Source organism: Antarctobacter sediminis (assembly GCF_019218285.1).
GTDB lineage: Bacteria > Pseudomonadota > Alphaproteobacteria > Rhodobacterales > Rhodobacteraceae > Antarctobacter > Antarctobacter sediminis.
On sequence record NZ_JAHUZG010000003.1, the window covers coordinates 565,164 to 676,173 of the forward strand.

General features: G+C 63.4%; 111 protein-coding genes and 1 tRNA gene (2 of these 112 only partly in view). 68 read left to right on the forward strand and 44 right to left on the reverse strand.

Annotation, left to right across the window (positions count from 1 at the left end; all coding sequences use genetic code 11):
• Nucleotides 1–606, reverse strand: partial view of a hypothetical protein gene (locus tag KJP30_RS17730; RefSeq protein ID WP_218450663.1) — the 5' portion only. It extends 69 nt beyond the left edge of the window; 606 of the gene's 675 nt are visible here — the first part of the coding sequence; its start codon is at nt 604–606; its stop codon lies off the left edge, out of view.
• Nucleotides 607–757: 151 nt separating this feature from the next.
• Here KJP30_RS17730 and parA point away from each other — a divergent pair, with 151 nt between their 5' ends.
• Together parA and KJP30_RS17740 are read left to right on the forward strand one after the other, a co-directional pair.
• Entirely contained in the window at nt 758–1,399 is a 642-nt protein-coding gene (parA, locus tag KJP30_RS17735; protein WP_218450664.1) for a ParA family partition ATPase, read from the forward strand.
• Nucleotides 1,400–1,421: 22 nt separating this feature from the next.
• Nucleotides 1,422–2,264, forward strand: coding sequence for a DUF6206 family protein (locus tag KJP30_RS17740; protein ID WP_218450665.1), 843 nt, complete (start codon nt 1,422–1,424; stop codon nt 2,262–2,264).
• A gap of 172 nt (nt 2,265–2,436) precedes the next feature.
• Here KJP30_RS17740 and fsa read toward each other — a convergent pair whose 3' ends face one another.
• Entirely contained in the window at nt 2,437–3,090 is a 654-nt protein-coding gene (fsa, locus tag KJP30_RS17745) for a fructose-6-phosphate aldolase (RefSeq protein WP_218450666.1), read from the reverse strand.
• Nucleotides 3,091–3,146: 56 nt separating this feature from the next.
• On the opposite strand from fsa, the gene KJP30_RS17750 reads away from it, so the two are divergent.
• From KJP30_RS17750 to uvrC, 6 genes are all read left to right on the forward strand, one after another.
• The gene (locus KJP30_RS17750; RefSeq protein ID WP_218450667.1) at nt 3,147–5,348 is read left to right on the forward strand and encodes a primosomal protein N'; all 2,202 of its coding nucleotides are present in this window, start codon (nt 3,147–3,149) and stop codon (nt 5,346–5,348) included.
• Between the two features lie 120 nt (nt 5,349–5,468).
• Complete coding sequence (locus tag KJP30_RS17755) at nt 5,469–6,266, forward strand: S49 family peptidase (protein ID WP_218450668.1); 798 nt, start codon at nt 5,469–5,471, stop codon at nt 6,264–6,266.
• Nucleotides 6,263–6,457 carry a hypothetical protein gene (locus KJP30_RS17760; RefSeq protein WP_218450669.1) on the forward strand — a complete coding sequence of 65 codons (195 nt, stop codon included), beginning with the start codon at nt 6,263–6,265 and terminating at the stop codon, nt 6,455–6,457. The genes KJP30_RS17755 and KJP30_RS17760 overlap by 4 nt, the downstream gene beginning before the upstream one ends.
• A 1-nt stretch (nt 6,458) precedes the next feature.
• Nucleotides 6,459–7,406 carry a calcium/sodium antiporter gene (locus KJP30_RS17765; RefSeq protein WP_218450670.1) on the forward strand — a complete coding sequence of 316 codons (948 nt, stop codon included), beginning with the start codon at nt 6,459–6,461 and terminating at the stop codon, nt 7,404–7,406.
• Between the two features lie 11 nt (nt 7,407–7,417).
• The gene (locus tag KJP30_RS17770) at nt 7,418–8,209 is read left to right on the forward strand and encodes an SDR family oxidoreductase (RefSeq protein WP_218450671.1); all 792 of its coding nucleotides are present in this window, start codon (nt 7,418–7,420) and stop codon (nt 8,207–8,209) included.
• 307 nt (nt 8,210–8,516) lie between these two features.
• Complete coding sequence (gene uvrC / locus KJP30_RS17775; RefSeq protein ID WP_218450672.1) at nt 8,517–10,388, forward strand: excinuclease ABC subunit UvrC; 1,872 nt, start codon at nt 8,517–8,519, stop codon at nt 10,386–10,388.
• Nucleotides 10,389–10,511: 123 nt separating this feature from the next.
• Here the strand turns inward: uvrC and KJP30_RS17780 are convergent, their stop codons facing one another.
• The 13 genes from KJP30_RS17780 to KJP30_RS17840 form a co-directional block, all read right to left on the reverse strand.
• Complete coding sequence (locus KJP30_RS17780) at nt 10,512–10,943, reverse strand: acyl-CoA thioesterase (RefSeq protein ID WP_218450673.1); 432 nt, start codon at nt 10,941–10,943, stop codon at nt 10,512–10,514.
• Nucleotides 10,940–11,695 carry a TIGR02186 family protein gene (locus tag KJP30_RS17785; RefSeq protein ID WP_218450674.1) on the reverse strand — a complete coding sequence of 252 codons (756 nt, stop codon included), beginning with the start codon at nt 11,693–11,695 and terminating at the stop codon, nt 10,940–10,942. Before KJP30_RS17785 ends, KJP30_RS17780 begins: the two co-directional genes overlap by 4 nt.
• A 2-nt stretch (nt 11,696–11,697) precedes the next feature.
• Nucleotides 11,698–12,612, reverse strand: a complete 915-nt coding sequence (locus tag KJP30_RS17790) for a sulfite exporter TauE/SafE family protein (RefSeq protein WP_218450675.1) — start codon at nt 12,610–12,612, stop codon at nt 11,698–11,700.
• 114 nt (nt 12,613–12,726) lie between these two features.
• Complete coding sequence (locus tag KJP30_RS17795) at nt 12,727–13,770, reverse strand: ABC transporter permease (protein ID WP_218450676.1); 1,044 nt, start codon at nt 13,768–13,770, stop codon at nt 12,727–12,729.
• The gene (locus KJP30_RS17800) at nt 13,770–14,864 is read right to left on the reverse strand and encodes an ABC transporter permease (protein ID WP_218450677.1); all 1,095 of its coding nucleotides are present in this window, start codon (nt 14,862–14,864) and stop codon (nt 13,770–13,772) included. The genes KJP30_RS17795 and KJP30_RS17800 overlap by 1 nt, the downstream gene beginning before the upstream one ends.
• An 80-nt stretch (nt 14,865–14,944) precedes the next feature.
• Complete coding sequence (locus KJP30_RS17805; RefSeq protein WP_218450678.1) at nt 14,945–16,561, reverse strand: ABC transporter ATP-binding protein; 1,617 nt, start codon at nt 16,559–16,561, stop codon at nt 14,945–14,947.
• A gap of 78 nt (nt 16,562–16,639) precedes the next feature.
• On the reverse strand, nt 16,640–17,644 hold the full coding sequence (locus KJP30_RS17810) for a BMP family lipoprotein (protein ID WP_218450679.1): 1,005 nt from the start codon (nt 17,642–17,644) through the stop codon (nt 16,640–16,642).
• Between the two features lie 114 nt (nt 17,645–17,758).
• On the reverse strand, nt 17,759–18,172 hold the full coding sequence (rimI, locus tag KJP30_RS17815) for a ribosomal protein S18-alanine N-acetyltransferase (RefSeq protein ID WP_218450680.1): 414 nt from the start codon (nt 18,170–18,172) through the stop codon (nt 17,759–17,761).
• Nucleotides 18,169–18,753 (reverse strand): tRNA (adenosine(37)-N6)-threonylcarbamoyltransferase complex dimerization subunit type 1 TsaB, encoded by a 585-nt coding sequence (gene tsaB, locus KJP30_RS17820; RefSeq protein ID WP_218450681.1) that lies wholly within the window; start codon nt 18,751–18,753, stop codon nt 18,169–18,171. Before tsaB ends, rimI begins: the two co-directional genes overlap by 4 nt.
• Nucleotides 18,754–18,870: 117 nt before the next feature.
• Complete coding sequence (locus tag KJP30_RS17825; protein WP_218450682.1) at nt 18,871–19,434, reverse strand: NifU family protein; 564 nt, start codon at nt 19,432–19,434, stop codon at nt 18,871–18,873.
• A 91-nt stretch (nt 19,435–19,525) separates the two neighbouring features.
• Entirely contained in the window at nt 19,526–19,981 is a 456-nt protein-coding gene (locus KJP30_RS17830) for a universal stress protein (RefSeq protein WP_218450683.1), read from the reverse strand.
• A 97-nt stretch (nt 19,982–20,078) separates the two neighbouring features.
• Nucleotides 20,079–20,723: a hypothetical protein gene (locus KJP30_RS17835; RefSeq protein WP_218450684.1), complete on the reverse strand. Its 645-nt coding sequence runs from the start codon at nt 20,721–20,723 to the stop codon at nt 20,079–20,081.
• A gap of 13 nt (nt 20,724–20,736) precedes the next feature.
• Nucleotides 20,737–21,597, reverse strand: a complete 861-nt coding sequence (locus tag KJP30_RS17840; RefSeq protein ID WP_218450685.1) for a branched-chain amino acid aminotransferase — start codon at nt 21,595–21,597, stop codon at nt 20,737–20,739.
• Here KJP30_RS17840 and KJP30_RS17845 point away from each other — a divergent pair.
• The 5 genes from KJP30_RS17845 (at nt 21,596) to KJP30_RS17865 (ending at nt 25,104) form a co-directional block, all read left to right on the forward strand.
• Nucleotides 21,596–21,790, forward strand: coding sequence for a hypothetical protein (locus KJP30_RS17845; protein WP_218450686.1), 195 nt, complete (start codon nt 21,596–21,598; stop codon nt 21,788–21,790). The genes KJP30_RS17840 and KJP30_RS17845 overlap by 2 nt on opposite strands.
• Nucleotides 21,791–21,828: 38 nt before the next feature.
• Nucleotides 21,829–22,470: a hypothetical protein gene (locus KJP30_RS17850; RefSeq protein ID WP_218450687.1), complete on the forward strand. Its 642-nt coding sequence runs from the start codon at nt 21,829–21,831 to the stop codon at nt 22,468–22,470.
• Nucleotides 22,467–23,666 (forward strand): Zn-dependent hydrolase, encoded by a 1,200-nt coding sequence (locus KJP30_RS17855; protein WP_218450688.1) that lies wholly within the window; start codon nt 22,467–22,469, stop codon nt 23,664–23,666. Before KJP30_RS17850 ends, KJP30_RS17855 begins: the two co-directional genes overlap by 4 nt.
• Before the next feature lie 76 nt (nt 23,667–23,742).
• The gene (locus tag KJP30_RS17860; RefSeq protein WP_218450689.1) at nt 23,743–23,931 is read left to right on the forward strand and encodes a hypothetical protein; all 189 of its coding nucleotides are present in this window, start codon (nt 23,743–23,745) and stop codon (nt 23,929–23,931) included.
• Between the two features lie 36 nt (nt 23,932–23,967).
• Nucleotides 23,968–25,104 carry a hypothetical protein gene (locus KJP30_RS17865; protein WP_218450690.1) on the forward strand — a complete coding sequence of 379 codons (1,137 nt, stop codon included), beginning with the start codon at nt 23,968–23,970 and terminating at the stop codon, nt 25,102–25,104.
• A 25-nt stretch (nt 25,105–25,129) separates the two neighbouring features.
• Here the strand turns inward: KJP30_RS17865 and KJP30_RS17870 are convergent, their stop codons facing one another.
• Genes KJP30_RS17870 through KJP30_RS17880 form a run of 3 tightly spaced genes read right to left on the reverse strand, consistent with a single transcriptional unit; the run spans nt 25,130 to nt 28,225 of the window.
• Nucleotides 25,130–25,825 (reverse strand): response regulator transcription factor, encoded by a 696-nt coding sequence (locus KJP30_RS17870; RefSeq protein WP_218450691.1) that lies wholly within the window; start codon nt 25,823–25,825, stop codon nt 25,130–25,132.
• A gap of 10 nt (nt 25,826–25,835) precedes the next feature.
• Nucleotides 25,836–27,746: a hybrid sensor histidine kinase/response regulator gene (locus KJP30_RS17875; protein ID WP_218450692.1), complete on the reverse strand. Its 1,911-nt coding sequence runs from the start codon at nt 27,744–27,746 to the stop codon at nt 25,836–25,838.
• Entirely contained in the window at nt 27,743–28,225 is a 483-nt protein-coding gene (locus KJP30_RS17880) for a hypothetical protein (protein WP_218450693.1), read from the reverse strand. Before KJP30_RS17880 ends, KJP30_RS17875 begins: the two co-directional genes overlap by 4 nt.
• Nucleotides 28,226–28,490: 265 nt before the next feature.
• Here KJP30_RS17880 and KJP30_RS17885 point away from each other — a divergent pair, with 265 nt between their 5' ends.
• From KJP30_RS17885 to KJP30_RS17925, 9 genes are all read left to right on the forward strand, one after another.
• A complete protein-coding gene (locus KJP30_RS17885) occupies nt 28,491–30,455 on the forward strand; it encodes an AMP-binding protein (RefSeq protein WP_218450694.1) in 1,965 nt (654 codons plus the stop codon).
• Nucleotides 30,456–30,627: 172 nt separating this feature from the next.
• Nucleotides 30,628–31,383: an ABC transporter ATP-binding protein gene (locus tag KJP30_RS17890; protein WP_224874580.1), complete on the forward strand. Its 756-nt coding sequence runs from the start codon at nt 30,628–30,630 to the stop codon at nt 31,381–31,383.
• A gap of 88 nt (nt 31,384–31,471) precedes the next feature.
• Nucleotides 31,472–32,461: a branched-chain amino acid ABC transporter permease gene (locus tag KJP30_RS17895; RefSeq protein WP_218450696.1), complete on the forward strand. Its 990-nt coding sequence runs from the start codon at nt 31,472–31,474 to the stop codon at nt 32,459–32,461.
• A gap of 67 nt (nt 32,462–32,528) precedes the next feature.
• Nucleotides 32,529–32,777, forward strand: a complete 249-nt coding sequence (locus tag KJP30_RS17900; protein ID WP_218450697.1) for a hypothetical protein — start codon at nt 32,529–32,531, stop codon at nt 32,775–32,777.
• 1 nt (nt 32,778) lies between these two features.
• Nucleotides 32,779–33,063, forward strand: a complete 285-nt coding sequence (locus KJP30_RS17905) for a hypothetical protein (protein ID WP_218450698.1) — start codon at nt 32,779–32,781, stop codon at nt 33,061–33,063.
• A gap of 48 nt (nt 33,064–33,111) precedes the next feature.
• Nucleotides 33,112–34,188 carry a branched-chain amino acid ABC transporter permease gene (locus tag KJP30_RS17910; RefSeq protein WP_218450699.1) on the forward strand — a complete coding sequence of 359 codons (1,077 nt, stop codon included), beginning with the start codon at nt 33,112–33,114 and terminating at the stop codon, nt 34,186–34,188.
• A gap of 86 nt (nt 34,189–34,274) precedes the next feature.
• On the forward strand, nt 34,275–35,567 hold the full coding sequence (locus KJP30_RS17915) for an ABC transporter substrate-binding protein (protein WP_218450700.1): 1,293 nt from the start codon (nt 34,275–34,277) through the stop codon (nt 35,565–35,567).
• A 111-nt stretch (nt 35,568–35,678) separates the two neighbouring features.
• A complete protein-coding gene (locus KJP30_RS17920; RefSeq protein ID WP_218450701.1) occupies nt 35,679–36,503 on the forward strand; it encodes an ABC transporter ATP-binding protein in 825 nt (274 codons plus the stop codon).
• A gap of 62 nt (nt 36,504–36,565) precedes the next feature.
• Nucleotides 36,566–36,949, forward strand: coding sequence for a cupin domain-containing protein (locus KJP30_RS17925; protein WP_218450702.1), 384 nt, complete (start codon nt 36,566–36,568; stop codon nt 36,947–36,949).
• An 87-nt stretch (nt 36,950–37,036) separates the two neighbouring features.
• Here KJP30_RS17925 and KJP30_RS17930 read toward each other — a convergent pair whose 3' ends face one another.
• Nucleotides 37,037–37,894: a hypothetical protein gene (locus tag KJP30_RS17930; RefSeq protein ID WP_218450703.1), complete on the reverse strand. Its 858-nt coding sequence runs from the start codon at nt 37,892–37,894 to the stop codon at nt 37,037–37,039.
• 197 nt (nt 37,895–38,091) lie between these two features.
• Between KJP30_RS17930 and KJP30_RS17935 the strand changes: the two genes are divergently transcribed.
• Nucleotides 38,092–39,264, forward strand: coding sequence for a phenylacetate--CoA ligase family protein (locus KJP30_RS17935; protein WP_218450704.1), 1,173 nt, complete (start codon nt 38,092–38,094; stop codon nt 39,262–39,264).
• A 186-nt stretch (nt 39,265–39,450) separates the two neighbouring features.
• Nucleotides 39,451–41,136: a peptidoglycan-binding protein gene (locus tag KJP30_RS17940; protein WP_218450705.1), complete on the forward strand. Its 1,686-nt coding sequence runs from the start codon at nt 39,451–39,453 to the stop codon at nt 41,134–41,136.
• 200 nt (nt 41,137–41,336) lie between these two features.
• On the opposite strand, the gene ykgO is transcribed toward KJP30_RS17940, so the two are convergent.
• The gene (gene ykgO / locus KJP30_RS17945) at nt 41,337–41,462 is read right to left on the reverse strand and encodes a type B 50S ribosomal protein L36 (protein WP_043136100.1); all 126 of its coding nucleotides are present in this window, start codon (nt 41,460–41,462) and stop codon (nt 41,337–41,339) included.
• A gap of 98 nt (nt 41,463–41,560) precedes the next feature.
• Nucleotides 41,561–41,635 (reverse strand) — tRNA-Val (locus KJP30_RS17950).
• Between the two features lie 150 nt (nt 41,636–41,785).
• Between KJP30_RS17950 and KJP30_RS17955 the strand changes: the two genes are divergently transcribed.
• Nucleotides 41,786–42,649, forward strand: a complete 864-nt coding sequence (locus tag KJP30_RS17955; RefSeq protein ID WP_218450706.1) for an N-formylglutamate amidohydrolase — start codon at nt 41,786–41,788, stop codon at nt 42,647–42,649.
• An 8-nt stretch (nt 42,650–42,657) separates the two neighbouring features.
• Here KJP30_RS17955 and lpxK read toward each other — a convergent pair whose 3' ends face one another.
• Genes lpxK through KJP30_RS17970 form a run of 3 tightly spaced genes read right to left on the reverse strand, consistent with a single transcriptional unit; the run spans nt 42,658 to nt 45,108 of the window.
• Nucleotides 42,658–43,659, reverse strand: a complete 1,002-nt coding sequence (gene lpxK / locus KJP30_RS17960) for a tetraacyldisaccharide 4'-kinase (RefSeq protein ID WP_218450707.1) — start codon at nt 43,657–43,659, stop codon at nt 42,658–42,660.
• Complete coding sequence (locus tag KJP30_RS17965; RefSeq protein ID WP_218450708.1) at nt 43,659–44,864, reverse strand: 3-deoxy-D-manno-octulosonic acid transferase; 1,206 nt, start codon at nt 44,862–44,864, stop codon at nt 43,659–43,661. Before KJP30_RS17965 ends, lpxK begins: the two co-directional genes overlap by 1 nt.
• Before the next feature lie 4 nt (nt 44,865–44,868).
• On the reverse strand, nt 44,869–45,108 hold the full coding sequence (locus KJP30_RS17970) for a DUF4170 domain-containing protein (RefSeq protein WP_218450709.1): 240 nt from the start codon (nt 45,106–45,108) through the stop codon (nt 44,869–44,871).
• 211 nt (nt 45,109–45,319) lie between these two features.
• On the opposite strand from KJP30_RS17970, the gene KJP30_RS17975 reads away from it, so the two are divergent.
• The 7 genes from KJP30_RS17975 (at nt 45,320) to KJP30_RS18005 (ending at nt 53,084) form a co-directional block, all read left to right on the forward strand.
• Entirely contained in the window at nt 45,320–46,666 is a 1,347-nt protein-coding gene (locus tag KJP30_RS17975) for an ABC transporter substrate-binding protein (protein WP_218450710.1), read from the forward strand.
• A 65-nt stretch (nt 46,667–46,731) separates the two neighbouring features.
• Nucleotides 46,732–48,033, forward strand: coding sequence for a carbohydrate ABC transporter permease (locus KJP30_RS17980; RefSeq protein WP_218450711.1), 1,302 nt, complete (start codon nt 46,732–46,734; stop codon nt 48,031–48,033).
• A 4-nt stretch (nt 48,034–48,037) separates the two neighbouring features.
• Entirely contained in the window at nt 48,038–48,865 is an 828-nt protein-coding gene (locus tag KJP30_RS17985) for a carbohydrate ABC transporter permease (protein ID WP_218450712.1), read from the forward strand.
• Nucleotides 48,865–49,869 carry an ABC transporter ATP-binding protein gene (locus tag KJP30_RS17990; protein ID WP_218450713.1) on the forward strand — a complete coding sequence of 335 codons (1,005 nt, stop codon included), beginning with the start codon at nt 48,865–48,867 and terminating at the stop codon, nt 49,867–49,869. The genes KJP30_RS17985 and KJP30_RS17990 overlap by 1 nt, the downstream gene beginning before the upstream one ends.
• Entirely contained in the window at nt 49,866–51,296 is a 1,431-nt protein-coding gene (locus tag KJP30_RS25185; RefSeq protein WP_218450714.1) for a glycerophosphodiester phosphodiesterase, read from the forward strand. Before KJP30_RS17990 ends, KJP30_RS25185 begins: the two co-directional genes overlap by 4 nt.
• On the forward strand, nt 51,289–52,302 hold the full coding sequence (locus KJP30_RS18000; protein WP_218450715.1) for a LacI family DNA-binding transcriptional regulator: 1,014 nt from the start codon (nt 51,289–51,291) through the stop codon (nt 52,300–52,302). The genes KJP30_RS25185 and KJP30_RS18000 overlap by 8 nt, the downstream gene beginning before the upstream one ends.
• On the forward strand, nt 52,299–53,084 hold the full coding sequence (locus KJP30_RS18005; protein WP_218450716.1) for an inositol monophosphatase family protein: 786 nt from the start codon (nt 52,299–52,301) through the stop codon (nt 53,082–53,084). Before KJP30_RS18000 ends, KJP30_RS18005 begins: the two co-directional genes overlap by 4 nt.
• 3 nt (nt 53,085–53,087) lie before the next feature.
• Here KJP30_RS18005 and KJP30_RS18010 read toward each other — a convergent pair whose 3' ends face one another.
• From KJP30_RS18010 to rbfA, 4 genes are all read right to left on the reverse strand, one after another.
• A complete protein-coding gene (locus tag KJP30_RS18010) occupies nt 53,088–53,861 on the reverse strand; it encodes a 3'(2'),5'-bisphosphate nucleotidase CysQ (protein WP_218450717.1) in 774 nt (257 codons plus the stop codon).
• Entirely contained in the window at nt 53,848–55,191 is a 1,344-nt protein-coding gene (locus KJP30_RS18015; protein WP_218450718.1) for a TldD/PmbA family protein, read from the reverse strand. The genes KJP30_RS18010 and KJP30_RS18015 overlap by 14 nt, the downstream gene beginning before the upstream one ends.
• A gap of 79 nt (nt 55,192–55,270) precedes the next feature.
• Nucleotides 55,271–56,020, reverse strand: coding sequence for a phosphodiester glycosidase family protein (locus tag KJP30_RS18020; RefSeq protein WP_218450719.1), 750 nt, complete (start codon nt 56,018–56,020; stop codon nt 55,271–55,273).
• Between the two features lie 4 nt (nt 56,021–56,024).
• Nucleotides 56,025–56,420 (reverse strand): 30S ribosome-binding factor RbfA, encoded by a 396-nt coding sequence (gene rbfA, locus KJP30_RS18025; RefSeq protein WP_218450720.1) that lies wholly within the window; start codon nt 56,418–56,420, stop codon nt 56,025–56,027.
• A 92-nt stretch (nt 56,421–56,512) separates the two neighbouring features.
• Here rbfA and dapB point away from each other — a divergent pair, with 92 nt between their 5' ends.
• Complete coding sequence (gene dapB / locus KJP30_RS18030) at nt 56,513–57,343, forward strand: 4-hydroxy-tetrahydrodipicolinate reductase (protein WP_425515720.1); 831 nt, start codon at nt 56,513–56,515, stop codon at nt 57,341–57,343.
• A gap of 106 nt (nt 57,344–57,449) precedes the next feature.
• Here dapB and KJP30_RS18035 read toward each other — a convergent pair whose 3' ends face one another.
• Nucleotides 57,450–57,644, reverse strand: a complete 195-nt coding sequence (locus KJP30_RS18035; protein ID WP_218450721.1) for a DUF1674 domain-containing protein — start codon at nt 57,642–57,644, stop codon at nt 57,450–57,452.
• Nucleotides 57,645–57,731: 87 nt separating this feature from the next.
• Between KJP30_RS18035 and KJP30_RS18040 the strand changes: the two genes are divergently transcribed.
• From KJP30_RS18040 to KJP30_RS18070, 7 genes are all read left to right on the forward strand, one after another.
• Nucleotides 57,732–58,979 carry an RsmB/NOP family class I SAM-dependent RNA methyltransferase gene (locus tag KJP30_RS18040; RefSeq protein ID WP_218450722.1) on the forward strand — a complete coding sequence of 416 codons (1,248 nt, stop codon included), beginning with the start codon at nt 57,732–57,734 and terminating at the stop codon, nt 58,977–58,979.
• Between the two features lie 90 nt (nt 58,980–59,069).
• Entirely contained in the window at nt 59,070–60,818 is a 1,749-nt protein-coding gene (locus KJP30_RS18045) for a heparinase II/III family protein (protein WP_218450723.1), read from the forward strand.
• A gap of 42 nt (nt 60,819–60,860) precedes the next feature.
• Nucleotides 60,861–62,450 carry a bifunctional phosphoribosylaminoimidazolecarboxamide formyltransferase/IMP cyclohydrolase gene (purH, locus tag KJP30_RS18050; RefSeq protein ID WP_218450724.1) on the forward strand — a complete coding sequence of 530 codons (1,590 nt, stop codon included), beginning with the start codon at nt 60,861–60,863 and terminating at the stop codon, nt 62,448–62,450.
• Nucleotides 62,451–62,654: 204 nt separating this feature from the next.
• A complete protein-coding gene (gene lspA / locus KJP30_RS18055) occupies nt 62,655–63,125 on the forward strand; it encodes a signal peptidase II (protein WP_218450725.1) in 471 nt (156 codons plus the stop codon).
• A gap of 54 nt (nt 63,126–63,179) precedes the next feature.
• Nucleotides 63,180–63,704 (forward strand): DUF3035 domain-containing protein, encoded by a 525-nt coding sequence (locus KJP30_RS18060; protein WP_218450726.1) that lies wholly within the window; start codon nt 63,180–63,182, stop codon nt 63,702–63,704.
• A 98-nt stretch (nt 63,705–63,802) separates the two neighbouring features.
• Entirely contained in the window at nt 63,803–65,170 is a 1,368-nt protein-coding gene (locus KJP30_RS18065; protein ID WP_218450727.1) for a M16 family metallopeptidase, read from the forward strand.
• Entirely contained in the window at nt 65,167–66,486 is a 1,320-nt protein-coding gene (locus KJP30_RS18070) for a M16 family metallopeptidase (protein ID WP_218450728.1), read from the forward strand. Before KJP30_RS18065 ends, KJP30_RS18070 begins: the two co-directional genes overlap by 4 nt.
• A 109-nt stretch (nt 66,487–66,595) precedes the next feature.
• Here the strand turns inward: KJP30_RS18070 and dapA are convergent, their stop codons facing one another.
• On the reverse strand, nt 66,596–67,471 hold the full coding sequence (gene dapA / locus KJP30_RS18075; RefSeq protein ID WP_218450729.1) for a 4-hydroxy-tetrahydrodipicolinate synthase: 876 nt from the start codon (nt 67,469–67,471) through the stop codon (nt 66,596–66,598).
• A 145-nt stretch (nt 67,472–67,616) separates the two neighbouring features.
• Here dapA and KJP30_RS18080 point away from each other — a divergent pair, with 145 nt between their 5' ends.
• A complete protein-coding gene (locus tag KJP30_RS18080) occupies nt 67,617–69,569 on the forward strand; it encodes a lytic transglycosylase domain-containing protein (protein WP_218450730.1) in 1,953 nt (650 codons plus the stop codon).
• Between the two features lie 6 nt (nt 69,570–69,575).
• Here the strand turns inward: KJP30_RS18080 and KJP30_RS18085 are convergent, their stop codons facing one another.
• Nucleotides 69,576–70,445 (reverse strand): DMT family transporter, encoded by an 870-nt coding sequence (locus KJP30_RS18085; protein WP_218450731.1) that lies wholly within the window; start codon nt 70,443–70,445, stop codon nt 69,576–69,578.
• A gap of 49 nt (nt 70,446–70,494) precedes the next feature.
• A complete protein-coding gene (gene mnmC2 / locus KJP30_RS18090; RefSeq protein WP_218450732.1) occupies nt 70,495–71,169 on the reverse strand; it encodes a tRNA (5-methylaminomethyl-2-thiouridine)(34)-methyltransferase MnmC2 in 675 nt (224 codons plus the stop codon).
• 49 nt (nt 71,170–71,218) lie between these two features.
• Between mnmC2 and KJP30_RS18095 the strand changes: the two genes are divergently transcribed.
• Entirely contained in the window at nt 71,219–72,259 is a 1,041-nt protein-coding gene (locus KJP30_RS18095; protein WP_218450733.1) for an NAD(P)/FAD-dependent oxidoreductase, read from the forward strand.
• A gap of 86 nt (nt 72,260–72,345) precedes the next feature.
• Here the strand turns inward: KJP30_RS18095 and KJP30_RS18100 are convergent, their stop codons facing one another.
• From KJP30_RS18100 to ubiA, 5 genes are all read right to left on the reverse strand, one after another.
• On the reverse strand, nt 72,346–72,789 hold the full coding sequence (locus KJP30_RS18100; RefSeq protein WP_218450734.1) for a MaoC family dehydratase: 444 nt from the start codon (nt 72,787–72,789) through the stop codon (nt 72,346–72,348).
• Between the two features lie 104 nt (nt 72,790–72,893).
• On the reverse strand, nt 72,894–73,766 hold the full coding sequence (locus tag KJP30_RS18105) for a TIGR01459 family HAD-type hydrolase (RefSeq protein ID WP_218450735.1): 873 nt from the start codon (nt 73,764–73,766) through the stop codon (nt 72,894–72,896).
• An 85-nt stretch (nt 73,767–73,851) separates the two neighbouring features.
• Nucleotides 73,852–74,181 (reverse strand): hypothetical protein, encoded by a 330-nt coding sequence (locus KJP30_RS18110; RefSeq protein ID WP_218450736.1) that lies wholly within the window; start codon nt 74,179–74,181, stop codon nt 73,852–73,854.
• A complete protein-coding gene (locus tag KJP30_RS18115) occupies nt 74,174–76,144 on the reverse strand; it encodes an OmpA family protein (protein WP_218450737.1) in 1,971 nt (656 codons plus the stop codon). Before KJP30_RS18115 ends, KJP30_RS18110 begins: the two co-directional genes overlap by 8 nt.
• Before the next feature lie 60 nt (nt 76,145–76,204).
• Nucleotides 76,205–77,170, reverse strand: coding sequence for a 4-hydroxybenzoate octaprenyltransferase (gene ubiA / locus KJP30_RS18120; RefSeq protein WP_246594597.1), 966 nt, complete (start codon nt 77,168–77,170; stop codon nt 76,205–76,207).
• On the opposite strand from ubiA, the gene KJP30_RS18125 reads away from it, so the two are divergent.
• The 4 genes from KJP30_RS18125 to KJP30_RS18140 all read left to right on the forward strand — a co-directional run bounded on the left by KJP30_RS18125 (nt 77,156) and on the right by KJP30_RS18140 (nt 80,712).
• Nucleotides 77,156–77,908, forward strand: a complete 753-nt coding sequence (locus KJP30_RS18125; RefSeq protein ID WP_246594598.1) for a 16S rRNA (uracil(1498)-N(3))-methyltransferase — start codon at nt 77,156–77,158, stop codon at nt 77,906–77,908. The two genes, ubiA and KJP30_RS18125, sit on opposite strands and share 15 nt — an antisense overlap.
• A complete protein-coding gene (locus KJP30_RS18130; protein WP_218450740.1) occupies nt 77,905–78,756 on the forward strand; it encodes a GNAT family N-acetyltransferase in 852 nt (283 codons plus the stop codon). The genes KJP30_RS18125 and KJP30_RS18130 overlap by 4 nt, the downstream gene beginning before the upstream one ends.
• Entirely contained in the window at nt 78,753–79,277 is a 525-nt protein-coding gene (locus KJP30_RS18135; protein WP_218450741.1) for a hypothetical protein, read from the forward strand. The genes KJP30_RS18130 and KJP30_RS18135 overlap by 4 nt, the downstream gene beginning before the upstream one ends.
• A 64-nt stretch (nt 79,278–79,341) precedes the next feature.
• Entirely contained in the window at nt 79,342–80,712 is a 1,371-nt protein-coding gene (locus KJP30_RS18140) for a glutamate--cysteine ligase (RefSeq protein ID WP_218450742.1), read from the forward strand.
• A gap of 130 nt (nt 80,713–80,842) precedes the next feature.
• On the opposite strand, the gene KJP30_RS18145 is transcribed toward KJP30_RS18140, so the two are convergent.
• The 3 genes from KJP30_RS18145 to KJP30_RS18155 form a co-directional block, all read right to left on the reverse strand.
• Nucleotides 80,843–82,420, reverse strand: a complete 1,578-nt coding sequence (locus KJP30_RS18145; RefSeq protein WP_218450743.1) for a gamma-glutamyltransferase family protein — start codon at nt 82,418–82,420, stop codon at nt 80,843–80,845.
• A gap of 482 nt (nt 82,421–82,902) precedes the next feature.
• Nucleotides 82,903–83,352: an ATP-binding protein gene (locus KJP30_RS18150; protein WP_218450744.1), complete on the reverse strand. Its 450-nt coding sequence runs from the start codon at nt 83,350–83,352 to the stop codon at nt 82,903–82,905.
• Nucleotides 83,353–83,374: 22 nt separating this feature from the next.
• Nucleotides 83,375–83,704 carry an STAS domain-containing protein gene (locus tag KJP30_RS18155; RefSeq protein WP_218450745.1) on the reverse strand — a complete coding sequence of 110 codons (330 nt, stop codon included), beginning with the start codon at nt 83,702–83,704 and terminating at the stop codon, nt 83,375–83,377.
• 87 nt (nt 83,705–83,791) lie between these two features.
• On the opposite strand from KJP30_RS18155, the gene KJP30_RS18160 reads away from it, so the two are divergent.
• The 9 genes from KJP30_RS18160 (at nt 83,792) to KJP30_RS18200 (ending at nt 94,665) form a co-directional block, all read left to right on the forward strand.
• The gene (locus KJP30_RS18160; RefSeq protein ID WP_218450746.1) at nt 83,792–84,964 is read left to right on the forward strand and encodes an acetyl-CoA C-acyltransferase; all 1,173 of its coding nucleotides are present in this window, start codon (nt 83,792–83,794) and stop codon (nt 84,962–84,964) included.
• A gap of 82 nt (nt 84,965–85,046) precedes the next feature.
• Nucleotides 85,047–85,505, forward strand: coding sequence for a free L-methionine (R)-S-oxide reductase MsrC (locus tag KJP30_RS18165; protein WP_218450747.1), 459 nt, complete (start codon nt 85,047–85,049; stop codon nt 85,503–85,505).
• A gap of 101 nt (nt 85,506–85,606) precedes the next feature.
• Entirely contained in the window at nt 85,607–86,176 is a 570-nt protein-coding gene (locus KJP30_RS18170; protein WP_218450748.1) for a helix-turn-helix domain-containing protein, read from the forward strand.
• Nucleotides 86,177–86,187: 11 nt separating this feature from the next.
• Nucleotides 86,188–86,559, forward strand: a complete 372-nt coding sequence (locus KJP30_RS18175) for a GFA family protein (protein ID WP_218450749.1) — start codon at nt 86,188–86,190, stop codon at nt 86,557–86,559.
• A gap of 11 nt (nt 86,560–86,570) precedes the next feature.
• Entirely contained in the window at nt 86,571–89,033 is a 2,463-nt protein-coding gene (locus KJP30_RS18180; RefSeq protein WP_218450750.1) for a GcvT family protein, read from the forward strand.
• Nucleotides 89,030–89,911 carry a homocysteine S-methyltransferase family protein gene (locus KJP30_RS18185; RefSeq protein WP_218450751.1) on the forward strand — a complete coding sequence of 294 codons (882 nt, stop codon included), beginning with the start codon at nt 89,030–89,032 and terminating at the stop codon, nt 89,909–89,911. Before KJP30_RS18180 ends, KJP30_RS18185 begins: the two co-directional genes overlap by 4 nt.
• A 92-nt stretch (nt 89,912–90,003) precedes the next feature.
• Complete coding sequence (locus KJP30_RS18190; protein WP_218450752.1) at nt 90,004–92,448, forward strand: GcvT family protein; 2,445 nt, start codon at nt 90,004–90,006, stop codon at nt 92,446–92,448.
• Between the two features lie 96 nt (nt 92,449–92,544).
• On the forward strand, nt 92,545–93,192 hold the full coding sequence (locus KJP30_RS18195) for an RluA family pseudouridine synthase (protein WP_218450753.1): 648 nt from the start codon (nt 92,545–92,547) through the stop codon (nt 93,190–93,192).
• Nucleotides 93,193–93,573: 381 nt separating this feature from the next.
• The gene (locus KJP30_RS18200) at nt 93,574–94,665 is read left to right on the forward strand and encodes an RES family NAD+ phosphorylase (RefSeq protein WP_218450754.1); all 1,092 of its coding nucleotides are present in this window, start codon (nt 93,574–93,576) and stop codon (nt 94,663–94,665) included.
• A gap of 466 nt (nt 94,666–95,131) precedes the next feature.
• Here the strand turns inward: KJP30_RS18200 and KJP30_RS18205 are convergent, their stop codons facing one another.
• Nucleotides 95,132–96,571 (reverse strand): aldehyde dehydrogenase family protein, encoded by a 1,440-nt coding sequence (locus tag KJP30_RS18205; protein WP_218450755.1) that lies wholly within the window; start codon nt 96,569–96,571, stop codon nt 95,132–95,134.
• A gap of 190 nt (nt 96,572–96,761) precedes the next feature.
• Between KJP30_RS18205 and KJP30_RS18210 the strand changes: the two genes are divergently transcribed.
• The 6 genes from KJP30_RS18210 to KJP30_RS18235 all read left to right on the forward strand — a co-directional run bounded on the left by KJP30_RS18210 (nt 96,762) and on the right by KJP30_RS18235 (nt 101,344).
• A complete protein-coding gene (locus KJP30_RS18210) occupies nt 96,762–97,415 on the forward strand; it encodes a peroxiredoxin (RefSeq protein WP_218450756.1) in 654 nt (217 codons plus the stop codon).
• 118 nt (nt 97,416–97,533) lie between these two features.
• Nucleotides 97,534–98,571, forward strand: coding sequence for a succinylglutamate desuccinylase/aspartoacylase family protein (locus tag KJP30_RS18215; RefSeq protein ID WP_218450757.1), 1,038 nt, complete (start codon nt 97,534–97,536; stop codon nt 98,569–98,571).
• 103 nt (nt 98,572–98,674) lie between these two features.
• Complete coding sequence (locus KJP30_RS18220; protein ID WP_218450758.1) at nt 98,675–99,463, forward strand: exodeoxyribonuclease III; 789 nt, start codon at nt 98,675–98,677, stop codon at nt 99,461–99,463.
• A 127-nt stretch (nt 99,464–99,590) separates the two neighbouring features.
• Nucleotides 99,591–100,502: a thioredoxin gene (gene trxA, locus KJP30_RS18225; protein ID WP_218450759.1), complete on the forward strand. Its 912-nt coding sequence runs from the start codon at nt 99,591–99,593 to the stop codon at nt 100,500–100,502.
• Nucleotides 100,503–100,529: 27 nt separating this feature from the next.
• On the forward strand, nt 100,530–101,171 hold the full coding sequence (locus tag KJP30_RS18230) for an LON peptidase substrate-binding domain-containing protein (RefSeq protein WP_218450760.1): 642 nt from the start codon (nt 100,530–100,532) through the stop codon (nt 101,169–101,171).
• Nucleotides 101,168–101,344 (forward strand): Trm112 family protein, encoded by a 177-nt coding sequence (locus KJP30_RS18235; protein WP_218450761.1) that lies wholly within the window; start codon nt 101,168–101,170, stop codon nt 101,342–101,344. Before KJP30_RS18230 ends, KJP30_RS18235 begins: the two co-directional genes overlap by 4 nt.
• 8 nt (nt 101,345–101,352) lie before the next feature.
• Here the strand turns inward: KJP30_RS18235 and KJP30_RS18240 are convergent, their stop codons facing one another.
• Together KJP30_RS18240 and KJP30_RS18245 are read right to left on the reverse strand one after the other, a co-directional pair.
• Nucleotides 101,353–103,449, reverse strand: coding sequence for a bifunctional trypsin-like peptidase domain-containing/SEL1-like repeat protein (locus tag KJP30_RS18240; RefSeq protein WP_218450762.1), 2,097 nt, complete (start codon nt 103,447–103,449; stop codon nt 101,353–101,355).
• A gap of 85 nt (nt 103,450–103,534) precedes the next feature.
• Nucleotides 103,535–104,506: a threonine ammonia-lyase gene (locus tag KJP30_RS18245; protein WP_218450763.1), complete on the reverse strand. Its 972-nt coding sequence runs from the start codon at nt 104,504–104,506 to the stop codon at nt 103,535–103,537.
• Between the two features lie 94 nt (nt 104,507–104,600).
• On the opposite strand from KJP30_RS18245, the gene KJP30_RS18250 reads away from it, so the two are divergent.
• The 5 genes from KJP30_RS18250 to KJP30_RS18270 all read left to right on the forward strand — a co-directional run bounded on the left by KJP30_RS18250 (nt 104,601) and on the right by KJP30_RS18270 (nt 107,007).
• Nucleotides 104,601–105,119, forward strand: a complete 519-nt coding sequence (locus KJP30_RS18250) for a DUF1643 domain-containing protein (RefSeq protein WP_218450976.1) — start codon at nt 104,601–104,603, stop codon at nt 105,117–105,119.
• Entirely contained in the window at nt 105,109–105,432 is a 324-nt protein-coding gene (locus tag KJP30_RS18255) for a DUF5665 domain-containing protein (protein WP_218450764.1), read from the forward strand. The genes KJP30_RS18250 and KJP30_RS18255 overlap by 11 nt, the downstream gene beginning before the upstream one ends.
• 99 nt (nt 105,433–105,531) lie before the next feature.
• Nucleotides 105,532–106,137 carry a hypothetical protein gene (locus KJP30_RS18260; RefSeq protein ID WP_218450765.1) on the forward strand — a complete coding sequence of 202 codons (606 nt, stop codon included), beginning with the start codon at nt 105,532–105,534 and terminating at the stop codon, nt 106,135–106,137.
• A 132-nt stretch (nt 106,138–106,269) separates the two neighbouring features.
• Nucleotides 106,270–106,539, forward strand: a complete 270-nt coding sequence (gene rpsO, locus KJP30_RS18265) for a 30S ribosomal protein S15 (RefSeq protein ID WP_218450766.1) — start codon at nt 106,270–106,272, stop codon at nt 106,537–106,539.
• A gap of 228 nt (nt 106,540–106,767) precedes the next feature.
• Nucleotides 106,768–107,007, forward strand: coding sequence for a DUF6525 family protein (locus KJP30_RS18270; RefSeq protein WP_218450767.1), 240 nt, complete (start codon nt 106,768–106,770; stop codon nt 107,005–107,007).
• Between the two features lie 6 nt (nt 107,008–107,013).
• Here KJP30_RS18270 and KJP30_RS18275 read toward each other — a convergent pair whose 3' ends face one another.
• Entirely contained in the window at nt 107,014–108,279 is a 1,266-nt protein-coding gene (locus tag KJP30_RS18275) for a cation:proton antiporter (protein ID WP_218450768.1), read from the reverse strand.
• Nucleotides 108,280–108,576: 297 nt separating this feature from the next.
• Here KJP30_RS18275 and pnp point away from each other — a divergent pair, with 297 nt between their 5' ends.
• Both pnp and KJP30_RS18285 read left to right on the forward strand, forming a co-directional pair.
• On the forward strand, nt 108,577–110,715 hold the full coding sequence (gene pnp, locus KJP30_RS18280; protein WP_218450769.1) for a polyribonucleotide nucleotidyltransferase: 2,139 nt from the start codon (nt 108,577–108,579) through the stop codon (nt 110,713–110,715).
• A gap of 111 nt (nt 110,716–110,826) precedes the next feature.
• Nucleotides 110,827–111,010: the 5' portion of a YigZ family protein gene (locus KJP30_RS18285; RefSeq protein ID WP_218450770.1), read on the forward strand. It continues 170 nt past the right edge of the window; only the first 184 of its 354 coding nucleotides appear in the window; its start codon is at nt 110,827–110,829; the stop codon falls past the right edge of the window.

Genomic DNA, 111,010 nt, shown 5'->3' on the forward strand with positions numbered 1-111,010 from the left:
GGTCTCTACTTTCAGCGGGCCTTTGAGCGGCAGCACAAGCGAGGGGGCCAACCGCACGAAAGGATCACGTCCGTCCGGTTGACCGGTCTGTATCTGTAGGATCAGCTTGCGGTTCTTGGGCAGGCCTCGGCCCCACGTGAGATCGACTTTGTAGTCAACCTTGCCGCTGTCAACATAGGCTTCGGCCACGCTGTCGATGGACAGCCACCCTTTCTCCAGCCCCCAGCCGATGGAAATCCCGGGCCGCAGAACCTTTTCGCCCGAGATCACCCCGACCCCAAGTTGCACCGTGGCCTGCGCGCCGCTGTCCGCCGACCGGATTGGCCACTGAAAGAACATGACCGATTTTCCGCTGCCGCCGACGGAATGACCGATGTCCACCCCAAGGGTCAGACGGTCGGTCACGCCATATTCGAAGAACAGCGTCGAATAATCTTCGGTCGGATCCATCGAGGTCCATGTCTCGACATCCTGCGGCCACCCCAACCGGATCGACAGGCTGCCAAATCCCGTGCCTTGCTTACGCGGCCAAGCCCCCGCCAAAGCAGGCTGGGCGGCAAGGCAGGTGACCAGAACGGCCCCCAGGAAAGCGGCGGCAGGACGCATGGCAAGGCTCGTGGAAGCGGCAATCGGTTAAGCAGTCGTTTACGATCCTAGGGACAGGGTGGTTAACGGAAGGTGAAGCTTTTGCGGCGGGGGGCTGGATTCCACCTTGCCGCAGGTGCACAGTCCGTGACGAATTCTTTCGGGGGACATGATGACGGGACGAGTGATCACGGTGGCGCAGCAAAAGGGCGGCAGCGGCAAGACAACGCTGGCCGCGCATCTTGCGCTGGGCTTTCACGGGCAGGGCAAGCGGGTGGCCGTCGTCGATCTGGACCCGCAGGGCAGTCTTGGCCGATGGTTCATGACCCGGATGGACACCATGCCCGAGGCCTGCGAAGGGCTGGATTTCGCCACCTCTTCGGCCTGGGGGATTTCTTATGAGGTGCGCAAGCTCTCGGCCGCCAATGACATAGTCATCATCGATACGCCGCCCAAGGCCGACAGCGACCTGCGCCCGGCCCTGCGTGTTGCCGATCTGGTGGTGGTGCCGGTGGCGGTCAGCCACGTGGATCTCTGGGCGACCGAAGGGGTGCTGGATCTTGCCGCCAGGGAAAACTGCGCCACCTTGCTTGTTATGAACCGCACGCGCGCGGGAACGCGCCTGAACGCCGAAGTGGCCGAGGCCGCAACCCGGCTCGGTGCCGAAGTCGCCTCTGCCAGCCTTGGCAACCGGGTCGGCTATGCCGAGGCCCTTGGGCAAGGGCGCGGCGCCCATGAAGGCGCCAAGACCCCGGCCCGCGATGAGATCGCCGCCCTGCTGCAAGAGGTGGCGGAGCGGCTCGGGACCGGGTAAGGGGGCGCTCAGGAGGCCCTAGATGACCGATCTCGATGAACTTTCCCGCCTGATCCGCGCCGATGCCGAGGCACGTGGCCAGACGATCTCGCGCCTGGGCTATTTTTGCGCACCGTTCCGCCCCGACACCGGACCCTTCTCCGACAAGGTCATCAAGGTCTACCGGGGATTGCGCGATCAGACGGCGCTCGACCGCTTGCACCGCTGCCATGACGACTATGTGGCGGCCCTGCTTGCAGGTGGCGTGCCGATGCCCGAAACCGAGTTTCACCTGTTGAACCTCGACGGCGCGCGTGTGCCGGTGATCGTCCAGCAGGCGCTGCCGATCAACAGCCTGATGCGCCCGCGGATGCAGAAGGAAGACCTGGACTCCACGCTCAAGATGATGGAGGCCGCCGGTCAGGTGATTGCCCATTTCTGGCTCTGGGCGCGCGAGCAGGAAGGCCGGATCGGCTTTCATCCCTCGATCCGCAACTTCGCGGTGATCGACGATCAGGCCGTGTTCTTTGACACTTTTCCGCCGCTGATCGACTACACGCGCGACGAAATGGGCCGCATGCTGCTGACCTTCTCGGACAGCCGCCTGATGCGTATGGTCGGGCCGCTGATGCAGAAACGGGTGACAGGCATTCAGGACGAATGGTATTCGCCGCCGGAAACGCTGGTTGGTCTGGTCGGATCTGCCTGCCGCCTGCGGCCCGACGACGCCGGTGCCTATCTGGACTGGGGGCGGGAGTTCGTGGTGCGGGAAATGGCGCCTTGGGCCCAAGAGGCGCTGGCGGGCATGAAAGAACCGCCGAAACTCCCCGGCTACTGGACCGGGTTCCGCAAGCTTCTGGGCTTGCAGGGCGAACCGAACGTCTAGAACCCGGTAAGGCCGCGCCACACGACATAGGTCAGCCCCGTCCTGCCAAAGACCGCTTCGCGGGAGAGTATTTTCACCAAGAAGAAGTCTCAGGCGCTCGCGCCCTGTTTCTTCTTGGATCCAATACTCCGGGGGTGTGGGGGCAGAGCCCCCACTGCGTCCTCGCCGCGGATCAGACGATCTTGATGCCCGCGCTTTCCGCGTCTTTCAGGAACTGGGCAAGGCCCTTGTCCGTCAGAACGTGGTTCGCCATGGCCTTGATGACACCCGGAGGTGCGGTGGCCACGTCTGCGCCAATCTTGGCGCATTCTGACATGTGGTTGGCCGAACGGATCGAGGCGGCGAGGATCTGTGTTTCGAACCCGTAGTTGTCATAGATCTCACGGATATCGGCGATCAGTTCCAATCCATCGAGGTTCAGATCGTCCAGACGGCCAATGAAGGGCGAGATGAAGGTTGCGCCGGCCTTGGCGGCCAGCAGGGCCTGATTGGCCGAGAAGCAGAGCGTCACATTGACCATCTTGCCTTCGTCGGAAAGCACTTTGCAGGCCTTTAGCCCATCCCAGGTCAGCGGCACTTTCACGGCGATGTTTTCGGCGATCTCGGCCAGTTTGCGGCCTTCGGCGATCATGGCGTCGGCCTCTGTCGCGACAACCTCGGCGGACACAGGGCCGGAAACGAGGTCACAGATTTCCTTGGTTACTTCCAGGATGTCGCGACCGGATTTCATGATGAGCGAGGGGTTGGTGGTGACCCCGTCCACCATGCCAAGGTCATTGAGTTCGGCGATGGCGTCGATCTCGGCGGTATCTACGAAGAATTTCATCGGCAGCGGCTCCTTGATGGCTTGGCCTTTCCTGCTCCGCGATTTACCCCTTTTGCATGCCGATCACTACCCCGGAATTCTTTGATGCTGGCACGCTGGTGGGCGTGCTGACCACGCAGCCTCTGGACCGCGTGCTGGATTACCGCGCGCCAGAGGGCGGTTGCTGGCTTGGTGCCTTTGTCGAAGTGCCTCTTGGCCCGCGCAAGGTTTTGGGGGTCGTCTGGGGCGCGGGGCGCGGCGATTTTGATGCTTCGAAGATCCGCGCGGTGAACCGTGTATTGGACGTGGCACCCATGCGGACCGAATTGCGCAGCTTTATCGAGAAGGCCGCCGCCTATACGCTGACGCCCTTGCCGGCGATGCTGCGCCTTGCGACGCGGGCGCCCGGTTTGGGCGATCCACCGTCGATGCGCAAAGTTTATCGGCTGGGCGAGGGTGAGCCATCGCGCATGACAGAGGCCCGGACCCGGGTGATCGATGCCGCACGCGAGATGGGTGGATTGGCCCTGACGTTGAAGGAACTGGCTGAATCAGCGGGCGTGACGACATCTGTTGTAAAGGGGCTGGTCAAGAGCGGTGCGATCCTCGAAGAGGACACGCCGCGCGACACGGCCTTTCCGCGGCTGGATGCGGACTATGGCGGCAAGGAACTGACCGAGGATCAGGCGGCCGCCGCCGAAGTTCTGCGCGAAGGTCAGCGCAGGGGCGGCTATGAGACCGTTTTGCTGAAAGGCGTTACCGGCTCCGGCAAGACCGAGGTCTATCTTGAAGCTGTGGCCGAAGCCTTGCGGGCCGGGCGGCAGGCGCTGGTACTTTTGCCGGAAATCGCGCTTTCGGCGGAATTCCTGACGCGGGTCGAGGCGCGGTTCGGCGCGCGGCCCGCCGAATGGCATTCCGGCGTCACCATGACCGAACGCCGCCGCGTCTGGCGCATGGTGGGGGAAGGCAAGGCGCAAGTGGTTGTCGGGGCGCGTTCGGCCCTTTTCCTGCCATTCCAGAACCTTGGCCTGATTGTCGTCGATGAGGAACACGACACCTCTTACAAGCAGGAGGATGGTGTCCTGTACAACGCCCGGGACATGGCGGTCCTGCGGGCTTCGATCCTTGGGGCGCAGGTTGTGCTGGCTTCTGCCACGCCATCGCTTGAAAGCTGGGCCAATGCGGATGCGGGCAAATACAAGCGGATCGTCCTGACCTCGCGTTTTGGGCCCGCCGTGCTGCCCGAGATGCGGACCATTGACATGCGGGCCGAACAGTTACCGGCGACGCGTTGGATCTCGGGGACTTTGCAGCGGTCGGTGACAATGCGGATGGAACGGGGCGAACAGGCCTTGTTGTTCATCAACCGTCGCGGCTATGCCCCTGTGACGCTCTGCCGGGCCTGCGGGCAGCAGATTGGTTGTCCGCATTGTGACGCTCGCATGGTCGAACACAGGTTTCTCAAGCGGTTGGTTTGCCACCAGTGCGGGGAAAGCGCCCCGATCCCCGAAGCCTGCCCGTCCTGCGGTGTCGAGGGCAAGCTGGCTGCGGTCGGGCCGGGGGTGGAACGTCTGGCGGAAGAGGCGCAGGAGCTGTTCCCCGACGCGCGAATTGCGGTGCTGTCGTCTGACCTTTTCGGAACGGCGCGCGAGCTGAAGGCCCAGATCGAGGCTATCGCCCAAGGCGGTGCCGACATCATCATAGGCACGCAGTTGGTGGCAAAGGGGCATAACTTTCCCCTGCTGACGCTGGTGGGGGTGATCGACGCGGATCTTGGCTTGCAAGGGTCCGACCTGCGCGCGGCCGAACGCACGTTTCAGTTGATGCGCCAGGTGGCTGGGCGCGCCGGGCGGGCGGACAAGCCGGGGCAGGCCGTTTTGCAGACCTACCAGCCGGAACATCCGGTAATCCGGGCCATTCTGGCCGGCGATGAAGAGGCTTTTTGGGGGGCCGAGGCGGATGAACGGCGCGTGGCGGGGATGCCGCCCTTTGGGCGTTTGGCGGGTATCATCCTGTCAGGGGGCGATGTGGGCAAGGTGTTTGACCTTGGCAACCACCTTGCGCGCAACGATGCCGCGCTTCGGCGTATCGGGGCCGAGGTCTGGGGCCCCGCGCCTGCGCCCATCGCTCGTGTCCGGGGGCGACACAGGGTACGCTTGTTGGTCAAGGCCCCGAAGGGCGTTGCCCTGCAAGCGGCACTGGCGGAATGGGCCGGGCAGGTTCGGCTGACCGGGGACCTGCGCATGGCGATCGACATCGACCCGCAGAGCTTTTTCTGAATGCCTCGACCCGCTGGTTTGCCCGCGAAAGGCGCATCTCAAGCGGCAATTGCACCACAACGCCGCGACTTTTCCCGGGCTGCCTTGTTTGTCCGTGGGGTCGCCTCTACATGCCACGCCATGAGACGATGGCTTCCCTTCATGAAATCCGTGCCGCGGGTAGCGGTGGTGCGCCTTCAGGGCGCCATTGGCGTGCCCGGACGATCCAGCATTTCGGACCGATCCGTGGCACCGATGCTGGAAAAGGCCTTTAAGTCAAAGCCCGATGTCGTCGCGCTCGAGATCAACTCCCCGGGTGGATCGCCAGTACAAAGCTCGTTGATCGGTGCGCGGATCCGCCGGCTGGCCGAAGAACACGACGTGCCGGTGCTGGCCTTCGTCGAGGATGTGGCGGCTTCGGGCGGGTACTGGATCGCCAGTGCGGCAGATGAGATCCATGCCGACCCCAGTTCCATCCTCGGGTCGATTGGCGTGATCTCCGCCGGGTTCGGCCTGCCGGTTTTTCTGCAACGTCAGGGGATCGAACGGCGGGTCCACACCGCAGGGACATCCAAAAGCATGCTGGATCCGTTCCAGCCGGAAAAAGAAGAGGACGTCGCGCGGTTGAAACGGCTTTTGGCGCAACTGCACGACACGTTTATCGCGCAGGTGAAAGAGCGGCGCGCGGGCAAGTTGGCCGACAACCCCGACCTGTTCACCGGCGAAGTCTGGATCGGCCAGTCTGCGGTGGAACAAGGGCTGGCGGATGGAATCGGCCACCTTGTTCCGGTGATGAAGGCGCGGTTGGGCGACAAGACCCGTTTCAAACGCTACGAGGCACGCAAGCCGCTGATCCCGCGACTGGGCGCGCAGGCAGTGCAGGGTGCGCTGGGCGAGATCGAGGAACGCGCGGACTACGCGCGTTTTGGCCTGTCTTGATCGTCAAGATCGTCGCCCTCTTCCTTGCGTTCATTGCCGTGCTGGGCTTTTTCGGAAAGCTGCGGGTGCCCGGTGCGAAACAGATCGGTCAACTGCGTGATCGCGCGCGGCTGACGGCGAAGAAATGTCCGAACTGCGGACGCTACCGGATCGGCAAGGACCCTTGCGATTGCCGGAAGGGAAAGAACTAACATGGTATTCGTCTATGCGGTGCTTGGGCTTCTGATCCTGCTTCTGGCTGGGGATGCCTTGGTCAAAGGGGCGGTGAACCTCAGTTTGCGGGTGGGCATCCCGGCGCTGGTGGTCAGCCTGACCATCGTTGCCTTTGGCACCTCGGCACCGGAACTGCTGATCTCGATCAAGGCGGCGCTGGAAAACGCGCCGGGTATTGCGCTGGGCAACGTTGTGGGGTCGAACACCGCCAACGTGCTGCTGGTCTTGGGTATCCCCGCCCTGATCACCGTGATGCACACCAGTCAGTGCGATACGCGATCCAGCTATTTGCAGATGCTGGCGGGGACACTGGTGTTCATCGCGCTTGGGTTCCGCGGGGTCTTTGACTGGATCGCCGCTCTGATCCTGTTGGCCATGCTTCTGGTCATTCTGGGCAGCCAGTTGCGCGGGGCGCTGAAGCACCGGGCAGAGGGCAAGGCCGACGAGGAACTGGAAGAACCCGAAGGAGCGGATCCGGATATGCCGTGGTGGCGCATCGGGCTGTTTCTTGCGCTGGGCCTGATTGGCCTGCCGCTGGGCGCGGACCTGCTGGTAGACAGCGCCGAAGAGATCGCCCACATGTTCGGTGTTCCCGACGCGGTCATTGGCCTGACGCTGGTGGCGCTGGGCACGTCGCTGCCGGAGCTGGCAACCACTGTCATGGCGGCCATTCGCCGTCAGGCGGACGTGGCTATCGGCAACGTGATCGGGTCCAACCTGTTCAACCTGCTGGCCATCATCGGGGTTGCCTCGCTGATCGCGCCGATTGGTGTTGGTCCGGGCTTCTTGCAGTTCGATTTTTGGGTGATGCTGGGCGCGTCGCTGCTGTTGGTGCCTTTCGTCTTTTTTGGCCGTGATCTGGGGCGCGTCTGGGGCGTGGTCTTGTCGGCGCTGTATGTGGGCTATGTCACAATCGTACTGATTTGACGGAGGACCACATGGACGGACAGGCTGGGCGCGCGCTGGTAACCGGGGCGGGGCGGCGATTGGGTCGCGCTATGGCCGAGGCGCTGGCGGATCAAGGCTATGCCGTTGCGGTCCACTATGCCCGGTCAGAAGGCCCCGCTCATGAGGTTGTCGAAGGAATCCGGGGCAGGGGCGGTCAGGCTATCGCGCTGCAAGCTGACCTGTTGGACGAAACTGCGGCACAAGAGCTGATCCCGCGCGCGGCAGAGGCGCTGGGCGGACCGGTGACGGTTCTGGTGAACAATGCCTCGATCTTTGAGTACGACGACATCACCAGCGCGTCGCGCGAAAGCTGGGACCGGCATTTCGAAAGCAACCTGCGAGCGCCCTTTGTGTTGACACAGGCGCTGGCGGCGCAGATCCCTGAACCGGTCGCTGACGCGAGAGGCGAGCCCGTTGCGCAGGGGCTGGTGGTCAACATGATCGACCAACGGGTGCGCAAGCTGACGCCCGAGTTCATGACCTACACGCTGGCCAAATCGGCGTTGTGGACCCTGACGCGGACAGCGGCCCAGGCCTTGGCCCCGCGGGTGCGGGTCAATGGCATCGGACCGGGTCCAACCCTTCAAGGCGGAAGACAAGACGCCGAATCCTTTGCCCGCCAGCGCGCCGCCACCGTTCTGCAACGTGGAGTTGACCCTGACGATATCACCGGGGCATTGGTCTACCTTCTTGGGGCAAAAACGGTCACCGGGCAGTTGTTCTGCATAGACGGCGGGCAACATCTTGGTTGGGAAACACCGGACGTGACAGGCGTGGAATAAGCGCGCTGACGAAAGTTTTGCACGGGTCACAAACCCTTAACAAAAGCGTTACGAAAAGGTTAAGAGTCTCAATGGGTTGCAACGTGCCAATAAATTTTTCAAGTAAAATCAACCGCTTGAAAATATGCCCAAATTTTAGGCACGGCAGCGAAGTGGGCACGAAACAAAGAAAAATTCCGTCTCCCCAGATTTTGCCCGCAGACTTATCCACACAAACGGTGGATGCTTAACCTCTTGAACCGGCGCGCTGCGCATTGCAGCAACGGCAAGGAATCGCGCAAACCCGGCAGGGGCAGGAATACCGGCATTGAACGACAAACCCGACGATCAGCAACGCGTGCCGAAAGGGCATGAGGTCATCCATGGCTACCTCAAGACGCTAGACGCTTCGCCCGGCGTTTACAGGATGCTGGATGAGCAATCGCGCGTGCTTTACGTCGGCAAGGCGCGCAACCTGAAGGCGCGTGTGTCGAACTATGCGCGGCCCTCGGGACATTCGCGGCGGATCGCGCGGATGATCTCGGAAACTGCGTCGATGATGTTCCTGACCACGCGGACCGAAACCGAGGCGCTGCTGCTGGAGCAGAACCTCATCAAGCAGCTCAAGCCCAAGTTCAACGTTCTGTTGCGGGACGACAAGAGCTTTCCCAATATCCTTGTCACCGATCACGCCTTTCCGATGATCAAGAAGCACCGGGGCGCCAAGAAGGAGAAGGGGGCCTATTACGGCCCCTTTGCCAGCGCCGGCGCGGTGAACCGGGTGCTGAACCAGTTGCAAAAGGCCTTTTTGCTGCGCAACTGCTCGGACAGCATGTTCGAGACGCGCACACGCCCCTGCCTGCAATACCAGATCAAACGCTGCACCGCGCCCTGCGTTGGCAAGATCACCGAAGAGGACTATGCCCGTAGCGTGAAGGATGCGCAGCGCTACCTGTCCGGCAAATCCACCGAGGTGCAGGAACGGCTGAAGACGCAGATGGCCGAGGCCTCGGACGCGATGGAATTCGAACGCGCCGCCGCGCTGCGCGACCGGATCCGCGCCTTGACTCAGGTACAGACCGCGCAGGGGATCAACCCGCAGACCACGACCGACGCGGATGTCATCGCGCTCTATATGGAGAACGGGCAGGCCTGCGTGCAGGTGTTTTTCATCCGCGCCAACCAGAACTGGGGCAACAAGGATTTCTATCCGCGCGTGGGCGAAGGTGTGGATCCCGCCGAGGTCATGGAGGCCTTTCTGGGCCAGTTCTATGACCAGAAGGACCCGGCGCGCCTGTTGCTGCTGTCGCATGGCATCGAGGACGAGGACCTGATGTGTCAGGCGCTGTCCGAGAAGCTGGGACGCAAGGTCGAGATTTCGGTCCCGCAGCGCGGCGAGAAGGCGGAACTGGTGGATGGCGCGCTGCGCAACGCCAAGGAGAGCCTTGGACGCAAGATGTCGGAAACCGCGACGCAGGCGAAGCTGCTGCGCGGACTGGCCGAGGCCTTTGACCTGGATGGCCCGCCGCAGCGGGTCGAAGTCTATGACAACAGCCACATCCAGGGCACGAATGCGGTGGGCGCGATGATCGTAGCCGGGCCGGACGGGTTCATGAAGAACCAGTACCGCAAGTACAATATCAAGGGTGACGACCTGGTGCCGGGCGATGACTTTGGCATGATGAAAGAAGTGCTGAAGCGCCGCCTGACCCGGTTGCAGAAAGACGACCCGGATCGCAGCAAGGGGCTGTGGCCGGACCTGATGCTGATCGACGGCGGCGCCGGGCAGATTAGCGCGGTAGCCGAGATCATGGCAGAACAGGGGGTGGATGACCTGCCCTTTGTCGGCGTCGCCAAGGGCATCGACCGCGATGCCGGCAAGGAAGAGTTCCACCGGCCCGGACAGCGGCCCTTTGCGCTGCGCCACAACGACCCGGTGCTGTACTTCGTGCAGCGCCTGCGCGACGAGGCGCACCGTTTTGCCATCGGCACGCACCGGGCGAAACGCGCCAAGGCACAGATGGCCAACCCGTTGGACGAGGTGCCCGGTGTCGGTGCTTCGCGCAAGCGGGCCTTGCTGGCGCATTTCGGCTCGGCCAAGGCGGTCAGCCGCGCCAATCTTGCCGATCTGAAGGCGGTCGACGGGGTGAGCGATGCGCTGGCGGAACGGATCTACGCCTATTTCAACGAAAAGGCCTGATCCAGCGGCCACGCCTGCGGCGTGACGGGGCTGCTTGCGCGTTGCGCAAGCGGTGTGAGGGGCGCTGCCCCTCTGCGCAGGGCGCATTCACCCCGGAGTGTTTTCGCCAAGAAGAAACGAGGCTCAGGTGCTGAGGCTGTTGAAATGGGTGCGGATTTCGGTCGGGATCGGCGTGGGGCGACCGTCGGGGCCGGTCAGGACCTGAGTAAAGAAACCTTCGGCGCTGGCGGTCTCTTCGTCGTTGCGGAAGAGGCCGATCTCGAACCGCACGGAGGAACTGCCGACATGGGGGATGCGCAGGCCGGCATGGATCAGGTCCGGGAAGCCGGTTTCGGAATGGTAGCGGCAGCCATTTTCGACGGTGAGCAGACGCAGGGCTCCGGGGCCGCGGATCTGGATGCCCAAGTCGAGCTGCCAGAGGCTGACGGCGGTGTCGATGAAGGACATGTAGGTCGCATTGTTCATATGGCCGTATTCGTCATTGTCCATCCAGCGGGTGGGCAGCGGGCGAAAGGCGCGGTAGTCGGCGCGGGTGCCGACGGGCGGGCGGCTCATTGCGACCTCAGGATGCGGAAGGCGGTGGAGGCGCTCCAGCCTGCGGCAATGGCAATGAAGAGCGACATCAGGCCATAGAGGAAGGGCTGATTGCGCGACAGCCCGTAGAGCCAGCGTTCGAGTCCGACCTTGCGGACCTCGATTTCCGTTTCATAGGTGCTGATGACCGTTCCGCCCCGGGTCAGGTAGATCCGGGTGGGGTAGGTGCCTTCGGTCAGGTTGGCGGGCATCGAGATGGCCGTGTCGAAGAGCGTCTGTTCGCGCAGGGTGACAGTGTCTTCGAGCAGTTGATAGGTGCCTTCGTCGGTGCGGATGCGGATCACGGCCTCGGTGAAGCTTTGCGCATCGGGCACGTCCATTGGGGCGCCGACGGAACGGATGGCGCGGGGGATCGAGACCTTGTGGCGGAGATCCTCTGTGTCGGAGATCACCTGATCCCACGGGGCGGAGGTGGCGATGGCGTAGAAGCTGGGTGCGGAGTCGACCTCGACCGCGTGGGCGTTGACCCAGATGCCCATGCGCCGGGCCTGACGCCAGACGGTCAGCGGTTTCTGCGGGCCTGCCACGGCGACGATGACTTGCAGCGGTTCGGCATCGATCGGGGTTTCGCGTTTGATCGCGCCGAAAATCAGGATCTCAGACCCGTCGAAATTGGTCGAGATCTGGACGATGTCCTTGCTGAGGCCCAGCACCACTTGCTCGGCCCGGGCGGGCAGGGCGGTGAGCATCAGGAGCAACAGGAAGAGGCGCATCGTCAATGGCTCCCTGCTGCGGTGATGACGTAGAGTTCCGACGGCGTGAGCAGCAGGTCCAGCGCCAGCTTGCCACAGACCAGCAGCACCAGACCGGCCAGAAGGATGCGCAGTTGTTCGGCCTTGAGCCGCATGCCGATGGAGGTGCCTACCTGAGCGCCGATCACGCCGCCCACCAGCAGCATCACCGCCAGTACCACGTCGACCGTATAGTTCGTCGTGGCATGAAGCAGGGTGGTAAAGCCGGTCACGAAGATGATCTGGAACAGCGAGGTGCCGATGACCACCTTGGTGGGCATGTTCAGCAGGTAGATCATGGCAGGCACCATGATAAAGCCGCCGCCGACGCCCATGACCGCCGCCAGAACGCCGACCGAGAGGCCCACCAGAAGCGGCGGGATGACGGAGATATAGAGGCCCGAGGCGCGGAACCGCATCTTGAACGGCAGTGCATGCACCCAGTTGTGTTTCTTGCGTTTGGGCGGTGTGCCGCGACGGGATTTCCGCAGGGCGTTGAGGCTTTCGACGAACATCAGCGCGCCGATGATGCCAAGGAACACCACGTAGCAGAGGTTGATGAGCAGATCGACCTGACCGAGAGATTTCAGGTAGTTGAACAGCACGACGCCAAGGGCCGCCCCGACAAGGCCGCCTATCAGCAAGACAGTTCCCATTCGGAGATCGACCGTCTTTCGCTTGAGATGCGCCATCAGCCCCGAGACAGAGGAGGCGACAATCTGGTTTGCGCCCGTGGCCACGGCCACGGCGGGCGGAACGCCGATGAAAAACAAGAGCGGTGTCATGAGGAACCCGCCGCCGACGCCGAACATGCCTGACAGCACGCCCACAAGGCCACCAAGACCCAGTAGGAGAAAGACGTTGACGGAGACCTCGGCGATGGGGAGGTAGACCTGCATGGGTCAAGCTAGACCCATGTCCGGGTGTTTTGCAAGCGCAGCAATAGGGCGTTGTAACGATTGCTTTCGGGCGCGGAAGGCGGGCGCGGCCCGGTAGGCCGCGCGCCGTTGTCGTCAGCGTTCCTTGACGTAGGGTTCGCCGCCGGCGCGGGGCGGGATGGCCTTGCCGACAAAGCCCGCAAGGATGACCACCGTCAGGATATAGGGCAGCGCGTCCATCACCTGAACCGGGACGGTAAAGGCGCCCAGATCGATGTTCTGAAAGCGCAGAGCAACCGCCTGAAGAAAGCCGAACAACAGGCAGGCCCCCAGCGCGTACCAAGGCCGCCACTTGGCAAAGATCAGCGCCGCAAGCGCGATATAGCCGCGGCCTGCCGTCATCTCACGCACGAAACCCGCTTGCAGGCCGGTGGCAAGGTAGGCACCCGCCAGACCGCACAACACACCTGCGATCGCGATCGAGGCAAAGCGCAGACCGGTGACCGAGACGCCGGCGGTATCCACGGCCTCGGGCGCTTCGCCCACGGCGCGCAGGCGCAGGCCAAAGCGGGTGCGAAACAGGATCCACCACGTCAGGGGCACCATCAGGAAGGCGACGTAGACAAGGATCGAGTGGCCCGAGATCAGGTCGCTATAGATCGGGCCGATCACCGCGACATCGCGCAGTTGATCCGCGAACGGCAGGTGCAGTTCTTCGAACCGGCCGTTGCCGATCAGCGACGGCGTGCGCCCGCCTTGCGAGAACCAGGTTTGTGCGATCAGGACGGTCAGGCCCGAGGCCAGGAAGTTCAGCGCCACGCCCGAGATGATCTGGTTGCCGCGGAAGGTGATCGAGGCCAGCCCGTGAATCCCGGACAGCACCATGGCCGAGGCGATCCCGGCCAGCAGGCCCCAGCCCACAGGCGGCAGCAGGCCACGCATCCATGTCATGTCGATGGTCGCATCGGTGAACGGCAGGTGCAGCGTCCAGGTTTCATTGGTCACGGCCATATAGGCGACGGCGGCGGAAAAGAAGGCGGCGATCAGCATCTTGCCTTCAAGTCCGATGTCGACAATGCCCGAGCGTTCAGAGAACAGGCCGGCAAGGCAGGCGAGCAATAGCGGCGTGGACAGGCGGACAGTGCTGTCCAGCACCTGGATGATCGTGTTGAAATCCATCACGCGCCTCCCTTGCGCAGGGACAGAAAGACCCGTTCCAGCGGCATCCGGATCATGTTGTCCAGCGCCCCGGTAAAGAGGATGACCAACGCCTGGATCACGGTCACCAACTCGCGCGGGATGGATGTCCAGAAGGCCAGTTCGGCCCCGCCCTGATAGAGAAAGCCAAACAGAAGCGCGGCAAGGAAGACCCCGACAGGGTGCGACCGTCCCATCAGCGCCACGGCGATGCCAAGGAAACCGGCCCCTTCGGAGGCGTTCAGCACCAGCCGCTCGGCCTCGCCCATTGTGGTGTTCAGCGCCATCAGGCCCGCAAGCCCGCCAGAAATCAGCATGGTGATGACGGTGATCCGCACCGGCGAGATGCCCGCGTATTTGGCTGCCGTTTCGGAATGGCCAAAGGCGCGGATTTCGTAGCCCAGCCGGGTGCGCCAGATCAGCAGCCAGACCGCGATACAGGCAAGGATGGCGACAAAGAAGGTCACGTTGGCCGGTGAACCCCGGAACAGCACAGTTTCCGAGGTCGAGAACATCTGCTGGAAGGTGGGCAGGAAGGTTGTTTCCGGGAAACGGCCCGAGGCCGGTTCCATTGCGCCCTGCGGTTTCAGCACGTTGACCAGCACGTAGTTCAGCACCGCCGAAGCGATAAAGTTGAACATGATCGTGGTGATGACGATATGGCTGCCCCGCTTGGCCTGAAGATAGCCGGGGATAAAGGCCCAAGCCGCCCCGAATATCGCCGAGGAGGCGGTGGCGCCGATCAACGCGATGGTCCAATGCGGCCAGGGAATGTAGAGACAGGCCAGCGCCACGCCCAGCCCGCCCATCAGCGCCTGCCCTTCGCCGCCGATGTTGAACATCCGCGCCTGGAAGGCGACCGCGACGGCAAGACCGGTGAAGGTGAAGTTGGTGGCGTAATACAGGGTATAGCCCCAGCCAGAGGATTTCATCAGCGCGCCGTCGACCATCAGCTTGAAGGCCTCGACCGGGCTTTGCCCGATGGCAAGGATGACCAGCGCGGAAATCGCGGCTGCCAGAAGGATCGAGATCAGGGGCACGAGGATCGCGTCGGCCCAGGCGGGCATCTTATCCATGGCGCGGCTCCTTGCTGGGCAGGTGGCGGGAGATCGTCATGGGCAGCTCTCTGGCTTGCCCAAAGGGGTCTTGCGCCCGGTCAGGTGTTGCCATGGCGCGCGGCCTCCCGGTCTTTTTGTGCTTCGAGTTGTTCGTCCACCGCTTCGATCAGCGGTTTGTCGGTCTGCGGCATCTCTGTCACGCCTGCCATAAGCAGACCCAGTTCGGTCTGGTTGGTTTCGGACGGCAGGCGCTCGCCCATTATGTGCCCGTCGAACATGACGGCCACGCGGTCGGAAAGGGACAGGATTTCGTCCAGCTCGACCGAGACCAGCAAGATGGCCTTGCCCTGGTCTCGCAGGGCGACAATCTGTTGGTGAATGAATTCGATCGCGCCGATGTCGACGCCGCGGGTGGGCTGGCCGACCAGCAGGATGTCCGGGTTACGCTCGATTTCGCGGGCAAGGACGATCTTTTGCTGGTTGCCGCCGGAAAAGTTGCGCGCCGCGAGGTTGGCGTTCGGCGGGCGCACATCAAAGCGTTCGATCTTGCCCTCGGCATCGCGGCGGATGGCGGCATTGTCCATCAAAAGCTTGTTTTTCTGGTACTTGGGATCGTGGTGATAGCCGAAGGCGACGTTTTCCCACGCGGTGTAGGGCATGATCAGCCCTTCGTGCTGGCGGTCTTCGGGGACATGGGAAATGCCGCGTGCGCGGCGTGACTGACCGTCGGAAAACTTGCCGGTCAGGTCGATCTCTTCACCGTTGACACGCACCGTGCCGGTGGCCGAGACCATGCCACCCAGCACCTCAAGCAGCTCTGATTGTCCATTGCCGGACACGCCCGCGATGCCAAGGATTTCGCCAGCATGCACCTTGAGCGAAACGCCCTTGATCCGTTCGACCCCGGCGCTGTCCACGTGGCGCAGGTTTTCCACTTCCAGCACCGGTTTGCCGGGTTTGGCGGGGGTCTTGTCGACGCGCAGCAGCACCTTTCGGCCGACCATCAGCTCGGCCAGTTGCTCGGGCGAGGTTTCGGCGGTCTTGACGGTGGCGGTCATCTCGCCGCGCCGCATGACGCTGACGGTATCGGTGATCTCCATGATCTCGCGCAGCTTGTGCGTGATCAGGATGATCGTCTTGCCCTCGCGCTTGAGCCCTTCGAGGATGCGGAACAGGTGGTCGGCCTCGGCCGGGGTCAACACGCCGGTGGGTTCGTCGAGGATCAGGATCTCTGCCTCGCGGTAGAGCGCCTTGAGGATCTCGACCCGCTGCTGGTGACCGACTGACAGATCCTCGATCATGGCGTCCGGGTCGACGTTCAGCGCATAGTCCTCGGCCAGCTTCTTCAACACGCCGCGTGCCTTCGACAGCGAGGGTTTCAGCAATCCGCCGTCTTCGGCACCAAGGATCACGTTTTCAAGGACGGTGAAATTCTGCACCAGCTTGAAATGCTGAAAGACCATGCCGATGCCTGCCGCGATGGCGGCCTGGCTGTCGGGGATCTGGGTCTGTTTTCCGTTGATGAAAATCTGGCCCGAGTCGGCCTTGTAAAAACCGTAGAGGATCGACATCAGCGTCGATTTTCCCGCGCCGTTTTCGCCGATGATGCCGTGGATCGTTCCGGGCATGACGCGGATGGAAATATCCTTGTTGGCCTGCACGGGGCCAAAGGATTTGGAAATGCCCTTGAGCTCGATGGCGGGGGTGTCGGTCATGAGAGGCCTTCGCGGGGCAAGGGGAGGGGCCGCAGCGACTGCGGCCCCTGTTTCTAGGTGGATCGAAAGCTCAGGCGATCAGAAATCAAGCGCCGGGCAGCTGTCGTTCTCGTAGTAGGACACGACAGTCAGCGAGCCGTCGATGATGGCGGCCTTGGCTGCGTCGACCTTGGCCATCATGTCGTCGGACACGAGATCGGCGTTGTTTTCATCCAGAGCATAGCCGACGCCATTTTCGGCAAGGCCCAGCGTCATGAACTTGCCGGTTTCAAGATCGGCACCTGCCATCATGGATTCATAGACGGCCACGTCGACGCGCTTGAGCATGGAGGTCAGAACCGAACCGGGGTGCAGGTGGTTCTGGTTGCTGTCCACACCGATCGACAGGATGTTCTCATCCGCGGCGGTTTGCAGGACACCCAGCCCGGTGCCACCGGCGGCGGCATAGATCACGTCTGCGCCCTGCGAAATCTGTGCCTTGGCCAGTTCGGCGCCTTTCACCGGGTCGTTCCACGCGGCGGGCGTGGTGCCGGTCATGTTCGAGATCACCTTGATGTCCGGGTTCACCGCCTTGGCACCTTGCGCATAGCCGCAGGCAAAGTGGCGGATCAGCGGAATGTCCATGCCGCCGACGAAACCAACGGTGCCGGTTTCGGATTTCATCGCCGCCATCATGCCGACGAGGTAGGAGCCCTGGTGTTCCTGGAAATTGATCAGCAGGACGTTTTCGGGCACCTCTGGCAGCCAGCCGTCGACGTTGACGAACTTGGTGTCCGGGTAATCCGCGGCCACGGCGGCAATCGGTTCGGCGTAGGAGAAACCGGTGGTGATGACCGGGTTGAACCCTGCCTCTGCAAAGCGGCGCAGCGCCTGTTCGCGCTGGGCTTCGGCCTGAATCTCGATGTCGCGATAGCTGCCACCGGTTTCGGCCTTGTACTTCTCGGCACCGGTATAGGCGGCCTCGTTAAAGGATTTGTCGAACTTGCCGCCGAGATCATAGATCAGGGCCGCATCGGCCAGCGCGGCGCCTGCGGTCAGCGCCAGCGCGGCGGCGGTGCCGAGGGTCTTGGCAAGAAATGTCATGTAAAGCTCCCTGGTGTGACGGGCGCAAAAGCCACCCGTACCGTTTATGATGTTGCAATCAAAGCCGCAGGGGGCGGGAGGGGTCAACCGGTTTTTACGTCACTTCCGGTGACGTTAAGACAATGTCCGCGCCATGATCACGGCGTCATCGGCCGGGCCGTCGGGGCGGGCGTAATACCCTTTTCGCAGACCTGTTTCGGCATAGCCGTGCCGCGCGTAGAAGGCGCGTGCCGGGGCGTTTCGCGCCGCGACCTCCAGAAAGACCCGGGTGGCTCCGCCTGCGCGGGCCTGCCTGTGAAAGCTATCCAGCGCGCGGCTGGCTTGGCCCTGCCGCTGAAATGCAGGGTCGGCGGCAAGCGCAAGAATTTCCGCCTCGTCCAGGACGACGGTGCCCAGAACAAAGGCATGTTCGCACGTGGTCAGCAGCGCATGGGGCCGGGACAGGGTCGCTTGGAACTGCGCGGCAGTCCATGGGGTCATGTGGCGATAGGCGCGCGCCGCTATCTCTGCGAGTGTGTCCGGAGTCATGACGTGCCCGGCGAGTCCAGCATCACCGGCGGCGCATCGCGGGACGGCGCGGCGTCGGCGGGTTTGATATACAGCGGCGCCGGGCGGGGGGCGTTGGCGGGGCGGGTCGCGGCGATACGGGCCATCATGGCAACATGATCGCTGGCCGAATGATCCGTTGACAGGGCAACGCCCGGCTCCGGCAGCGCCGGGGCAAGCACCGGCACCTGCATGTTGTCGGCGTCAAAGACATAGGCCTGATCTCGAGGGGCGGGGACCGCAATTTGCCGCCGGTTGGACAGGCGCATGGTCGTGTCAAAGAGTGACACGCCAATGGCCGGAATGCCCAGTCCCAACGACAAGCCGCGCGCAAGCGCCACAGAGATTCGGATGCCGGTGAAGTTTCCGGGGCCGATACCGACGCCCAGGCGCGACAGGTCTGCCCATGCCGCACCTCCTTCGCGCAGCACCTCCTCCAGCAAGGGCACAAGGCGCTCTGCCTGTCCGCGGGCCATGTCTTCGCAACGGACGGCAACGATGGTGTCGCCGGACAGCAGGGCTGCGGCGCAATGTTGTGCGGATGTGTCGAAGGACAGGATCATGAGGGGCTTATGACCGTGCGGGCGGCCTCATGCAATCGGTGCCTGAACCGCGCACGGACGGCCTTGGGTGGCAAGGCCCGGCCATGGGCCTTGCACCAGATGTGATCCCGAATGCGCTCAGACGGCGACCGGGCGGACCTCGGTCACTTCGGGGATGTAGTGGCGCAGCAGGTTCTCGATTCCCATTTTCAGGGTCAGCGTCGACGAGGGGCAGCCAGCGCAGGCGCCTTGCATGTGCAGGTAGACCACGCCCCGATCGAACCCGTGGAAGGTGATGTCGCCGCCGTCCTGCGCCACGGCAGGGCGCACGCGGCTGTCGAGCAATTCCTTGATCTGGCCCACGACCTCGGCATCGGCACCATCGTGGTCTGCATGGCCACCGGCCTGCGCCGCGCCGTCCGCCATCACCGGTTGGCCCGATTGGAAATGTTCCATGATCGCGCCAAGGATCGCCGGCTTCAGGTGATCCCAGTCGGTTGCATCGGCCTTGGTCACGGTGACGAAATCATTGCCAAAGAAGACGCCCACGACGCCGTCCACGGCAAAAAGCCGCTGTGCCAGCGGCGAGGCCGAGGCGGCCTCGGCCGAGGGAAAGTCCGCCGTGCCCATTTCCATCACGGTATGACCGGGAAGGAACTTCAGCGTTGCAGGGTTTGGCGTGGATTCGGTTTGAATGAACATCTGGGATCACCCTTTTCTGGTTGATCCCTATATGCGCTTCACAGGCAGATGCGTCAAGGATTGGAACGGTTCTAAACTGGCTCTGCCTACGTCAGGTGATGGCTTCCAGCCGTTCCTTGGACATGTCTCCGGGCACGACGGTAAAGGGGATCGGCAGAGATCCGGCTGTGCGCGTCATCTGGCTCACCAAGGGGCCGGGGCCTTTCTTGTCGACAGCCGCACCCAGCACCAAAAGCCCGATTTCGGGGTCGTCCTGCACCTGAGCAAGGATTTCGGTGATCGGGTCGCCTTCGCGGATGATAAGTTCGGGGTCGACGCCCTGCTTGTCCCGCATCCATTTGGCGAAGACCTCGAAATGGGCATGAATACGTTCGCGCGCCTCTTCGCGCATGATGTCGCCAACACCGATCCAGTGATTGAACTCATCCGGCGGGATGACGGAGAGGATCGCCACGCCTCCCTTGCTTTTGGCGGCGCGCATGGCGGCGAACCGCATGGCGTTCAGGCATTCGCGGCTGTCATCAAGGACGACGAGGAACTTGCGCATATGGTCTCTCCTGAGCGCGGATCGTGGCAGAGGGCCGGGCGCCTGTCCAGCGTTGTCGGGCGCGACCATCGGATAAGGGAGGTGTCTTTCCCCCGGGTCATCCGGGCCAGTCGCTGCGCAGCAGGCCCGGGGCGCGGGTGTCGATCAATTCGAAACCCTGACGGGACAGGCGCAACACGATAACTTGGGGGTGCGTGTCGAGGAAATACAACCCCTCGTCTGGCGGTAATGCGGATCGTAGGGCGTCCAGCACCTGTTCCATGGCGTCGGCATCGGCGAACCCGGCCTTTGGGTTCAGGGACAGATCAAGCCTTTGCCCTGCGAGGGTCGCGGTCAGACCCCGTGCCGTGTCCGTGGTGCAGGGCACATCCGCAACCCGGGCAAGATGCGCGATCTGACGGGCGTACTCCTCTGGTGTTTCAAGGTCATCGGTTCGGATCAAGTGGGCGCGCGGGCAATAGGGCAGATGTGGCGGGCGGTCGATGCTGAGGCCAAAAGTCATCAGCAGCAACCGCCACGGATCGCCTTCGTAGGTTTCGGCGGGGCCGAAATCCGTCAGGTCGTTGCGCGTGACACCGGGCGACAGGGGCAGACCGGCACGATCCAGCAGGGCCAGTTGTTCGTCCAGCGATGGCGTGGCCGGGCGCGGCGCATTTTGCGGGCGGTTGGCCCGTTGCACCATCACGATGACCGCGACGAAAACGCCGAGGATCGTCAGCAGGATGCCCAGTTTCGGATCCATCCGCAGGCCGGGATCAGGCGCTGAGCGCCCAGTCCCAGTACAGCTCGCGAACCCGCCGGGTCACAGGGCCGACCTGATAGGACTTGTCCTCGAAGCCCGAGACCGGCGTCACCTTGTTCATGTTCCCGGACATAAAGACTTCGTCCGCGGATTCGAAATCCTTGAACGTCAGCACCGTTTCAACAACCTCGACGCCGTCGGCGCGCAGGTTGGCGATATGGCGGGCGCGGGTGATGCCGGACAGGAAGGTGCCATTGGGGATTGGTGTCATGACGACGCCATCACGCACCATAAAGACATTGGCCGTGGCCGTTTCGGCCACATTGCCCATAGCATCGGCAACCAGCGCATTGGCAAAACCGCGGGCACGAACCTCGGCTAGCATCCGTGCATTGTTTGGGTACAGGCACCCGGCCTTGGCGTTGACCACGGCATCCTCCATCACAGGGCGGCGAAAGCGGGTCCGCCCCAGCGTTGCGGCGGCGCTTTCCGGGGCCATGGGGATTTCTTCGAGGCAGATCGCAAAACCGGTCTCTTCCGGCTGTGGCACGATGGCGGTTACATCGCCGTGGATGCCCCAGTACATCGGGCGGATATAGACGGCCGCATCCGGGGCGTAGGCCTTCAGCCCGTCCTCGACGATGGCGATCATGTCCTCGGTCGAGGTGGTTGGCCGCAGCATAAGCGCCTCGGCCGAGCGGTTCACGCGGGCGCAGTGGGCCATGAGATCGGGGGTGACACCCTGAACGTACCGCGCGCCATCAAAGACCGAGGATCCAAGCCATGCGCCATGATCTGCGGCGCGCATCACCATTGTATCGCCTTCGTGCCATGTGCCGTTGAAATAGGTGCGGATATTGCTGCCGGTCGCCATGACGGATCTCCTTGAAACTGGCGCGAGGCTAGGCGCGGTCTTGGCGAAGGTCCAGCCCTTCGGGCACCGGGATTTCGACAGGGGGCGAGGCTGGCAAGCGGATGATCCAAAGGTGCGCGCCTTGCGGCGCGCGCATCTTGCCTTGGCGCGGGCCTTTGGCCCTTGCCTCGGGCGGGCGCAAAGCGTCTGGTGAGCAGAGCAATCTGGAACAGTTGCGCGCGGGGAGGTGCCATGCCGCAGGCGGTCAAGGGCAGTCAGGCGGCTTTGCAGCGGTTGGTCGAACAATCGCCCGAGTTGCTGCAACCACGGCAATTGTCCCAGTTGGAATGGGTGTCGCCGCGGCGCGAAGATGATTGGTCAGAGTATCGGGACGGCGCGGCCTTGGACAAATTGGGGCTGGCGCGTCACGCCGAGGCTTTGACTGAGTTCTGGCCGCGCGGCGGACCGGTTTGGGATGGCCTTGCCAAGACCGGGGACAAGGTCGTGCTGGTCGAGGCCAAGTCGCATATTCGCGAGTTCCTCAGCCCGCCCTCTGCCGCGACGGCACCGCGATCCATTGCGCAGATCGAAACCGCGTTGCGTACGGTCAAATCCGATCTTGGCGCAGACGACCGATCGAACTGGGCGCGGGTCTTCTTTCAGTATGCAAACCGTTTGGCGTTTCTGTGGTGGCTGCGGGGCCGGGGCGTTGACGCCTACTGTCTTTTCGTGTCCTTTCTGGGTGATCTTGAAATGGGTGGTCCCGATCACGCCGAAAGCTGGCAGGCCGCATTCCTGGCCGCAGATCATGCCCTGGGATTGCCCGCACGCCATGCATTGACCCCCTGTATCCTGCATGTCCATCCGCGTTTGAACCATCTGGAAAACCCATGACACCCAATCCCGACCGTTTCCTTGCCGATCTCCACACCCTGCGTTCGTTTGGAGCGGCGGGCGTCGGCAAAGGGGTGCGTCGGCCAGCCTACAGCGAGGCGGACATTGCCGCCCGCGATTGGTTGGCGGGCCGCATGACAGAGGCGGGGTTGGAGGCACGGTTTGATCCGATGGGGTCGGTTTTCGGGCTGGTCGAGGGGGCGTCGCTGCTGATCGGCTCACATTCTGACAGCCAGCCCGAGGGCGGCTGGCTGGACGGCGCGCTGGGGGTGATCGCGGGGCTGGAAATTGCGCGGGCTGCGCGGGAGGCGGGCGGACCTGCGGTCTCATGCGTGTCTTTTCAGGATGAGGAGGGCCGGTTCGGCGTCACCACCGGCAGCGCCGCATGGTCCGGGGCCTTGTCGCGCGACAAGCTGGAGGGGCTGGTCGATCCACAGGGGGTGACCTTGCCGCAGGCCCGCGCCGCCATGGGGGACCGGCTGGGGGACTGGATCGACCCGGCCCGGTTCACGGGTTTTCTGGAGATGCACATCGAGCAGGGGCCGGTGTTGGACCAGAGCGGCGAGGCCGTGGGTGTGGTCGAGGCCATCGTCGGCATCCGCGACATGGTGATCACTTTCGAAGGCCAGCAGAACCACGCGGGCACCACGCCCATGGCCCTGCGGCAAGACGCCTTTCAGGCGCTGTCCGGCTTCAACACGCTGCTGAACGAACGGCTGCGCAACGTGGTGACGCCGTCGACGGTCTGGACCATCGGCCATGTGGATCTGCACCCGAATGCCCATTCCATTGTCCCCGGCAAGGTCAAGTTTTCGATGCAGTGGCGGGATGGCGATCCGGATCGGCTGAAACGGATGGAAACCATCATCCGCGATACGGCAGCGGAGATCGCGGGCCAGCGGGACATGGTGCTGCGCTTTGGCCCCATGCTGGGCATCGCTCCGGTGGCGATGGACGGTCGTCTGCGCGGCGCATTGGAAGTGGCGGCCGAGCAGGCGGTGCCGGGGCGGTGGCGCAGGATGCCTTCGGGGGCGCTGCACGATGCGTCGAACATGTCGCGAATGATGCCGGCGGCGATGCTTTTCGTACCGTCGATCGGCGGCATCAGCCATGACTTCGCCGAGGACACGGCAGAGGCGGACCTTGTGACCGGATTGCAGGTACTGGCCGGGGCTGTCGCGCGTGTTGCAGGGTGACTTGTGAACGGGCTGGAAAACCGGAGTTTTGCGAAAGCGGATGGCTGGGCTAGGCTGATGGCAAGGAGGTGTCGCCATGGACCCTGTTTCGCTTGTCTTCTACGCCATCGTCTGCGGCATTCTGGGCCTTGCCGGGCCAAGCCTTGGGACCGCACCGATCCGGCTGGGCATCGGTGCCGTGGTGGGCATGGTCGCGGTCATGGTGTTGCCTTGGGTGCATGACATGCTGGGGGCGACAACGGGGTACAGCTTTGCTGGACCGTGACAATCTGCCAAGGGGCTCGGCGCCCTGCGTCCTCAAGTGACAAAGGCCGCGCGCCTGGGTCTGGACGCGCTGTTTGCCGTCGCCGCTTTGGCGCTGTCGGCGCGCGTGGGCGCGGATCTTGCCGCCGGCGGCAGCGCATGGCGGCAGGGTGACTGGCTGATCAACGGAACATTGGTCGAGGTCCGTCGCGCCTTTTTCGGCGATGGCTTTATCGCGCTGCACGATCTGACCGGCGTGCCGCTGTTGTGGCTGGTTTGTGGTGCGCAACTGTTGCTGATTGCGCTGCTCTGCCTTGTCGTTCACCGCCTGTTGCGAACTCTTGACCCGCTGCTGGCCTTGTCGATGGCGCTGTCCTGCGGGTTCTTTGCCGTGCTCTGGGTGGTTGGGCACGAGGGCGCGCTGCGCAAGGAGATGCTGGGCTTTGTGGGGCTAGGGTTAACCGCCTTGGCCCTGCTGCGCGGGGTCGCGCCGCTGGTGGTAATCGGATCGGGGCTGTTGTGGCTGGGGTTTCTTGGGCACGAGGCGCTGGTGCTGATGGCACCCTGCCACCTGATGCTGCTTTGGTTAGGGCGCGGGCAGGTCGCGGAAGGATTGCTTGTGGCGCTGGGCCTTGCAACCTGCGGGGCGGCGGCCTTGGCCTTGTTCTTTGCTTTTCGGTTTTCCGAAGTGCCAGAGGCGGCGCTGGTCTGCCGCCCTTTGCTTGAGCGCGGGATGCAACCACAGATCTGCGAAGGCGCGATCCAATGGCTGGAAAAGGACCGGACGCAGGGGGCGCAGGCAGTCCGTGATCTGCTGAACCCGCTGTCGGCAGGCGGATTTGCATTGGCCTGTCTTGTGGCGCTGTTGCCACTGGTCGGGGTGTTGACCCGGTCGGATCATCCGCGCCTTGGGATCGCGCTTGGCCTTGCGCTGGGCCTGCCGTTCCTGCCGTTGTATCCCGTGGCGCTGGATTGGGGGCGCTGGGTGGGGATGCATGTGTTTTGCGCGGTCACGGCACTTGCACTGGCGCTACACCTTGGGCACCTGCGGATCATTCACCCCTTGCGGAGATGGCACAAGGCGCTGTGGTTTGCGCCTTTGGTGATCGTGCCGATCACAAACTCTATCGGGGCACGTTGGGGAGGCGTGCTGCGGGCGGCCTGGGACCTGTTGGCCAAGGGGGCGGCAATCTGATGTCGGTCCTTATTTCAGGGGCGGTTCAGTTCCAGCTGACCTCGCCGAGAAAGATGTACCCTGCGCCGTAGATCGTCTTGATCAGTCGCGGGTTCTTGGGATCCTCCCGCAGCTTGGTCCGCAGGCGGGAAATGCGCACGTCCATCGCCCGATCAAAACTTTCGCCTGCCGCGCCGCCAAGGCTTTCCTGCATATGCGCGCGTGAGATCAGGCGCTTGGGGCTTTCAAGGAAAAGCCGCAGAACCTCGCCTTCGGCATGGCTAAAAGTGGTTTCCGCGCCGCTTTCGTCGACCAGCGCATAGCGGTCGAAATGTGCCGTCCATCCATTGAATCGGGCGGTGTCCGACGGCGCGGCGCGGGTGCGGCCGCGCAGACGCGCTCGGATGCGGGCAACCACCTCGGACGGGTCGAAGGGTTTGATGATGTAATCATCTGCGCCCAGTTCCAGCCCGGTCACCCGGTCCTGCACCTGCGCCCGCCCCGAGATGATGATGACCGTCGCGCCTTGTTCCAATGCCAGCCGATGCACCAGCGACAGCCCGTCGCGATCCGGCAGGCCAAGGTCCACAAGGCAGACATCCGGCGTGGTGCGCCGCAGGGCGGCCTCGAATTCGGTCGCGCGGGCGAAGGACAAGGTACGGAACCCGGCCTCGGTCAAGGCTTCGGACAGCATCTCGCGGATGGCGGGTTCGTCGTCGAGGATGGTGACTAGGGCGCTCATGTCGTGCGGGTTAGCCTGTTTGTGCGGAGGCGGGAAGGGGGGCAAGCCCAAGGAAGCCCGCCAGATCCGCCGCAGAAAAGGGTTTGGGCAATACCGGGCCAAGCCGTCGCGCCTGAACGTGCTGCGGATGATCCGGCGGCAGCGAGGTCATGAACCGCAGTGGCAGATGCGGCAGGGTCTCGGCCAGGGCAAAGCCGGGGGTGTCGCCCTCCAGCGAGATGTCGGACAGCACCAGCGCAATGTCGGGCAGACCTTCGGCCAGCGCGCAGGCCTCTTCGACAGAAGCGGCCTCGACCACGGAAAAGCCCAGATCGGTCAGCATTTCGCGGATGGCTTCGCGCAGGTCGGGGCTGTCCTCGGCCAAAAGCGCCAGACCGGTTTCGGCCACGGGGGCCTGTTCCGCCCGGCGCAGTGGCAGACGCAGCGAAACACGCGCGCCAAACGGTGTATTGCCGATGCGCATCGACCCGCCGGAAAGCTTGGTCATGTCATAAACCATGGCCAGTCCAAGGCCCGAACCTTCGCCGCCCTTGGTGGTAAAGAACGGCTCCAGCCCATGTTCCAGCGCCGCCTCGGAAAAGCCGGGGCCGCTGTCTTCGACGGACAGTTCCAGCCATGTGTCCTGCACTTCGCGCGCGGTCAGGCGGATGCAGCCCTGCGTGCCGCAGGCATCGCGCGCATTCAGCACAAGGTTCAGCAGCGCGTCCTGCAACAGGCCTGGATCGACCATGTACAGCCCGCCGGCGTCCGCATCGCTGGTGTGCAACGTGATGCCTTCTGGCAGGGACGGCGTGGCCAGCGTGCGCAATTCGTCAAGGAAAGCGGGCAGCGACAGGGGCCGCGGTTGCCAGCCCCGCTGGCTGGTCATATCGGCGATCCGGTCCAGCAGTCGCCCGCCCCGGCGGGCCGCGGACAGCGTGGCCGAAATCAGCGGTTCGGCCTCTGGGCCAAGGTCCATCCGGGCGAGCCGCGATTGGGTGCCGAGGATGATTGTCAGCAGGTTCGAGAAGTCATGCGCAAGTCCCGAGGTCAGCTGAGCCGCGATTTCGCGTCGCCGGGTCTGTTGCAGGGCGGTGCGGGTCTGGGTTTCCTCGGTAACATCCTGACTGAGGATATAGATCCCCGGTTCCAGCGGATCGGGGGTAAAGGCCGCTCGGATTCGGCGAGACGAGGAATCGTCGGTGAATTCAAAGATGGATTTCTGCCCCGTCCGTGCCTCTTCAAGGTGGGGGCGGACACGGGCATAGGCCTGCGGTCCCAGCGTTTCCGAAATATGCAGCCCGATGACCGAGGCCGGGCGGCCGGGCATGACCTCTCCAAGTTTGTTGTTGGAAAAGGTGTAGTAACCCTCGGCATCCAGCCGGGCGATATGGGCGGGCATCATCTGGGTGGTGGCGCGGGTGCGCGCCTCGATTTCGGCCAGTTCGCGGCGCGCCTCTTCCAGTGCCTTGTTGGTGGCGGCAAGGCGGCGGTTGGTGGCAGCCAGTTCCTCGGACCGTTTCAGGACCTCCTCGGACAACAGCTCGGATCGGGTGCGCAAAAGCTCTTCTTGGGCGCGGGTCTGTGTAATGTCGGTGTAGACCGTGACCCAGCCGCCTTGCGGCAGCGGCGCGCCCTCGACGCTGATGGTGCGGCCGTTGGCGCGGGTCCGTTCCATGTAATGCGGTTCAAAGGCGCGGGCGATTTCGACCCGGTCCCGGACCCATTTTTCCGCGTCGCCCACATCTCCGTATTCGCCGCGTTCGACAAGGTGGCGGATCGTGTCCTCGAAGCGGGACCCGGGGGTGGTGAACTTGGCTGGCAGGTCGAACATCTGCGCGAAAGGTGCGTTGCAAACCGCCAGCCGCAGATCGCTGTCATAGATGGTCATGCCCTGCTGGATCAGGTTCAGCCCGGCGCGGGTAAAGGCAAGTTCGTTCATGGGCGGGGATCCTTCAGGCGCGCAATGGCGGCGTCCAGCCGGACTGGCCGGTAATCGGTTGCCTCGACCGTGACATTTCCGCGGCGCGGAGCCGAGTGGAAGTCCGGTTTGTGCGTGTGACAGTGGAAATGGACCGCGCCGCCGAACCAGCCGTCCCATTCCTCGATCGGGTAGTGGAACAAAACCGCCCGGCTGCCATGGCTTTTGATCCTCAGGTAATCCGCGCCCCAGCCCTGAGGGTCATGGTTGCCCTGCATCAGGACGATCCTGCCGTTCAGGCGCGCAAGATAATCCTCGCCCGGTGCGCCGCCCATGGCGAAATCACCAAGGTGATAGACCGTGTCCTGTGGGCGCACGGTTGCGTTCCAGTTGGCGATCAGAACCTCGTCCATGTGCCCAACAGAGGCAAAGGGGCGGTTGGCAAGGCGAATGATGTTGGCATGGCCGAAATGCGTGCAGCCGGTGATGTAGTCGGTCATCGTCTCTCCTCCCTGCAACCCTAGCGGAGGCTGCGGAGGCTGCAAATGGCGCCGCGGCGGCAGGGCGTTCCGGTTCCGTGCCGAGATCCGGATGAGGGCCTGTTACAATTCGTAAGGATTCGGAAAACCTCAGGAAAAAGTTGACCGCGAGGCTCTGACTTGCCCAAATACAGGCCAGAATCGCGACGAACAGCGAATGGCCCGTAACGCCGGGCAACACAGGGATGCCGGGCAACCGGCATGGGGAGGAAAAGACTTGGCACATATGGCTGAGGGCGTAGAAGGTCTGCGCTCCATTCCGGCACTGTTGCACCGCAATGCCACCGAGTTCGGCTCGGCACCTGCCTATCGCGAAAAGGAATACGGGATCTGGCAAAGCTGGACCTGGGCCGAAACCGAAAAGGAAATCGAGGCGCTGGCGCTGGGGCTGTTGAACCTCGGCGTGGCCGAGGGCGATCATATCGCCATCATCGGTCGCAACCGGCCCTACCTGTATTGGTCGATGGTGGCCGCGCAAAGCGTCGGCGCAGTACCCGTGCCGCTGTATCAGGACGCGGTGGCCGAAGAGATGGAATACGTGCTGGCCCATTGCGGCGCCCGTTTCGCCATCGTCGCGGATCAGGAACAGGCGGACAAGGTGATCGAGGTGCAGGACGATCTGCATCAGTTCGAACATCTGATCTATGTCGATCCGCGCGGCATGCGGAAATACGATCATTCGCATCTGCATCAATACAGCCACGTTCAGGATCAGGGGCGCGCGGCCTACGACGAATTCATCAATGAACTCAAGCGCCGCCGCGATAAGTTGGGGTATGACGACACCTGCGTGATGCTGTACACCAGCGGCACCACCGGCAAGCCCAAAGGCGTGGTCCTGTCGAACCGCAACATCATCGAAAGCGCGCGCTCGGCTTCGGATTTCGACAAGATCCGCCGCACCGATGATGTCTTGGCCTATCTGCCGATGGCTTGGGTCGGCGATTTCATCTTTTCGATCGGGCAGGGGTACTGGGCCGGGTTCTGCGTGAACTGCCCGGAATCGGCGGATACGCTGTTGACCGACCTCCGGGAAATCGCGCCCAGCTATTATTTTGCGCCGCCGCGGATTTTTGAAACGCAGCTGACGCAGATCATGATCCGGATGGAGGACGCCGGCAAATTCAAGAAGGCGATGTTCCATCACTTCATGGACCATGCGCGCCGGGTTGGCCCTTCGATTCTGGACGGCAAACCGGTGGGTGCACTGGATCGGCTGAAATATGCGTTGGGTGAATTCCTTGTCTACGGGCCGCTGAAGAACGCGTTGGGCTTTTCCAAGATCCGCGTGGGCTACACGGCCGGTGAGGCCATCGGGCCAGAGATCTTCTCGTTCTATCGCTCGATGGGGATCAACCTGAAACAGCTTTATGGCCAGACCGAGGCCAGCGTCTTTATCACCGTGCAGCCCGACGGTGAGGTGCGCGCCGATACCGTGGGCGTGCCCGCGCCGGGCGTCGAGTTGCGGATCGCCGAGAACGGAGAGGTCTTTTATCGCTCGCCGGGTGCGTTCGTGGAATATTACAACAACCCCGACAGTACGGCGGACACCAAGGATGCCGAAGGCTGGGTTGCGACGGGCGATGCCGGGTTTATCGAGGAAAGCAGTGGCCACCTGCGGATCATCGACCGCGCCAAGGACGTGGGCCAGATGGCGGATGGATCGCTGTTCGCGCCCAAATATGTCGAGAATAAGCTGAAGTTCTATCCCAATATCCTCGAAGCCGTGGTCTTTGGCTCGGGGCGGGATCGATGCACGGCCTTCCTCAACATCGACCTGACGGCGGTCGGAAACTGGGCTGAACGCAACAACATCGCCTATGCCTCGTATCAGGAACTGGCGGGTCACCCGCAGGTTCTGGATACGGTGCAGAAACATGTCGAAGAGGTGAACGAAAGCGTCGCCCAAGACGAGATGCTGTCCGGCTGCCAGATCCACCGGTTCATCATCCTGCACAAGGAACTGGACGCGGATGACGGCGAGATGACGCGGACCCGGAAGGTGCGCCGCAAGGTCATCGCCGAGAAATTCGAAGATCTTGTCACCGCTTTGTACGACGGATCCGACAGCGTCTACACCGAGACGGAAGTCACCTACGAGGACGGCCGCAAGGGCAAGATCAAGGCAACGCTGAACGTGCGGGACGCCAAGGTGGTTCCCGTGAAACCCAAGGCGATGGCGGCGGAATGATGGACGGACGCTCCCGCGCCTTTGGCGCGTATCGCCCCGCCCACCATCCCGCAGAGCACCCGAACGGCCAGCGAGACATGATTTTTGCCACCAAGACGAAGCAGGGGGTGGGCGCGTGAAAGATACCGAAGGATACGTCACCGCGGACGGCCGGCAGATCGGCGGCGTGTTGATGGAAATGAAGAACATCACCCTGAAATTCGGGGGGGTCACGGCGATTTCGGACATCTCCTTCGACATCCACGAAGGTGAGATCCGGGCCATCATCGGGCCGAACGGGGCCGGGAAGTCCTCGATGCTGAACATCATCTCGGGGTTCTACACCCCGACGATCGGAGAAGTCTGGTACAAGGGCGCGAAACGTCCGCCGATGAAGCCTTACGAAGTGGCCCGAATGGGTGTGGCGCGGACGTTCCAGAACATTGCTCTGTTCGAGGGAATGACCGTTCTGGACAATGTCATGACCGGCCGCCTGACACATATGAATGCTTCGATTCCGTCGCAGGCCCTGTGGTGGGGCCGGGCGCGCAACGAGGAAATGGAAAACCGCGAGATCGTCGAGAAAGTCATCGACTTCCTCGAGATCCAGTCGATCCGCAAGACCCCGGTGGGCCGTCTGCCTTATGGTCTGAAAAAGCGGGTGGAACTGGCCCGGGCCTTGGCGGCGGAGCCGTCGATCCTGCTGCTGGACGAACCAATGGCCGGCATGAACGTCGAGGAAAAAGAGGACATGAGCCGCTTTATTCTTGATGTGAACGACGAGTTCGGCACCACCATTGCGCTGATCGAACACGACATGGGCGTGGTCATGGACCTGAGCGACCGGGTCGTGGTGATGGATTACGGCAAAAAGATCGGTGACGGCACACCCGACGAGGTGCGCAACAACCAGGACGTGATCGACGCCTACCTCGGGGTGGCGCATTGAGCCATTTCGCGAAACCCGTCCCGGGCCTGACCCGGGACCTCCACCTCAACCATGAGGCCCCGGGGCAAGCCCGGGGCGGGGAGACCTCATGCTGAAAGACATCTTCGTTAACCCCTTCGTGGACATGGCCGAGGCGCCGGACCTGTTCCTGCAAACCCTGTGGGAAGGGCTGGTGTCCGGGGTGCTTTACGCGCTGATCGCGCTGGGCTTCGTTCTGATCTTCCGGTCCAGCCGGATCTTCAACTTTGCCCAAGGCATCATGGTCGTCTTCGCGGCACTGACGCTGGTTGGGCTGTTTACCTTCGGCCAGCCGATCGCGGCCAGCATTGGCCTGCCCTCCTGGGTGGTGGCGTGGATCGCGGTCATGCTGACTTTGGCCGTCATGTACGTGCTGGCCACCAGCATTGAACGCGTCGTGCTGCGCCCGTTGGTCGGGCAGCCGGACATCATCCTGTTCATGGCCACCATCGGGGTCAGCCTGTTCCTGATCGGTCTGGGAGAGATCATCTTTGGCGGTGAAAACAAGCAGATGATCACGTCGGATCTGGGCATCCCCACAGGAGAGACCCTGCTGGAACCCTGGGGCGGTCTGTTGATCCTGCCGCATCTGGACATCACCGTCGTGGTTGTTGGCGGCATTCTCGTTGCGGCGCTGCTGGCCTTCTTGAACTATACCAAGATGGGCCGCGCCATCCGCGCTTTGGGTGACGACCACCAAGCGGCGCTGTCGGTCGGAATCTCGATCCAGACAGTCTGGGTGCTGGTCTGGTTCATCGCTGGCATCATCGCGTTGGTCACGGGCATCGCATGGGGCGCACGCGCCGGGGTCAGCTTTGCGCTGGAGGTCATCGCCTACAAGGCGCTGCCGGTCCTGATGCTGGGCGGGCTGGAATCGATCACCGGGGCCATCGTCGGCGGCCTGTTGATCGGCGTGCTGGAAAAGCTGTTCGATGGCTACTGGGGCTACCCGATCCTTGGGGGCAACACCGAAACATGGTTTGCCTTTGTGCTGGCGTTGATCGTGCTGCTGTTCCGCCCGCAAGGCCTGTTCGGGGAGCGGATCATCGAAAGGGTCTAGGGCGGGGATTTCCCCGCCACACCCGGACCGGCCCGCCCAAGGGCCGCCAAACGAGGAGCCAACTGCCATGTCAAAGCTGATAGCCATCCTGAACGTGATTGCCTGGGCCGGGTTCTGGGCCTTTGGATACCTTGCCCTGACAGCCGATCCGGCAAAGGGCGGCAGCATGGTAATCGCGCTGCTTTTGGCGGCGGGTGGCGGCGCAGTCGGCATGTGGGCTTATTTCTGGCTGGTCCGTCACAGCGAGGCGACGGGCTATGCCAAACCGGCGGCCAGCCGGCCCCGGTTCGATGTCGACGAAGGGCTGGAGCATTGAGATGAACGCGCCGCTTGAAAAGAAACAGACAACTCGCCCGGTGCAGCGGCCCGATCCGGGCATGGCGGACATTGCGCGCGGCGCCAATGGTCTGGGCGAAATGGAAGACACGGTGCGGGTGACACACGCCATGACCGGCATGATGTCGGCTGGCATGCACGGGGCGCTGGCGATCGGGTTGTCCGGCGCGGCGATGACGCTCGGCATGATGGCGCGGCTCACCAGTTTCGGCGCAGGGCTGCGCCGGAACGAAGAGGACAAGGGCGACGGGGGCGCGGCGGGCTGACGCCGGCCGGGACCTTCGACACAGAGACTTAGAGAATAGGACGACGAGATGCTCTATCGCACGGCGGGACAGTTCAAGACGACATATGAGGCGGATCAGGCGCTGTTCCCGGTCAAGCAGGATGCCTTCCTGCTGGGGATCATCCTGTTGCTGGTCTGGGTGATCTTTCCCCTGACGGCGAGCGAATTCGCCTTTCAAACCCTGCTGATCCCCATCCTGATCTATTCGCTGGCGGCGCTGGGTTTGAACATCCTCACCGGCTATGCCGGGCAGCTTTCGCTGGGAACCGCCGCCTTCATGGGGGTGGGGGCCTATGCCTGCTACAAGATGATCACCATCATGCCCTGGATGAACCCGATCATCGCGATCCTGCTGTCGGGTATCTTCAGCGCGGGCGTCGGCGTGGCCTTTGGCATTCCCAGCCTGCGGATCAAGGGCTTTTACCTTGCCATCGCCACGCTGGCGGCACAGTTCTTCCTTGTCTGGCTGTTCGAAAAATGGGCCTGGCTGTACAACTACAACGCCTCGGGCGCGATCCAGGTGCCGAACCTTGATATTTTTGGCATCTATGTCTCGGGTCCGCAGGCATCGTCGATCATCCAGTACTACGTGGTTCTGTTCATCGTCTGCCTGCTGACATGGCTGTGCATCAACCTGACGCGCGGCAACCTTGGCCGGACGTGGAAAGCGACGCGCGACATGGACATCGCGGCGGAACTGATCGGCATCAACCTGATGCGGTCAAAGCTGACGGCTTTTGCGATCTCGTCCTACATCGTGGGCGTGGCCGGGGCGCTGTTCGTCTTTATGTGGCGCGGCGCGGCAGAGCCGAATCTTTTCGACATTCCGCTGTCGTTCCGCATCCTGTTCATTGCGATCATCGGCGGGCTTGGGTCGATCCTTGGCAACTATCTGGGCGCGATCCTGATCGTCGGGCTGCCGGTTGTGCTGAACCTACTGCCCGAGGTGCTGGGCATCCCGCTGTCTTCGTCGATGGTGGAACATCTGAACATCATGATCGTCGGTTCGCTGATCGTCTTTTTCCTGATCGTCGAACCGCACGGGCTGGCTCAACTGTGGCGCCTGCTGCGTGAGAAACTGATCCTCTGGCCGTTCCCCTACTAAGCCGGGCGGCCTGCGGCGGGCGGAGGAGGCCCGCCGGGGACAAAAGACAAGTGATACGAAGTGAGACATTCCAAGGGAGGAAAGACATGAAACACTTCACCAAACTGGCCCTGGCAGGTGCGTTGGCCGCACTGACCTCGGGCGCGGTGCAGGCACAGGAGCTGTACACTCCGAACCTCGCCTACCGGACCGGTCCTTTTGCTGCCACCGGCATTCCGCTGATGAACGGTCAGGCCGACTATCTGGCGATGCTGAACGCCCGTGATGGCGGCATCGGCGGCATCATGATCAACGCCGAGGAATGCGAAACCGGCTATTCCACCGAAAAAGGCGTGGAATGCTATGAAAAGACCAAGAGCAAGGCCATCGTGACCCAGCCGTGGTCGACCGGCATCACCTTGCAGGTTCTGCCGAAAACCAACGTGGACAATATCCCGATCCTCGCGCCGGGCTATGGTTTCAGCCCGATGATGGACGGCAAGACCTTCCAGTGGGCCTATAACACCCCGGGCGGCTATTGGGATGCTGCCGACATGATCATCCAGTTCATCGAAGAACAGGGCGATCTGAAGGGTAAAAAGGTCGCTTTCCTGCACCTGGATCACCCCTTTGGCAAGGAACCCCTGCCGGTTCTCGAAGCGGCGGCCGAAGCCAAGGGCTTTGAGCTGAACCCGATCCCGGTCGGCCTGAAGGAAATGCAGAACCAGTCCGCCCAGTGGCTGCAAATCCGCCGGATGCGTCCTGACTACGTGATCATGTGGGGCTGGGGCGCGATGAACGCGGGGGCCATCACCGAAGCGGTCAAGACCAAGTTCCCGATGGAAAACTTCCTGGGTGTCTGGTGGTCGGGCCACGACGCTGACCTTGCCATCGTCGGTGAGGCGGGCAAGGGCTACAAGTCGATCAGCTGGTCCTACCCGAACATGGATGCGCCGGTCATGGCCGACATCCAGAAATATGTCATCGACGAGGGTAAGTCCAAGACGGACGACACCGAGATGAAAGGCGTGTTCTACTCGCGCGGGATCATCATCTCGGCCATCCTTGCCGAAGGTATCCGCGTGGCGCAGGCCGAATACGGTACGCCGGAAATCAACGCCGAACAGCTGCGTTGGGGCCTCGAAAACCTCGACATGAACGAAGCGCGCCTCGAAGAGCTGGGCCTGACCGGCATGGTGCCGCCGTTTTCGACCTCCTGTGACAACCACACCGGTCACGCCGGTGGCTGGATGCTGGAATGGGACGGCGAGAAGTTCGTCAAGGTGTCGGACCTGCTGACGCCGAACACCGATGGCTACAAGGCCCTGGCTGCGGAAAAGGCGAAGGAATACGCCGACGCCAACGCACCCTGGCCGGTCAACGAAAGCTGTGGCGGCTAAGCTGACCCTTCCCCCCGGCGGCGCTGTCGTCGCCGGGGATCTTTAAGCAATCTTCGCAGGAAAAGCGGCAGGGGCGGCAAAGACGCGTCCCGCTATGCAAGGAAACAGACAATGCTGGATGCAGGCCGGACGGGCGATACGCTGCTTGAGGTCAACAATATCGAGGTGATCTACAACCACGTGATCCTCGTGCTGAAGGGCGTGAGCCTGACGGTGAAACAGGGCGGGATCACCGCGCTTCTTGGCGGCAACGGCGCGGGCAAGACCACGACGCTGAAGGCGATTTCGAACCTTCTGCATTCCGAACGCGGCGAGGTGACGAAAGGGTCGATCATCTACAAGGGTGAACGGGTGCAGGATCTGGATCCGGCGGCTCTGGTCAAACGCGGCGTGATCCAGGTGATGGAAGGCCGTCATTGCTTTGAACACCTGACCGTCGAGGAAAACCTGCTGACCGGCGCCTATACGCGCAAGGACGGCAAGGGCGCGGTCGAAGCGGACCTTCAGATGGTCTATGACTATTTCCCGCGCCTCAAGGAACGGCGCAAAAGCCAGGCGGGCTATACTTCGGGGGGCGAACAGCAGATGTGCGCCATCGGCCGCGCCTTGATGAGCCGCCCCGAGACGATCCTTCTGGACGAACCCAGCATGGGGCTTGCGCCGCAGTTGGTGGAACAGATCTTTGAAATCGTGAAATCGGTGAACGAGCAGGAAGGTGTTTCCTTCCTTCTGGCCGAGCAGAACACCAACGTCGCGCTGAAATACGCGCATTCCGGGTACATTCTGGAAAATGGCCGCGTCGTGATGGATGGCCCCGCCGCCGAACTGCGCGAGAACCCCGACGTCAAGGAGTTCTACCTTGGTATGTCCGACGAAGGGCGCAAGTCCTTCCGCGACGTGCGGTCCTATCGTCGCCGCAAGCGTTGGCTGGCCTGAGCTGCCACAGCCGCGATCTGTCCGCCGGGCACCCTGTCCGGCCTTATCGAAGGAGTGATGCCGTGATCCGTCTTGCCCTTGCCAGCGTGGCCTTTCTGGCCGCGGCCCCTTTGCATGCCAGCGATCTGGTCCTGCATGAGATCCTCTCCGAGCAGCCCTTGTCGGACGCGGAAAACATGAAGGTGGTGATCAGCCGCGTAACGCTCAAGCCCGGCGGAACGATCGAACGCATGGCGCATCCCGGTGACATGCACGCCGTGATCCTGACGGGCGGCACCGTGGAACTGGGGGATGGCGAACAACGCATCCTTGATGACGGCACAGTGGTCTTTCGGTCGGCGGGCGTGGCCTATGGTCCGGCGCGCAACATTGGCAGCGGCGATATCGAGATCCTCGTAACCCATGTGGTCAACGTGCTGGAACCCTTTTCCTGGCCGGTCGAGTGAGCCGATGAACCTTGCCTCTGTCACCGTTGGCCGTTGCGCCGACCCTCGCCCCTTGGTGGCGCGGCGCCTGTCCGGTGGCGGCGGGCGTCATCTGGCGGGGGCATTCACCTCGGTTCTGCGGGTGGGGCGATAGTCGTGACCTGCCCGCAATTCCTCGATCCGGATCAACGCTTCGTCGCGTGTGTTGCGGATGTTGGGACGGAAGTCCTGGCTTTCGGCGCGCAGGCGAATGTCCGCCTCGGTTTCCGACCCGGGCGCATAGCGGACCGATCCCAGAGAATGTTCGAGGTTCAGCTTTTTGCCTCGGTGCGCGTATTGCACCCAAGCTGCGGGCAGGATCTGCGTACCCTCATAATTGATGAGAAAAAACCACCGGTGCCCGCCGCTGTCGGCAATGCGCCGTTCGATGTGATCGTAGAAATCATTGACATCGCGCGAGTGGTGAAAGGTGAACCACGAGAAATCGACCTCCATGATCTGCTGATCCGCGTCAAAGGAAAGACGGTTGAAAAAGTCGCTTTCGACATAGTTCGGATCATGCTGGACCTTGCGCCGCCGTTGCGACGGCATCTGGCCGATCCGCACAAGCGCGTCAGCACGATTGGTGAAAAGATTGGGGTCAAAGGCCTCGGTCCGGGCGTGACGCTCGATCTGGGCGACGGTTTCCGGCGAGGCATCAAATCGGACCGATCCCATGGAATGCGCAAGGTTCAACGCCTTGCCGCGGCGGGCGTAGGCGACCCAGGCGCTGCTGTCGATGCGGGTGCCGTTAAGATTGACGAGGAAGAACCACAGTTCCTCACCTGTCTGGGCGATGCGCTCTTCGATGCGGTCGTAGAACCGGTTGACGGTGGCCGAACTGTCAAAGGTGAAGTCCGAGAAATCGGCCTCCATCAACTGGCGTTCGTCATCGAACCGGATCCGGCTGTCGAAGTCATGCGGCATCGCGGGGCCTCCTCTCCCTCGGGTTTCGGGCAGTTTATGGGCCGCTTTGGCGGTCCACCTTGTTTCAGATCAACGTCTTTGACGTTGCGGAAGGTCAGGGCGGCGGGTCACCGCCGAACCGCCGTCTCGCGGCGCGGGACAGGCAAGGCCGGGGGCAACAGATCCTCCGGCGCACAGGATTTTCGAAGGAGAGCGTGATGAGCACCTATTTCGACGAGCTGGAGACGCGCTCGCGCGATGCGCGGGAGGCGGCGCAACTGGAGGCGTTGAACGTCCAGCTGGCGCGCAATGGAATGGAGGCGCTGGAAAGCCTTGCAGACCTCGCGGCGCTGCCGGTGCTGCGCAAGTCCGACCTTGTGGCCAGGCAGGCGGAACAGCCGCCCTTTGGCGGTCTGCCGGTCAGCAATCTGGCGCATGTGTTCCAAAGCCCCGGGCCGATTTATGAACCGGGCGGCATCAGCCATGACTGGTGGCGCATGGGGCGGTTCCTGAATGCCTGTGGCATTGGCCGTGGTGACATCGTGCAAAACTGTTTTGGCTATCACCTGACGCCCGCCGGAATGATCTTTGAAAGCGGCGCACGGGCCGTGGGGGCGGCCGTGCTGCCAGCGGGCACCGGTCAGACCGAGCTTCAGGCGCGGGCGGCGCATGACATTGGCGTCACGGCTTATGCGGGCACGCCTGATTATCTGAAGGTGATCCTTGAAAAGGCCGACGCCATGGGGCTGGAACTCAAGATCACTCGGGCCGGAGTCGGCGGCGGGGCATTGTTCCCCTCTTTGCGACAGTATTATGCCGACCGCGGCATTCAGTGCCTTCAGTGTTATGCGACCGCGGATCTTGGTAACATTGCCTACGAAAGCCCGGCACAAGAGGGGATGATCCTTGATGAGCATGTGATCGTCGAAATCGTCACTCCGGGCACCGGCGATCCCGTGGCCGAGGGCGAGGTCGGAGAGGTTGTCGTGACCACGCTGAACCCTGACTATCCGCTGATCCGGTTTGCCACCGGCGATCTGAGCGCGGTTCTGCCCGGGGAAAGCCCCTGTGGCCGCACCAACATGCGCATCAAGGGCTGGATGGGTCGCGCGGACCAGACAACCAAGATCAAAGGCATGTTCGTCCGCCCTGAACAGGTCGCGCAACTGGTGGCGAAACACGCTGAAATCGCGCGCGCCCGCGTGGTGGCCAGCCGCGAAGGCGAGATGGACGTGATGACCGTGCGGATCGAAACCGAGGCCGGCGATGCCTCGGCCTATGAGGGCAGCGTGGCCGAGGTGCTGAAACTCAAGGGCAAGGTCGAACTGGTCGCGCCCGGCGCCTTGCCGCGCGACGGTCTGGTGATCGAGGATCAGCGCAGCTACGACTGATCGTCGAGGCCCGTTGGCCACCACACATGGGACTTTGCAGAAGGCGCCGCATCGGCGCCTTCTTGCGTGTCGGGGGCAGGCGGGGGGCAACTGGCAAACTGCCGCCCATTTTCCCCGGTCTTGCCGCTTGTCCTGTTGCCTGTTGGCAGTAGGCTTGCAGCAGACCATACGACGGGGAGTAAGCTCATGCGGATTTTGGCCCTGGCCCTTGCGGGCGCGGTTCTGGGCGCGAGCAGCGCCTTGGCAACGGGGGATGCTCTGGTGATCGGCAACAGCCGGTACACGGCGGTTCAGACCCTCTTTGGTGCCCAGCGTGTCGCGGCGGCGGCGGATGCGCTTTATGAAAAGGGCTTTGACGTTTCCATGGTGCAGGACGCGGATGCCGCCGAGATGCGCCGCGCCTTCGCCGAGTTCGCGGAAATGCTGGACGATGACGGCGGGCCGGTGGTGATCCTGCTGTCCGGTGCCTTCGTGCATGGCGTCGGCGGCAGCTATCTTGTCCCCGTGACGGGCAATGGCCGAATAGACGAGGCCGAAGTTCTGGTGCAGGGCTTTCCACTGGATGCGGCGCTGTCGGTGCTGTCGGCCTATCAGGGGCGGGCCTTTCTGGTTCTGGGCGAAAACGCGGCCGATCCGGAATTGGGGGCTTTCCTGTCCTCGGGATTGGGCAAGCTTGATATACCGCAAGGGGTGACGGTGATTCGCGGTCCGGCGGTGGATGTCGCCCGTTACGCGGCGCGGGATATGGCACGGTCCGGACGGTTCGTGCTGCGCGCGGCGATCGAATATGAACTGGATGTCGAGGGGTACGCGCCGCACACGCATGTCATCGTCCTGCCCGAGGATGTTGCCAAGCTCCGCGGCGCGACCGAACCGCCGCGCCCCGATCCAACGGCCATCAGCCGCGCGGCGGACGATGCGGCCTGGCGGCTGGCGCAAGAGGCGGATTCGGCAGATGGCTATCGGACATATCTGGACGGCTTTCCCGAAGGGCTGCATGCGAACGCGGCGCGTCAGCGGCTGAATGCGCTGGATTCCGAGCCTTTCTACCGGGAGCGCCGGGTCGAGGAAGGGCTGGAACTGACCCGTGATCAACGGCGCAGCATCCAGCGGGCGCTTTCGATTCTGGGATATGACACGCGCGGCATCGACGGGATCTTTGGCAGCGGAACGCGCAAGGCGGTGACCGAATGGCAGGTGGCCTCGGGGCTGCCGGAAAGCGGCTATCTTGACCGAAGCCAGATCAACCGCCTTCAGACACAGGCCGCTGCCCGCGCCGAGGAACTGGAACGCGAGGCCGAGCGACGCCGCGTCGAGCGCGAATTGGCAGAACGCCAGTATTGGGAAGAGGTTGAACGGCGCGGCGATGAGGCCGGATTCCGTGACTACTTGCAGAAATACCCAGAGGGTCGATTCGCCGGGCAGGCGCGGGCCGTTCTGAAAGAGATCGACGAACGGCGCGCGGAACAGGCCGCGGGTCAGGATCGGCGCGATTGGGCGCAGGCGGCCCAGACCAACACGGTGCCCGCATATCGTGCCTATCTGCGTGACTGGCCCAACGGCGCTTTCCGCGCCGAAGCGGAACAGCGGATCGCGCTTTTGGGGCAAGATGCCGAAAAGATGCGGGATGCCGCCGCGGCCCGAAAGGAAGAGCAGGCGATGAACCTGAATTTCATCGCGCGCCAGATTGCCGAACAACGGCTGGATCAGCTTGGGATGAAGCCCGGCAAGGTGGACGGCCGATTTGACGACAACACCCGCGCAGCCTTGCGCCGCTATCAGGATTCGCGCGGCCTGCGGGTGTCGGGTTTTCTGGACGAACAGACGGTTGTCCGGCTGTTGGCGGATGGAATCGTGGGCGGGCGCAACTGACTATCAGCGATCCGGGGCGGCGATTGATTCGCCGGCCTCCGGGCCAGTGTCGGGATCTGCTGCGTGGCCTGCCGGGGAAAGGTCCAGACAAGCAAAGACCCCGCAGGCGTGGCCAGCGGGGTCTTTTCTGATTGCGGTCCGGGTTGCCCCGGTGGTCCCTCAGAGGATCCAGCATATCGCCAGAACGGCGATACTGCGGTTCAGCCCTGACGAGCCTTGAATTTCCGCTGCGTCTTGTTGATCACGTAGACGCGGCCCTTACGGCGCACAACGCGGCAGTCGCGGTGGCGCTTTTTGAGCGAGCGGAGCGAGTTTACGACCTTCATCGTCATCTCCTGTCGTCGCGGCGCGCGAGCGCCATTGGTTGCGGCCAATACCCGGTTCTCCGAGAGGCAAGCCCCCCGGCGACCGGGTGATGAATTCATGGTGGGCGATACTGGGATCGAACCAGTGACCCCTTCGATGTCAACGAAGTGCTCTACCGCTGAGCTAACCGCCCTATATGACCCTTGCACACCCTCCCAGAACCCTTGTGAAGTCCTCGGTGCTGCGCTCCGGTGGAGGGTCTATAAATGGCTTCTCAGCGGGGATCAAGGGCTTTTGGCTAGAGATGAATTTGGTCTATTCTCGACCGCGAAAAGGAGAGCGGATGCCCGAAACCTCTTATCATTTGCACCTGCCAGAGGCCCCCACCTCCTGCGTGGTTTTTGCTTCGCCGCATTCGGGGCGGGACTATCCGCAAAGCTTTCTGAGCACCACGATTCTCGACGCACATGGCATCCGGACCTCGGAAGACGCCTATGTTGACCGTCTGTTCGACTGTGCGCCGCAATTCGGGGCCGCATTGCTATGTGCGAATGCGCCGCGTGCCTATGTGGATCTCAACCGCGCCGCGGATGAACTGGACCCGGCCCTGATCGAAGGGTTGCGGCGCGGTGGGCATAATCCGCGTGTGGCCAGCGGACTGGGCGTGGTACCTCGGGTCGTGGCAAATGGCCGGGCGATCTATCGCGGCAAGCTGACGCGGGTCGAGGCTGACAGCCGAATCACGCGCATCTGGCAGCCCTATCACGACCGTTTGCAGGAATTGCTCTCTGAGGCACGGAGCCGATTCGGGCAGGCGATCCTGATCGACTGTCATTCGATGCCGCACGAGGCGCTGGATGGCACGCACCGGTCAGGCGGTCGTCGCCCGGAAATCGTGATCGGCGATCGGTTCGGCGCGTCGGCCCGCCCCGAGATCGTCGAACGTGTCGAGGCCGCGTTTGCCGCCGCTGGTTTCGTGGTCGCGCGGAATGCGCCCTTTGCCGGAGCCTATACGACCCAGCACTACGGACGCCCTGCGCGCAAACAACATGCCGTTCAGGTGGAAATCGACCGGGCCATTTACATGGATGAGGCGCGAATCACGCCCCGGCCTGACTTTGAGGCGGTGCGCGACCAGCTGCGGGGCGTGGTGGCGGAACTGGCCGCGCTTGGCGGCGAAGACACCCGGCAACTGGCCGCCGAATAGCTCTGGCGTCAGCCGGTTTTGGGAAACAGCCGGTCCAACTCTGCGTCCAATGGGGCGGGGTCTGTGATCTCTAGCCGGACAGGCAGGGTCAGCACTTCGTGTCGCACCTCTGCGGGCAGGCGCACGGCGTCCTTTTCCGTTGTGACCAGTTGCGCGCCCAGCAGTTGCGATTCACGCAGCAGGCGGGTGATCAGCGCCGGTGTAAAGGGTTGATGGTCCTCCAGCGCCTCGGCACGTCGGATGTCGGCCCCCAGTCCGCGCAGGGTGGCAAAGAATTTTTCCGGATGCCCGATCCCTGCAAACGCCAGTGTCGGCAGGCCGTCCCAATCCATGCCAGTTTGCAGCGGCGCAAGCTGCCCGGTCAGATGCGGCAAGGTCACTTGCCGCCCCCAAGTTTCGGCAAAGCGTTTCTGGGCCGCGGCTGCGCCGATGGACAGCAACAGGTCGCCGCGGGCCAGCCCCTTGGCAACAGGTTCGCGCAAGGGGCCCGCGGGCAGGCAGCGCCCGTTTCCGAATCCCGCAACCGCATCGACGCAGATCACGGTCAGGTCCTTGGCCACGTCGGGGTTCTGCAAGCCGTCGTCCAACAGGATGACATCCGCGCCCGCGGCTTCGGCGGCTTTGGCCCCGGCGGCGCGGTCCTTGGCCACCCAAGCGGGGCAAAAGGCGGCGATCAGCAGGGGTTCATCGCCAGTGTCCTCGGCTGTGTGGCCGTAAGGATCAACCTGAATCGGTCCGGTCAGTTGCCCGCCATAGCCGCGTGACACCACATGCGGGGTCAGCCCGCGTGAGATCAGGCGCTGGACCAGCGCGATCACGGTCGGGGTCTTGCCTGTGCCGCCCGCATTGACGTTTCCAACGCAGATGACAGGCACGCCGGGCCGCGCCCGGGCCGGGCGGGCCACCCGGCGGGCCGTGGCCCCGGCGGTCAACCAACCCAGCGGCGCAAGCACGCGGGCCTGCCATGCCGGTGCATCCGGCGGCGTTTGCCAGAATCGGGGCGGGCGCATCAGGCCGAGGCCTCTGCATCGAGATGTTCAAAGACCTCGGCCAGCACGCGGTCGACCAGTTGCGCACCCGAAGAAATCACGTCCCAGCCTGCATGGGCCATGGTGGCGGCCTGATCCGGCGCAACCAGATGCGACACCGCCGCCCCCAGCGAGTCGGCGTCTCGCACGATCCGGGCCGCGCCTGCGCTGACCAACCGGGAATAGGCTTCGAGGTGGCCCCCCACGTTCGGACCGTACAGCACCGCAGTGCCCAGAGCCGCCGCCTCGAACGGGTCTTCGCCGCTGCCGCCGGTGGTCAGTGATCCGCCGACAAAGGCCAGCGGTGCCAGCCTGTACCATAGGCCCAGTTCCTCGGGGCCGCCCGCCAGCAGGATCTGGGTGTTTTCATCGGGCATCTCGCCATTTTCCCAGTCGCAGACACGCATCTGGTCGCCGCGTACCATGCGGGCGATCCGCGCGGCATCGGCGGCGCTTTGCGGCGCGATCACCAGCAAAAGCCGATGGGCGAGGCGGCTGGCCTGCCTGTGGGCGTACAGCACGTCCCCGGCTTCGTCCGCGCGCAGGCGGGCCGCCAGCCAGACAGGGCGACCGGCCAGGAGGCCCGTGATTTCCTCGTGCAATCCGTCCGCGCATTCCAGCGGCGCCTCGGTGTCAAGGAAGGGGGTGGCGTCATGTACGCGGGTGCCTTCGATTCCCAGCCGACGCAGGCGGCGGCTGGCCTCGGGGCCGGTGGTATACAGGCTGTGGAACAGCGACAGCACCGCCGGCGCGGGATCGGGAAGCCAGCGCGGGGCCTCGGCCTGAAAAGGCGTATCGGACAGGCCAAGCGCAATCATGTGGCTGCCGGATTCCGCAAGGGCGGTCAGCAGGCCGGGGCGCAGGGTTTGACCGGTCCACAGCGTTACATCCGGGCGCAGGCGGCGGACGGTGCGCAGGTCTTCGGCTGAGACGTCGCGGGGCAGGGGAACGCCGGGGGTGCCATTGCGACCGTTCGGGCGGCCGCTGAGCCAGAAGGTGATCTCGGGGCGCTGGACGGTCAGTCGCGCCGCAAGACTGGCCATGGCGCGGCCGCTTTCGCGATCTTCGGCAAAACCCCAGACCAGCGGGCCGGTGGGGCGCTGCGGCCATGTCGGAGCTTCGCCGGGGGCGGACGCGCTGCGCGCATAGGCCAGGTAGGCCGACAGACTCAGCGCCCGGCGCACCATGGGATCAGCCCAGTTCCTCGGTCGAGGACGCCTCTTGGCCTTCTTCGCGCAAGCGGTGCAGGTGGGCGATGAAATAGCGCATGTGGGCATTGTCCACGGTACGCTGCGCCTCTGCCTTCCAGGCGTTGTAGGCCTCTTGATAGTTCGGAAAGATGCCGACGACATGCAGGTCGTTGACGTCCTTGAAGACTGTTTTCGTCGGATCGACGAGTTCGCCGCCGAAGACAAGGTGAAGGCGTTGCATGGGCGCGATCCTCTGCTGTGACGCGTTGCGCGCGACCCTAGCGATACCGCGCAAAGGGTCAAGCCGGGGCGCGGGGCGGGACCAGTTCGCGCCGATCATTTTCGGCCGTTCGTTAATTCCTTGTTACACGAATCGCCTATTGACCGATTGCGCACACGTGTGCTCACGTAAGAAACGCCTTGCTCTCAAACCTTGAAACGGGACCTTGACCATGACCATCCTGCGTAAATTCCTTGCCACTACCGCGCTTGTCTGCGCCGGCACCGCGGCCCTGGCCGAAGATGTCACCATCACAGTCTGGGCCGGTGGCTCGAACGATTCTGACAGCTATCGCATGGACGCCATCGAACTGGCTGCCGAAATGCTGATGCGCGAACGCGCCATCGAAGGCGAAGAGCTGACCATCACCATCGAGAAAAAGCGCGACTTTGGCGGCTGGGAAGAATTCAAGCAGGCCGTGACCCTCGCGGCAGAGGCCGGCACCGCGCCGAACATCGTTGTTACCTCGCATCTCGACATCGCGCCCTGGTCGCAGGCGGGTCTGATCGTCCCGGTCGAAGATTACCTCGACCTTGATGCATGGCCGCTGAACGACATCTACGACAACCTGATGGAAATTGCCGCCTATGACGGTGTCCAGTGGGGTCTGCCGCAGGATGCCGAAAGCCGCCCGTTCTTTTTCTGGAAAGACACCATGAAGGGCATCGGTTACACAGACGAGGAAATCGCTGCGCTGCCCGCCATGGTCGAAGCTGGTGAATATACCCTGCAAAACGTTCTGGCCGACGCCAAGAAAGCCGTGGACATGGGCCTTGTCGAAGAGGGCTATGGGTTTTACCCGCGCGTGTCGAACGGCCCCGACTATGCCCAGTTCTACCAGTCCTTCGGTGGTGTCCTTCAGGATCCCGAAACCGGCAAGCTGGTTCTGGACAAGGTCGCGATGGAAGAAATGTACCAGTTCTTCGTCGATGCCGTGGCCGCAGGCGTGACCCGCAAGAACCACATCGGCACTGACTGGGCGCAGTGGTACAGCGAAGTCGCCAACGGCAAGGCCGCGCTGTGGCACGGCGGCACCTGGCACTATGCCCGTTACACCGGCAAGGAAGGCAACACCGATTTCTTCGGCACGATCGAATTCTCGCTGATCCCCGCCGGCAACGAAAAGGGCCGCGCGAACACCATTACACATCCGCTGGTCTATCTGATCACCGATCAGGCCGATGACGACCACGAGGATATTGCCGCACAACTGGTCAAGATTGCCTCCGAGCCGCGCATGAACACGCTGCACGCCATCAAGTCGGCGCATCTTGGCATTTCGCACCAGCAGTCCAACATCGAGCTTTACTCGAATGACCGCTGGGCATCCGAAGCCACCGACCGTCTTCTGGGCCATGCAAACGCACAGCCCAACCATGTCCAGTACGGCGTTTTCTCCGAGGCGCTGTGGAAAGGACTCGAGGCCGCCTGGACCGGCGTCAAGACCCCGGCAGAGGCGGTTGCCGAGGTCGAGGCCGAGCTCAAGGCCAAGCTGGGTGACGAACTGATCGTTCGCTGACCCGCACCGGCAGGAGGCATCCCCACGGTGTCTCCTGCCACCCATACTATTTCGGAGGTCGCGACATGACGCGCATGAGCTGGCTGGGGCTGGGCTTTCTTTCTCCCGCCCTGATCGTGGTGGTATTGTTTTTCCTGGCACCGGTGATCCTGACCGGGTTCTTTGCCTTTACCAACATGAGCACGGCCACCGGCATCACGGGTGGCGAATATACACTGACGCAAAGCTCGGTGCGGGCGCTGCGCGATGCGGGCCTTTCCGACTCCAGTGCCGCGGTGCTGGAGGATGCAGGTTATGTCGTTGACGACAAAGGCTTGGCCGCGCTGGCCGAGACCTTCGATCAGGCTACCGCCGATGAATTTGCCAAGCTGCATGCCGGTGCCCGGTTTTCCGACCGGCGTGACATCGAGCGCGCCTTGAAAGACCTGCGCGACAATCGCATCCGCAAGACGCGCGATCGCAAGGCCGCGGCGGAACTGTTCAAACGCTCGGTTCTGAATGAACGCTTCGAAACCGAAGAAGGTTTTCGCGCCGCGTTGACCGAGGCAAACGTCCCGCCGGCGGATCACGATCAGATCGCGGCGCAGGCCTATACCGGCTGGGTCTGGACGACCGACAACATCAAGCTGCTGTTCACCCTGTCGTCCTCCTGGCGCTATGCAGGCAACACGGCGATCTACGTGCTGTTCACGCTGGCCTTCAACGTGGGCTTCGGGCTGTTCCTTGCGCTGTCGACCTTCTACCTGCCAACGCGTCAGGCGGCGACCTTCCGGGCCATCTGGTTCCTGCCGCGCATCCTGCCTCCGGTCCTCTATGTGCTGATGTGGAAATGGTTCACCTGGGACACCGGTTTTATCTCGACCGTCACCGGGTACTTCGGGATGAGCCCGAAAAACTGGATGCTTGACACCTCAACCCATGCATGGGTCGCCGTGGTGCTGATCAACGGTTTTGTCGGCGCGTCGATGGGGATGATCCTGTTTTCTTCTGCGATCCGGGCGATCCCATCGTCGATGCTGTACGCCTCCGAAGTGGACGGCGCGAACCGCTGGCAGCAGGTGCGCTATATCATCCTGCCCCAACTGCGCTGGCCGATCCTGTTCACGACCTCGTACCAGACGCTCTCTTTGCTGACCTCCTTCGAATACATCCTGCTATCGACCGACGGCGGACCGGGCCGGTCGACCGAGGTCTGGGCGCTGGCCGCCTATCACACTGCGCTGAACAACTATGGCGGCAACCTGCAATACGGTCTTGGCGCGGCCTTTGCGCTGATCCTCGTGGTGATCGGCATCCTTGCCAGCCTGTTCTACCTGCGCCTGTTCAACTTCCGCACGCTTGTCGGCAAGCCGCTGATCGAAGGATAAGCCCATGCGACACAACTTCAGAAACTGGCCCGTTCTGGTGGTCCTGACGGTCTTTTCGCTGCCGCTGGTCATCATGTTCGCCTTCCAGCTGATCGACAGCTTTACCGTCAAGACACCGGGGTCGCTGATCCCCGAAAGCTTTACACTCCAGCATTTCCGCTTTCTCTGGGAAGAGCTGGACAGCGGTCGCGCGGGTATCTGGCAGGTGACGCTGAACACCTTCATCTTTGCCACCACCACGGCGGCAATCGTGACGGCGGTTTCGCTGACTTCGGGGTATGCGCTGTCGCGGCTGAACTTTCCGGCGCGGGGATTCTTTCTTGCCGGTCTGATCGTGCTGCACGCCTTTCCGACCGTGACGCTGATCATCGCGATCTTCCTGATCCTCCAGATCCTTGGACTGTATGACACGCTGGTTGGCGTCATCATCGTCAAGACCGCGCTGGAACTGCCTTTTGGCATCTGGATCATGAAGGGTTTCTACGACACCGTCCCGTGGGAAATCGAAATGGCCGGCGTGCAGGACGGAGCCAGCCGGTTCCGCGTCTGGTGGCAGCTTGTCCTGCCGCAGGTGCAGCCCGGTCTGATGGCGATCCTGATCTTTTCCTTCCTGTCCGGCTGGTCGGAATTCGTCTTGCCGCTGGTTTTGGCGCCGGGGGCCGAAGCGCAGGTCCTTGCGACCTACATGCAGGCCCTGATCCTCGACGATACCAAGGCGGACTTTGATCTCTTCAAGGCGGTGGGCCTGTTCTACGCCCTGCCTGTCGTGGTGATCTACGTGATCTTCCAGAACAAACTCATGAACATCTACGGCGGAGGTTCGAAAGGCTGATGCAACTCGACCTGATTGAATTCACCAAGCGTTTCGATGGCAACACCGTCATCGACAAGATGAACCTGCAAGTCGAAAGCGGTGAGATGATTGCCCTGCTGGGACCGTCCGGTTGCGGCAAGTCGACGACGCTTTTTGCGATCTGCGGCATCCACCGCATCGACGAAGGGCGGCTGATGTTTGGGGATCGCGATGTGTCGCATCTGCCCAGCCAACAGCGCAACGTGGGCGTGGTGTTCCAGAACTACGCGCTGTATCCGCACATGACGATCTTCGACAACATTGCCTTTCCGCTGAAAGTGCAAAAGATCGACCCGGCCGAGATCAAGACCCGCGTTCACGAAATGGCCGAGTTGGTCCATATCGAGGCGCTGCTGCAACGCCGCCCGGCGCAACTGTCGGGCGGGCAGCAACAGCGGGTCGCGCTTGCGCGGGCCTTGGTTCGCAAGCCGGATGTCCTGTTGCTGGATGAACCGCTGGCGAACCTCGATGCCAAGCTCCGGTTGGAAATGCGGTCTGAAATCCGGCGCATCCAGCAGGAAACCGGACTGACCGCGATCCTTGTCACCCACGATCAGGTCGAAGCCATGTCGATGTGTGACCGCATCGCGCTAATGAACGGCGGGCGGATCGTGCAGATGGATACGCCGGTCGAAATGTACCGCAACCCGCGCAACAAATTCGTGGCGGGGTTCCTTGGCAACCCCCCGATCTCTTTTGTCACCCCCGGCGATCTGCCCGGCTTTGGCGCGCCGCAAAACTGTGCCGAGATCGGCCTGCGCCCGGAACATGTCGGCCCGCAGTTTGGCAGCGGCCTGCGAGGCCGGGTGGAATTTATCGAAACACAGGGACGCGAGGATCTGTTCGACGTCACCCTGCCGTCGGGCAGGCTGGTGCGTTCGGTGCAATCCTCAGGATCGGGGATCAGCCTCGGGCAAGAGATCGACTGGGGCTATGATCCCTCGGCGCTCTTGTGTTTCGACGGATCGGAGGCACGGCTGTGACCGACTGGCAATCTCCTTCGCGCCCCTATTCCATCGCCCACCGCGGGGCCAGCGCCTATGCCGCAGATTGCAGCCTTGAAGCCTATGAAAAGGCCGCAAGACTGGGCGCGGATTTCTGGGAGGTCGACATTCGCAGCGCCGCCTGCGGGACGTTGATCACCTATCACGACGCCGCATTCCCGGACGGGCAAAAGCTGGCTGATCTGACAGCCGAACAGATCGCGGCAGAGGCCCGGGCGCAGAACGTGCCCGCCGTTCCCTTTGCTCAGATCCTTGAACTGGCTGTCCGGAAGGATGCCGGGATCTATGCCGACATCAAGGACAGCGCCGCGACCCTGCCCGTGATGGAGGCGCTGAAGGCGCATGGCATCACCCGCGCCATTCTTGGGGCCTTCGATCCCGCCGCCGCGCAGATGCTGGTCGAGGCGGACTGCCCCTATCCGCGTTCGGTGCTGGTGCCGCTTGGCGCGGACCCGTTCGAGCATGCAAAAGGCGCGGATGTGATCCACCTCTGCTGGGAGCACATGGACCGCCCGCAGGATGAACTTACGCCCGCGTTCTTTGCGCGGGCCGAGGACAACGGCCAGAAAGTCGTGCTATGGCACGAGGAAGACCCCGAGCGCATGGCGGTATTGCGCGAATTACCTGTTTTGGGGATCTGTTCCGACCGGCCCGAACTGGTGCATCCGTTTCGGTCGCCGACGGAGTGGCCGGTAGAATTCACCTGCCATCGCGGCGCGTGTGAATTTGCCCCCGAGAATACCGCCCCTGCCGCCCATTGTGCCTTTGCCGCCGGGTTCACACGGGTCGAGATCGACCTGCAAGAAACCACCGATGGCCATCTTGTGCTGTTTCATGACGACGAGTTGAACCGCTGCACCAACGGTCGGGGCGCGGCCAGTTGGCACAGCCTTGTGCAGTTGCAGGCCTTGGAGGCCGGGCGGCACGCGGACGCCTTCTTTACCGGCGAGCCGATCCCGACGTTTGCGCAGATCCTTGACATCACGCGGCAATACGGCGGCGAACTTTATGTCGAACTCAAACATGCCGGGGCAGAGGCCGTGGTGAATGAGGTCCGCGCCCACGGCATGATGGATCGCTGCCTGTTCTGGGCCTATGACGTGCATCGCCTGCGTGCCCTGCGGCAGCTTGCCCCCGAAGCACGCCTGATTGTCCGGCGGCAGGACGTGCCATCGTTGGAGGATGCGCAAGTCTGGTCGCCTGAGGTGATCGAATTTGTGCATGACGACGATCTTGCTGACATCGCCCGGTGCCGCGATCTGGGCTTGCGTTCCATGTTCGCCTACATGGGGCGGGATCGTCAGAAATTCGAACAGATCGCAGAGGCAAGACCGGACATCGTGAACCTGCACTTTCCTTTCCTGTTCCGGGATTTCCTGATCGAGACATTCCCCGCACATGGCTGACACCCCAAGGAAACCAACCTCATTCGACGTGGCAAAGCTGGCCGGCGTTCATCGCTCGCAGGTGTCGCGCGCCTTGTCCGGTCAGGGGCGCATGTCGGACGAAACCCGGCAAAAGGTCATCGACGCCGCACGCCAGCTTGGCTACCGCGTCAATTTCCTTGCCCGCAGCCTTCAGACCAGCTCTTCGGGGCTGGTCGGTATCGTCGCCTCGCGGCTGGACACGCCTTACCGGGCGGCGCAGGTGCGGGCGGCGGCCGGGGAGTTGCTGGCCAACGGCTTTACCCCGATCCTTGTCACCACCGAGGGCGGCGAGGATCAGGCGGGTCTTGTGGAACGTCTGCTGAACTATTCCGTGTCGGGCATGATGATCACCTCCGGCACGCCTTCAAGCAGCATCATCGAAGAATGCGCTCAACTGAATGTTCCGGTCGTCCTGATCAACCGCGACGCGAGCCTTGACGGTGCCGACCGGGTTCTGATCGACATCGCCGCCGCCGGTCGGATGGCCTTTGACATGTTGCGCGAACGGGGCGGGCAAAGCTTTGCCGTCCTGCAACCGCGTGACCGAACCTTTTCGGTTCTTGGGCGGGCGCAGGCGTTTTCCGACAACTGCCGCACTGCCGGACATACGGTCGACGTGATCGAGGTCGAAGACCAGTCTTACGAGGCCGGGCTGGAAGCCGCCGAGGCCTATATGGCGACAAGCAAGGCCGACGCGGTCTTTTGCACGACTGACCTGTTGGCGCTGGGTTTTCTGGACGGGGTGCGCGTAAGGCACGGGCTTACCGTGCCCGAACAGGTACAGGTGCTGGGCTTTGATGACATTCCACAGGCGGCATGGCTGTCCAACGATCTGTCGACCGTGCATCAGGAAACCGAACATGCGGCAACCGAGGCGGTCAAACTGATCGTCGACCGGATCGCCGATCCGGCGCGCCCGCATGAAACCCGCCATATCACCATTCGCCCGGTCCACCGGGCTACGACCAGAAAGATCCCGACATGACCGCCACCTGCGCCCTGCAATTCGCCACCGAGCTTGCGCAAGAGGCGGGACAACTGGCCCTACGGCTGCGCGCCGAAGCGCCCAAGGATTTCGTGGCCACCAAGGGGGCGATGGATTTCATTACACATGCGGATCAGGCTGTCGAACGGCTGATCCGCACGCGGATTGCCGAAACCTATCCCAAGGATGCCATCCTTGGCGAAGAAGAAGGCGGCGAACCGGCAGAGAGCTTTTGGATTGTCGACCCGATCGACGGGACAACGAACTACCTCAAGGGGTTGCCGGACTGGGGAGTCTGCATCGCCCGCGTCCGGTTGGGCCAGATCACCGAGGGCGTGATTGCCTTGCCGGATCAAAACCGCGTTGCCACGGCGCGTCGCGGTGAGGGCGCGTTCTTGAATGGGGCACCGTTGCGGGCGCTGGGAAACCCGTCCATCGCATTGGTGCAGCTGGGATATTCCGCGCGGATCGACCTGGGCGAACATCTGCGCCACATCGAAGGTGTGATTGCCCGTGGCGCGGATTATCGGCGCAGCGGCGCGGCCTGTGTCGGGCTTCTGGCCGTGGCGGCAGGGTGGTCGGATGCCTACTATGAACGTCATCTGAACCTTTGGGACGCGGCTCCGGGTTTGCTGCTGATTGCCGAGGCTGGCGGCACCAGCACCCATGCCCCCCTGTCCGAGTTTGCCCGCAAGGGCAGCGAGGTTCTGGCGTTGGGCGAGTCTTTGACATCCAGTGCGGACAGCTGGAAGACGCTGTTTCAACGCGCCTCTGCCGCCTAGGCGTTACCGTCGGCGATCCATCAGGGCCGCGTGCAGGCGCGGGTTGGCCGCGATCAACCCGTCCGCCTGCGGTATCGGTGCGTTGAACCGCAGGGGCGCGCCGCGCCCGTCGGTGATCCGCGCACCTGCCTCCGACAGGATCAAAGCGCCTGGTGCGATGTCCCATTCCCATGTCGGGCGAAAGGTGAACATGGCGTCATAGCGCCCCTCGGCCACAAGGCTCTGGCGATAGGCCAGCGACGGGCGGTAGCTGCGTTTGAGATCCGGCAGGCCGCCGGGCCAATGGCGGGCATCAAGGCTGGGCCGGGTGGCCAGCACTTCGGCCTTGGCCGGGCGAATTTCCGTACCTGCGGTGATGGGCCGGTCGTTCAGCCGCGCCCCGCCACCAAGGCTGGCAGCGTACAAGCGGTCCATCATCGGAAGATAGACGACCGAGGCCAGAACCTCGCCATGTTCGACCACTGCCAGCGCATGGGCCCATGTCCGCTCTCCTTCAATGAAAGAGCGCGTCCCGTCGATCGGATCGATGATAAAGACGCGCTTGGATGACAGCCGCGCGGTGTCGTCCGGCGTTTCTTCGCTAAGCCAGCCGTAATGCGGACGCGCGGCGCGCAGTTTCTCGGCCAAAAGGGCGTTCACGGCCAGATCGGCCTTGGTCACCGGGCTGTTGTCATGCGCCTTGTGCTGAACGCCAAGGTCATGGCCGACAAAACCTTTCGCGACCTTGCCCGCCTCGCGGGCTGCGTCGATGAGAAGGTCGAGGTCATTCGCCGGCAAGGGTCAGCCCTTCGACAAGCAGCGAGGGGACAACGCGGCTGAGATAGCCGCGCGCATCATTCGCAGGCACGATGGTCCGCAGCATTTCGCGCAGGTTCCCGGCGATGGTCACGCCGGACACCGGGTAGACCGGTTCGCCGTTCTCGATCCACATGCCCGACGCGCCGCGCGAATAATCGCCGGTGTTGGGGTTGATGGTGGACCCGATCATCGATGTCACCAGAAGGCCGGTGCCCATCTGGCGCATCAGGTCCTCGCGGCTGTGTTCGCCCTGCGTCAACTCAAGGTTCCAAGCCGCCGGCGAGACAGAGGCCCCGCCGCGTGCCGCGTTCGCGGTGCTTTCCATGCCCAGCTTGCGCGCGTTGGCAAGGTCAAGTGTCCAGCCCGTCAGCACGCCTTTTTCGATCACGGCCCGTCGCCGCGTGCGCAGCCCCTCGGCGTCGAAGGGGCGTGAGGCACTGGCGCGGGGGCGGTGCGGATCTTCGATCAGGTCAAGCGCCTCGGGCAGGATCTGTTCGCCAAGCGCGCCGCGCAGCCATGATTGGCCGCGTGCCACCTGTGCGCCATTGGCGGCGGCCACCATATGCCCGATCAGCGAGGCCGAAACCCGTTCGTCGAAAAGAACCGGATAGGCCCCGGTTTTGGGTTTGCGCGGGTTCAGCCGTTCCAGCGCACGCCGGGCGGCGCTGTCACCGATGTCTTCGGCGTTGCGCAAATCGGATTGAAAGGTACGGCTGTCGCCGTCGCTGTCCCGTTCCATCCCAAGGCCGTCACCCGCGATGGGGACACAGTAGAGCGACCGCGAGGTGCGCGCATAGCTGCCCGCAAATCCGTTTGTGGCCGCAAGGGCAATGCGCTGTGCGCTATATTGTGCGGCGGCACTGTCGATGCGGGTGATGCTGTGATGGGCAAGCGCCGCAGCCTCGGCCCGGCGGGCGTCCTCCTCCAGATCCGACGGGGCGGGTTCGGGCGTGTCATCGGCCAGTTCCAGCGCGTCCACGTCCCACTCCGTCGCGATCTGGTCGGGATCGGCCAGCCCGGCATAGGGGTCTTCGGGAGCTTCGCGCGCCATGGCGACGGCGCGGGCGGCCATTTCGGCCATCGCCTCGGGGCGGATGTCCGACCCGGAAATCGAGGCGCTGCGCTGGCCAAGGAAGACCCGCAGGCTCAGGTCGCGGTATTCCGCGCGCTCTGCCTGTTCCAAAACGCCGCCGCGCACATCGATGGATTGGGCCGCCGCTTCGACCGCCAGGGCATCGGCGGCATCGGCACCCGCCTTGCGGGCGGCATCAAGCAGGGCATTGGCAAGGGTCTGGGGCGTATCGGACATGGGGGCCTCGGAATTGCTGTCCTCCCGAGGTAAGCCGCTCTGCTGGCAGAGGCAAGGCTGAGCGCTTGTCCTGGCGCGGCTAGGGCAGGGCTTTCGTCACGGCCACGATCGGCCCCATTCGCCGCCCCAGATCCGCACGGCCCAGTTCGGGCGCATAAAGCCGCGAGATATTGCCGTCGAGAAACAGCGCGTTGGGCAGTTTCAGCGCATCGCGAAAGAAGCGTGCGAATTCATGGAAGGTCACCGTGTTTTGCGAGATCGCAAAGACCGCCCGCCGCCCGTCCGCCGAGGTGCCGACCCCGTTTCGAATATAGCGCGAGCTGCTGTTCGGCAGGAACCGGGGATGCAGCGCCCCGTCGATCACCAGCATCGGCCCGGACTGGGTGGCAAAGTCACAACGCGGCGCGCTGGCAAGGAAATCGCGCGTTTCGACCACCTTGGCCCACCCTTGCCCGATGCAGAAGATCCCGTTCGGCAGCAGCCCGAAATTGCCTTTGGACGGACCAGAGAGCACGCGCATCTCTTCGTTTCCGTCCTCGACGTAATAGCCCACGGGGGACCGGTCTTCGTGGTACATGCCCGCATTCATGGCAAAAAGCAGGTCCTGTCCCTGGTCAGCCAGCTCGGATTTCAGCACGCTGAAATGACCGTAGGGCTGCCCGTCGCCGTCGGTGCGGAACAACCGCAGGTCTTCCTTGCCGGGATCGACCTCGCAGATCACATAGGAATTGCCGTCATGATCCATGTCGCGACAGCTGACCGCGCGGGCGGGTGGCGCAATGGTCAGCGCCACGGTCAAAAGGGCAAGGCAGGCGGCAAGTCGGCGCATCGGCTCAGTCGTCGAGATCGCGCCGCACGGCTTCGTCGGCGAACAGACGGCGCGCGTCGTCGAGGTGGTCAAAGGTCTCGTCCAGACGGAACCGCAGCTCAGGCGCGAATTTCAGCGTCAGATTGCGCGACACAGCGCGGCGCAGTTCCGAACGATTGCGGTGCAGCAGGTCGAACATGTCATCCTGTTTTTCGCCGCCCAGTGGCACGACATAGGCTGTCGCCACCCTGAGATCGGGCGATACGCGCACCTCGCCCACGGTGATCGAAAGCCGGTTCAGCTCTGGATCGTGGATATCCCCGCGCTGCAACACCTCTGACAGTGTGCGGCGGATCAGTTCTGCCACTCTCAGCTGGCGTTGGCTGGGGCCCGAGCCCTCTTGGAATCTGTTACGTGCCATGGGTCAAGACTTAGTCCTGCCGCGCCGGTTTGCCAAGCGCCCGCGCGGGGGCGTGCAATTGCCCGCGAGGGGCGGTAACAGGGGCGCAAGAGATGCGCAAAGGAGCGGGGACGATGGAGGATTACGGCGTAGTGGTGACCGGCGTGTCGGGCCGGATGGGGCAGATGCTGGTGCGGCAGGTCACGGCGCATGAACGGTTGCATCTGTGCGGCGCGCTGGAACGGCCCGGGCACCCTTGGGTCGGTCAGGATCTTGGACTTGCCATGGGCGGCGCGGCGCTGGGCGTCATGGTGTCTGACGATCCGCTGGAGGCATTTGCCCGCGCCCATGCCGTGATCGACTTTACCTCGCCCGCGGCCACCGTGGCTTTTGCGGAACTGGCGGCGCAGGCGCGTGTGGTACATGTGATCGGCACCACCGGGCTGGCCGAGGACGACCTAGAAAAGATCGCGCTGGCGGCACGTCATGCGGTGGTCGTGCGTGCCGGAAACATGAGCCTTGGCGTCAATCTGCTGACCACGGTCACGCGTCAGGTGGCGGCGGCGCTGGACGAGGATTGGGACATCGAGATCGTCGAGGCGCATCACAACCAGAAAGTCGATGCGCCCTCAGGCACTGCGCTGATGCTGGGCGAGGCGGCGGCCGAAGGCCGTGGCGTGTCGCTGGCGGATGTGTCTGACCGTGGCCGCGACGGCATCACCGGTGCCCGCAAGAAAGGCGATATCGGCTTTCACGCCATTCGCGGCGGCGATGTCGTTGGCGAGCACGAGGTGATCTTTGCCGCCGCCGGAGAGCGGATCGTCATCAAGCATATCGCTTCGGACCGGGCGCTGTTTGCGCGAGGCGCGCTTAAGGCCGCGCTTTGGGGGCAGGGCAAGGGACCGGGCGAATACGACATGCTGGATGTTCTGGGTCTGAAATAACCCCGCGCCCCCGCCCCGGTCAGAGCGACGCCCCACCCGCCCACCCGCGCGCCCTGCCCGAAACGGGGGCGCGGGGGCGTGGTTCGGCTGAGGGTGTCGGCCGGCGTCAGAAGTCGATGGCGATGCCCTTCTTTTCCCAGTCGCCGTAACGCACCGGATCGGGGCCGTCGCGGCCGCCCAGTTCCTTGGGCAGGGCCTGCGCCGCGGCCTCGGCCTTGGCGCGGCGCTCCGCGGCCTCGGCCAGCGCGCGCTGCGCGGCGGGGGGAAGATCCTGTTTCGGCGTATCGGGCGTGTCGGACATGGGCTTTCCTCGTCTGATGGGGCTTGATATACGCCCGCCGGTCTCATGGGCAACCCCGCCCGCCTGACGCCTCATCGGAGAGAACCCATGTCCAAAGCCCCCAGCCCGGCCCGCCTTGCCGCTGTCGACCTGCTGGATCAGGTCACGGAACAGGGGCGTCCCCTGTCGGAAAACGACCGGCTGGAGGCGCTGGCCCCGGCGGACCGTGCCGCCGCGCAACGGCTGGCCTCGGATGTGTTGCGGGGGCTGGAGCGGGCCGACAAGATCCTGAAACCGCATCTGCGCAAGAAACCTGTACCGCGGGTGATGAACATCCTGCGTTTGGGCGCGGTCGAACTGTGCCAAGGTGGTGCCGCGCATGGCGTGGTTAGCGACTGTGTCGAGATTGCCGCAGCGGGCAAGCGCACGCAGGGCGCGCGCGGGCTGGTCAACGCGGTCCTGCGCAAGGTGGCCGAAGAGGGGCCGCAAGCCTGGGCAAAGCTGCGCATCCCACGCCTGCCGCGCTGGCTGCGTGACCCGTTGGTGGCGGCCTGGGGGCCGCAGGCCGTGGCCAATATGGAACGGGTGCATTTCGAAGGCGCTCCCCTGGACCTGACGCCGAAACCGGGCGCGGATCTGTCGCCGCTGGAGGGGGAACTGCTGCCGACCGGATCGGTGCGCCTGCGGCAGGCGGGGCAGGTCAGCGCCTTGCCCGGGTTTGCCGAAGGCGACTGGTGGGTGCAGGACGCCGCCGCCGCCCTTCCGGCGCAACTGCTGGGGGATGTGCGGGGGCAGAAGGTGCTGGACATGTGTGCCGCGCCCGGTGGCAAGACCCTGCAACTGGCCGCCGCCGGGGCAGAGGTCACGGCGCTGGACCTGTCCGAGGCGCGACTGGCCCGGGTGAAGGAAAACCTCGCCCGCACCGGGCTGAGCGCGCAACTGGTGGCGGGCGACGCGATGGAACATCAGGGTCTTTATGACGCGATCCTGCTGGACGCGCCCTGTTCGGCCACGGGCACCATCCGCCGTCACCCCGATTTGCCCCATGCTCACGAAGGCGAACGCATCACCGAGCTGATCGGCCTGCAAGGGGCCATGCTGGACCATGCGCTGAGCCTGCTGAAACCCGGCGGGCGTCTGGTCTTTGCCACCTGTTCGCTGATCCCCGACGAAGGCGAATGCCATATTGACGAGGCGCTGGAACGCCATCCGGACCTGAAGGTCATCGCGCCGGAATTTCCGTGGATCGAGGACCGCTGGCGCTCTGACGAGGGCGGGCTGCGCCTCCGGCCCGATTATTGGGCGGCCAAAGGCGGTATGGACGGTTTCTACATGGCGCTTTTGCAGCGCGGCTAACTCTGTGGTGACTTCCGCCCGGCGGGCATGTATCCTGTCGGCAACAAGCCCGAAACGGGCGACCCGAGGCAGTTTAGCAGAGCACCGGCCATGTCCACGGCGCGAAATTGGCGGACCGCGCATGCGCGGATGATGAACCGTATGCAGGCACGCATGGCGGCCAGTAGCCGTCCGGCCGAAGGTTTCGTTTCACAACCCGAACCGCGCACCGTTGGCTTTTTCGCGCGTGGACGTCAGATGCTGGCGGGCAACCTGATGTTCGCAGGCCATCTTGTTCAGTCCGAGGGCCGGTCGATCTGGGCGATCGACGTGCCGGATTCTGCCTACGAGGAGGAAATTCACGGCTTTGGCTGGTTGGATGACCTTGCGGCGGTGGGCGATACCAAGGCCCGCGCGCTGGCGCAGAAATGGCTGTGGGAGTGGATCCAGAGATATGGCCACGGACGCGGGCCGGGCTGGACGCCGGAACTGACCGGGCGGCGGGTGATCCGCTGGGTGCATCACGCGCTGTTCCTGCTGCGCGGGCGCAAGGCCGAGGACAGCGAGGCGTTTTACGCCGCGCTTGCGGCGCAGACCCGTTTCCTTGCCAAGCGCGCCCATGTGGCCGCGCCGGGCCTTCCGCGTTTCGAGGCGATGACCGGGCTGCTGTATGCCGGCCTTTCCTTGCAGGGGATGGAGGCGCATGTCGCCCCGGCGCGAGAGGCTCTGGGCAGCGATTGCGCGAAACAGGTCGACGAACAGGGCGGCATTCCAACCCGCAACCCCGAAGAACTGCTGGAAGTTTTCACCCTGCTGACCTGGGCACAGCAAACGCTGCACGAAGCGGACCTTGAGCCGGACCAGCGCCATGTCGAGGCGATCGGGCGCATCGCGCCGACCCTGCGCACTCTGCGTCATGCCGATGGCGGCCTTGCGCGGTTTCACGGTGGCGGGCGCGGACTGGAGGGGCGGCTGGACCGGGCGCTTGCGGCCTCTGGCAACAAGAAACGGCAGGCCGAAGGGCTGGCAATGGGATTTGCGCGGCTGTCGGCGCTGCGCACCTCGGTGATCGTCGATGCGGCGCCGCCACCTTCGGGTGCGGCCTCGGCCCATGCGCACGCCTCGACATTGGCCTTTGAGCTCACCTCGGGACGACGGCCCTTGATCGTCAACTGCGGGTCCGGGGGCGGATTTGGCGAGGACTGGCGCCGCGCCGGACGGGCCACGCCATCGCATTCGACACTGTGCCTGCAAGGCTATTCCTCGGCCCGGTTGGGCGCGCCGCGCTGGCTTGGGGATGCGCGCCGTGAATTGCTAGAGGATGCGCCCCGGCATGTCCCCGTCCAGATGAGCCACCTGCCGGAATCGCTGCGGTTCGAAGGCGGGCATGATGGCTACGTCACCGTGCAGGGGCTGACGCATGCGCGCAGTCTCGAACTGTCGATGGACGGGCGTTCGTTGCGGGGCGAGGATTATCTGGTGGCTCTCGATGCGCCGTCCAAGAAACGTTTTGACCGCGCGATGGACACGATGAAGCTGGCTGGCTTGCCCTTCGAGGTCCGATTCCATTTGCACCCAGAGGTTGACGTGGCGCTGGATATGGGCGGCACGGCGGTGTCGATGGCGCTGCGATCCGGCGAAATCTGGGTGTTTCGCTTTGACGGCGCGGTGGAAATCGCGCTGGAACCCTCGGTTTACCTTGAAAAAGGGCGGCTTCAGCCGCGTGCGACGAAGCAGATCGTTTTATCCGGCCGCGCAATGCAGTATGCGACGCGCGTCCGCTGGTCGCTTGCCAAGGCGCAGGAGACGGCGCTGGCCGTCCGCGATCTTGTCCGCGACGAGGTGGATCTGACCGTCTGAACGGTCACTTTCGCAACGACTGACTTCCAAGGGGATTCCCGCATGTCCGACCTTCAGCCCGTGCGCCGCGCGCTGCTTTCCGTATCTGACAAGACCGGCCTGATCGACCTCGGTCGCGCGCTGGCCGACAAAGGGATCGAACTGCTGTCGACGGGCGGATCGGCCAAGGCGCTGCGCGAGGCCGGGCTGGACGTGCGTGACGTGGCCGATCTGACCGGCTTTCCGGAAATGATGGATGGTCGGGTCAAGACGTTGCACCCCAAGGTGCACGGTGGCCTGCTGGCGCTGCGCGACAACGGGATGCACGTTGCCTCGATGGCGGAACACGGCATCGTGCCGATCGACCTGCTGGTGGTGAACCTCTACCCGTTCGAAGAGACCGTCGCCAAGGGTGCCGACTATGATACCTGCATCGAGAACATCGACATTGGCGGCCCGGCCATGATCCGTGCGGCGGCCAAGAACCACGCCTTTGTCACCACGATCGTCGACGTCGAGGACTACGCCGCACTTCTGGCCGAGCTGGAGGCCAACGATGGCCAGATCTCGCTGGGCTTCCGCAAGAAACAAGCGCAGATCGCCTATGCCCGCACGGGCGCCTATGATGCCGCCGTCAGCACATGGATGGCCGCCGCCATCGGCGAGGAAACCCCGCGCCGCCGGGTCTTTGCCGGGACGTTGTCGCAAAGCCTGCGCTACGGTGAAAACCCGCATCAGAACGCGGCCTTCTACGTTGACGGATCGAACCGTCCCGGCGTCGCCACGGCGGAACAGCTTCAGGGCAAGGAGCTGAGCTATAACAACATCAACGACACCGATGCGGCGTTCGAACTGGTATCGGAATTCCTGCCCGCCGACGGCCCGGCCTGTGCGATCATCAAACACGCAAACCCGTCGGGTGTGGCGCGCGGTGCCACCATGAAAGAGGCCTATCAGAAGGCTTTTGATTGTGACCGCACCTCGGCTTTTGGCGGCATCGTGGCGCTGAACGGCGCGCTGGACGGCGAAACCGCCGAGGCGATTGCCGAGATCTTTACCGAGGTGGTCATCGCCCCGGCCATCCATCAGGACGCCAAGGACATCTTTGCAAAGAAAAAGAACCTGCGTCTGATCCTTGCCCCCGGTCTGGCCAACCCGGCCTCTGCCGGGCTGGCATGGCGGCAGGTGTCGGGCGGTCTGCTGGTGCAGGACCGCGACAACGGCGCACGCGCGCTGGAAGATCTGAAGGTGGTGACCAAGATCGCCCCGACAGAGGCACAGATGCAGGATCTGCTGTTCGCGTGGAAAGTCGCCAAGCACGTCAAGTCCAACGCTATCGTCTACGTCAAGGACGGCGCCACGGTCGGGGTCGGCGCGGGCCAGATGAGCCGCGTCGATTCGGCCCTGATCGCCGCCAAGAAAGCCGAACGTATGGCCGAGTCGCTGGGCCTGCCGGCACCGCTGACGCAAGGCTCTGCCGTGGCTTCGGATGCGTTCTTTCCCTTCCCGGACGGTTTGATGGAAGCGGCTGCGGCAGGTGCGACCTGCGTGATCCAGCCGGGCGGCTCGATGCGTGACGACGAGGTGATCGCCGCCGCGGACGAGGCCGGGCTGGCCATGGTCTTTACCGGGATGCGCCATTTCCGCCATTGAGGGGCAGGGGGGGCGTGCCGCGGCATGTATTCAGCATGCCCCCTTCGCCTGTGGCCACGGCGCTGGAGTATTTGGACCAAGAAGAAGCCTGCCGTTGGGCGCGTGATGGCAAAGCCGCTTGCGCGCCCCTATGTGGCTCACTAGGTCTGCGACCGAAAAACGCGGGAGGCGGTTCTGGCACAGTCTGCGAAACGAACAGGCGGATTGAAACTGGTGTTCTGGGTGACGCTGGTGATCTTTCTGCTGGATCAGGTCACGAAATACCTTATCGTGCACGTGATGGGCTTGGGGAACAAGCTGTCGATCGAGGTTTTTCCGCCATTTCTGAATTTCCGCATGGCGTGGAATTACGGGGTGAATTTCGGGTTGTTTGCCGGTGATGCGGCGGCGACACGCTGGATCCTGATTTCGGTCGCTCTTGGCATCGTGCTGTTCGTGCTGGTCTGGATGCGCCGCGATCCGCCGGGGCGGATGGGGTTGATGTCTGCGGGGCTGCTGATCGGCGGCGCGCTGGGCAACGTGGTTGACCGGCTGGTTTATGGCGCGGTGGCCGATTTCCTGAACATGTCCTGTTGCGGCATCGACAATCCCTTTGCCTTCAACGTGGCGGATATTGCGATTTTTGTCGGCGCCTTCGGGCTGATCCTTTTCCCGTCGCGCAAAAAGGCCCCGTGACGCCGCCTGCCAGATGCGCTAAGGCTGGCGAAACTCGGAATCTGGAGGGAAGCGATGCGGCGCGCGCATCTGGTTGCAATCCTTGGTCTTGCCGGTGTCGCGTCTTGCGCGGCGATCGATCGGGACAAACCCCTGCACGATCTGCGCACCAACAGTGTGCAGCCCGAGGAATTTGCCATCGTTCCGAACAAACCATTGCAGACGCCGGACAGTTATTCGGCGCTGCCTCCGCCCACGCCGGGTGGTGCTAACCGCACCGACCAGACGCCCAAGGCGGATGCCGTCGCGGCGCTTGGCGGCAATCCGGCGCGCCTTGTCGCGCGCGGTCAGGGCGTTCCGGCCGGTGATGGTGCGCTGATCCAGCGGGCCAGCCGGTTTGGCCGTGATCCGGGCGTGCGTCAGGAGCTGGCCGAAAAGGACGCGGCATTCCGCCGGTCCAAGTCGATTTTCAATTGGTCGATTGTGCCTGAGGACGACTATTACAAGGCGTACAAGCGCGAAACGCTGGATCCCTATCGCTGGCTGCGGGTCTATCGCAGGGCCGGGGCCAAGACGCCCGCCGCGCCGCCCGAGGAATAATCGGCATCCCACGACAAGGTCACGAGACCGTAATCCGGCTTGAAGTTGTCGTTATCCCGCGTACCTAATGCGTCATCCGAACAAACAGAGGATGCCGCATGCGCCGACTGAGACTGCTTTTCGCCCTCACCCTCTCGATTGTCTCGCCGATCACGGTGTCCGCACAGGAAACCGGAAAAGTGACCAGTTTCGCGCTGGACAACGGCATGGACGTGGTCGTGATCGAAGATCACCGCGCGCCGGTCGTGGTTCACATGGTCTGGTACCGCGCCGGATCGGCGGATGAGGAAAGGGGCGTGTCGGGTGTGGCGCATTTCCTCGAACATCTGCTGTTCAAGGGCACGGATACTCTGGCCCCCGGTGAATTCAGCGCCACGGTGGCGCTGAATGGCGGGACGGACAATGCCTTTACCAGCTTTGACACCACCGCCTACCATCAGCGCGTGGCGGCGGACCGGCTTGGTCTGATGATGCGGATGGAGGCGGACCGCATGGTCAATCTCCGACTGTCCGAAGAGGACATCCTAACAGAACGCGAAGTCATTATCGAAGAACGCAACCAGCGCGTCGAAAACAGCCCCGGTGCCCTGTTCCGGGAACAAAAAAGTGCGGCGCTGTACCTGAACCATCCCTATGGCACGCCGGTCATCGGCTGGCGGCACGAGATGGAGCAGTTGGATCTGGACGATGCGCTGGCCTATTACCGCAAGTATTATGCGCCCAATAACGCGATCCTGATCGTGGCCGGGGATGTCACTCCCGAAGAGGTGCGCGCGCTGGCCCAAGAGCATTACGCCCCGCTACCGCCCAACCCTGACCTCGTGCTGCCGCGCGTTCGGCCGCAAGAGCCGCCTCAGACCTCGGAGCGGCGCATGACCTACAACGACCCGCGCGTCGCACAGCCCTACATGACCCGCAGCTATATTGCGCCGGCGCGCCAGTCCGGTGCCCAGCAAGAGGCCGCCGCGCTTAGCCTGTTGGCGCAGGTTCTGGCCGGGGGGCAGACCTCGGTCCTGACGCAGCGCTTGCAGTTCGATACACGGGTGGCCGTCTATACCGACGCTTATTACGACAGCACCACACTGGACGTATCCAGCTTTAACCTTGTTGTGGTGCCCGCCGCAGGTGTCACGCTGGAAGAGGGGGAGGCCGCGCTGGACGGTGTGTTGGCCGATCTGATTGAAAACGGCATCGATCCGCAACAGCTTGACCGGATCAAGTTCCAGATCAAGGCACAGCAGATCTATGCACTGGACAACCCGGGCAGCATCGCGCGCCGCTATGGCAATGCGCTGACCACCGGGTTGACCGTCGAGGACGTTCAGGAATGGCCCGACGTTCTGCAAGCGGTCACGGGCGAAGAGATTATCGCCGCCGCGAAAAAGGTCTTTGACCGCCGCCAGTCCGTCACCGGTTACGTGATGGGAGCCCAGAAACAGGACCGTCTTCAGGAGGTGACCCAATGATCCGCCGTTTTATCCTGACCGTCGGCCTTATCTGTGCCGGTTTCTCTGTTCACGCTGCGGCCGAAATCCAAGAGGTCGAAAGCCCCGGAGGTTTCAAGGCCTGGCTTGTCGAGGAACCTTCGATCCCCTTCGTTGCTCTGGAAATCCGGTTCCTTGGAGGTGCTTCGCTGGATGCGCCGGGTAAGCGCGGAGCCACCAACCTGATGGTCGGCCTGCTGGAAGAAGGGGCCGAAGATCTGGACGCCCGCGGGTTTGCCGAGGCGCGGGACGGGCTTGCCGCGCAGTTCCGCTATGACGTGGGCGACGACACGGTGCGGATTTCGGCCAAGTTCCTGACCGAAACGCGGGACGAGGCTGTCGATCTGTTGCGGGCCTCGCTGGTCTCGCCGCGTTTTGACGAGGCAGACATCGACCGGGTCCGGGCGCAGGTGATTTCCGCCATCCGCTCGGATGCAACCGATCCCGATGAGATCGTGGGGGATGCTTTCTATGGCCTTGTCTTTGGCGATCACCCCTATGGCACCAACCAGAATGGCACGCTGGACAGCGTGACCGCGTTGACCCGCGATGACATCGTCGCAGCCCACCGTGCGGCCTTGGCGCAGGATCGCGTCTATGTCGCCGCCGCCGGGGACATCAGCGCCGAAGAACTGGGCGTGCTTTTGGACAAACTGTTCCTTGGCCTGCCCGAAACAGGTGCGCCGCAGCCTGCCGATATCGAGGTTTCGACCACGTCCGGCGTGACCGTGGTTCCCTTTGACACGCCGCAGTCGGTGGCGATCTTCGGTCACAAGGGAATGAAGCGGGACGATCCCGATTTTTTTGCCGCCTATGTGCTGAACACGATTTTCGGCGGCGGCGGCTTCGAGGCGCGATTGATGAACGAGGTGCGCGAAAAACGCGGCCTGACCTATGGCGTCTATTCCTACCTCGCGCCGCGTGAACATGCAGAATTGATGCTGGGCCGCGTGGCTTCGGCCAACGACCGCATGGCCGAGACGATTCAGGTGATCCGCGACGAATGGGCAAAGATGGCCAGCGAAGGCGCCACACCCGAGGAACTGGAACGCGCCAAGACCTACCTGACCGGGGCCTATCCCCTGCGTTTTGACGGCAATGCTCCGATTGCCAAGATCCTTGTGGGGATGCAGTTGGATGGCCTGTCGCCGGACTATGTCTTTACTCGTAACGACAAGATCGAGGCGGTCACGCTGGAGGACGTCAAGCGCGTGGCAGGTGAGCTGATGAAACCCGAGGAGCTGCGGTTCGTGGTCGTCGGTCAGCCCGAGGGTATTGAATCCACCGTGGGCCAATAGGCCCGACCATATCGGCAGACATGAAAAAGGGCCGGATCCCGTTTGGGGTCCGGCCCTTGTCTTTAGGAGTGGGTGGGCGTGCTTTGGCCCGGCACCGGTCGTTTCTTCCTCAGCCGATCAGCCCAGCATGTGCCAGCGCCGCGTCCACTTTGGCCTTGGTGGCCTCGGTCAGCGGCACCAGCGGCAGGCGCACCTCTTCGGAACACAGGCCCAGTTTCGACATAGCGTATTTCGCGCCGCAAAGACCCGGCTCGGTGAAGATCGCGATATGCAGCGGCATCAGCTTGTCCTGAATTTCCAGCGCTTTGGCATAGTCGCCGGCAAGGCAGGCCTCTTGCAGCAGGGCGCAAAGCCGGGGGGCCACGTTCGCCGTGACCGAGATACAGCCAACGCCGCCCTGCGCGTTGAACCCATGCGCGGTGGCATCTTCGCCCGAGATTTGCAGAAAGTCCGTACCGCAGGTCAGGCGCTGTTGGCAGACACGGGCCAGATCGCCGGTGGCATCCTTGACGCCCACGATCCGCGGCAGCTTGGCCAGTTCGCCCATGGTCGCGGGCAACATGTCCACCACCGACCGGCCCGGGATGTTGTAGATCACGATCGGAATTTCGGCGCAGTCATGCACGGCGGTGAAATGCGCGATCATGCCCGCCTGTGTCGGCTTGTTGTAATAGGGCGTGACGACCAGCGCGCCATCGGCGCCGACCTTGGCGGCATATTCGGTGAAACGGATCGCTTCGTCGGTATTGTTCGAACCGGCCCCGGCGATGACCGGGATGCGGCCTGCAACGGCTTCGACCACGCAAGCAATGACCTCTTCGTGTTCACGATGGGTCAGCGTCGGGCTTTCGCCGGTGGTGCCCACCGGGACCAACCCGTGCGAACCTTCGGCGATGTGCCAGTCGACCAGCTTTTTGAGCGTGTCGAAATCCACGGCGCCGTCCTTGAACGGCGTGACCAGGGCAGGCATTGAACCTTTGAACATGACACGCTCCTTCTAATGTTCAGATCCGGTACGGCTTGCGGTGGAAACCCGCCGACCCCGCGACTATGTGAGTTGCACGAGCCCGCTCCGGACGTATCCTTTGCAAGAAGCGTCTATTCCTTTTCATCACGGAAAAAGCAAGTCGATGTCGCGTCTCCTTGCACTGTTGTTGCTGCTGATCACTACCCTTCCTGCCATGGCGCAGGAACGCGGGGCCGCATTGGCCAAGGCCATGGAGTCCATGCGCCAGGGAAACTGGGCTGCGGCCCGAATCGCCGCACGTGGCGACGGACAGGTGGCGGTGGACGTCATCCTTTGGCACGCGCTGCGCGCTGGGCGGGGCGATCACCGCGAGGTGTTGGATTTCCTGTCCCGCAATCCGGATTGGCCCGGCTTGCCCTATCTGCGCGAAAAAACCGAACCGGTGATGTCCGAGGCATCTCTGGAACAGATCCGCGGGTTCTTTGCCGACGATCTGCCACAAACCGGCAGCGGTGCGCTGTCGTTGGCGCGCGCGCATATGGCGGCGGGCAACGAAGGGGCTGCGCAGGCAGATATCGTTCTGGCGTGGCGCACGCTGACCATGACGTCGGACGAACGCCGCGCGTTTCTTGAAACATGGGGCGAGATCCTTGGCCCGCACCACGAGGCGCGGCTGGACATGGCCCTCTGGCAAGGCTGGAGCCGCGACGCAGGCCAGATGATGGGCCTTGTCGATGAAGGCTGGCAGGCACTCGCGCAGGCGCGCATCGCCCTGCGGACCTCGGCCCCCGGGGTCGACGCGCTGATCGCCAAAGTCCCCGAGGAATTGGCCGATCATCCCGGGCTTGCCTATGAACGGTTCCTTTGGCGTGTGCGCAAGCGACGGACAGAAGATGCGATTGCCCTTCTGCGGGAGCAATCGGCCAGCCCGTCGGGTCTGGGCGAACCCTGGGCCTGGGCACCCGAACGCATAGATCTGGCCCGTGACCGGATGCGCGACGGTGCCTATGCTGAGGCCTATGAAATCGCGGCCAATCATTGGCTGGTCGATGGCAGCGACTATGCCGAACTGGAATGGATCGCGGGCTTTCTGGCGCTGCGTTACCTCGACCGCGCCGATCTGGCCGTGGCGCATTTCGAAAACTTCCGCGAGGCCGTGTGGACACCGATTTCCGTCGGGCGCGGCGGCTATTGGCTGGGCCGCGCCTACGAGGCTGCTGGCGAGGCGGAAAAGGCGAAAGACGCCTATGCGCTGGGTGCCAAGTACCAGACTTCTTTCTACGGGTTGCTCGCCGCCGAAAAGGCGGGTCTGCCGCCCGACCCGACGCTTTCGGGCAAGGAGGCTTTCCCCGATTGGCGCGAGGCCCCCTTTACCAAGTCCAGCGTTTTCGAGGCCGGTATTCTCTTGCTGGCCGCAGGTGAGGTGCCGCTCGGCGAACGTTTCCTGACCCATCTGGCCGAAGGGCTGGACCGTGAAGGCATGGGCCGTCTGGGCGCCATGCTGATGGAAATGAACCGCCCGCACATTCAGGTCATGCTGGGCAAGCGCGCCGCGCAATTCGGCATCGAATTGCCCGGTCCCTATTACGCGCTGGACCCGCAGGTGACCGAAAGCGAATACCCGGTGCCCAAGGAACTGGTCCTGTCGATCGCGCGCCGCGAATCCGAATTCGACCCCGGCGTGATCTCGGGCGCGGGGGCACGCGGCTACATGCAGTTGATGCCGGGCACGGCCAAGCTGGTCTCGGGGCAGCTTGGCATCGAATACGACCTTGACCGCCTGCTGACCGACCCGGCCTATAACGCGCGGCTGGGATCGCGCTATCTGGCAGGTCTGGCGGATCGTTTCGACGGCAACGCGGTGATGATGGCAGCAGGGTACAACGCGGGGCCGGGACGGCCCATCGGTTGGATGGAACGGTTCGGTGACCCGCGCAAGGGCGACATCGACATCATCGACTGGATCGAGATGATCCCTTTTGACGAAACCCGCAACTACGTCATGCGTGTGACGGAAAGCCTGCCGGTTTACCGCGCGCGGCTGGGCAAGCCGCCGCATCCGGTGCCCTTCAGTCAGGAACTGACCGGCGGCACGCTGAAATCGACATTGCAGTAAGGGGGCTTAGCCTTCTTTCTGCCGTGCCCGCCACAGCGTGAACAGCCCTGCCGCCACGATCATGCCGGCGCCAAAGACCACGTTCCAGCGCAGCGTCTCGCCAAAGACGAACAGGCCCAGCGTGCTGGCAAAGACCAGTTGCAGGTAGGCAAAGGGCTGGACCGCGCTGGCCTCGGCCACCTCGTAGCAGCGGATCATCAGGTAATGCCCCGCCGCGCCGGTCAGGCACAAAAGCCCCATCCAGCCCCAATCCGTCAAAGTCATCGGCACCCAGAACCAGATGCCGATGGCTGTGGCGAGGATCACGCCCGACACCCCGGTGTAGAAAAACGAGGTGGCCGAGGAATCGCCCCGCGCGACGTAGCGCGTCAGCAGCGCGTAAAGCGCGAACATCAGGGCTGCCACCAACGGGATCGCCGCATAGGGGGAGAACACGCCTCCCGAAGGTTGCAGAATGATGATGACGCCCACAAAGCCCACGGCGATGGCGGTCCAGCGGCGCCAGCCCACGTGTTCGCCCAGAACCGGCCCGGAAAGCGCCGCCACCAACAGCGGATAGGCGGCAAAGACCGCGTGGCTTTCCACCAGCCCCAGGTAGACAAAGGCCAGAACCATCACGTTGATCTCGACCACCAGCAGCGCGCCGCGAAACACCTGCAACCAGGGAAAGGCGCTTTGCGCGGCGGCGCGCAGGCCTCCGGCCTTGCGGCCCGCGATGGTCAGGACAAAGGCCGCGAAGAACCAATAGCGGATCATGACCACCATCATGACGTTGTATTCCGCCGCAAGGTGACGCGAGATTCCGTCCTGCAAGGCAAAGACGAAGGTTGTGGCCACCATGAGCCAGATGCCGAGGCGCGTGTTCTGCGTTGCCATAGCTCTATGTCCGGGGTTTCGCCGCCTCGGGCGGCCCCGGCAAACGGGGTCAGCAGGAGGTCGGCGGTTTGAAGGCTGTCGTCATGTGACGCTTTCGGCCATATCCCGGCTGACGGGTGACCTCAAGCCCTGCGGCCTCCAGCGCGCGGCGCACATGGCCCGCTGCCGTATAGGTGGCCGCCGTGCCGCCGGGGGCCGTGTGGCGCGCGACCTCTGCCATCAGCGCCTCGTTCCACAGTTCGGGGTTCTTGGCCGGGGCAAAGCCATCAAGGAACCAGGCATCTGCCAGGCCCGGCCATTCGGGCAGGCGCTGGCGGGCGTCGCCCTCGATCATCTCGAACCGCAGGTCGGGCAAATCGAACCGCGCTGCCCCCCAATGCGGGGCCAGTTCCGCCGCAAGATCCGCGATTTCGGGGAACCCGCCCTGCGCGCGCACCATTTCCTCGGGCGTCAGGGGGTAGGCTTCGAAAGTGGTGAAATGCAGGACGCCGCTCTGCCCGCTGTCGCGCCATAGCCGCAGCGCCGCCAAAAGGTTCAGCCCGGTGCCGAACCCCAGTTCGGCAATGTGGAACCCGTCGCGGAACCGGGCCGGCAATCCGTTGCCGCTCAGGAACACATGGCCGGTTTCCGCCAGCCCGTTCTCAAGGCTGTAATAGGGGTCGTCAAACCGGGTCGAAACCGGGATCTCTCCCCGCCAGTCCAGGCCGTTGCTCTGGTCGCTCATGGCATTTGTCCTTATCAACGGGGGCGAGTTCTGACGAGGAGAGCGGCCAATGGCAAGCGTCGAGGTGACGGTACGCGGGGCAGGGATCTTTGGGTTGTCCGTGGCCTGGGCCTGCGTTCGGCGGGGCGCCAGGGTGCGCGTGGTCGATCCTTTCGGGCCGGGGGCCGGGTCTTCTGGCGGCGTGGTCGGCGCGCTGGCGCCTCATGTGCCCGAGAACTGGAACGACAAGAAAGCCTTTCAACTGGACAGCCTGCTGATGGCCGAAGCCTTCTGGGCCGAGGTCGAGTCCACTGGCGGCGTCAGCCCGGGCTATGCCCGCACCGGGCGGTTACAGCCCTTGGCGGATGAGAATGCCGTCGCGCTGGCACGGCAGCGGGCCAGCGGCGCGGCAGAGCTTTGGCAGGGCTGCGCAACATGGGAGGTGATCGCCTCTGAAGGGCTGCGGGGTCTTGCGCCGTCCAGCCCGACGGGTCTTTTGATCCGGGACACGCTGACCGCCCGCATGTGCCCGCGCCGCGCCTGTGCCGCGCTTGTCGCCGCGTTGGAGGTGTCGGGAGCACATGTCGTGCCCGAGGCCGAAGATCAGGGCGCGGTGGTCTGGGCAACCGGCTGGCGCGGCCTTCTGGACCTGACCGAGGCGCTGGGCCGCAAGGTTGGCGATGGCGTCAAGGGACAGGCGGTGCTGTTGCGCTACCCGGCGCAGGAAGACCCGCAACTGTTCGTCGATGGGCTGCACATCGTCCCGCATGCCGACGGGACGGTGGCGGTTGGGTCGACCTCGGAACGCGACTTCGACGACCCGACAGCCACGGATGACCAGTGTCAGGCGCTGATCGACCGCGCCTATGCGGCGGTGCCCGCCCTGCACGGCGCGACCGTGCTGGAACGCTGGGCCGGGGTGCGCCCGCGCGCGCGCTCCCGTGCGCCGCTGCTGGGCGCATGGCCGGGGCGCGAGGGGCATTTCGTTGCCAACGGCGGTTTCAAGATCGGCTTTGGCATGGCCCCCAAGGTGGGCGAGGTCATGGCCGACCTGATCCTTGACGGCCGCGACGGCATCCCCGCAGGCTTTTCCTTTGACGCGTTGCGCTGAAGGGGCGGATGTGAAAACGGCTGCCGAACCATTTGGTCGGGCAGCCGTCAGTCGTGAGGAAGATCGGGCGCACCGGCCCGCGAAACTCAGTCGAACTTGCGCGAGGGCGCCAGAACCTTGGCCTCGCCGATCAGCACCTTCTTGCCGTCCACCGCGCAATGGGTTTCCAGCGTCACGCGGCGCTTGGCATGGTCGATGTCGACCACTTTGACCTCGGCATAGACCACGTCGCCGGGGCGCACCGGCCCCAGAAACTTCAGCGTCTGGCCCATGTAGACCGTTCCATGCCCGGGCAACTGCTCGCCGATCACGGCCGAGATCAGCCCGGCGGTCAGCATCCCGTGGGCGATCCGCCCCTCAAAGATGGTGTCCTGGGCATAGTCATCGTCCAGATGCACCGGGTTCCGGTCGGTCGAGACCTCGGCAAACATCTCGATGTCCTGATCGGTTACCTGTTTGCGCAGGTAACGGGTCATCCCCATCTCGATGTCTTCGATGCAGATCGTGCCGCGGGGCATATTGTCCAACATCCGGCCCTCCATTTGCAAACCGCCCGGTAATAAATGCGCAGTCGACCTGCGCTTTCGGTAATTTTATTACTTTGCGGTTGCAGCAAAGGCAAGCGAAATCTGCCTTACCTCAGCGTCCCAATGGTGAATGTCGGATTGATCATTTCCTTTTGGACATAGGCGTTTAGCGCATCCGGCTCTGGTTGGTGCGTCGTTTTGGTCTCTTCGCGGGCCAATCCGCCACTGATGAAGAGGGAATCGAGATCCTCTCCCATGGCGCCATCGATATCCGTATGCGGCCCGTCCCCCACGGCCAGGATTCCCGCGTCCTGCACGCCTTTGCGGTGCTCGGCCAGGCGGCGGCGGGCAAGGTCGTAGATCGGCGGATGCGGTTTGCCGAAATACAGGCTTTCGCCGCCCATCTCGGTATAAAGCTTTGCCAGCGCACCGGCGCACCATTCGCGCCGCTCCCCCCGGTCGACGACGATATCGGGGTTGGCGCAGAGCAGTTTCATGCCTTTTTGCTTGGCGTAAAGGAACTGCGGGCGGTTCACCTCGGGGTCGGCGTGCGGGTCGAAGGGCCCGCAGCAGACGATGCCCTCGGCCTCGTCCAGTTCGACCTGTTCGATCTTGACTGGGTCGTCAATGATCTTGAGCGGTTCGAAAAAGCTCTGGTCGAAAGTCTGGCCCATGAACCAGACCTTGCGGCCCACCGCCCCGCGGAACATCGCGGACCGGGCGCTGTCGCCCGAGGTTGCGATATCGTCCCATGCGTCGGTGGGCACACCAAAACGGTCCAGCTGCTTGGCCACTTCGGACCGCGCCCGCGGCGCGTTGGTGACAAGGATCACGCAGCCGCCGCGCTGGCGATAGCCCTGCAACGCCTCGACAGCCGAGGGGATCGCCTGCACGCCATTGTGCACGCAGCCCCAGAGGTCGACGAACATGGCGTCGTAACGGTCGGAAATTTCGGAAAGGGCAGTGATGATCTGGGTCATGGGGCGGTCCTTGGCGCGCGAAAACTGCCCCGGTCATCCCACATAGACGGGCCGCTGGAAAGGCCCGCCACCTGCCAGTGCCGTGTCAGGCCTGCTGGTTCATCCGCTCGACATAGGCGCGCATTTCCTCTGCATCCGAACGCGCCTCGCGCAAGCCATCCATCGCAGCCGAAAGTTCGGCCTCTGTCTGGGCCAGTTGGCTGGTCAGCTCGGCCTCGCGTTGTTGCAGGTAGGTGATGGCCTGATCGCGGGTCTCTTCTGCCTCGTGGAGTTCCTGGCTCATCTTTTCCAGTTGGTCCATGTCCGCCTGGGCCACGCGTTTGAACCGATGCACCAGCCAATGCGCGAACCATCCCAGAAGGAAGGCCACGAAAAGGATGGCTGCCGTCGTCACGATGAATTCGGTTCTATTCATCTTCTGTCCTTCTGCCCGCCGGAGGCCGGATCTTGCCCAGTTCCGGATTCACAACCACGGGCGGCGTGTCCACCACCGGGGCGGCATCCGCAGCCGGGTCCGCGTCCGCAGGATCCGAATCGCCCGGGTCTTTCACTTCTTCGCCTTCTTCCGCCTCGGGTTTCAAGAGTTTGAATTCGATCCGGCGGTTGGCTTCGCGTCCGACCTCGGTGCCGTTGTCGGCGATCGGAAGTGTCTCGCCATAGCCTTTGGCGGTGTACGAGCGTGTCGGCACGCGCCGCATCCGCAGCGCGTCCAGAACCGCCTGCGCACGGTCACGGCTCAGTTCCTGATTCATGATCTCGCGGCCCTGGCTGTCGGTGTGACCGCCGATTTCCAGCGCGATGTCGCCGCATTGTTTCAGCAGGTCGGCCAGTTCGTCCATGATGTCGACCGCCGAGGCATCCAGCCGGGCAGAGCCGGGTTCAAAGGTGATCTTGCGGTCGCCAATGACCTCGACAATCATCGCCTCACATTCCTCGGGGGTGGGCAGGGCGGCAATCGGGTCCAGCGCTTCGACATATTCCACGTCGATGTCAAAGGCTGCGGCCTCTCCAAGTTTCGCAACCAGCAGGTCGGCGATTTGCGTGCTAGCGTCGGGGTTGCCGGTTTTGCCCGCAATGACCACACGGTCCGGTGTCACGGTCGCGGCGCCATTGGCCAGCATCGCCAGCGCATCAAGGCTGGCCAGAACCCGAACCGTCCAGTCCGCAGGCAGGCCCTCGGTCACGCGGGCGGCGGTATAGACGGTTTCCGAACTGAACAACGCGCGGGCAAAGCTGTCGGCCGTGACGCGTGCCTGTTCCGATCCCAGCCGCCCGCGCAGTTGCACCGCGCCTTCGGGGCTGAGCGTCGCGACGAAATCCGGGATGCCTTCGGGTTGGGCTTCGGGCGGTTTGGGAAGGTCGGCGTTCAGCGCGAACAGATCCGGCAGCGCAGCCTCCAGTTCGCCCACGATCCGATCAAACCGGGCCTGATTGGTGCCCTGCGCGGCAACAAGGGAAATATCGGCGTTGGAAAAGGTCAGCGTGCCCTGGCCCAGTTCCGCCAGCTTGGAGATGGAAATTTCCACCGCATCTGCCCAGCGGCGCGAGGGCACGCCCAGCCCAAGGCGGCAGGTGGCCTTGCCTTCGACACCGGCCTTGGCCGCGGCCGACAGGATGCGGGCGCGGGCTTCTTCGGTGTCCGCCGAACAGGCGGCAAAGCGTGCGCCCGCATCATCGATGGTGAATCGCAAGGTAAACGGCGAGATGACCGGACGCGGGGCCGACAATTCCAGCGCAAGGCGCAGTGTTTCGGGTTTGCGCCGGGTCAGCGCGGTTTCCAGCCGGCTGCGGGCCTCTGCGCTTTCGGTCATCGCCTTGATCGACACTTCGCTTGCCGAGACCGAGATCTTGGATCGTGGCAGGTCTTTCAGGGCGGCAGAGGCAAAAAGCAGCGCATCGGCCCAGCCTTCGGGGGCGGGATAGTCAGCGGTTTCCAGCAGGTCCATGACCTCGGTCTCGCCTGCGGTCTTGCGCAGATCCTCGATCAGCGCCTTGCGCTTGGTGCTGGCGGGGACAAGCCCGATCACCGAAATGCCCGCGTCGTTGCGCAGGATCTCGACCGAGAAGCTGGGTGCCGCGATTTCCTCGGGTTCCTCGACCAGCATCTGGTCAATCACACGGCTGGTGTCCACAACCCGGCCAGCGGCGCTAAGGGCCTGAAACCGCGCGGCTTCGTCTGGGGCGGTCCCGAAAAGGAACACCTGCAAACCGTTGGTGTCGACCTCGGCCCATGTCAGGCCCTCGGCGTCCAGTTCTGACAGAACCCCGGTGAGTGAGGCGCGTTCAACCGCGCTGCCGGCGAAATTTGCAGTGACGAGGCTGAGGGCGCCTGCCGCGGCAAAGATGCCGCCTGTGATGAAGAACGAGGAGAGGCGCATGGGCGCGTGTTTTTCCTTGTTGTTTTCAAGACAGATACGCAAGCCCGCCGGACGGTGCAATCAGGCGATCAGCGCAACGGCGAAAAACAGCACGGGCAGCAATCCGGCGTCGCGGTTGGATCGGAACAGCATCAGCAGTGTATCGGCATCGTCCATCTTCAACCGCCGCATCTGCCAGACCATGTGCCAGCCCATCGCCCAAGGCCCCGCAATCATCAGGATCAGTGCCAGCAGGTTGCCGTCCGGCGCGGCCGCCACGATGGCCAGCCCCATCAGCACGACAGAGGCCACTAGGAAACGGCGCAGCCACTTCGGCGTGTCGTCACCAAACAGCCGGGCAGTGGATTTCACCCCGATCAGCGCGTCGTCTTCCTTGTCCTGATGGGCATAGATCGTGTCATAGAACAGCGTCCACGCCATCCCGGCCAGATACAGCAGCACGGCCGGCAGCTCCAGTTTGCCGCTATGTGCCGTCCACGCCAGCAATGCACCCCAGTTGAAGGCGATGCCCAGAAAGATCTGCGGCCACCAGGTGAACCGCTTGGCAAAAGGATAGATCGCTACGGGCACCAGCGACACCACACCCAGCAGGATGGCCATGGGAGGAAAGGTGACAAGGATCAGGCACCCCAGCAGGGATTGCAGCACCGCCCAGGCCAGCGCCTGTTTCGCGCTTACCTGTCCCGAAGGGATCGGACGCGAGGCCGTCCGCGCGACAGAGCCGTCGAAATCGCGGTCGGTGATGTCGTTCCAGGTACAGCCCGCGCCGCGCATCAGCACCGCGCCGATGCCGCAGCCGGCAAAGATCCACAGGTCGAACCACCGCGCCTGCCCGTCGTGCAGGATCGACAGCAAAAGCCCCCACCAACAGGGCAGCAACAAAAGCCAAGTGCCGATTGGCCGGTCGGCCCGGCTTAGCCGCAGGTAGGGACGCGTCCATGCCGGGGCGTGGCGGTCGACCCAATTGCCGCTTACGGCGTCGCGGACCTGTCCATCGGCCTCTGGTCTCTGATGCGTCTCGGACATATGGTCCCCTCCATGACGGTGACACCGAAAATCCGGCTCTTTGTAGAGCACCCCCTCGGCGAGGGACAACAGGTGACCCTGTCGCGGGAACAGGCGCATTACCTCTTTGGCGTGATGCGGCTGACGACCGGCGCGCAGGTTACACTTTTCAATGGCCAGAGCGGGGCATGGCGCGCCGAGGTGGTCGAGGCAGGCAAGCGTGGCGGCACCCTGTCATGCCTTGAACAGACGGCCCCGCAGAGGCAGCCGCCCGATCTCTGGCTGATGTTCGCGCCGATCAAGAAGGCCCGCACCGATTTCATCGTCGAAAAATCGGTCGAGATGGGCGCGCGCCGCATCCTGCCCGTGCAGACCGAATACACCAACTCCGAACGCATCCGGCAGGATCGGCTTCAAGCTCACGCAACCGAGGCCGCGGAACAATGCGGCGCTACTTTTGTCCCCGAAGTTACCGACCTGCATCGGCTTGACCGCCTGCTGGCCGACTGGCCGCAGGACCGTCACCTGATGTTCTGCGACGAATCCCGCGCCGGGAAGCCAGCCACCCTGCCGGCCACGCCCGGCCCATGGGCGATTCTCATCGGGCCCGAGGGCGGCTTTTCCGAAATCGAACGCAACCGGCTGCATGCACTGCCCTTTGCCCACCCGGTCGCGCTTGGCCCGCGCATTCTGCGCGCCGATACCGCCGCCGTGGCGGCGCTGACCCTCTGGCAGGACAAACTTGGAGACTGGCGATGATCCGCAAGGCCACATCCGCCGACATAGGACCAATGGTTGCCTTCCTCGAAACCCACGTGGAAACCTCGATGTTCCTGCTGGGCAACCTCGAATCCCACGGCACCGACAACGCCACGCATCCGCATGGCACCGCCTTTTTCCTGCGCGAAACCGGCGACGGCATCACGGGGATCTTCGGCTGCACCAATGGCGGATTCCTGATGTGCCAACTGCCCGGCCTGACCGTGACAGAAGCGCAGACCTACGCCCATCTGCTCAAAGGCTACACGCTGCGCGGTATGACCGGCGACGCGCCGCAGGTTCAGACGGTTCTGGATGCGCTGCCGGTGGCCGAGGATGCATGGCAGATCAACCGGGTGGAGCCGCTTTACCGGATGGCGTTGGCCGGGTTGGAAAGCGCGTCGGATATCCGCGCGCCACAAGAGGACGACACACCGCTGCTGGCCGAGTGGTTTGCCGCCTACATGCAGGAAACCGGTACCGCGCCCCCGGGCGATCTTGCCTCTGCTGCGGAAACCCGGGCGCGGGCATCGGTCGGGTCCTCGCGGGTGCGGGTGATGACCGAAGAGGGCCAGCCGGTGGCCATGGCCGCGATCAATGCGCGGGCAGGTCAGGCAGTGCAGGTGGGCGGTGTCTATGTCCCGTCCGATTTGCGCCGCAAGGGCCGGGGCGGGCGTGTGGTGCGGGCATTGTTGGCCGAAGTCGCCGGTCAGGGCATTGAAACCGCGATCCTTTTTGCGGCCTCCCCACAGGCGGCCCGCAGTTATGAAAACATCGGGTTCACCCGGGTTGGCGACTACCGCATCGCGATGCTGAACAGGCCCGTCACTCTGGGAGACCCCAGATGATCCGCCCCGAAGCGGCCAAGGCGCTGCGCCGCTGGCAAGAGGCGCTGATCGGTTTGGTCACGGTTTTCCTGGGCCTTTACTGGGGCTTTTTCACCGGTGGCGGGCTGCTGCACTGGATCGGCTATCTCGTCATCATCCTCGGCGTGGCGCTGACTGTGACCGGCATTCAGCGCGCCCGCTTTCGTCAGGGTGATGGCGGCCCCGGCGTGGTGCAGGTTGTCGAACGGCGCGTCAGCTATTTCGGCCCGCTGTCGGGGGGGATTGTCGACCTTGATGCCTTGCAGGCACTTAGCCTTGACCCGACCTCGGAGCCGCCGGTCTGGCTCTTGATGGCGCCGGGCCAGCCGCGCCTTGAAATCCCGCTGACCGCCAAGGGTGCGGACCAGCTATTTGACGCCTTCGCCACCCTGCCGGGCATCCGCACCGAACACATGCTGCGCCAGATGCAAGAGGGGGCGGCTCACCCGGTTGTCATCTGGCGCGCGCCCTCTGTGCGCGATGCGGCGCGCCGGTTGCATTGACACTCTGGCGGATAAGCGACAACAGGTTAAGTTCAAACGCGCGAGTGCAGACCGGGAGCCTTCGATGTCCATTCCCCAATCCGGCGGCGGGCCGATCACGTCCATGGCCCAGCTGGCCGAATACCTCGCCTCCGGCTGCAAGCCGCGCGAGGACTGGCGCATCGGCACCGAGCACGAGAAATTCGGCTATTGCAAGGACACGCTGAAACCGCTGCCCTATGATGGCGAGCGGTCGATCCGCGCCGTGCTCGAAGGCCTGCGTGACCGCCACGGCTGGGATCCGGTCAGTGAAGGCGGCCATATCATCGGCCTGACCAAAGACGGGGCCAACGTCAGTCTCGAACCGGGCGGCGCGCTGGAACTCTCGGGTGCGCCTTTGGAAACCATCCACCAGACCTGTGACGAAGTGAATGAACACCTGCGGCAGGTCAAGGACATCGCCGACGAGATCGGCGTGGGTTTCATCGGGCTGGGCGCGGCGCCGATCTGGACGCATGAGGAAATGCCCCTCATGCCCAAGGGCCGCTACAAGCTCATGGATGCCTACATGGACAAGGTGGGCACCACCGGCAAACAGATGATGCGGCGCACCTGCACCGTGCAGGTGAACCTTGATTTCGCCTCCGAGGCCGACATGGTGCAGAAGATGCGCGTGGCGCTGGCGCTGTCGCCCGTGGCCACCGCGCTATTCGCCAATTCGCCCTTCTTCGAGGGCAAGCCCGTTGGCGTGAAATCCAAGCGGATGCAGATCTGGGAAACGCTGGACGATTCGCGCACCGGCATGTTGCCTTTTGTTTTCGAAGAAGGTTTCGGTTTTGAACGCTGGGTCGACTACGCGCTCGATGTGCCGATGTATTTCGTCTACCGCGATGGCGTCTACGTCGATGCGCTGGGCATGTCCTTCCGCGATTTCCTTGACGGCAAATTGCCGGCGCTGCCGGGTGAGACACCGACGTTGTCGGACTGGGCCGACCACCTGACAACCGCGTTCCCCGACGCGCGGATGAAGAAATACATCGAAATGCGCGGCGCCGATGGCGGCCCGTGGCGGCGGCTTTGCGCGCTGCCCGCGCTCTGGGTTGGCCTGATGTACGACCAATCGGCGCTGGACGCGGCATGGGATCTGGCCAAGGGCTGGGACGCCGAAACCCGCGAGGCGCTGCGCCTTGCCGCCACCCGCGACGGGCTTCAGGCGCAGGTGGGGGACATCAACATGCACGATCTCGCGCGGCAGGTGCTGGAAATCGCCGAAGCCGGGCTGGTGGCCCGTGGCCGCGAAGGGGCAGGGGGGCTTGTCCCGGACGAGACCCATTTCCTCAACGCGCTCAAGGAAAGCGTCGAGTCGGGCAAGGTGCCCTCGGACGAGTTGCTGGAGCATTACCATGGCGACTGGAACGGCGATCTCAGCAAGATCTACGCCCAGTATTCCTACTGAGACCGGAGTGTTTGGTGCGCGTTCGTTGCGCACCATTCGCTGATTGGGCTTCTAGAGGTCTGCAGGGCCGTTCCCCGGCCCTTTGATCCTGCCATCTTCCGCAAGCCGTCCACGCGTAGGGCAGCCCGGATCAATAGCCGATTGCGCAGCCATCCTTGCGCGGGTCCGAGGCGCCCTCCAGCACGCCATTTTCATGGATCATGATCGCCTGCGCGCCACCGATCGGGGCGCTGGGCACCTCAATGTCATGGCCCAACTCGGCCAGCGCGGCAAAGACCTCTTCATCATAGCCGCGCTCCAGCTTCAGTTTGCCATTCTCGGTAAAGCTGCGCGGCGCATCCAGCGCCGCCTGCGGGTCCATGCCGAAATCGATCATGTTGGTCAGCACCCGCGCGTGGCCATTGGGCTGATACTGCCCGCCCATGACCCCGAAAGGCATGGTGACGCGGCCCTGTTCCATCAGGATCGCAGGAATGATCGTGTGCATCGGTCGTTTGCCGCCCGCCAGTTCGTTCGGATGCCCTTCTTGCAGGCTGAAACCCGCGCCCCGGTTCTGGAACAGGATGCCGAATTTCTCCGAGGCGATGCCCGAGCCAAAGCTGTTGAAGATCGAATAGATCAGCGACACCGCCATGCGATCCCGATCCACCACGGTAATATAAATCGTCTCGCGGTGAACTTCTTCGGACAGCTTTTCGGGCGAAACCATTGCCCGCGCCGGATTGATCAGTTCTGCCAGTCGCGCCGCGGTCTCGGGGCTTTGCAGGTGCTCCAGCCGGGTCATGTGATCGGGATCGGCAAGGAAGCGGTTGCGCGCGTCATAGGCCAGCTTGGCTGCCTCGGCCTCGATATGCGCACGCTGGGCTCCGAAAGGATCCATCGAGGCAAGGTCGAAATGCGACAGGATGTTCAGCAGCAGATGCGCGGTAACACCTTGGCCGTTGGGCGGATGTTCCAGCAGGTCGCGGCCCTTGTAGCTGCCAGAGATCGGGTCGCCGATGGTGCAGGCGGTAGCCGCGAAATCCTCCAACCGGTGCACGCCTCCGGCGGCCGTAAGCGCGGTGCACATGTCCTCTGCCACTTCGCCGCCGTAGAACCCGTCGCGCCCCTGCGCCGCGATGCGCCGCAGTACTTCGGCATTGCCAGGCAGCCGAAAGACATCGCCGGTCCGAGGCACAGCACCCTTGTTGAGGTAATGCGACCGGGCCGCGCCTTGCAGCCGGTCCTGGGCTTCGGCCCAGTCAAAGGCCACGCGCGGGGCCACGGGTATCCCGTCTTCCATCAGCCGGATCGCCGGTGCCAGGCTGTCTGCAAGGCCCAGCCGTCCCCAACGTTCCGACATGGTGCAAAAGGCATCGACAGCGCCGGGAATCGTCACCGCGCTGGCAGCAGCGACAGGAACGCTGTCATGCCCTTCGGTCCGCAAGGCTGCGGCGCTGGCCGCCGCGGGGGCCCGCCCCGAACCGTTCACCGCGATCACGTCGTCCCCGCCGGCGGGCGAGACCAGAGCAAAGCAATCGCCGCCAAGGCCAGTCATCGCGGGTTCGGCCGCGCCCAGAAGCACGGCGCCGGCCAATGCAGCATCCATCGCATTGCCGCCACGCTGGAGGATGTCGATCGCCGCCTGCGCGGCCAGCGGATGCGAGGTCGCGCAAAGGCCGTTCAGGGCCATAACGGCGGATCGCCCGGGTTTATGGAAATCGCGCATTGCTGTCTTGCCTCCCTCTCTTCCGGACCGAGCATAGTGTGGTGCGGTGCAGCGTCAATCGGGGGGGAAGTCCTCGACGCCACGCACTGGGTGGGGGCTGAAATCGCGCGGCGCCGAGGGAAGCCATATGCAGCTACCCTTGCAATATCCCGCGCAATCGGGGCGGAAATAAGGTGCCGGGCAGGTCATATCATGACGTGGTTTCCGCCTGGGTAACCTTGGGCCTTGCGCAAATTGTCCGGGAAAACTGGGCCTCGGCGTCGCACACTGGGTGGGGGCTGAAAACATGCGACGCCGAGGGAAGCCATATGCAGCTACCCTTTCTCTTTGCCCGGCAACCGGGGCGTAAATAGGGAAGGAAACAGGTGATCCCGGGGCGGTTTGATGGCACCTCGAATTGCCGCGCTGAAGGTGGTGCGGATAGCACAAAGGGCGGCGCATGGTGCGCCGCCCTTTGCCGGTCAGGATCATGGGTAAGACCGTCAGCCCAATGGTATGGTCAGTGTCAGGCGATTGCGGTCGCCATCATGGCTGTAGGCAAGGTTTTCCGAAAGCGACCGGATCAGGAACCAACCAAAGCCGCCTTCGGGTAGATCCTCGACCGCCACATCCAGATCCGCGGGCGCGCCTTCGGGGGTAGCCCCGTTCGGCATCGGGCGTCCGAAGTCGGTGAACTCGACCGCGAGCCGTTTCGGCGCAAAAGTGAGCTTGAGCAGGATATCCCCGCCCGCGCGGTCCTCGTAGGCGTGTTCGACGATGTTGTTCAGCACTTCGGCAACGACAAGCTCCCAATTGCTGTCTGCCGCAGGGCTGCTGACCTCATCCTTCAGCAGTCCATTGATCGCCTCCAAGGTCTTGCGCACGTCTTCCGGGGTGCTGTCCATCTGGCAGGAAATCAGAAATGTGCCATCCTCCAGCCGCTCCGCTCGCATCGTCAGTCGCTCCGCTCCGGGCTCAGGCGCTGGCCGCGGCTTCGACGGACGGGTGGATGGCAAAGATCGAATCCATCCGGGTCATGCGAAACACCTTGTCGACGGCGGGGCTCAGTCCGGCCAGTTCCAGTTTGCCGTCCTTGGGCATCAGTTTCATCGCGGCGACGATGGCGCCAAGGCCGCTGGAATCGATGAACTCGACCTGATGCAGGTCCAGCACGTACCGGGGTTTCTCGTTTCCGAGCACCTCGCGCATGCGATCCTTGAACTGGATGGCCACCGCGGCGTCGATCCTGTTGGCGTCGACGGTGATGATATCCACTCCGGCCTGGTGATGCGTGGTCAATTGCATGGCGTCCTCATAGTCATGGGTTGCAAGGACCCTAGACGCCAATCCTTACCATTCGGTATGCAAGTCCCGACAAAGGGAGGGATTCACATGGAATCTGTGGTGATCACCGGCGCGGCCCGGACACCGATGGGCGGCTTTCAGGGCGTATTTTCCGAGCAAAGCGCCAGCGCGCTGGGCGGGGCGGCGATCCGCGCCGCGCTGGCACAGGCCAATGGCCCGGCGGTCGACGAATTGCTGATGGGCTGCGTCTTGCCAGCGGGGCAGGGGCAGGCACCCGCACGTCAGGCCGGATTCGCCGCCGGGCTGGGCGAAGAGGTCCCCGCAACCACGCTGAACAAGATGTGCGGATCGGGCATGAAAGCCGCGATGGCCGCATGGGATCGGCTGGCGCTCGGCGATGCCGCAACCATCGTAGCGGGTGGCATGGAATCGATGACGCAGGCACCGTACATGCTGCCCAAGATGCGCGGCGGCGCCCGCATCGGCCACGGTCAGGTTGTCGATCACATGTTCCTCGACGGGCTTGAGGATGCTTATGACAAGGGCCGCCTGATGGGCACCTTCGCCGAGGATTGCGCCGAGGCGTTCCAGTTCACCCGCGAAGCTCAGGACCAATACGCGCTGGCCTCGTTGTCCAATGCGCTGGACGCGGAACGCTCGGGGGCGTTCGACGGCGAAATCACGCCCGTCACCCTGCACATGCGCCACGGTGAAGAGGTCATCACCACCGATGAGCAGCCCGGCAAGGCGCGTCCGGAAAAGATTCCCATGCTCAAACCGGCCTTCCGCAAGGACGGCACGGTCACACCCGCCAATTCCTCGTCGATCTCCGATGGCGCAGCCGCTTTGGTCCTGTCCACGCTCAGCGCCGCCGAAGCCTCCGGGACCACGCCGCGCGCGCGGATCCTTGGCCACGCCAGCCACGCGCAGGCGCCCTCGCTCTTCCCTACCGCACCCATCCCGGCGGCACAAAAGCTGCTCGACCGGATCGGCTGGAAAAAGGGCGATGTCGACCTCTGGGAAGTCAATGAGGCTTTCGCCGTTGTCCCCATGGCCTTCATGAAGGAAATGGGCCTGCCGCGCGACATCGTGAACGTCAACGGCGGTGCGTGCGCGCTGGGCCACCCGATTGGCGCTTCGGGCGCGCGGATCATCGTCACCCTGTTGAACGCACTGGAAAAACGCGGCCTCAAACGCGGCATCGCGGCGATCTGCATCGGCGGCGGCGAGGGTACGGCCATCGCCATCGAGCGCATGTAGCGCCCGGCCCTTCTTCTGTCTGAAAATATCCCGGGGGTCCGGGGGCAGCGCCCCCGGTCCTGTCCTTTCAGGAAAGCGTAACATGCCGATTGACTACCCGACCCTCGCCAAGACCATTGCCTCCCTGACCGAGGGCGAAACAGACGCTGTCGCGCTCATGGCCACCATTGCCTGCGAGGTGCACCATGCGGACGACCGGTTCGACTGGACCGGGTTCTACCGGGTCGTGGGGCCGGAACTGCTCAAGATCGGACCGTATCAGGGCGGGCACGGCTGTCTTGTCATTCCCTTTTCGCGCGGTGTCTGTGGTGCCTGCGCCCGCAGCGGGCAAGTGCAGCTTGTCGCCGATGTCGATGCTTTTCCCGGCCATATCGCCTGTGCCTCCTCCACGCGGTCGGAAATCGTCCTGCCCGTGCGCGACGGCAAGGGCCGCCTGATCGCCGTCTTCGACATCGACAGCGACCGTCCGGACGCTTTCACCGAAGAGGATGCGCAGCAGTTGCAAGCCATCCTCGATGCAAGCTTTCGCGACGCCCTCTAGGCCCGTCCGAAAAACTTTCCAAACACCGTGAAAAAATGCTTTGAAATTTCACGCGCGCATGGCAGCGTGAAATTAGAACGCAATTTTTCACGACTCGTCTCATGTCGCATCCGCAACCCATGCCCAAGACGCTCGGCGCCGATCTGCGTGCGCTGCGCCGAACGCGCGGGCTGACGCTGCAACAGCTGGCAGATCGGCTGGGCCGCTCGGTGGGCTGGCTCAGTCAGGTGGAACGCGACCTTTCCGATCCTTCGATCACCGATCTGCGCCACATGGCCGAGGCGCTTGATGTCTCGGTCTCCATGCTGGCCCGCCACGGCACGACCGCCGGGCCAGAGGCCGGTCGCATCGTCCGCAGGGATGCCCGTCGTCCGATCGGCGCCCGCATTCCCGGGTTGGCCGAGGAACTGCTCTCGCCCGATCTCACCGATGATTTCGAAATGGTCCATTCCACCTTCGATCCCCATTCCGAGATCTCCGAACCTGTCAGCCGCCCGACGCAAGAGGTGGGCTATGTCATCTCGGGACGGCTTGACCTGATCCTGGACGAGGACCGTTTCACCATCCATCCCGGCGACAGTTTCCGCATCCGGGGCGAGCCGTTCCGCTGGGCAAACCCCTATGACGAACCCGCAGTGGCGATCTGGGTGATCGCCCCGCCGGTCTATTGACGGATAACTGCATGACCAAGGGCCACTGCCTCTGCGGCGCCGTAACCTTCCAGACCGATGCCCGGCCACAAGGCCCCAGCATCTGCCATTGCGGCCAGTGCCGCCGCCAATCCGGCCACCTCTGGGCCTCGGCCTATGTCGCCAAGGACGCGCTGACCATCACCGGTCCGGTCCGCTGGTTTGACAGCAGCCCCGAGGCCCAGCGCGGCTTTTGTCCCACCTGCGGCAGCTTTCTTTTTTGGCACGCCCATGCCGAGGGCACCATCAGCTTTGCCCTCGGCGCGCTCGACACGCCCACGGGCATCACGCTCGAAAAGCACATCTTCACCGCCGACAAGGGCGATTACTACGACATCGCGGATGATATTCCGCAACAGGATTGAGGGAGGCGAACATGTCTGATTTTCCCACACAGGCCCGCGTGGTCATCATCGGCGGCGGTGTCGTCGGCACTTCGTCGCTCTATCACCTTGCCAAGAAGGGCTGGACCGATTGCGTCCTGCTGGAAAAGAACGAACTGACCGCAGGTTCAACCTGGCACGCCGCTGGCAACGTGCCGACCTTCTCGACCTCCTGGTCGATCATGAACATGCAGCGTTATTCGACCGAGCTTTATGCCCGCCTTGGTGATGAGGTCGACTACCCGATGAACTACCACCAGTCCGGGTCGATCCGGCTGGCCCACAGCAAAGAGCGGATGCAGGAGTTTCAGCGCGCCTATTCCATGGGCCGCTACCAAGGCATCGAAATGGAGATCTGGACCCCGGAAGAGGCCAAGGACCGCTATCCGTTCCTTGAAATCCATGACCTCGAAGGCGTGCTTTACGATCCCACCGACGGCGACATCGACCCGGCTCAGCTAACGCAGGCGCTGGCCAAGGGCGCGCGCGACATGGGACAAAAGATCCTGCGTTTTACCCCCGCCACCGGCGTCACCCAGACCGAAGACGGCTGGATCGTACACACCGAAAAGGGCGACATCGCCTGTGACTACGTGGTGAACGCCGCTGGCTACTATGCGCAGCGTGTCGGCGAATGGTTCAAACCTTATGGTGGCCGGACCGTCCCGATGATGGTCATGTCTCACCAGTATCTCCTAACCGAAGAAATCCCCGAGATCGAAGCCTGGTCCAAGGAACACGGCGGCAAGCTGCCGCTGCTGCGCGACGTGGACGTGTCCTATTACCTCCGGCAGGAAAAGCACGGCTTCAACCTCGGCCCGTACGAGCCCAACTGCAAGGGCCACTGGATGACCGAGGATGACCAGATGCCCGAGGATTTCTCCTTCCAGCTCTGGAACGACGATCTTGACCGGATCGAGGATATCGTGGCCGACGCGATGGAACGCGTGCCGCTCATGGGAACCTCCGGCGTGGGCCGCGTCATAAACGGTCCCATCCCCTATGCCCCAGACGGCCTGCCCCTGATCGGCCCCATGCCCGGCGTGAAAAACGCTTTTGAGGCCTGCGTCTTTACCTTCGGCATCGCGCAGGGCGGCGGCGCGGGCAAGGTGCTGGCCGAATGGATCGTGGACGGCCAGACCGAATGGGACATGTGGGCCGTCGATCCCCGCCGCTACACCGATTACACCGATCAGGACTACTGCAATTTGAAAGGGATGGAGATCTACGGCAACGAATACGCCATGCACTTCCCCCACCACGAATGGCCCGCCGCCCGCGACAAGAAACTGTCCCCGGTGCACGACCGGGTCAAGGCGCTGGGCGGCGTCATGGGCGCCTATAACGGCTGGGAGCGCGCCAACTGGTACGCCCGGCCCGGCGATGACACCTCGTTGGAGGCCACGCATACCTGGGGGCGCTCCGGCCCGTGGGAGCCGCGCCTGCGCGAGGAATGCGAGGCCGTGCGCGACGCCGCCGGCATCCTCGACCTGCCGGGTTTCTCCCGCTACCGCCTGCGGGGCGCGGGTGCAGCGGAATTCCTGCGCGGCCTCTGCACCGGCGGTATCCCCAAGGTGGGCCGCATCGGCCTGCTCTATTTCGCCGATGACCGGGGCCGCATCGTGACGGAAATGTCCGCCATGCGTCTGGGCGAGGATGATTTCTTCCTCATCACCGCCGCCACCGCGCAATGGCATGATTTCGAATGGCTCCAGCGCCACCTGCCAAAGGACGCGGGCTTTACCCTCGTGGACATGACGCTCGATTTCTCCTGCCAGATCCTCACCGGCCCGAAATCGCGCGAGATCCTCGCCGCCGTCACCGATGCCGACCTGAGCCAGCCTTGGCTGAGCCATCAATCCGCGCAGATCGCGGGCCATTGGGTGCAACTGGTCCGGGTCTCCTTCGCAGGCGAACTGGGCTGGGAGGTGCATTCCAAGGTTGCCGAAACCGCCAAGGTCTATGACGCGCTGATGGCGGCGGGCGCGGATCATGGCCTCAAACCCTTTGGCATGTACGCGCTGAACAGCCTGCGGATCGAAAAGGGCTATCGCGCTTGGAAAGGTGATCTGTCGACCGACTACACCCTCTTCGAAGGCGGTCTGGATCGTTTCGTGAAGCTCGACAAACCGCAGGACTTCCCCGGCAAAGCCGCCCTGATGGCCGAGAAACAGCAAGGCGTGAAAAAACGTTTCGTGACCCTGATCGTTGACGCGGGCGAGGCCGACGCGCCCTATATGTCCACGCTGTCGCATGACGGGCAGGTCGTGGGTGAAACCACCTCCGGTGCATGGGGCTACCGCGTGAATGCCTCCATCGCGCTGGGCATGGTGCGCGCCGATCTTGCCGAACCTGGAACAGAACTGGAAATAGACATCTACGGCGAAAAATGCCGCGCGGTGGTGCAGCCGGATCAACCGCTTTGGGATCCGCAAAACGAAAGGTTGAAAGCATGACTGAGGTCACCCTGATGGACGGCGGCATGGGGCAATTGCTCCAGCACCGTTCCAAGCTGCCCGCGTCCAACATGTGGTCGGCCAAATCCATGCTGGAAGAGCCGGAACTGGTGCAGGATCTGCACGCGGAATATATCGCGGCGGGGGCCCAGACGATCACCATCAACGCCTATGCCGCGACACCCGAACGGCTCGAAGAGCGCGGCTTCGGCGATCAGTTCATTCCCCTGCAACAGGCTGCCATCGCTGCCGCCAAACGCGCGGTCGAGGCCTCGGGCCGCGATGTCAAGATCACCGGCTGCCTGCCGCCGCTCTTCAACTCCTACAATCCCGACCTCAACAAGGACGAGGCCTTCGCCCGCGACGTCTACAAACGCGTCGTCAAGGCGCAGGCCGAGGTTGATATTCACCTCGCCGAAACGCTGGGATCGCTGCTTGAGGTGCGCGCGGTGCTGGCCGCCTTCGAAGGTGAGGACAAACCCTGCTGGATCAGCGTCACCCTCGATGACCGGGCGGACCCGCCCGCCCTGCGGTCGGGCGAACCGCTGTCCGAGGCCATAGCCCTGGCAAAAGCGGCGGGGGTCGACGCTTTCCTCGTCAATTGCTCCATGCCAGAGGTGCTCAGCAAGGCCATGCCACTGCTCAAGGCCTCCGGCCTGAAATTTGGCGCCTATGCCAACGGTTTCCACAGCGTGATCCCGCTGACCAACGACAACGTGGTCATCGACACGCTCACCGCGCGCGAGGATCTTGGCCCGCAGGCCTATGCGGATTTCGTCGAAGGCTGGATCGCCGAGGGGGCAACCATCGTCGGCGGCTGCTGCGAAACCGGGCCGGAACATATCGCGGAACTGTCGCGCCGGTTGCACCCGGGCTGACAGGTCCATCGCAAAGCCCCTCTTGGGCTTCTTCTTGGTCCAAATACTCACTTTTCCGCGCCGCCGCGCGCGCCTCGGCAGGAGGTTCCAGAATGCCCCTTCCCACCAAAGCCCGCGCCGTCATCATCGGCGGCGGTGTCATCGGCTGTTCCGTCGCCTATCATTTGACGAAACTCGGCTGGACCGATGTTGTTCTGCTGGAACGCAAGCAACTGACCTCAGGCACCACGTGGCATGCCGCCGGGCTGATCGCCCAGCTGCGCGCCACGGCGAACATGACCAAACTGGCGAAATACAGCCAAGAGCTCTATGGCAACCTCGAGGCGGAAACAGGCGTCGCCACCGGGTTCAAGCGCGTCGGCTCGATCACCGTGGCGCTGACCGGGGAACGGCATGAGGAATTGCGCCGGCAGGCTGCCATGGCCCGCGCCTTCGGGGTCGAGATCGACGAGATCGACCTCTCCGAGATCAAGGCGAAATATTCCCATCTCAACACGGATGGCGTGGTCGGCGGCGTCTACCTGCCCAAGGACGGGCAGGGCGATCCGGCCAATATCGCGCTGGCCATGGCCAAGGGCGCGCGCATGGGCGGCGCCACGGTCGCCGAACGCACCAAAGCCACCGGCGTCACCACGAAGGGCGCGCGCATCACCCAGGTGCATTGGCAGGCCGAGGACGGCACATCCGGCACCATCGAGGCCGATCACGTGGTCAACTGCGCGGGCATGTGGGGCCGCGAGGTGGGCCGGATGCTGGGCACCGACGTGCCGTTGCAGGCCTGCGAACACTTCTACATCGTGTCCGAGCCCATCGCGGGTTTGACCCAACTGCCCGTCCTGCGGGTGCCCGATGAATGCGCCTATTACAAGGAAGACGCGGGCAAGATGATGCTGGGTGCGTTTGAGCCGGGCGCAAAACCCTGGGCGCTGAATGGCATCCCCAAGGATTTCGAGTTCGACCAACTGCCCGAGGATTTCGACCATTTCGAGCCGATCCTCGAAAAGGCCGTCAACCGGATGCCCATGCTGGGCGAGGCGGGCATTCACACTTTCTTCAACGGCCCGGAAAGTTTCACCCCCGACAATGCCTATTACATGGGCCTCTGTCCTGGGCGCGAAAACGTCTGGGTCGCGGCGGGTTTCAACTCCATCGGCATCCAGTCGGCGGGCGGCGCGGGCATGGCGCTCGCGCAATGGATGAACGACGGCGAAAAACCCTTTGATCTGGGGGATGTGGACATTGCCCGCGCGCAGGGGTTCCAGACCAACACCAGCTACCTCGCCTCGCGCGTGTCCGAAACGCTGGGCCTGCTCTATGACGACCATTTCCCCTACAAACAAAAGGTCACCGCCCGCGGTCTGCGCCGTTCGCCCTTCCATGACCGCTTGGCGGATCGTGGCGCGGTCTTTGGCGAACTGGCGGGCTGGGAGCGTGCGAACTGGTACGCGCGTGACGGACAGGAACGCGACTACCGCTATTCCTGGGGCCGCCAGAACTGGTTCGAAAACTCGGCCCAGGAACACCGTGCCATCCGTGAAAACGTCGGCATGTACGACATGTCCTCCTTCGGCAAGCTGCGGGTCGAAGGCCGCGACGCGGAGGCTTTTCTGAACCATGTCTGCGGCGCCGACATGTCCGTGCCCGTGGGCAAGATCGTCTACACCCAGTTCCTGAACCCGCGCGGCGGGATCGAGGCTGATGTGACCGTCACCCGCCTGTCGGACACAGCCTATCTGGTCGTGACCCCCGCCGCGACGCGCCGTGCCGATGAAACCTGGCTGCGCCGTCATCTTGGCGACCGCAACGTGGTCATCACCGATGTGACGGCGGGTGAGGGCGTGCTGGCGGTCATGGGACCCAAGGCGCGCGAACTGCTGCAAGCGGTTTCGCCCAATGATTTCTCCAACGCCGTGAACCCATTTGGCACCGCGCAAGAGATCGAGATCGGCATGGGCCGTGCCCGCGTCCATCGCGTCACCTACGTCGGTGAGCTGGGCTGGGAGGTCTATGTCAGCGCCGATATGGCAGGCCATGTCTTTGACACGCTCTGGCAGGCCGGGCAGGCGCATGGGCTGAAACTGGCGGGCATGCATGTCATGGACAGTTGCCGCGCCGAAAAGGCGTTCCGCCATTTCGGCCATGACATCACCTGCGAGGATCACGTGCTGGAGGCGGGGTTGGGCTTTGCGGTCAAGACTGCCAAGCCTCAGTTCATCGGCCGCGACGCGGTGCTGGCCAAGAAAGAGGCCGGGCTGGACAAACGCCTTGTGCAATTCCTGCTGAACGACCCGGAACCGCTGGTCTATCATAACGAGCCGATCCTGCGGGATGGGCAAATCGTCGGCTACCTGTCTTCGGGGGCCTATGGTCACACGCTGGGCGGGGCCGTGGGCCTTGGCTATGTGCCCTGTAAGGGCGAAAGCGCGGCGGATGTGCTTGCCTCAAGCTATGAGATCGACGTGGCCGGAACGCGGGTCAGGGCGACCCCCTCGCTGAAGCCGCTCTACGATCCGAAATCGGAACGGGTAAAGCTGTAGCCGGTTTGATCGGCACGGCCCCACCCGCCCACCCCTGCCGAGCCGATCAAACCGGCGGGGTTGCGTCCGTGGGCCTCTCTTGCCAAAGGGGGCGGCATGGCCTCTGACTATGATCCCCCCACCGGCGAGATCCCGGTACTGCATGAAGACAGCGACCTGTTGGTGGTCGACAAGCCCGCAGGGCTGCTGTCGGTGCCCGGCAAGGGGCCGGACCTTGCCGATTGCCTGATTGCCCGGTTGGAACGGGCCTTTCCCACCGTGCGGTTGGTGCACAGGCTGGACCGCGACACCAGCGGTGTCATGGTCTTTGCCCTGACGCCCCATGCGCAGCGCCACCTTGGCAACCAGTTCGAAACCCGCAAGACCAAAAAAACCTACCTCGCCCGACTGCACGGGCGGCTGACCCCCGCCACCGGCGAGGTGGACCTGCCGCTGATCGTCGACTGGCCCAATCGTCCGCGTCAAAAGGTCTGTCATGAAACCGGCAAACCGGCGCTGACCGGCTGGAAGGTGCTGTCGGCGGATGACGATGAAACCCGAGTGCGCCTTTTCCCGCACACTGGCCGCAGCCACCAGTTGCGCGTGCACACCTTGTCGCTTGGCCATCCGATCCTTGGCGATCCGCTATATGCGCCGGAAACGGCGGACCAGTATCCGCGCATGATGCTGCACGCCGAGGAACTGCGCCTCAACCATCCCGAGAATGGCAAAGGCATGAAATTCCGTGCGCCCGCGCCGTTTTAGGGGCGGGTACCGGATTTTCTGGACGCAAGCGCCGCCGCGTTGAGCGCCTGAAATCGAGGTCCTGCTGCAGTCGACGGTGCAGCCGAGGCGCTTTCGATTTGACGCGGAAGGCTCGGCGGCAACTTCGGCTTAGAGCCCAAAACAACCGCGCGGGTCGTACGACGTTTCGCAGTCGCAGCACGGGCGCGCCTGTCGTGGTTCGGCCCTGAGCTGCCGTTCGTGGACACCACAGCACAGGACCGGTGTCAGCCCATAGAGCTGACCTTGAATCGGTGGCTGACCGCTACGGCGCAGCGCTTCCCAGAGAGGACATTCGTCCATTGCTCAATATGATCAGATGGCTGAAGGTTGGCGGTGCGGATTCAGAAACCGCGCGGGGGAATGGTAATGTTTTCAATAATTCTTCGGAAGCTACGTGAACGACGGCTTGCTGGAAAGGTCATCGGCTGTTCAAAGTGCTTCGATGATATCGGGTTACGTAAAGTTGCGGAAGACTTTGGAGATAGTGCGTCCGGGTCTTGTCCGAACTGTGGTCTGTTGGACGGGGCTAAGCTTACTCGCAATGCTCTGGAACTTACTTGCAATGAATTTTTTGTTCGCGGTTCAGTATTTTCGGGCACAGGCTGGTTTGCGCCAATGCTCCAATTTAATTATTCTGATAGGCCAATTGATGAGGTCGGGAGAGAAGCTCTACGAAAAGATATCAGGCTATTGTCTGAGGCCTTCGGGCTGAACATTTTCCTTTACGGCCCTCCGTTGTGGATGTTTGGAAAGCCCGCTGAGGAAGATGGAAAGCAGCGTTGGGAAGCTTCTGACTACCAAAAAATCTGCGACTATCACGAAAAGCTCGAACTTGACAGCAATGCCACATTCTTTCGAGTCCAACGGAACATAGAATTCACGCCGGAGGATACACGATTTTGTTCTCCGCCAGAGAAGTTTAGGACGGTAAACGGACGATTTGACTCTCCCAAGCTACCTGTCTTGTATTGTTCCTTTGACGTTGAGACTTGCCTTCATGAAAGCAGAGTCAGCCTTGAGGACGACATTTTTGTTGCAACGATGCAACCGACAAAAACGCTACGCCTCTTGGACCTCACTTCGCCAAAGGTGGATTTTTATATCTCTCCCTTCGATGATCCTCGAATTTGGCTGAAAAGTCTGATCTACGATCATGACAGCTATGATTGTTGTCAACATTTGGCTTTGCACATTAGGTCGCTCGGATACGATGGTTTCGTTATTGAAAGCTATTTTCAGCAGGCCGCTCGCGCAAAGCACGCGAACCTATGCCTCTTTGACCGCCCGGTGGTTTCCGGGTCGGTTAGAGTCTTGGGGGTCAACAAAGTGATTCTTCACAACGTTTCGTATGAATTCGGTTTCGGCCCGGCCGTTTTCAGCAACGAACTTTTTGTTGACGAGGAGCAGTTGCTCACAGGCGACGAGATATCTCCAGCTGTTGAAACAGGATGATTGGTAAGAGTGATTGTGAAATCTGGTGAGCGTCAGCCTTTGCCACGATAAATCGTGCCAGTAGCGTCGAACTGATCCGCGCCAGGTGCCGGACAGATCAATCCAGCTTTTGCGGTGTCTGCTTTCTGCGCTTAGCTGACGTTCTCGTAGTTCGCAGCGAACGACCGCTTCCCGCCTTCCTGCGAGACGCGTGGACGGGTGCAGCGAACACTGAGCAGGCGTGGCGACCGACAGCAAAGTCCCGCACAGCCGTCATTCCGGACACACCAGTCCAGAAGCCATTTTGACAAGGCCACGTCAGATCAGTGTCGTTTCACGAATGTCTTGCCACTCAGCAGCTCCATGAAATGCCAAAAAACGGGCCGCTTTCGAGGCCCGTTTCTTAAGCGTCGGTTAAAACGCCCCTGTAACCCGTTGATCTGGCATTCCCCCAAGCTGTCCGCGCGTGGACAAGGGGGGGGCTGGATCACTCCGCGGCCCAGCCCGAAACGGCCTTGACCTCGACAAAGTCATGGATGCCCCAGCTGCCGCCCTCGCGGCCATTGCCGGACATCTTCATGCCGCCAAAAGGCGAGCCCGCGCCACGCCCTTCGCCGTTCATTTCCACCATGCCCGAGCGCAGCACCCGCGCCAGACGGTTGCGCCGCGCCCCGTCCTGGCTCTGAACGTAATTGGTCAGACCATAGGGCGTGTCATTCGCGATCTGAATGGCCTCTTCCTCGGTTTCGAACTTGAGGATCGACAGCACCGGGCCAAAAATTTCTTCCTGCGCGATGGTCATGTCATTGGTGACGTCGGCAAAGACCGTGGGCCGCACGAAGAACCCCTTGTTGAACCCCTCGGGACGGCCGGGACCGCCCGCAACCAGCCGCGCGCCTTCCTCGATCCCCTTTTCGATCAGCCCCTGGATCTTTTCCCACTGGCTGCCGTTCACCACGGGGCCGATGTGGCGGCCTTCTTCCGAGGCCGGGCCGACGGTGACCTTGTCGGCCATGGCGGCGGCCTCTTCGACCACGCGGTCATAGACCGAGGCCTCGACCAGCATCCTGCTGGGGGCGTTACAGCTTTGTCCGGTGTTCTGCATCATGTGCAACACGCCGCGCTTGACCGCCTTTTCGTCCGCATCGGCAAAAACCAGGTTGGCGCCCTTGCCACCCAGTTCCAGATGCACGCGCTTGAGCGTATCCGCCGCCGCAATCGAGATCAGGCGCCCGGCGCGGGTCGAGCCGGTAAAGCTGACCATGTCCACGTCCGGATGCGAAGAAAGCTGCGAGCCGACGCCCGCACCGTCACCATTCACAAGGTTGAAAACACCCGGCGGCAGGTCGGCGGCTTCCATGATCTCGGCAAAGATCATCGCGTCCAGAGGGCTTTCCTCGGAGGGTTTCAGGACCATCGTGTTGCCCGCCACCAGCGCCGCGCCCACCTTGAGCGTGATCTGGTTCATCGGCCAGTTCCACGGCGTGATCAGCGCGCAGACGCCCACCGCCTCGTGGATGATCCGGTCATTGGGGGCGTGATCGCCCAGCGGTGCCTCCCATGGGAAATCCTTGGCGGCCTTGATAAAGTTCTTGAGGTGCCAGATCCCGGCACCCACCTGGCTGGACCGTGACATGTCGATGGGCGCGCCCATTTCCATGCTCATGGCCTGTGCCAGATCCTCGCCCCGGGCCTTGTAGGCGGCATAGATACGCTCCAGCGCGGCGATGCGATCCTCGACCGGAGTGGCCATCCAGCCGGGCAGAGCAGCCTTGGCTGCGGCCACGGCGGCATTTGTGTCTTCCTCGCCGCCCAGCGAGATCACGGCGCAGGCTTCTTCGGTCGACGGGTCGATCACCTCATGGGCCTTGCCGGCCAGCGGAGCCACCCATGCACCATTGATGTAAAACTGGCGTTTCTCGATCATTGCACTCTCCTCGTTGTGCTGGCGCGCCGGGGTGTGTCGCACAGTTACCCGGCTGGCCGGTCGGGAATTTTGCGGCACTCTGTCACCCCCTCGGGCAAGGCGCAAGGCGAGGCTTTACATCCATAGTTTAGAATGTATCTAAACAGGCATCGGTCAAATCCGAGTTTTTCGGACAGGAAAGGATTTTTTCATGGCCCTGCGTATCAACGACGAGCTTCCCAACCTCACCGTCACCACCGACCTTGGCGAAGTGACTCTGCATGACTGGATCGGCGACAGCTGGGCGATCCTCTTTTCGCACCCCAAGGATTTCACCCCGGTCTGCACGACCGAATTCGGCGCCGTCGCACAACTGGCGGCCGAATGGGAAAAGCGCGGCACCAAGGTGATGGGTATTTCCGTCGATGGTGTCGACGAGCACAAACAGTGGAAGGGCGACATCGAAAAGACCGCAGGTTGCCCGGCGACTTTCCCGATCATCGCGGATGAGGATCTGACCGTTTCCAAGGCGCTGGACATGCTGCCTGCCGAGGCATACCTGCCCGATGGTCGCACCGCCGCCGACAGCGCTTCGGTGCGTTCGGTCTTTATCATTGCGCCGAACAAGAAGGTGCAGCTGATGATGACCTACCCGATGTCGGTGGGCCGCAACTTTGCCGAGATCCTGCGCGCTCTGGACGGTCTGCAAGCCACTTATGGAACGCCGATCGCAACCCCGGCCAACTGGACCGTGGGCGAAGACGTGATCGTGGCGCTTTCGCTGAACGACGAACAGGCCAAGGAGAAATTCGGCGAAGTGAACGCCGTGCTGCCCTACCTGCGCACCACCAAGATGCCGGCCTGATCCGCCACCCTTGTTGATTTTCGCGGGCGTCCCAACCGGGGCGCCCGTTTCGTTTTGCAAGGGACGCTTGCCTGATCGCCCGCGGGGGCCTAATGGCGAAGGATCAGGAGGCGCGTTGATGCGAGAGCCCTTTATCCTTGGCGGCCAAAGCGTCGCCCCCGGTACACGGCGAACGGTGGATCTGCCGGTGTCGGTTTTGTCCGATCACACTCCGGTAACGCTTTCGGCCCATGTGGTGCATGGACGGCGGCCCGGGCCGGTGATGTTCGTGTCGGCGGCCGTCCACGGGGACGAGGTCATCGGGGTCGAGATCGTGCGCCGCCTGCTGCGCGCCGCGCCCCTGTCGCGCATGTCAGGCACGCTGGTGGCGGTTCCTATCGTCAACTCTTTCGGCTTTATCAACCGGTCACGTTATTTGCCGGACCGGCGGGACCTGAACCGCTGTTTCCCGGGATCGCCCGCAGGATCCCTGGCCGCGCGGCTGGCACATCTGTTCCTGACGGAAATCGTGATGCGCTGCGACGTGGGGATCGACCTGCATTCGGCGGCCGTGGGCCGCACCAACCTGCCGCAGATCCGTCTGACGGCTGGCAACGCGCGGTTGCGCGAACTGGGGGCGGCCTTTGCCGCGCCGGTCACGATGATGTCCAAGACGCGCGAGAACTCGCTGCGGCTGGTCGCGCAGAACGCCGGGGTCGACGTTTTGCTTTACGAGGCGGGCGAGGGGCTGCGATTCGACGAACATGCCGCCCGGGCCGGTGTTGCCGGTATCCTGCGTGTCATGGCGCGGCTGGGCATGATCGCCGAACGCGGCGTTCCGCGTGCCCGGGTCGCCTCGGTGATTTGCGAGAAATCGTCTTGGGTGCGGGCCCCGTCGGGTGGTTTGTTGCGCACGCTGAAACGGCGTGGCGATTTTGTCGAGGCGGGGCAGGTGCTGGGTGTGGTGTCGGATCCCTTCGGTCAGCGCGAGGCCGAAGTTCTGGCCGAGGAAACCGGGATCCTTGTCGGGCGTTCGGACCTGCCAGTGGTCAACGAAGGGGACGCGCTGTTCCATATTGCCCAGCCGCTGGAGCCGAAAAAGGCCGAAGCCGCCGCCGAGCGGTTCGATGCCGAGCTGGATGCGCCGCCACTGTTTGATGAAGACGAGATTATCTGATTGATATAGCGCGATTTTCATCCCGAAAATCGCCGCCTTTAAACCCGGTTGCGCGCAGGCCCCCGGCTTGGCAGTCTCGCCGGACCTGAAACCGGAGTCGCTCATGCCCTTTACGCTCGCCACCTGGAACATCAACTCGGTCCGGCTGCGGGCGGGGCTGGTCGAGAAACTGCTGACCGAAGAGGCGCCCGATGTGCTGTGCTTGCAGGAATGCAAGTCGCCGGTCGCCAAGATCCCGCACGAGGTCTTTGCCGCGCTGGGCTATACCCACATGGTTGCCCGGGGCGAAAAGGGATACAACGGCGTTGCGATCCTGTCCAAGCTGCCGATCGAAGACGCAGGTGACAAGGATTTCGCTGACCTCGGGCATGCCCGCCATGTGGCGGGGCGGCTGGAAAACGGCGTGACCATCCATAATTTCTATGTGCCAGCCGGCGGCGACGTGCCGGACCGCGAGAAAAACATCAAGTTCGGGCAAAAGCTGGATTACGTGGCCGGGATGCGCGATTGGTTCGCCTCGGAAAAGCCGCAGAAATCCGTGCTGGTCGGCGATCTGAACATCGCGCCGCTGGAAGATGACGTCTGGGACCACAAGAAGATGCTCAAGGTCATCTCGCACACCCCGGTCGAGGTCGAGGCGCTGGGCGCGGCGCAGGAAGCAGGCGATTGGGTCGATGTGACCCGCAAGGACCTGCCGGTGGGCAAGCTGTACAGCTGGTGGTCCTACCGCGCGCGCGATTGGGACGCCGCCGACAAGGGACGGCGGCTGGATCACGTCTGGGCGACACCGGACATTGCCAATGCGACCCATTCCAGCCGCATCCTGCGCGCGGCGCGCGGTTGGGAAAAACCGTCGGACCACGCGCCGGTCTTTGCGACCTTCGATCTCTGAGGCTGACGGGGCCGGGAACGGCCCGACAATAGGGCGATGATGGGGGATGCGCGGTGCGCTCCCCTTGCATCATGAGGCTTGCTGCGCCATCTACGCCCAAAGACATATTCAACCGCATGAGGGTGAGATGCTGGAACTGGGCACCGGCCAACCGGCCGCAGAGAATTTGGTCAAGGACATCTCGGAAGCCGAGTTCATGGCCGAGGTCGTGGACGGATCCGCCGAGGTTCCCGTAATCGTCGATTTCTGGGCGCCGTGGTGCGGCCCCTGCAAGACGCTTGGCCCGATGCTCGAAGACGCCGTGAAGGCCGCCAAGGGCGCGGTGCGCATGGTCAAGGTCAACGTCGACGAGGCGCAGAACATCGCCGGCCAGTTGCGGATTCAGTCGATCCCGACGGTCTACGCCTTCTACAAGGGGCAGCCGCTGGACGGCTTCCAGGGCGCGCTTCCACAGTCCGAGCTGAATGCCTTTATCGACCGGGTCGTGCAGGCTTCGGGCGGGGATGCCTCGGGCGGGCTGGATGACGCCGTGGCCGCCGCAGAAGAGATGCTGGAGCAGGGCGCAGCCGTCGATGCGGCACAAACCTTTGCCGCGATCCTTGAAGAAGAGCCGAACCACGCAGCTGCCTACGGCGGCCTTGTGCGGGCGCATATTGCCATGGACGATCTGGATCAGGCCGAGGCCATCCTGAACGGTGCCCCTGCCGAAATTTCCAGCGCGCCCGAACTGGAAGCGGCCCACGCACAGCTGCAACTGGCGCGGCAGGCCGCCGATGCCGGTCCGATTGCTGAGCTGACAGCAGCGGTCGAGTCCGATCCCGCGAACAATCAGGCGCGTTTCGATCTGGCGCAGGCCATCTACGCGGCAGGTGATGCCGAAGGCGCGGTGGATCAGCTATTGGAAATCTTCCGCCGTGACCGCGAGTGGAATGACGGTGCCGCCAAGGCCCAGCTTTTCACCATCTTCGAGGCGCTCAAACCCAACGATCCGGTGGCCCTGAACGGGCGTCGAAAACTGAGCTCGATGATATTTGCCTGACGGTCGGGGCAATCTACCTTGTCCGGTATGACACGGCTCAAAGATCTGCCGGGCAAGATCCCGGTCTTTCCCTTGCCGGGGGCGCTGCTGCTTCCACGGGCGCGCCTCCCGCTTCACATATTCGAGCCGCGTTACCTCGCGATGCTTGATGATTGCCTCAAGACCGATACGCGGCTGATCGGCATGGTGCAGCCGCATCATGTGCCCGGGCGCGAGGAAAAGGGGCTGCACCGGATCGGTTGCGCCGGACGGGTCACGCAGTTCTCGGAAACCGAGGACGGGCGTTACATGATCACGCTGACCGGGATCTCGCGCTTCCGCATCACATCCGAGGTCGAAGGGTTTACACCCTACCGCCGCTGCGAGGTCAGTTGGGACGGGTTCGAACGCGATCAGCAAGGCGCGGAAAGCGATCCCACCTTTGACCGGGCGCAGTTCATGGCGCTGCTGGACCGTTTTTTCACGTCGAAAGAGCTGTCCGCAGATTGGGACACGCTGCAACAGGCGGATGATGAGTTGTTGCTCAATTCTCTGTCCATGCTGTTGGAGTTCAACCCGGAGGACAAGCAGGCGCTGCTGGAGGCCCCGTCGCTGAGCACGCGGCGCGAAACGCTTGTCACCCTGATCGAATACGCGCTGCGCGGCGGCGAAGAGGACCTGATACAATGAGCAACGAGATTGACCGGCGGATGCTTGAGGCGCTGATTTGCCCGGTAACGCAGACCGGCCTGCGCTATGACTCGGACCGGCAGGAACTGGTCAGCAAGGCGGCCGGTCTGGCCTATCCGATCCGGGATGGCATCCCTGTCATGTTGCAGGACGAAGCGCGGCGGCTGGACTGAACCGTCCCCTAGGGCAAGAGCCGGCGCATGGCGTCCTGAGTGCTTGCCCCGATCCGTCCGTTCGCCGGGCCGCTGTAGATACCGCTTTCCGACAGCTTGCGTTGCAGAGCCTTGGCCGTTTCGGATGACCATTCCGCGGGTGGGCGCGTAACAGGCCAATCGTTGCCCGCGCGCAGCGATTGGACATAGAGGTCCGCCGCTTTTTCAGGCGCTCGGTCCACGCCTCGGCCCGCCTCGTGCATCCAGGCGAGATTACCCATCGAGACAGCATCGCCAAGGTTCGCAGCCTTCTGGAACCAGAGCGCCGCCTCGTCATCGGCCTGCTCAGCACCGATGCCATGGAAGAACAGGCTACCCATGAGGCGCGTGGCCTCCGGGTGGTCATTGTCTGCGGCGGCACGGGCCCAGCGGATCGCCTGTTGGCTATCGCGCGGCAGGTCTTGGCCATCCACAAGCAGCAGGGCCAATTGGTATTGGGCTTCGCGGTTGCCCTGATGGGCTGCTTTTTCGAACCACGCGGCGGCGGCCCGTTCGGATTTTTCGACAAGGCGCCCTTCGAGATAGAGTTCGCCCAGTTGTTCCTGTGCGCCGTGATAGCCAGAATTCGCGGCCTCGGTATACAGGCTCAACGCACGGGCGGGATCGGCTGTGGCCCCACGGCCCAGGTCATAGATAACGGCCAGACCGGTCTGGGCGATCGGATGTCCCTGCGCTGCGGCCTTTTCCAACCAGCGGCGCGCTTCGCTGGGATCGGCCTCGGTTCCCAGACCCCACAGCAGCGCCACGCCAAGGCCCGCTTGCCCGACTGCGTCGCCGGCATTGGCGGCGTTGCGATAGGCGGCCAACGCCTCGTCATAGCGTTCCGCCGCCGACAACGCCTCGGCCAGGAACGCGGTCAGGCGGGGGTGATCGGGAAAGCTCTCCAACGCGGTCATGCAGGCGGCTATGGCGGTTTCGGGCACGATGTCCTCAAAGACGATGCCCGGCGCAATCATCGCTCCGGTGGCGCGATCAGGGTGGAACCGATCTCCGGCCAGACGGTCGCAGGCCTGCACATCGCCGTCACCTGCCATGCGCTGACCGAGCGTCGGTTCAGGGACGGGCGGCGGGGCGACCGGCTGCAAGGCCGCCAATAGGCGGGCCGCCGTGCGGGCGGCTGATGTCTCCGGTGCTTCGGCCACAAGGGTTTCCAGCGCAAGGCGGCGGGCGCCGTTGTCTTCGATCAGCAAGGCGTCTGACAGGCGCATCAGGGCGCGGCCCTCGTCGTCCGACAGGCCATCGTCGCGCTTGGCGGGCGACAGAACGGACGAGGCCGCGAGAATTGCGGCCATGGGAATGGCGTAGTTGACGCTGTTGTTGGCGGATCCGGCGTGGTGCAGCCCGACAACTTGCCGCGTTCCCGCATCGATCACCGGCGAGCCTGAGTTTCCCGGCATGGTGTCACAGGTATGCAAAAGCTTGTTGTCTGACAGGGCAGGCGCATTTGCGCGGCATTGTTCGCGGCTGATGCGCTGCGCTTCGCCCATCGGGTGGCCGATGATCCAGTAGGGATCGTTGTCCTGCGGTGTGACAGCGGCCAGTTGCAGCGTGCCGAACGCGCGCCCCGGCATATCGCCAAGGATTCGTAGCAGCGTATAGTCCAGCGGCTTGGAGGTTTCGACCGGCACGGGATCGACGAGGAAGGAACTGGTGCCTTCTGTGACGCCCTCGCGGGTGTAGCCCATAACGAAACGGACCCCGACGATGGAACTCGCCTCGGCCCGCGGATCGTCGAGAATGCCGGGCACACAATGGTTGTTGGTCATCAGCAGGTCATCGTCGACAAGGAACGCGGTGCAGGGAAAAACACCCTTGTCCGTCGCCACGTCCAGCCGCCCGACAGAGCGCCCGATCCGGGCAAAGACGGACTGGCTCGAATAGGCAGAGATGAACTCGTTGTTATAGGCGCCAAAGGCGGCTTCGGGGACGGCATCGCTGGCGAACTGTTTGCGCGACAGCACCGTCTTGCCAAAGCTGTCCAGATCGAATCCCAGCAGATGCTGCTCTGCCGTGGCGGGCAGGGCGGACAGGGTCAGGGCGGCAAATAAGGCAACCGGGCGGCGCATGGCGTTCTCCCTTGGGCGGGTGGTGCCATAAGCATATCAGGTTGACGTTGCGTTCGCCCCTGCGGTTTTCCCGACCCGGAGCCCGTCAGTCGATCGTAGAAACCGCCCGCGCCAGCACGGCGCTGTCGAGGTTCCCGCCCGAGATGGTGCAGATCACGGCGTCACCCGAAATCTCGTCTCCGTGGAACAGGGCCGCCGCCAGCGCCACGGCACCGCCCGGTTCCGCCACCACCTTGAGATGGCGGAGTGCCAGCGCCATGGCCTTCAGGACTTCGTCGTCGCTGATAACGATGCCGGGGCCGCACAGCCGCGAGACGATGGGAAAGGTAAGTTCGCCCGGGGTGGGGGTCAGGATGGCGTCGCAAAGGCCTCCGGCTTCGGCCGGATTGCTTTCGCGCTGGCCGGACCGCAGCGACCGGGCCGTGTCGTCGAACCCTTCTGGCTCGGCGGGGCGGACACGCAGACCGGGGGCCTTGGACTCGAGCGCCAGCGCGATCCCGGCGGTCAACCCGCCGCCGCCGCAGCACACCAGCACATCCGCCGTTGTCACTCCTTGTTCGGCGGCCTGTTCCGCGATCTCCAGCCCACAGGTGCCTTGACCGGCGATGACCTGAGGTTCGTCATAGGGTTTCACAAGGGTCAGACCGCGGTCCTGAGCCAGCCTTGCGCCAATTTCTTCGCGGCTTTCGCGCCCGCGGTCATACAAGACAACCTCGACACCGTAGCTGCGGGTGCCCTCGATCTTGGCCGCAGGCGCGTCGGATGGCATCAGGATCACCGCCGGCACTCCAAGACGTTGCGCGGCCAGAGCGACTCCCTGCGCATGATTGCCCGAGGAGAAGGCGATCACGCCCTTGGCGCGCTGTTTCTCTGGCATCGCGGTCAGTGCAGACCATGCGCCGCGAAACTTGAAGCTGCCGGTGTGTTGCAAACATTCCGGTTTCACAAGGACACGGCGTCCCGCAAGCGCATCCAACGCGGGCGAAGACAGCAGGGGCGTGCGGCGGGTGACGCCACGGGCGCGGTCGGCTGCGGCTTGGATCATGTCGATGTTCATGGGCGGGCTCCGTTTGTCGGGCGCAGGGGGCCGCAGGCCAGGCGGAATGTCAATCGCCCTTGAACCCCGGACAGGTGCGTTGCAGCTTGGCGCCATGATCGAACGACATGCGGAAAAAGACGGAGAACGTAGTACGGCGTGGTATTCGCCCTGCGAAACCTACCGTTACGGGCTGCGCCGTGTTTGGGACGGGGACGCGGGCGAATTGCTGTTTGTCATGCTGAACCCGTCGACCGCCAGCGAGTTTCAGAACGACCCGACCATCGAACGCTGCCAGCGCCGGACCAAGGCGCTGGGATTTGGCGGGATGCGGATTGCCAACCTCTTTGCCTTTCGAGCCACGCGGCCAGAGGATTTGCGCCGGGCCGAAGATCCCGAAGGGCCGGAAAACGCCGATCTGCTGCGCGACTGGTCAACCAAGGCAGAGATGACGCTTGCTGCATGGGGCGTTCATGGTGACCTGCACGATGCAGGGCCGCGCCTTGCGCCGCTGCTGGCAGGCCGGGTGTGTCACTTGGGCTTGACCAAGGCAGGCCATCCGCGCCATCCGCTGTACGTGGCCTATTCGGTCCGTCCCGAACCCTGGCCAGTGGAGTTGCGCTATGCCGCCTGAGACCGACAGCGAAGCCTTGCGCCAGGAGCTTGCCCGACTGGCCGAAGAGGTCGAGACCCTCAACCAGCATCGTTTTGTCCGCGTGCACAACAGCATCTGGCGGCTGGCCCTGTGGCAGTTCATTCGCGGGCTGGCTCTGGGTCTTGGGACGGCGGTCGGGGCGACGGCGCTGGTGTCCGCCCTTGTGATCCTCCTCAGCCAGATAGAGTTCGTTCCAATCCTTGGCGACCTTGCCACCGCGATCATTGAAGAGATCGACAACAAGGTCAGCGAGAAGGTCGAGGAAATCGAAACGCGCGATCCCGCGGAGTAAGCCGGCCTTAACTTGGCGCATCGTAAGACTCTGGCGGTTCCGGGGGGCGGGGCATCCTGCTGCGGGGTGCTTGGTGGGGCTGCAAACAGGGCTTTGCCGATGTATTTACTGGCTGGACTGATGGGGCTGATGGCGCTGGGGTCGGTTGCGATCGTCAGTATCGGTGAGGATGAGGATCCGTTGCCGGAGGGCGCAAACGATGAGGGGGATGACATGTCGCCCGCATCGCTGGCCGATTTCCAATTTAGGATGGATGTGGATTGGGACGGCGACGCCGGGGTGCTGCCCGATGACGAGGTTCTGGAAGAGGGGCGCTCGTTGTTTGCCCGCATGGGATTGATCAATATGCCGGGGCTGGAACCCGTGGCCGAGCCGGATCCGATTGGACTGGCCCCCGGGGCCGATCTGCTGGATCTGGACGCCTTTCGGGTGTCGGCCCAGACGGAGGAGGGGGGTGGCGGGCATACCAGTGCACCGCTGGACTTCGATGCGTCCGAGGATCAGCTGGTGATTGTCTACGACGACAGTCTGGACGCCCCCGAACCGGAACTGGATATGGCTCCCCGTCCGGACAATCCCGAGATGACGGACATCCGGCTTGGCGGCACGGTTCTGGCCAGTCTGCCCACGGCCGAGGCTCCACCGCTGGAGTCTATCGTGCTGGTGGGCGAAAGCGATGCGGCGGCGCTGGATCTGGCGGGCTGATGCGGCTTTGCCTTGCCAAGCAAAGCGGAATCGCGTAACTGCGCGCATCCGCTGCGGCGGATTTCTCCACGGGCCTTGCTGGACGACATCCCGGCTTGTGCCATAACCCTTTGTAATCGAAAGGAGACCCCGATGTCGATCACCGCGGAAGAAAAGAACCGTCTGATGAAGGAATATGCCACCAAAGAAGGCGACACCGGTTCGCCCGAAGTGCAGGTGGCCATCCTGACCTCGCGTATCACCACGCTGACCGAACACTTCAAGACCCACAAGAAGGACAACCACTCGCGTCGTGGCCTTCTGAAGCTGGTTGCTCAGCGCCGTAAGCTGCTGGACTACCTCAAGGGCAAAGAGGAAGCGCGCTACAAGACGCTGATCGGCCGTCTGGGCATCCGCCGCTAAGGCAGACAGCCCCGATCGAGGGACAGGCGCCCGTCTCCGCAAGGAGGCGGGCGTTTTCCGTTTCTGGGGGCAGGGTGGTTATGGCCATGTCGAGATTTGTAATGTTATAACATAGCAATCTTGTCGTCAGGAGATCTCGCCCATGCTTGCATTTGCGTCGCGCGGCTTTGACAGCCGCCCTGTTCCAACCCGGCTTTGCCTAGGTCGGGCCACGTGGGGATTGGCCTGATGTCGGGACGGAAGCGGAACGGAAATCTTGGGGCGGTGTCCCTGCGCAGACGCAACCGCAACCGGGACGCGATGCAGGCCTATGATGCATTGCCAGTGCACCTGCGTCGCTGGATGGCCGAGGCCGCGCTGCCGTGGTCGCCTGAATCCTGCCTCGCGATCTGGAACCGAGCCCGGGCACCGGAAGAGGCATTGGCCCGGTTGAACCGGGCCGAACGCGCCATGCTGGACAAGGTCTGACGCCGGTCAGACCAGATCCGGTTCCCGCCCGACGCGATTGGCCAGCCGCCCGATGGTCAGCCCCTGCACGATGATCGAAAACACCACGATCACATAGGTCACCGTCAGGATCAGCGGCTTCCATTCGCTGTCCGGCAGAGACAGGGCCAGCGCGACGGAAATGCCGCCCTTCAGGCCGCCCCATGTCATGATTGGCATGACCCCCGGCGCAAAGCTGCGGAAGGGTTTCAGTATCATGATCGGCACGACAACCGCCGCCAGACGTCCGGTCAGCGCCAGCGCGATGCAAAGCACCCCGGTCACAAGCATGTCGGTTTCCAGTTGCACGGCAAAGATTTCAACCCCGATCAGCATGAACAGAACCGCGTTCAGGATCTCGTCCACCAGCACCCAGAACTTCTCGACATATTCGCGGGTCAGTTCGGACATGCCGTGTTTCGCCCCGATGTCTCCGATTAGCAGACCGGCGCAGACCGCGGCGATGGGTGCAGAGACATGCAGCGAGATGGCCAGTTCATAGCCGCCAAAGGCCAGCGCGAGCGTGATCAGCACCTCCAGCGCGTAGTCGTCGATGTGGCGCATGACCCGGAAGGTAAGCCAGCCCAGCACCAGCCCCAGGGCCGCGCCACCCAGCGCTTCTTGTGCAAATAATTGCAGCGCGTCCATCGCAGGGCTGGCATGTGCCGCATCACCATGTCCGTGTGACAGGGCCGGAAACGCCAGTCCGACCAGAACCAAAAAGACAACATAGCCCACGCCATCGTTGAACAGGCTTTCGCCCGCAACCTGCGTTTCCAGTGATTTGCGCAGCTTGGCCTCTTTCAGAACGCCCATGACCGCCACGGGGTCAGTGGGAGAGATCAGCGCGCCAAACACCAGGGCGATCAGCAGCGGCGCTCCCGTCAACCAGTGAAAGCCCAAACCGATAACGGCGGTGGACAGGGCCACGCCGATTGTCGCCATCAACAGAACCGTGGGCCAGACCGCGCGCAGGTCAGACAGCTTGACGTGAAGCGCCCCCGCGAACAGCAGCAGCCCCAGCATGCCTTCCAGCAGCGCATCAGAGAAATCGATGCCGGTGACGATGCCTCGCAGGTCTTCGGCCAGTGTCAACGAGGGCACCAACCGGTCCAGTCCCAGCGCGGCCATCGACGCCACCAGCGCCACCACGAGAATGCCAATGGCCGAGGGCAGTTTGAGCACGAAGTAGTTGATCGCGCCAAAGACGGCGGCCAGCACGATGAGGAGAGAAGCAATTTGCAGAAGGGTCATGAGCATGTCTTTTCGAAATCAATGCCACCCTGTAGCACGCCGCCCGGTTCCGGCAAACGGCATGTGGGGCCGTGTTGCGGGCGATACGCGCCGGATATCGCCTGATTCTACTGCAATCGGGTGGCGCGGGACGCGGGTTTTTCTTTTCATTTCGGGGGAAACGCTGTATTGCGCGCGCATCTGAGACGTGACGCTTTGACCCCGGCGCATGGGATGATGAAGGGGTCGGCGGCAATGGGGCCGCCAGTCAAACGGAGGACCCGAGAGGGCTCGGGAGCGCCTCCAAGAGGATAACTGATGTTCAACGAAGTTAAGAAGACGATGCAGTGGGGCGAGGAAACGCTCACACTGGAAACCGGCAAGGTTGCCCGCCAGGCGGATGGCACCGTGATTGCCACGCTGGGCGAAACCAGCGTCATGGCCAACGTGACCTTTGCCAAGCAGGCGAAGGAAGGCCAGGACTTCTTTCCCCTGACCGTCCACTACCAGGAAAAATACTACGCGGCGGGCAAGGTCCCGGGCGGTTTCTTCAAGCGTGAGGCGCGCCCCACCGAAAAAGAAACGCTGACCGCGCGCCTGATCGACCGCCCGATCCGTCCGTTGTTCGTGCCCGGCTTCAAAAACGAAGTTCTGGTGATGTGCACCGTGCTGTCGCACGATCTGGTCAACGATCCCGACATCGTGGCGATGATCGCCGCCTCAGCCGCGCTGACCATCTCCGGCGCCCCCTTCCGCGGACCGATCGCCGGTGCCCGCGTCGGTTTCGAGGATGGCGAATACGTCCTGAACCCGACTGTCGAAGACATGGACCAGCTGCGCAACAATCCCGAGCAGCGTCTGGACCTTGTCGTCGCCGGCACCAAGGACGCCGTGATGATGGTGGAATCGGAAGCTTACGAGCTGACCGAGGATGAGATGCTGGGCGCGGTTCTGTTCGCACATGAGCAGATCCAGCCGGTGATCGACCTGATCATCTCGCTGGCCGAAGACGCCGCGAAAGAGCCGTTCGACTTTACCCCGCCGGATTACTCCGAGCTGTTCGAAGTTGTCCGCGCCGCTGGCGAAGAAAAGATGAAGGCGGCTTACGCCATCTCGGACAAGCAAGAGCGTGTCGCAACCGTTGCCGCGGTCAAGGAAGAGATCAAGGCAGGCCTTACCGAAGAGCAACTGGCTGACGCCAACCTCGGCTCGGCGCTGAAAAAGCTGGAAAGCCAGGTGCTGCGCTCGGATGTGGTCAAGAACAAGCGCCGCATCGACGGCCGTGCGTTGGACCAGGTGCGTTCGATCGTGTCGGAAACCTCGGTTCTGCCCCGGACCCACGGTTCGGCCCTGTTCACCCGTGGTGAAACGCAGGCGCTGGTCGTGACCACGCTGGGCACCGGCGACGATGAGCAGATCATCGACGCGCTGCACGGCAACTACCGTTCGAACTTCCTGTTGCATTACAACTTCCCGCCGTATTCGGTTGGCGAGGTTGGCCGCGTGGGTTCGCCCGGCCGTCGTGAAATCGGTCACGGCAAGCTGGCATGGCGCGCGCTTCAGGCCGTTCTGCCCGCCGCAACCGATTTCCCCTATACCATCCGCGTGGTCTCCGAGATCACCGAATCCAACGGTTCGTCCTCCATGGCTTCGGTCTGTGGCGGCTCGTTGTCGATGATGGATGCAGGTGTTCCGCTCAAGGCGCCGGTGGCCGGTGTGGCCATGGGCCTCGTGCTGGAAGAAGACGGTTCCTACGGCATCCTGACCGACATCCTTGGCGACGAGGATCACCTCGGCGACATGGACTTCAAAGTGGCAGGCACCGAGAACGGCATCACCTCGTTGCAGATGGACATCAAGGTCGCAGGCATCACGCCCGAGATCATGAAAACCGCCCTGGCTCAGGCCAAGGAAGGCCGGATGCACATCCTCGGCGAGATGTCCAAGGCCATCACCACCGCAGGTGAGTTCAGCGTCCACGCGCCGCGCATCGAAACCATGCAGATCCCGACGGACAAGATCCGCGAAGTGATCGGTTCGGGCGGCAAGGTCATCCGCGAGATCGTGGAAACCTCGGGTGCCAAGGTCGACATCAACGACGACGGCATCATCAAGATCGCCTCGCCGGACGGTGAGTCCATCCAGAAGGCCTATGACATGATCTATTCGATCGTGGCAGAGCCGGAAGAGGGCAAAATCTACAAGGGCAAGGTCGTGAAGATCGTCGATTTCGGCGCCTTCGTGAACTTCTTTGGCAAGCGTGACGGCCTTGTGCACGTCTCGCAGATTGAAAACCGCCGCCTGAACCATCCTTCGGACGTTCTGAAGGAAGGCCAGGAAGTTTACGTCAAGCTGCTGGGCTTCGACGATCGCGGCAAGGTCCGTCTGGCCATGAAGATGGTCGACCAGGAGACCGGCGAAGAAGTCGTCAAGCAAAAGGAAGAAGCGGAGGAGTAATCCGCATCTGTTCCTGACAGTCGAAAGGGCGCCTTTTGGGGCGCCCTTTTTTGTGCCGCATCGGCCTAATGCTGGACGCTGGCACGGGCAGCGCGTAGGACCGGCAGCACCATGCTGATCCTCGAAAACATCATCTCTGACCGCGGGTCGAAATACGCCGTGTCCGGTGGACCCTGCCGTTCTCCGGACGAGGCTGCGGCCTTTCTGAAAGAGCTCAAGCGGAACAAAAAGTTCGCCAAGGCCACGCATAACACTTGGGGCTGCCTGACGCAGGATGGCCCGATCAAGAACGACG

Bases quoted from the DNA above. Each gene is read 5' to 3' on its own strand.
- parA (WP_218450664.1), top strand. From the start codon at position 758: ATGACGGGACGAGTGATCACGGTGGCGCAGCAAAAGGGCGGCAGCGGC.
- KJP30_RS17740 (WP_218450665.1), top strand. From the start codon at position 1,422: ATGACCGATCTCGATGAACTTTCCCGCCTGATCCGCGCCGATGCCGAG.
- fsa (WP_218450666.1), bottom strand. From the start codon at position 3,090: ATGAAATTCTTCGTAGATACCGCCGAGATCGACGCCATCGCCGAACTC.
- KJP30_RS17750 (WP_218450667.1), top strand. From the start codon at position 3,147: ATGCCGATCACTACCCCGGAATTCTTTGATGCTGGCACGCTGGTGGGC.
- KJP30_RS17755 (WP_218450668.1), top strand. From the start codon at position 5,469: ATGAGACGATGGCTTCCCTTCATGAAATCCGTGCCGCGGGTAGCGGTG.
- KJP30_RS17765 (WP_218450670.1), top strand. From the start codon at position 6,459: ATGGTATTCGTCTATGCGGTGCTTGGGCTTCTGATCCTGCTTCTGGCT.
- KJP30_RS17770 (WP_218450671.1), top strand. From the start codon at position 7,418: ATGGACGGACAGGCTGGGCGCGCGCTGGTAACCGGGGCGGGGCGGCGA.
- KJP30_RS17780 (WP_218450673.1), bottom strand. From the start codon at position 10,943: ATGAGCCGCCCGCCCGTCGGCACCCGCGCCGACTACCGCGCCTTTCGC.
- KJP30_RS17785 (WP_218450674.1), bottom strand. From the start codon at position 11,695: ATGCGCCTCTTCCTGTTGCTCCTGATGCTCACCGCCCTGCCCGCCCGG.
- KJP30_RS17790 (WP_218450675.1), bottom strand. From the start codon at position 12,612: ATGCAGGTCTACCTCCCCATCGCCGAGGTCTCCGTCAACGTCTTTCTC.
- KJP30_RS17795 (WP_218450676.1), bottom strand. From the start codon at position 13,770: ATGGATTTCAACACGATCATCCAGGTGCTGGACAGCACTGTCCGCCTG.
- KJP30_RS17800 (WP_218450677.1), bottom strand. From the start codon at position 14,864: ATGGATAAGATGCCCGCCTGGGCCGACGCGATCCTCGTGCCCCTGATC.
- KJP30_RS17805 (WP_218450678.1), bottom strand. From the start codon at position 16,561: ATGACCGACACCCCCGCCATCGAGCTCAAGGGCATTTCCAAATCCTTT.
- KJP30_RS17810 (WP_218450679.1), bottom strand. From the start codon at position 17,644: ATGACATTTCTTGCCAAGACCCTCGGCACCGCCGCCGCGCTGGCGCTG.
- rimI (WP_218450680.1), bottom strand. From the start codon at position 18,172: ATGACTCCGGACACACTCGCAGAGATAGCGGCGCGCGCCTATCGCCAC.
- tsaB (WP_218450681.1), bottom strand. From the start codon at position 18,753: ATGATCCTGTCCTTCGACACATCCGCACAACATTGCGCCGCAGCCCTG.
- KJP30_RS17825 (WP_218450682.1), bottom strand. From the start codon at position 19,434: ATGTTCATTCAAACCGAATCCACGCCAAACCCTGCAACGCTGAAGTTC.
- KJP30_RS17830 (WP_218450683.1), bottom strand. From the start codon at position 19,981: ATGCGCAAGTTCCTCGTCGTCCTTGATGACAGCCGCGAATGCCTGAAC.
- KJP30_RS17835 (WP_218450684.1), bottom strand. From the start codon at position 20,723: ATGGATCCGAAACTGGGCATCCTGCTGACGATCCTCGGCGTTTTCGTC.
- KJP30_RS17845 (WP_218450686.1), top strand. From the start codon at position 21,596: ATGACGGATCTCCTTGAAACTGGCGCGAGGCTAGGCGCGGTCTTGGCG.
- KJP30_RS17840 (WP_218450685.1), bottom strand. From the start codon at position 21,597: ATGGCGACCGGCAGCAATATCCGCACCTATTTCAACGGCACATGGCAC.
- KJP30_RS17850 (WP_218450687.1), top strand. From the start codon at position 21,829: ATGCCGCAGGCGGTCAAGGGCAGTCAGGCGGCTTTGCAGCGGTTGGTC.
- KJP30_RS17855 (WP_218450688.1), top strand. From the start codon at position 22,467: ATGACACCCAATCCCGACCGTTTCCTTGCCGATCTCCACACCCTGCGT.
- KJP30_RS17860 (WP_218450689.1), top strand. From the start codon at position 23,743: ATGGACCCTGTTTCGCTTGTCTTCTACGCCATCGTCTGCGGCATTCTG.
- KJP30_RS17870 (WP_218450691.1), bottom strand. From the start codon at position 25,825: ATGAGCGCCCTAGTCACCATCCTCGACGACGAACCCGCCATCCGCGAG.
- KJP30_RS17875 (WP_218450692.1), bottom strand. From the start codon at position 27,746: ATGAACGAACTTGCCTTTACCCGCGCCGGGCTGAACCTGATCCAGCAG.
- KJP30_RS17880 (WP_218450693.1), bottom strand. From the start codon at position 28,225: ATGACCGACTACATCACCGGCTGCACGCATTTCGGCCATGCCAACATC.
- KJP30_RS17885 (WP_218450694.1), top strand. From the start codon at position 28,491: ATGGCTGAGGGCGTAGAAGGTCTGCGCTCCATTCCGGCACTGTTGCAC.
- KJP30_RS17890 (WP_224874580.1), top strand. From the start codon at position 30,628: ATGGAAATGAAGAACATCACCCTGAAATTCGGGGGGGTCACGGCGATT.
- KJP30_RS17895 (WP_218450696.1), top strand. From the start codon at position 31,472: ATGCTGAAAGACATCTTCGTTAACCCCTTCGTGGACATGGCCGAGGCG.
- KJP30_RS17900 (WP_218450697.1), top strand. From the start codon at position 32,529: ATGTCAAAGCTGATAGCCATCCTGAACGTGATTGCCTGGGCCGGGTTC.
- KJP30_RS17905 (WP_218450698.1), top strand. From the start codon at position 32,779: ATGAACGCGCCGCTTGAAAAGAAACAGACAACTCGCCCGGTGCAGCGG.
- KJP30_RS17910 (WP_218450699.1), top strand. From the start codon at position 33,112: ATGCTCTATCGCACGGCGGGACAGTTCAAGACGACATATGAGGCGGAT.
- KJP30_RS17915 (WP_218450700.1), top strand. From the start codon at position 34,275: ATGAAACACTTCACCAAACTGGCCCTGGCAGGTGCGTTGGCCGCACTG.
- KJP30_RS17920 (WP_218450701.1), top strand. From the start codon at position 35,679: ATGCTGGATGCAGGCCGGACGGGCGATACGCTGCTTGAGGTCAACAAT.
- KJP30_RS17930 (WP_218450703.1), bottom strand. From the start codon at position 37,894: ATGCCGCATGACTTCGACAGCCGGATCCGGTTCGATGACGAACGCCAG.
- KJP30_RS17935 (WP_218450704.1), top strand. From the start codon at position 38,092: ATGAGCACCTATTTCGACGAGCTGGAGACGCGCTCGCGCGATGCGCGG.
- KJP30_RS17940 (WP_218450705.1), top strand. From the start codon at position 39,451: ATGCGGATTTTGGCCCTGGCCCTTGCGGGCGCGGTTCTGGGCGCGAGC.
- ykgO (WP_043136100.1), bottom strand. From the start codon at position 41,462: ATGAAGGTCGTAAACTCGCTCCGCTCGCTCAAAAAGCGCCACCGCGAC.
- KJP30_RS17955 (WP_218450706.1), top strand. From the start codon at position 41,786: ATGCCCGAAACCTCTTATCATTTGCACCTGCCAGAGGCCCCCACCTCC.
- lpxK (WP_218450707.1), bottom strand. From the start codon at position 43,659: ATGCGCCCGCCCCGATTCTGGCAAACGCCGCCGGATGCACCGGCATGG.
- KJP30_RS17965 (WP_218450708.1), bottom strand. From the start codon at position 44,864: ATGGTGCGCCGGGCGCTGAGTCTGTCGGCCTACCTGGCCTATGCGCGC.
- KJP30_RS17970 (WP_218450709.1), bottom strand. From the start codon at position 45,108: ATGCAACGCCTTCACCTTGTCTTCGGCGGCGAACTCGTCGATCCGACG.
- KJP30_RS17975 (WP_218450710.1), top strand. From the start codon at position 45,320: ATGACCATCCTGCGTAAATTCCTTGCCACTACCGCGCTTGTCTGCGCC.
- KJP30_RS17980 (WP_218450711.1), top strand. From the start codon at position 46,732: ATGACGCGCATGAGCTGGCTGGGGCTGGGCTTTCTTTCTCCCGCCCTG.
- KJP30_RS17985 (WP_218450712.1), top strand. From the start codon at position 48,038: ATGCGACACAACTTCAGAAACTGGCCCGTTCTGGTGGTCCTGACGGTC.
- KJP30_RS17990 (WP_218450713.1), top strand. From the start codon at position 48,865: ATGCAACTCGACCTGATTGAATTCACCAAGCGTTTCGATGGCAACACC.
- KJP30_RS18000 (WP_218450715.1), top strand. From the start codon at position 51,289: ATGGCTGACACCCCAAGGAAACCAACCTCATTCGACGTGGCAAAGCTG.
- KJP30_RS18005 (WP_218450716.1), top strand. From the start codon at position 52,299: ATGACCGCCACCTGCGCCCTGCAATTCGCCACCGAGCTTGCGCAAGAG.
- KJP30_RS18015 (WP_218450718.1), bottom strand. From the start codon at position 55,191: ATGTCCGATACGCCCCAGACCCTTGCCAATGCCCTGCTTGATGCCGCC.
- KJP30_RS18020 (WP_218450719.1), bottom strand. From the start codon at position 56,020: ATGCGCCGACTTGCCGCCTGCCTTGCCCTTTTGACCGTGGCGCTGACC.
- rbfA (WP_218450720.1), bottom strand. From the start codon at position 56,420: ATGGCACGTAACAGATTCCAAGAGGGCTCGGGCCCCAGCCAACGCCAG.
- dapB (WP_425515720.1), top strand. From the start codon at position 56,513: ATGCGCAAAGGAGCGGGGACGATGGAGGATTACGGCGTAGTGGTGACC.
- KJP30_RS18035 (WP_218450721.1), bottom strand. From the start codon at position 57,644: ATGTCCGACACGCCCGATACGCCGAAACAGGATCTTCCCCCCGCCGCG.
- KJP30_RS18040 (WP_218450722.1), top strand. From the start codon at position 57,732: ATGTCCAAAGCCCCCAGCCCGGCCCGCCTTGCCGCTGTCGACCTGCTG.
- KJP30_RS18045 (WP_218450723.1), top strand. From the start codon at position 59,070: ATGTCCACGGCGCGAAATTGGCGGACCGCGCATGCGCGGATGATGAAC.
- purH (WP_218450724.1), top strand. From the start codon at position 60,861: ATGTCCGACCTTCAGCCCGTGCGCCGCGCGCTGCTTTCCGTATCTGAC.
- KJP30_RS18060 (WP_218450726.1), top strand. From the start codon at position 63,180: ATGCGGCGCGCGCATCTGGTTGCAATCCTTGGTCTTGCCGGTGTCGCG.
- KJP30_RS18065 (WP_218450727.1), top strand. From the start codon at position 63,803: ATGCGCCGACTGAGACTGCTTTTCGCCCTCACCCTCTCGATTGTCTCG.
- KJP30_RS18070 (WP_218450728.1), top strand. From the start codon at position 65,167: ATGATCCGCCGTTTTATCCTGACCGTCGGCCTTATCTGTGCCGGTTTC.
- dapA (WP_218450729.1), bottom strand. From the start codon at position 67,471: ATGTTCAAAGGTTCAATGCCTGCCCTGGTCACGCCGTTCAAGGACGGC.
- KJP30_RS18080 (WP_218450730.1), top strand. From the start codon at position 67,617: ATGTCGCGTCTCCTTGCACTGTTGTTGCTGCTGATCACTACCCTTCCT.
- KJP30_RS18085 (WP_218450731.1), bottom strand. From the start codon at position 70,445: ATGGCAACGCAGAACACGCGCCTCGGCATCTGGCTCATGGTGGCCACA.
- mnmC2 (WP_218450732.1), bottom strand. From the start codon at position 71,169: ATGAGCGACCAGAGCAACGGCCTGGACTGGCGGGGAGAGATCCCGGTT.
- KJP30_RS18095 (WP_218450733.1), top strand. From the start codon at position 71,219: ATGGCAAGCGTCGAGGTGACGGTACGCGGGGCAGGGATCTTTGGGTTG.
- KJP30_RS18100 (WP_218450734.1), bottom strand. From the start codon at position 72,789: ATGTTGGACAATATGCCCCGCGGCACGATCTGCATCGAAGACATCGAG.
- KJP30_RS18105 (WP_218450735.1), bottom strand. From the start codon at position 73,766: ATGACCCAGATCATCACTGCCCTTTCCGAAATTTCCGACCGTTACGAC.
- KJP30_RS18110 (WP_218450736.1), bottom strand. From the start codon at position 74,181: ATGAATAGAACCGAATTCATCGTGACGACGGCAGCCATCCTTTTCGTG.
- KJP30_RS18115 (WP_218450737.1), bottom strand. From the start codon at position 76,144: ATGCGCCTCTCCTCGTTCTTCATCACAGGCGGCATCTTTGCCGCGGCA.
- KJP30_RS18125 (WP_246594598.1), top strand. From the start codon at position 77,156: ATGCGTCTCGGACATATGGTCCCCTCCATGACGGTGACACCGAAAATC.
- ubiA (WP_246594597.1), bottom strand. From the start codon at position 77,170: ATGTCCGAGACGCATCAGAGACCAGAGGCCGATGGACAGGTCCGCGAC.
- KJP30_RS18130 (WP_218450740.1), top strand. From the start codon at position 77,905: ATGATCCGCAAGGCCACATCCGCCGACATAGGACCAATGGTTGCCTTC.
- KJP30_RS18135 (WP_218450741.1), top strand. From the start codon at position 78,753: ATGATCCGCCCCGAAGCGGCCAAGGCGCTGCGCCGCTGGCAAGAGGCG.
- KJP30_RS18140 (WP_218450742.1), top strand. From the start codon at position 79,342: ATGTCCATTCCCCAATCCGGCGGCGGGCCGATCACGTCCATGGCCCAG.
- KJP30_RS18145 (WP_218450743.1), bottom strand. From the start codon at position 82,420: ATGCGCGATTTCCATAAACCCGGGCGATCCGCCGTTATGGCCCTGAAC.
- KJP30_RS18150 (WP_218450744.1), bottom strand. From the start codon at position 83,352: ATGCGAGCGGAGCGGCTGGAGGATGGCACATTTCTGATTTCCTGCCAG.
- KJP30_RS18155 (WP_218450745.1), bottom strand. From the start codon at position 83,704: ATGCAATTGACCACGCATCACCAGGCCGGAGTGGATATCATCACCGTC.
- KJP30_RS18160 (WP_218450746.1), top strand. From the start codon at position 83,792: ATGGAATCTGTGGTGATCACCGGCGCGGCCCGGACACCGATGGGCGGC.
- KJP30_RS18165 (WP_218450747.1), top strand. From the start codon at position 85,047: ATGCCGATTGACTACCCGACCCTCGCCAAGACCATTGCCTCCCTGACC.
- KJP30_RS18170 (WP_218450748.1), top strand. From the start codon at position 85,607: ATGTCGCATCCGCAACCCATGCCCAAGACGCTCGGCGCCGATCTGCGT.
- KJP30_RS18175 (WP_218450749.1), top strand. From the start codon at position 86,188: ATGACCAAGGGCCACTGCCTCTGCGGCGCCGTAACCTTCCAGACCGAT.
- KJP30_RS18180 (WP_218450750.1), top strand. From the start codon at position 86,571: ATGTCTGATTTTCCCACACAGGCCCGCGTGGTCATCATCGGCGGCGGT.
- KJP30_RS18185 (WP_218450751.1), top strand. From the start codon at position 89,030: ATGACTGAGGTCACCCTGATGGACGGCGGCATGGGGCAATTGCTCCAG.
- KJP30_RS18190 (WP_218450752.1), top strand. From the start codon at position 90,004: ATGCCCCTTCCCACCAAAGCCCGCGCCGTCATCATCGGCGGCGGTGTC.
- KJP30_RS18195 (WP_218450753.1), top strand. From the start codon at position 92,545: ATGGCCTCTGACTATGATCCCCCCACCGGCGAGATCCCGGTACTGCAT.
- KJP30_RS18200 (WP_218450754.1), top strand. From the start codon at position 93,574: ATGGTAATGTTTTCAATAATTCTTCGGAAGCTACGTGAACGACGGCTT.
- KJP30_RS18205 (WP_218450755.1), bottom strand. From the start codon at position 96,571: ATGATCGAGAAACGCCAGTTTTACATCAATGGTGCATGGGTGGCTCCG.
- KJP30_RS18210 (WP_218450756.1), top strand. From the start codon at position 96,762: ATGGCCCTGCGTATCAACGACGAGCTTCCCAACCTCACCGTCACCACC.
- KJP30_RS18215 (WP_218450757.1), top strand. From the start codon at position 97,534: ATGCGAGAGCCCTTTATCCTTGGCGGCCAAAGCGTCGCCCCCGGTACA.
- KJP30_RS18220 (WP_218450758.1), top strand. From the start codon at position 98,675: ATGCCCTTTACGCTCGCCACCTGGAACATCAACTCGGTCCGGCTGCGG.
- trxA (WP_218450759.1), top strand. From the start codon at position 99,591: ATGCTGGAACTGGGCACCGGCCAACCGGCCGCAGAGAATTTGGTCAAG.
- KJP30_RS18230 (WP_218450760.1), top strand. From the start codon at position 100,530: ATGACACGGCTCAAAGATCTGCCGGGCAAGATCCCGGTCTTTCCCTTG.
- KJP30_RS18235 (WP_218450761.1), top strand. From the start codon at position 101,168: ATGAGCAACGAGATTGACCGGCGGATGCTTGAGGCGCTGATTTGCCCG.
- KJP30_RS18240 (WP_218450762.1), bottom strand. From the start codon at position 103,449: ATGCGCCGCCCGGTTGCCTTATTTGCCGCCCTGACCCTGTCCGCCCTG.
- KJP30_RS18245 (WP_218450763.1), bottom strand. From the start codon at position 104,506: ATGAACATCGACATGATCCAAGCCGCAGCCGACCGCGCCCGTGGCGTC.
- KJP30_RS18250 (WP_218450976.1), top strand. From the start codon at position 104,601: ATGATCGAACGACATGCGGAAAAAGACGGAGAACGTAGTACGGCGTGG.
- KJP30_RS18255 (WP_218450764.1), top strand. From the start codon at position 105,109: ATGCCGCCTGAGACCGACAGCGAAGCCTTGCGCCAGGAGCTTGCCCGA.
- KJP30_RS18260 (WP_218450765.1), top strand. From the start codon at position 105,532: ATGTATTTACTGGCTGGACTGATGGGGCTGATGGCGCTGGGGTCGGTT.
- rpsO (WP_218450766.1), top strand. From the start codon at position 106,270: ATGTCGATCACCGCGGAAGAAAAGAACCGTCTGATGAAGGAATATGCC.
- KJP30_RS18270 (WP_218450767.1), top strand. From the start codon at position 106,768: ATGTCGGGACGGAAGCGGAACGGAAATCTTGGGGCGGTGTCCCTGCGC.
- KJP30_RS18275 (WP_218450768.1), bottom strand. From the start codon at position 108,279: ATGACCCTTCTGCAAATTGCTTCTCTCCTCATCGTGCTGGCCGCCGTC.
- pnp (WP_218450769.1), top strand. From the start codon at position 108,577: ATGTTCAACGAAGTTAAGAAGACGATGCAGTGGGGCGAGGAAACGCTC.